Source organism: Flavimaribacter sediminis (genome assembly GCF_019492055.1).
In the GTDB taxonomy this organism is placed as follows: domain Bacteria; phylum Pseudomonadota; class Alphaproteobacteria; order Rhizobiales; family Rhizobiaceae; genus Flavimaribacter; species Flavimaribacter sediminis.
The window spans coordinates 907,186-1,021,811 of the sequence record NZ_JAICBX010000002.1 but is presented as its reverse complement, the minus strand read 5'-3'; the positions used below and the strand labels follow the sequence as shown (position 1 = coordinate 1,021,811).

Here is a 114,626-nt window from a genome sequence, read left to right as displayed (position 1 = left end):
GTCGCTCGCCTCGAACATGCTGCTGATGATGGCGATCCTGCTGTGGCGGCCTTACGGCTTGCGGCCGGCGGTGCAGTGAGGGGACTGATATGACCGACGCGACACTTGCAGCGACAAGCCGCCATGCAATCGGCAGAACAGGCCGCTTCATCGTCTATGCCATCGTTGGCCTGATCGGCGTCTGCCTTTTCCTCGCTCCGTTCCTGTTTCCGGATGTCAGAAGCCAGGAAGTGGCCTCGCGCATCTGTGTCTTCATCGTGCTGGTGGCGAGCTACGACCTGCTGATCGGCTATACGGGCATCGTGTCTTTCGCCCATACGATGTTCTTCGGCATCGGCGCCTATGGCGCGGCGATCGCCCTCAAGCTGATGGGACCGACCTGGACGGCGCTTTTGACCGGCGGCGTTATCGCCCTTGTCGTGTCGCTGTTGCTCGCCGCCCTCGTCGGCATGCTGTCGCTGCGTGTGAAAGCCATCTTCTTCGCCATGGTCACGCTCGCGGCGGCTTCCGTGATGGCGGTGTTGGCCAGTCAGTTGTCTGACTTTACGGGCGGCGAGGACGGCGTCATCTACAAGATTCCGAAACTGTTTTCTCCCGCCACCAAGTTGCTGACCGACGAGAACGGCAAGGTCTTGAAGATCTTCGGCGTCAGCGCCAACGGCAAGATGGCGCTCTACTATTTCGTCTTCTTCGGTTCGCTGCTGCTTTATCTCGTCATGATGCGCATTGTCGCTTCGCCGCTCGGCACGGTGCTTGAAGCCGTCCGCGAGAACGAGATGCGCGCCGAGGCGCTCGGCTACCGCGTGGTGTTCTACCGCACGGCGATTTTCTGCATCGCGGCGCTGATCGCGACCTGCGCCGGCGTCATGCGGGCCGTCTGGCTGAAATATACCGGCCCCGACACCTCGCTGTCCTTCGCGATCATGATCGACATTCTGCTGATGGTCGTGATCGGCGGCATGGGGACGATGCTTGGCGCGATCATCGGCGCAACGTTGATGAGCCTGGCGCAGTATTATCTCAAGGACCTGATGGAAATCGCCTCGGAAGCGACAGCCGGCATTCCGCTGCTGCCGGACCTTCTCGCGCCGGACCGCTGGCTCCTCTGGCTCGGCATATTGTTCGTTTTGCTGGTCTATTTCTTTCCAGCGGGGATAGCCGGGACGCTAATGAAGAAGGGCGCGCACTGATGGCGCAGAGAACCTCTGCCTATATCCGCTCGAAGGATCTGGAACTGCATGTCAGCGAATGGGGAAACCGGTCCAGCCCCTTCGTCATGATGTGGCATGGCCTTGCCCGCACCGGCCGGGATTTCGACGAAATCGCGGAAGCGCTGTCTGATCAGTATTTCGTCGTCTGCCCGGATACGGTCGGTCGCGGCCTTTCGAACTGGATGACCTCCGGCGACAATTACTCGATGGCCCTGTATTGCAACACGGTCATGACCATCGTGGATCACTACGGCCCCGCCACGCTGCGCTGGGTTGGCACCTCAATGGGCGGCCTGATCGGCATCCGCATGGCCGCAGAAGCGCTGAAAGGGCGCATCACGCATCTCGTCATCAACGATATCGGTCCGGAGATTCCGGAAGCGGCGCGGCGACGCATCGCCGACTATGTCGGCAACCCGCCAGAACACGATACGATCCGGGAAATGGGCGAATGGCTGAGGACAAGCTATGCGCCGTTCGGCGATAATCCGGAGTCCTTCTGGAGCCGCCTTGTCGATACATCCGTCAGGCGCACTGATAACGGTCGGTTGACCGCCCATTACGACCCGGCGATCGCCGCGCAATTTATTCAGCATCCGGCCGATTTCGATACATGGCCGCAATATGACGCCGTCGAGGCGAAGACCTTGCTGGTTCGCGGCGCGGACTCCGATGTGCTGGCGAAGCCGGTCGCTGAGGAAATGTTGAAGCGCGGTCCGAAACCGCAATTCGCAGAGTTTCACGATATCGGCCACGCCCCGACCTTCGTGGCGCGGGATCAGCAGCACCTGCTCAGGGAATTTCTGGCGACATAAATGGCGCGCCGTCCTATCAGGACGCCGCGGCAAGAGCCATCGGCAGTTCTTCTTCAAAAATGTCGATGTCCGCTTCCGGCGCGGCGCTGATGCGAATGCAGCGATTGAGCGGCTCGACCCCCGGCATGCGCACGAAGACGCCGCGTTCAACCAGCGCTGCAAGGACGGCCGCCGCAAACGCTCCGTCGCGGCCACAGTCAATTGTCACGAAATTGGTCGCCGAAGGCAGCGGCTCCAGCCCGTTGGCGCGGGCGATCGCCGAGATCCGCCCCTTGGACGCCTCGATCCGTCCCAGCACGTCGGCAAGATAGGCTTGGTCGCGCAGCGCCTCTAACGCCGCGATCTGGGTCAGGATGTTCATGCCAAAATGATTGCGCACCTTGTCGAAGGAGGCGATAGTGTCGGGATGGCCGAAGGCGTAGCCGCAGCGCATGCCGGCCAGTCCATAGGCTTTGGAAAAGGTGCGCATCCGGACGATGTTCGGCCGATCGAGGAAGGCGTCGACTGGCGGCAATGCGCCGTCCGGCGCCATCTCGCCGTAGGCTTCGTCGAGCACGAACAGGGTGTTTTCGGGTAGCGCCGCTGCGAATGCGCTGATCGTCTCGGCGCTGTGCCATGTTCCCATCGGGTTGTCCGGATTGGACATGTAGACGATGGCCGCTTCCTCGCGCTTCACTGCGTCGAGCAGTGCTTCCGGGTCTTCGCGATCGTTCAGATAGGGTACGGTGACCAGTCGTCCGCCAAATCCCGCCACATGGTAGTTGAAGGTCGGATAGGCGCCGAGCGAGCTGACGACGGGCGTTCCTTCGCTCACCACCTGCCGCACGGCAAGGCCGAGCAACGTATCGACGCCGCCGTCGACCACAATCTGGTCGGGCTTCAAGCCCAGATGATCTGCAAGTGCGGCGCGCAGATCGAAATTCTCCGGATCGGCGTATTTCCAGACATCGCCGGCGGCTATCCGTATATGCTCCTGCACCGAGGGCGCCGGCCCGAAGCCGTTCTCGTTGGCGCCGATGCGCGCACGGAAGGATTTGCCGGATTTGCGCTCCTGGGCTTCCGGCCCGACAAAGGGTATTGTCGCCGGAAGCGACTGTACGAGCGGCGTAAAATGCGAAAACCCGGTCATGAATTCATTCCTCCCGCCATACGCATTTGCGCGGACCAGAGTAATTACGGGCAACCGGTTTTCACGGCAAGGCCGATTGCCCCGCGACGGGCGATATTTTAACGATATTTTTCAAGCGTCTCGCCGATCAGTCGGCGCGGCGCGGATTCATAAAAAATCAGCGCGCGGTCTGCCCCGCATTGCGCGTCAACCAACCGCCAACGATCAGGATCAGGAACGACACGGCGAAAAGCAAGCTCGCCAGCGCATTGATACGCGGTCCGATCCCGTCCTTCATAAGGCTCCAGATATACATCGTCAGTGTGCCGCGCTGGCCGGACACGAAATAGGTGATGAGGAACTCGTCCATCGACAGCGTAAAGACGAAAAGGGCGGCGCCCGCGACACCGGGCGCGATCAATGGCAGGGTGATGTGCCAGAAAACTCTCAGGGGCGATGCGCCCAGATCGCCGCCGGCTGTCTCCAGGGTCCGGTCGAACCCGTAGAGGCGCGTCGATACGATCAGAACTGCGAAGGGCAGGGTAAAGACGACGTGACCCAGTATGATGGTCAGTCGGGACAGCGGCATGTTTACGAAGGAAAAGAACAGCAGCAGAGCGACGCCCATCAGGAAGTGCGGGATGATCATCGGCAGCAGAAGCAGCGCCTGGCTCATGCGCTTGAAGCGAAAAGCGCTGCGGACGAGCGGAAAAGCCGCCATCGTTCCGATCGTCGTCGAAATGACGGTCGTCGCCGACGCAATGATCAGGCTGGAGTAGAGGGCGTCGTGCAGAACGAAGTCATGGCCAAGTTCGCGATACCATTTCAGGGTGAGCCCGCGAATCGGCAGTGACGGAATGATGCTGTCGTTGAAGGAGAACAGGACGAGGAAGAACAGCGGCACATACAGGAAGCAGAATCCGAGGATCGTATAGATGAGAAGAAAGCGTCTGGTCATCTGGTCTGCCCTGTCATCATCCAGTCCGCATCGTCTGCTTCCTTGATGAAACGATCGAGACGAGCTGCATTGATTGCCCTTGTCATGTTGCTGGTTCCGCCCGGCGTTCTTCGACGCCGTCAGTAGACGACGTCGACCTTTTTCTCGCTGCCCGGCGCGGCTGCGCGCTGTTCCTCCACCGCCCAGCGCAGGTCCTCCAGCCACTTGTCGCAAGCCTGTTCGTGGATAAGCGAAAGCATCAGGTGCATGCCCTTGGGCTCTTGCAGAAAACTCGGCAGCCAGCCGCGTTTCGGCATGTGGCTGCCAACCTGAAGCAAGTCGACCTCGTCAGAGGTGAAAGCAATGATCGCAAGCTGCGGATCGTCGATGACCTTCAGTCCGGGAATTTCCTCTATGCCCTTCTTGTAGCGGGCGATGAGGTCGAGCAGCCTTCGGGTCACATCCAGGTAGCCTTCATGACCGAGAGCGTGCAGCGTCGCCCACGCTCCGGCGACGCCTCCGCCGGGACGCGTTCCGACGACCGTCGCCGTCGCGTAGAGGCCGCTCGGCCATTCATTGTAGAAGAAGATAAGATGCTTCGCATGCTCCTGGGAGCGGAAGAAGACGGTTGAAGCAGGCTTCGGCGCGTAGCCGAACTTGTGAAGGTCCGCCGAGATCGAAGCCACGCCGGGAGCGCGGAAATCCCAGACAGGAATCTTCTGCCCGAGTTCTTCGGCGAAAGGCAGCATGTAGCCGCCGACGCAGGCGTCGACATGCAGCCAAAGATCGTGCCTGAGGGCGACCTCGGAAAGCTCTTCGATTGGATCGACGACACCATAGGGAAAACAGGGCGCGGAGCCGATAATCATGAATGTGTTTTCGTCAATGGCAGCTTCCAGTGCGGCGGGATCCGCCCGGAAGTCTTTCACCGGGTATTTCCTGATCTCGATATCCATGAGATCGCATGATTTGCGGAAAGCCGGATGCGCGGTCTCCGCTGCGACGATGTTGCCGTGAAACTTGGGATCGCCCCGTTTGTCGCGCGCCCACGTCTTGGCGGTTTTCACAGCGCACATGATGCTTTCGGTGCCGCCGGTGGTGAAGTAGCCCTGCCCGCCTGCAGGCGCATTGAACAGATCGAGGCCGATAGCGACGATGTCGTCTTCCATCTGTCGAATGCTCTTGTATGCGCGGTGCGCGCCAAGGGCGTTCTCGTTGAAGTAGAGGTTGAAGGCTTCCTGGGTAAGCTTGCTGAGTTCGGTGTCCGCCTTGAAAATGAACATCGGCGTGCGCCCTTCCGCCCACTTGATGTCGTCTTTCTTGAGATCGGTGAGGTGGTTGATGATCTCGTCGCGGGAAAGGCCAGTCTCGGGCAGTTTGGTGGCCATTATCAGGTCCTTTTATCTATTCTTGCGAAATGAGCGAAAGCGTCTTGACCCGACGCCTTCTCGGAATGGGCGGCGTAGGTCGAGAGCGTTGGCGATAGAGGTCGTTCGCGGCCATTCGCGAACGCATCGTAGAAAAGCGCCGTGCGTCTACCCGCGTCATTTTCAGCAACATACGGATGTACAGTCACGTCTTGCTCTCCAGCTCAGGAAGCCCAACTAGCGACAACACTAATCCTATATAGCTTTGGTTGACAAGGGACCCGTAACATCCGCATAGTTGGTCGGTGGGAGGGTCATGCAGGCAGCCGATGGAAAATGAACATCACAATCAAATCTGATCATCAGGCGGCCGGCGAACCGGTCAATGCGCCGGACGCTGTCGAAATTCGCGGCGTTACAAAAAACTACGGCACGGTGTGCGCGCTTTCCAGCATCGACTTGAACATTCGCAAGGGCGAATTCTTTTCTCTTCTTGGTCCCAGTGGCTGCGGCAAGAGCACAACGCTCGCGTTGATCGGCGGCTTCGAAATGCCAACCTCCGGCGCGTTGCGCATTGCGGGGCATGATGTCGCCAACGTTCCGTCCTACCGCCGGCCGGTAAACACCGTGTTCCAGAGCTATGCGTTGTTTCCGCATATGACGATTGGCGACAACGTCGCCTTCGGACTGAAGATGAAGGGCTTGCCCGCCGCCAAGCGACGCACCGCTGTTTCGGAAATTCTGGACCTGGTTTCGCTCGGCGGCATGGAAGGTCGTCGTCCGGCTCAACTCAGCGGCGGACAACGCCAGCGCGTCGCCTTGGCGAGGGCGCTCGTCAATCAGCCGTCGGTGCTGTTGTTGGACGAACCGCTCGGCGCGCTCGATCTGAAATTGCGCAAACAGATGCAGACGGAACTCACAAACCTGCAACGAAAGGTGGGCATCACTTTCGTCTATGTGACCCACGACCAGGAAGAGGCGCTCACCATGTCCGACCGGATTGCGGTCATGGATCACGGGAAGGTGCTGCAGGTCGGAACCCCGACGGAAATTTACGATACGCCGTCGCATCGCTTCGTGATGGAGTTCATGGGCTCGCCGAATGCGTTGTCAGGCCGTGTCAGCCAGGTCAGCGGCCAATCCATGATGGTCGAACTCGAAGGAATTGGCGCGATGCCGGCGCGCAGTGATGCGGCGATCTCCGAGGGCGAGGCGGTGTCGCTGCTTGTCAGGCCGGAACGGATACGCGTTTCGCGCAACAAGCCGGTGGAGGGACACTTCTTCGAAGCAACGCTGAGCCGATTGAACAAGGTCGGATTCGTCGCCCATTGCCATGTTCAACATGCTTCCGGACACGAACTGGTCGCCTACCGGCTGAGCGATGGAATGACGTCGACGAGCGACGCCGTAAACGACGGAGACGCTGTCTACGTAACCTGGTCAGACGCTGATGCGAGTGTCTTTGCCAATTAAAAACAGAACTGAAACCGTGGAAAGAAAACGGAATAACAAAAACCGGCTAATCAATATCAACCCGACCTCTACAGGAGAACTGGCAATGAAAACCCACCTCAAAAGGCGTGAACTTCTCAAGGGCGCTGCGGCGCTCGGGGCAGTGACGGCAAGCGGATCCCTCATGTCGCCAAGGCGCGCACACGCCGCCGGCGAGGTCAACTGGATGGCCTGGGGCGGTCATGTCGAACCGGGCGGAATTGCCGAGTTTTATGATGAGACGGGGATCCGCGTAAATCACATCGCGATGAACTCGAACGCCTCGACCTTCGCCAAGCTAAAGCTTTCCGGGGTGAGCCAGTACGACCTGATAGAGGCTGACGGCCTGTGGACGCTGAAATATCTGGAAGCTGACATGATCGAACCCATCGATCTGGACAGCATTCCGAACGTCAAGGCCAATATGTACGAACAGTTCAAGCATATTCCGGACCTGGTCACTTCCGACGGCAAAATGCTGATGGCGCCTTGGGGATGGAACCCGACGATCCTCGTCTACAACGAGGATGAGGTGTCAGAAGCCCCGGATTCCTACGAGGCTCTGCTTGATCCGAAATACAAGGGACACGTCGCCTTCTCAGACCAGCATGAATTCATGTGGCCGATCGCCGCCTTCCTGCTCGGTTACGAAGATCCGTTCAAGATGAACGATTCCCAGCTCGAGAAGGCCAAGGAAATCCTGATCAAGATCAAGCGCAACGCGCCAACGATCACCAAGGGCTGGAATGAACAGCTGCGTCTGTTCGTTGAAGGCACGATCTGGATCGGCATGAGTTCGCCCGGTCGCGCCTATACGGTGACCGCGAATGGCGGCCCGAAAATGGGCACAAACCCGCCCAAGGAAGGCTATTATGGCTGGATCGACGGCGACATGCTGGTCAAGGACGCCGCCAATCGGGAAGACGCGCTGAAATGGATCAACGAGATCCATTCTGCCGATTACGTCGCAACCAATTTCCTGCGCCTGCAGCGCGGGTGCGCAAATCGGGCGGGCGTGGAGAAACTGATCGCGGAAGGCCACGATGACATCGTCAAGGCGAACTTCATGGATCAGCCCGAGGTCGCCTTCAACATGAAGCTGATTCGCGCTCCGGAATATCCCGACAAGTATGCAGCCGCCTGGAACGACGTTCTCGCTGCTACATGAGCACGATCGTAACAGATCCACTACCCGACGAGACCGGCAAGCCTGCCGGTCAAGCCGCGGAGACGGCGCCGGATTGGGCGTCGTCCTCGCGACGCATGCCGAATGCGCCGTGGAGCCTCCTGCCTGCGCTGTTTGTGCAGACCATGCTCTTCGTGGCGCCGCTGGGCATCATGTTCGTCTACAGTTTCTGGACGAGCCGAAACTACGAGATCATACCGGAATGGACGCTCGCCAATTACCGCGCGTTCTTCGATTCCTGGTCCTATCAGAGCGTTCTCCTGCGTACATTGTGGACATCCGCAATCATCACGCTGACCACGCTGGTCGTGGCTTATCCGCTGACCTATTACATCGTTCGCTATACGCATCGGTGGCAGAAAATCCTGATCGGCGCGGTCATCCTCTCCTTCTGGACCAGCGGTCTGTTGCGCGCCTACGCCTGGATGGCGATCCTCGGCAATGGCGGCGTGATCAACAAGGGACTGCGGCTACTGGGCGTCATCGATGAGCCCCTGCCGTTCCTGGTCTATTCGCAATTCGCCAATATTCTGGTGATGACATACTTCTGCCTGCCATTCGCAGTGATCGCGCTTTATACGTCTCTGGAGAAAATGGACTGGCGGCTTGTTCAGGCTGCGGAGGATCTCGGCGCCTCGCCACCGCGGGCGTTCCTGCACGTGACGCTGCCGCAGACCATGCCCGGGATCATTTCTGCGACCGTTCTGACTTTCATTCCCGCCATCGGCATGTTTTTCGTTCCAATCCTCATGGGCGATCCGAAACGAATGATGATCGCACCGCTGATATCCAACCAGATGGAAGCGTTCCAGCTTGGATTGGGAGCGGCGCTCTCGTTCATCATCGCCTTGATCGTGATGGGAGTGATCGCCGTGGCCTGGCATTACGTGGAGCCGCGCGTCGACGACTAAAATCGTCGCACGGCGTATCAGTAATGCGGCGGCTTGGTGTCTGGGGGCGCTTCGCGGACGTGATCCTCCACCGCCACAAACCGCTCGACAAGCTTCTTCTGACGCGTCTGCAAAGATTCGATCGCCTTCCATTGCGCGTTCAGTTGATCGGACAGCTCCTCGATTGCGCGCTGCTGATGCGCGACGTGCTCCTCCAGCCGCGCCAGGCGCTCGCCAAGCTCGTCCGACGACGCAGTCATGCGCTGATTTCCTGAAGCGCTGTGCGCCAGTCGTCGGGGAGCGCCTTCGGCCGGCGGGTTTCGCGGTCGACATAGACATGGACGAAACGTCCTTGCGCCGCCGCCCCGTCGTCTTCATTGGCGAACAGACCCACCTCGTAGGTCACGGAAGAATTGCCGAGCCGCGTGACGAGAATTCCGGCGGTGACACTGTCCGGAAACATGATCTCGCGAAAATACTGGCATCCGGTTTCCACCACCAGACCGATCGTATCGCCGTTGCGGATATCGAGCAGTCCGCGATCGATCAGCCAGCCATTCACCGCCGTGTCGAACAGCAGGTAATGCACCACATTGTTCATGTGGCCATAGATATCATTGTCGGACCAGCGCGTTTGCAGCGGACGAAAGAGCCGAAAGTCGCTGCGCGTGTAGGGAGACGGTCTTGTCATGGTCACCAGGCCGCCCTGTAGATAGCCAGCGCGTCCGCCTCGCTGACCTCGCGCGGATTGTTGACGAGTAGCCGCGTCTGTTTCATTGCGTCGCGCGCCATCTGCGGCAGCGCCGCCTCGCCGATGCCGACGTCGCGCAGACGTTTCGGAAGTCCGACTGCGGCTGAAAGGTCGGCGAGCCTCTCGATGAAGGCGGCGCAATTGGCCTGCGTGCCGCCATGATCGGGAAAATCGGCAAAGGCGCATGGCGCAAGTTCCGCATAGCGCGCGGCCGACCCGTTTTGCGTCTCGGCCGCGTTGAAGCGCAGGACCTCCGTCAGCACCAGCGCATTGGAAAGGCCATGCGGAATATGAAATGTCCCGCCGATCGGATAGGCGAGCGCATGCACTGCCGCGACCGGGGAGTTGGCAAAGGCCATGCCGGCCAGTGTCGAGCCGAGCAGCATGGCGCTGCGCGCATCGATATCCTCCGGGCGCTCAATCACCGTTCTTATATTGGCGCCGAGCAGTCTGAGCGCTTCCTTCGCCAGCATGCGGGACACCGGATTGTTGTTGGCGCTTTTCGACGCATAGGCCTCGATCGCGTGCACCATGGCGTCAATGCCGGTTGCAGCCGTGGTCGGCGCCGGCAGGGTCAGCGTCAGTTCGGCGTCAAGGACGGCGATGTCCGGCAGAATAAGCGGCGACGACACGCCGCGTTTCTCGTCTCCGCCCACCGTGATGATCGATACCGGCGTGACCTCCGACCCCGTGCCGGCGGTCGTCGGCGCTAGCACCAGCGGCAGTCGCGGTCCCTTCGCGTTTCCCACGCCCCAGGCCTCGTCGATGTCTTCGCCGGAGCCGGCGATCAGCGCGGTCAGCTTCGCGACGTCCAGCGACGAGCCGCCGCCGAGCGCGAAAACGCCGGTTGCGTCAACCTCACGAGCAACGGCGATTGCTTTTTCGAGCGTCGCCAGACTGGGGTCGGCTTCGACCTCGTCGAAGATCGTGACTGAATGTCCGGACGCCTCGAGCGCGGCCAGGGCGGTGCGTTCCAGACCAACATTGCGGATGCCCCTGTCCGTGACGAACAGGACGCGTTCGCCGAGGCGCAGGCCGGCGATTTCCGCTATTTGCGCGCAAGCTCCAGGCCTCGCGACAATCTGCGGCGTCGTGTTGAATGTGAATGGCGGCATCGTTCCTCCCGGCTTGCGCTGATTCATCCCTGTGAAAAAACCCATAAATTGGGCTGGTGTCGCATTCAACAGGCGAATACAGTCGTTTTTATACCAGATGATAAAATAAGGTCACGCATGGACAGTCTGGCGATCGAATTGCGGGGTATCGACAAAAGTTTCGGTGCTGTCCACGCCAACAAGGACATCAATCTGCAGGTTCGCAGGGGAACCATTCACGGCATTATCGGAGAAAACGGCGCAGGCAAGTCGACGCTCATGTCGATTTTGTACGGATTCTATCAGGCCGACGCCGGCGACATCTTCATCGGGGGCGACAAGATCGTCATCCGCGATCCCAATGTCGCGATCGAGGCGGGGATCGGTATGGTGCACCAGCATTTCATGCTGGTGGAAAACTTCTCCGTCCTTGAAAACGTGATGCTCGGCGCGGAAGAAAACGCCATTCTCAACAAGGGCATCACCCGGGCGCGCGCGGAATTGAAGCGGCTGGAAGAAGAATATTCCCTCGATGTCAATCCGGACGCCATCATCGAGGAATTGCCGGTCGGTCTGCAGCAAAGGGTGGAAATCCTGAAGGCCCTTTATCGTGGCGCCGACATCCTGATTCTCGATGAGCCGACGGGCGTTCTGACGCCGGCCGAGGCCGATCACCTGTTCCGGATCCTCGAGCAGCTTCGCCAACAGGGCAAGACGATCATCTTCATCACGCACAAGCTGCGGGAGATCATGGCGATCACCGACGAGGTTTCGGTGATGCGTCGCGGCGAGATGGTGGCGACGCGCAAGACTTCGGAGACCTCGGTCGAGGAGCTGGCCGAGCTCATGGTCGGGCGGCGCGTTCTTCTGCGCGTGGAAAAAGGCGAAGCGGAGCCGAAAGACGTCCAGCTCTCGGTCGAGAACCTGACCGTCAAGGACAGCCGCGGCGTGACCATGGTCGACAACGTGTCGCTCAACGTGCGTGCCGGCGAAATCGTCGGCATTGCCGGCGTGGCCGGCAACGGCCAGTCGGAACTGCTGGAAACGATCACCGGAATCCGTCGCGCCGTAAGCGGCAAGGTCATGCTGTGCAACGAACCGATCGACGTGACCGGCGAAGCCGATCCCGCCGATCTGCGCAAGCGAAAGATGGCCCATGTGCCGGAAGACCGTCACCACATGGGACTGGTGCTGGCCTTCGAGGAGAACGAGAACGCCATACTCGGCTATCATTACGATCCGGAATATCTCAACGGTCCCATGCTCAATCTTGGCAGCATCCGGCGCCATGCCCAGGAGACCGCGGAGCAATATGACATTCGTCCTCCTGACGTGCGGCTGAAGACCGCCAATTTCTCCGGGGGCAACCAGCAGAAGATTGTGCTTGCGCGCGAGATGGAGCGCGATCCGACGGTGCTTGTGATCGGTCAGCCGACGCGGGGCGTCGATGTTGGAGCCATCGAATTCATCCACAAACGCATCATCGAGATGCGCGACGCCGGCAAGGCCGTGCTGCTGGTGTCGGTCGAACTCGACGAAATCCGGTCGCTGTCTGACCGCATCCTCGTGATGTTCGCCGGCCGCGTCGTCGGCGAGCGGTCGCCTGACGCATCTGAATCCGAACTGGGGCTGCTGATGGCTGGCGTCGAGGAACCGATGGAGGCGGCGGAATGAGCGCGCCGTTTGGAAAATTGCCGGGTTGGGTCGAATACGGCCTCATTCCCCTGATCAACCTTGTTTTTGCATTTCTGGTCGCCGGCCTTGTCGTGTTGCTGGTCGGCGAGAGCCCCTTGCGCGCCGCATCACTACTTATTCAGGGAGCCTTCGGTTACGGCGAGGGCATCGGCTTTACGCTCTACTACGCCACGAACTTCATCTTCACCGGTCTTGCCGTGGCGGTGGCGTTCCATTGCGGACTGTTCAATATCGGCGGCGAGGGCCAGGCCTATATCGGCGGTCTTGGCGTCGCCCTGGCCTGTCTGGCCTTCGACGGGATCTTTCCGTGGTATCTGACATTCGTGGTCGCGATCGCCGGCTCGGCTTTTTTCGGCGCCGCCTGGGCCTTCATCCCGGGCTACCTGCAGGCCAAACGCGGCAGCCATATCGTTATCACAACGATTATGTTCAACTTCATTGCCTCCAGCGTGATGGTTTTCATGCTGGTCGATGTGTTGAAACCGATCGGGTCGATGGCGCCCCAGACCCGCACCTTCACAGAAGGCGGGGAGTTGCCGAAGCTCGACTGGCTGATGTCGATCTTCGGTCTTGATATCGGCGGCGCGCCGTTCAACGTGTCCTTCCTTTTGGCGCTTGTTTGCTGCGTGCTCGTCTGGCTGCTGATCTGGCGCACGAAATTCGGCTACGAAATGCGCACCATGGGCCACAGCCCCACCGCCGCGCGATACGCCGGCATGAAGGAAGCCCGGATCATCATCATCACCATGATCATCTCCGGCGCGCTTGCAGGCATGATGGCGCTGAACCCGATCATGGGCGACCAGCAGCGCATGCAGCTCGATTTCGTCACCGGGGCCGGTTTTGTCGGCATCGCTGTGGCGTTGATGGGAAGGTCGCATCCGGCCGGCATCATTCCGGCCGCCATTCTTTTCGGCGTGCTCTATCAGGGCGGCGCCGAAATCTCTTTCGAAATGCCGGAAATTTCGCGCGACATGATCACCATCATCCAGGGACTCGTCATCCTGTTCGCTGGCGCGCTGGAGCATATGTTCCGTCCCGCCATAACCGCCTTTTTCTCCTCCATGCAGGGCGTGGGCAGGCAGACACGCGCCGCCGGGGCGGGGGAATAGGATATGGATCAGGCTTTTGAAATCCTGCTGGTGACGCTTGAAGGCACGATTCGCCTCTCGGTCCCGCTGATCCTTGCAGCCCTCGCCGGCCTGTTTTCGGAACGCTCGGGCGTGTTCGACATCGGCCTGGAAGGCAAGATGCTGGCGGCCGCCTTTGGCGGAGGCGCCGCCGCCGCGGTCTTCCAGTCCGTTTACATGGGTCTCGGAGTCGCCATTCTGGTTTCGCTGGGGCTTGCGCTCGTCCACGGCTTCGCGTCGATCACCCAGCGCGGCAACCAGATCGTCTCCGGCGTCGCCATCAATTTCATTGCGCTCGGCGCCACTGTGATACTCGGTCAGGCCTGGTTCCGGCAGGGCGGCCGCACGCCTGCCTTGACCGGGGACGCGCGTTTCCAGGCGGTCGAACTGCCCTTTGCCGACGCTCTTGCGGACATTCCCTTCCTGGGGCCGATCTACACCAATCTCATATCCGGTCATTTCGTGCTGACCTATTTCGCATTCGCCATGGTGCCGTTTACCTGGTGGGTGCTGCACCGCACCCGGTTCGGCCTGCGCCTGCGCGCGGTCGGTGAAAATCCGGGCGCCGTCGATACGGCCGGCATATCGGTGACCCGGATGCGCTATCTGGCTGTCATCTGTTGCGGCATTCTGTGCGGCATCGCGGGCGCCTATCTTTCCATGGCGGTCGCCGCCGGTTTCGTGAAGGGCATGACGGCGGGCAAGGGATTCATCGCGCTCGCCGCCCTGATCTTCGCCAAGTGGCGGCCGGTCAACGTCATGTTCGCCTGCCTTTTGTTCGGGTTCCTCGACGCCCTTGGCATACTGCTGCAGGGGCAGAGCCTGCCGCTTATCGGCACGGTTCCGGTCCAGTTCATGCAGGCCTTGCCCTATGTGCTCACGGTCATCCTGCTGGCCGGGTTCATCGGCAAGGCGGTGCCGCCAAAGGCCGGCGGCGTGCCCTATGTGAAGGAGCGCTAGCGTCATGTCCCACGAGTTGTTTGTTGCTGCGCGCGACGCCATGGCCAAGTGTTATTCGCGCTACTCGGACTTTCCCGTAGGCGCCGCCATTCGCGCCGAGGACGGAAAGATCTATTCCGGCGCGAATGTCGAGATCGCATCCTTCCCGGAAGGATGGTGCGCCGAAACGACAGCCATCGGTCACATGATCATGGGCGGCGCGCGCAAGATTACGGAAGTCGCGGTGATCGCGGAAAAGATGGTCGCCTGCACGCCCTGCGGCGGATGCCGTCAGCGGCTTGCCGAATTCTCCGAGCCGGAAACGCCTGTGCACCTGTGCGACGCCAACGGTGTCGTCAAGACAGTCACCATGGCTGAATTGCTGCCGCTGGCTTTCGATGGCGGCGACCTCTGATCATGTCCGCCGCCACGACGATACGCTCCCGCATCGGGAGCCTTGAACCGAAGACGGCCATCGTGCTCGGTTCCGGCCTCGGAAAACTCGCCGAACGGGTCAGCGATCCGGTCCGGATCTCCTATGGCGATCTCGATGGTTTTCCCGGCTCCGGCGTTTCCGGGCACGCCGCCGAACTCGTCGCCGGCGTCATGGGCGCTTGCCCCGTCCTCATGCTTTCGGGTCGCGCCCACTATTACGAACATGGCGATGCGTCCGCCATGCGCGCGCCGCTTGAGACGCTGCACGCCCTCGGCGTCGAAAAGCTGTTTCTCACCAACGCCGCCGGATCGTTGCATCCTGAGATGCCGGCCGGTTCGGTCATGCAGATCACCGATCATATCAATTTCTCTGGCTCCAATCCGCTTTTCGGCGAAAAGAGCGACCGGCGGTTCGTGGGTCTGACGAACGCCTACGATGCGGACATGCGCGCGGCGTTGGACGATGCAGCCGAACGGTGCGGGCATTTCCTGCATCGCGGCGTCTACATGTGGTTTTCCGGTCCGAGCTTCGAAACGCCGGCTGAAATCCGCATGGCCCGCACGATCGGAGCTGACGCTGTCGGCATGTCGACCGTGCCGGAAGCCATTCTCGCACGCTTCCTCGGCATGCGCGTCGCCGCGGCTTCCGTCATCACCAATCTTGCAGCCGGCATGAGCGGCGACGAGTTGTCCCATCAGGAAACCAAGGATATGGCGCCCATCGGCGGCGCCCGTCTGGCCGACATCCTGTTCGAGACAGTTCAGACTCTGGTCTGATAACGTAAGACATCCCATCGAAGGAACTCGAGGACGCAATGGCGTTTCTGCCCCAGGAAATCATTCGCAGGAAACGGGACCGACGGACGCTTGAGCCCGGCGAGATCGGCGATTTCATTCGCGGAGTGACCGATGACCGGGTCAGCGAGGGCCAGATAGCGGCGTTCGCCATGGCCGTTTTCCTCAATGGCATGACGCGCGACGAGATCGTCGCGCTGACGCTCGCCATGCGGGATTCCGGAGACGTTCTGACCTGGCCCGGGATAGACAGGCCGATCGCCGACAAACATTCAACCGGCGGCGTCGGCGACAATGTCTCGTTGATGCTGGCGCCGATCGTCGCGGCCTGCGGTCTCGCCGTACCGATGATCTCGGGCCGGGGTCTCGGCCATACGGGCGGCACACTCGACAAGATGGAATCGATACCCGGTTACTCGGTGACGCCGGACAATGACCTCTTCCGGCGCATCGTGACCGATATCGGCTGTGCGATTATCGGACAGACCGGAGATCTCGCGCCGGCCGATCGCCGAATATATGGCGTGCGCGACGTCACCGCGACGGTCGAATCGATCCCTTTGATCACGGCGTCGATCCTGTCGAAAAAACTTGCCGCGGGGCTTCAAACACTGGTGCTTGACGTCAAGACCGGCAGCGGCGCCTTCATGGGCGCGGACGACGACGCCCGCAGTCTGGCGCAAAGCCTCGTCGAGGTTGCGAATGGCGCCGGGCTGGCGACGGTCGCCCTGGTGACCGACATGAACGAGCCGCTCGCAAGCGCGGCGGGAAACGCAGTCGAGGTTCGCAACGCCGTCGACTTTTTAACAGGCGCGCATCGCGACGGCAGGCTGGAGCAAGTGGTTCTGGCGCTTGCCGCGGAGATGCTGACGTCATCCGGCGTGGCCGCCTCGGCGGAGGCCGCCAAAAAGCAGGCGATGGAAGCGCTGGCGTCCGGACAGGCGGCCGATCGGTTCGGTCGCATGGCGGCGGCGCTCGGAGGTCCGGCCGACTTTGTCGAGCAAACTGGTTCCTATCTGCCTGAGGCGCCCATTGTCCGCGACGTCGTGATCAGCGCCGGCGGGCATGTCGCCGCGGTCGACACCCGTGGCGTCGGGCTCGGCGTTGTTGCTCTTGGCGGCGGCCGCACGCGGCCGCAGGACGATGTCGATCACGCCGTCGGATATTCGGATCTTGCGCCAGTCGGCGCCGTCCTGGAAACGGGCGACCCCATCGGCCGGGTTCACGCCCGTTCACAAGATGACGCCGACGCCGCGGCCGCGACCCTTGTCAGCTGTTATGAGATTGCGCAGAATGCGCCGTCTACGCGACCCGTCATTCTCGATCGCATTGCGTCCTAGAGTGATAATATCAACGTGTTGTTTTCCACACGGTAGGATCGGAGCCGCTTGAGAAAGCTCATGCCGATCAGCGTATGGGCCAGGCTGTCGTCCCCGATGACCACAGCCCGCACGTCCCTGACCCGGATGGATCCGAGTTCGATGCGTTTCAGCAACACAGGCGCGACAGCGACCGAGCCGTTGGCGGTCTGGACCCTGTGCGTAAAATCCGCCGGTTTCAGCTTTACGCCCAGTTTTCTCGCCATGGTGTCGTTGATTGCAACCGCCGTGGCGCCGGTGTCGATCAGACCGTCCACCTTGCGGCCGTTGATCTTGAATTCCGCCGTGAAATGACCGGAGCGATCGGCGTCGAGCCGAACCGTGCGGCTCGTGGCGGGCGTTCGCTCGGCGGCCGCAAGATCCACTGATTTTTCTTCGTCGCTCCTTTCGGAAAGCAGCGAAGGAACAGCCAGGGAAAAGCCGATCGCAAGGGCGGCGAATACGAGCACCCGGTGCATGGTCGATCTCCGTTCGAGTATCGCCATGCTATAGACGACGCCGCCTAATGCGTCCTGAATTCCCGAATTTCAGCGCGATTCACTGAATTCTTGGTAAGCAGCGGGTAAAGACCGTCACTTGGTTCCGTACATGCGGTCGCCTGCGTCGCCGAGGCCCGGAACGATGTAGCCAAGCTCGTTCAGGTGGCTGTCGACGGCGGCCGTAAAGACCGGCACGTCCGGATGCGCTTCGCGAAACGCCTTCAGGCCCTCAGGCGCAGCGAGCAGACACAGGAAACGAAGATTGTGAGAGCCCCGCTCCTTGAGTTTCTGAATTGCGGCGATGGCGGAATTGGCGGTGGCGAGCATCGGATCCACGACAATGACGAGGCGGTCGCTTATGTCTTCGGGCGCCTTGAAGTAATATTCGATCGCCTCGAGCGTGTCGTGGTCGCGATAGAGACCGACATGCGCGACGCGAGCGGAGGGCACGAGTTCCAGCATGCCTTCAAGCAGTCCGTTGCCGGCGCGCAGAATGGAGGCGAAAACCAGTTTCTTGCCAGCGAGAACAGGGGCGTTCATCTTCGAAAGCGGCGTCTCGATCTCTTCCTCGGTCAGCTCCAGCTCCCGCGTCACCTCATAGCACAACAGCGTCGATATCTCGCGCAAAAGGCGGCGGAAGCTGGCCGTTGACGTATCCTTCTTGCGCATGATCGTCAGCTTGTGCTGGACGAGAGGATGATCGATGACAGTGACGCCGTGCATCTCGCAGTCTCCTTGTTGTCGGCGCAGCCCGAAAGGCGGCCGCCGGGTCATATTGCCGGTCGAAGTCGCGTGCAGCAACTCCACACAAGCCTCAAAGTCAAGCCTGCGGGGATCTGTTCACAGCTTTGGACGATGCTTCGTTCACAGAAAGCTTGCGCCATGGCGTCCCGGCGGCAAGCCGAGATGGGCGGCGACGGATTCACCGATATCGGCGAAAGTGTTGCGGATTCCGGCCGAGCCCTGTGTGATGCCGGGACCGAAACACAGCACAGGAACGCGCTCACGCGTATGGTCGCTGCCTCTCCAGGTCGGATCACAGCCATGGTCGGCGGTGACCAGGATCAGATCGTTGGGCCGCAATTTGCGGGCTATCTCGGGCAGTCGTCGGTCGAAGGCCTCAAGCGCCGCCGCATAACCCGCAACATCGCGCCGATGTCCGTAAAGCGTGTCGAAATCGACGAAATTCGTGAACACAATGCTGCCATCGCGCGCATCGTCCATCGCCTTCATCGTTGCGTCGAACAACGCCATGTTGCCATTGGCCTTGCGCACTTCGCTGATTCCCTGATGCGCGAAAATATCGCCGATCTTCCCGACGGCGATGACCGTTCGTCCGGCCCTTGTGGCGCGGTCAAGCAACGTCGGTTCGGGCGGCGGCACCGAAAAGTCCCGGCGATTGCCCGTGCGTTCGAAAGTCGCCGCGGTTTCTCCCGTGAATGGACGCGCGATGACCCTGCCGATATTCAGCGGATCCAGCAGTTCCCGAACGATCTCGCAAAGCCTGTAAAGCCGTTCGAGCCCGAAATGCTTCTCATGGGCGGCGATCTGGAAGACGCTGTCGGCGGATGTGTAGAAGATCGGTTTTCCGCTGCGGACATGTTCCTCGCCGAACCTTTCGATGATGACGGTTCCGGAAGCATGGCAGTTGCCGAGGCTGCCGGGCAGGACCGCCCGCTCATGGATCAGGTCGAGAAGATCTTGCGGAAAGCTGTTTTCAGTGTCGGGGAAGTAACCCCAGTCGAAAGTAACAGGCACGCCGGCGATTTCCCAGTGGCCGGACGGCGTGTCCTTGCCGTTCGAAACTTCGCTGGCGCACGCATAGAGACCGATGGGCCGTGACGCCGAGCCCACGCCCGCCGGAACCGACCCGCAGGCCATTCTCGCCGCCTGCGCCAGGCCGAGCGACGCCAGATTCGGAAGTCGAAGCGGTCCCTTGCGAAGGCCTTCCCGGTTGGCAAGGTCCGCTGCGCAATATTCGGCGATATGTCCAAGCGTATTCGAACCGGCGTCGCCGAAGGCGTCCGCGTCCGGCGCGCCGCCGATGCCAAAGGAATCCAGAAGCAGGATGATCGCGCGCGCCATGGATGATTTCGCCCTGGATTGGTTCTTGAAAAACGGTTCCAGGATGTAATTAAGTCCCCGATAAATCGGGCACAAGCGCTAATCGATAGCGGCCGCATAAAACGGCCGGATCAGAACTGTGCGTCAACAGTCGCCGCAATCGAGCTGCGAGCCGCGGCGCGGCCGCATGTAATAGGTGTCGCGCATGGTCACGGAAGTCTTGTCGGTTCCGAGAAACGGCAGGCTCGTGAGATAATCGTAGGGATTGGTGATCTCCACCCGCACATAATAGGAGTTTGCGATCTTCAGTCCGGCCGGAATGTCGATTTCGTCGCCATCGGTAAATGCGCGATTGTTGGTTGCGCTCGTCCAGGACCAGTCGATCTTCGCTTTTTTTGATTTATCCACCGAAATACCCGTATAGACGAGCGTGATGTCCTCGGCGCTGAATGGAGAGAGGATGCTCGCCGCGACATCGGTCATGCCCTTGAGTTCCGCCTTCGTGGTCTTTGTGCCCTGCGTGATCAGATCGAGGGTGATGTTGCCCGCCCGAGCCACCTTGGCGTCGACCGTCATCCCGACGCTGATTTCGAGAGAGGCAATATAGATGCCCATGAGAACCGGGACGAGAAACGCGAATTCGATCGATCCGACGCCGGAACGGTCCTTCATGAGGTGACGCAGCTTGCTTGCGCATTTTGCGGGCGCGCCCGAATATCCGTTGATTCTGGAAAGCAGAAATCCGGTCATCGGTCATACGCCTCGTTGCGGAATGCGGTCGTGGCCACCATCAGATAATACTGCGGCAAGGATCCGTCGGTGGTGTCGATGTTGCTGAGATACGGTCGTATCAGGTCGGTCATGACCTGCCATTTGAAATAGGCCCGCATGATATTGACCGACGAGGCTGTACCGGGCGCAAAATCGAAATCCGACGTATCGAGGTCGCCGCCCTTGGCGTTGCCGACCCGCGGCACGCCAATCGGAATATCGTTGAAATTGTCAAAGCTGCGCACGTCGAGAAACAGTCTGGTGCCGTAAGTTCCCTTGCAGTCGATCATCAGGGAAACATTCTCGCAGAAGAGCAACTTGAATTCGTCTTCCGTGACATCTGTCAATTCACCGGTATTGAAGGTTATCTCTCCGGTTCTGAGCTGCCGACCGATCTTGTCGACGCCGTAGTTGAGAAGCTGTTCCGCGCCGAAAGCGATGAAGGTTTCGATGATGGCGAAAACCATGAGAAAAAATGGAATAGCCAGGATCGAAAATTCGATCGCGCTCGTACCACTCTCGTCGCGACCCAGGCGCGCCAGAGCTGAGCTACCCATTCCTCTGAAAATTTTATTGATGAACCGCATGGCTCCCCGCGACGATATTGAATATCGCAGATCTAGCAGGGTTCGGTTGAATTTCGGTTTCTCGGATATCCGAAATTTCAGCGGTCTCTTTTACAATGCGTTTACCATGCCGTCGCCTACTCCTCGATCAACGGCTGACAGGCCGGCGTGCAGGACAGGACTTCACGTTCGGTCTGCCGGTAAACCTGCAGCGTATTGTAGCTTTCAAGCGAAACCAGAACGCGCTCGTCAACCAGCGCCTGCCCCTGCTCGTCAAGGATGACGATATTCGTCGTCCCGAAACTTTTGCCTGTGAGAATGATGGTTTTTGAATCGGCCACTGCGGCGTCAGCGATATCCGCATTTCCGATAATCACCTTGCTGACCGGCTGGTCGAGCTTGATAACGCGCGCGTAGTCCACTTCAACCCGGATATTGTCATCGGCGGCGGCTCGAGCAGGCGCGAATCCCGTGAAAAGCGCCACGAGAATGATGGACCACATAACCTGTGCGGGCATGACTGCCATGGTTGACTCCGGGGTCTGTTGCAACGATCTCAAAATCACCCCGAATGGTGAATGAAGCTTTAACAGTGGCTGGCGCTTCTGTATTTCTACACAAAATCCTGCTGCTGTTGCAGATCAGGTCGAAGTACGCACTCAAAAAGCTTGGAACTTGTCTTTATAATATAGGCGTCATTCAGATGTGGCGCACACCATTTCCATGCGAGTGAAGTGTTCTCGGAACAAGTTTCAATTGCAGCAAGTATTTTTAAGTTCGCGTTCACCAAGAAGCGCTGAAATGGCTTGTAAGGATTTGATAACCTTTTTTATTAAGCTGATCTCAAATCCTGCCGGATAGCTTTCACGCATCCGATCAGCGGAAAACAAGCTGACGGAAGTGCTGAACAAAACTGTAGAGCAAGGAGCTATCCAATGACCAAACTTTTCGCACGTTTCATGAAAGACGAATCCGGTGCAACTGCAATCGAATACGGCCTGATCGCCGCCCTTATCGCGATCGCCGTTATCGCTGGAGCAAGCGCAGTTGGCGGCAGCGTTGGCGACGTATTCGACACCGCATCCGAAGAAATGGATGATGCGATCTAAGATCGAAGCTATTCTTGAAACCCCGGGCTTTCCTCGAAACGCCCGGGGTTTCATTGCCGGTTTGCCGCGGTTGACTCGGCAGGCCGCAGGCGCCGTTCGGACGACCGAACGGCTTTTTTGTTTCATGAACTGAGGAACGGCTGATGCTCAGTGCAGCGCTCATTGTAATCTTTCCCTTGTGTCTCGCCTATGCGGCATTGACGGATATGCTTACGATGAAAATCCCGAACAGGGTGCCTTTGCTGCTGCTCGCTTCCTTTGCGATCATCGCCCCGTTGACCGGGATGGGATGGGCCGAAGCGGGAAGTCATCTCCTGGCCGGCATGATTGTGTTCGCCGCTTGTTTCGGTCTCTTCTCTTTCGGCGTCATGGGCGGTGGCGACGCCAAGCTGTTGACCGTCGTCGCAATCTGGTTCGGAATGTCGATTGAGCTGTTCGCCTTTCTTACCAATGTCGCTGTCTTCGGCGGATTGCTGACGCTGGGAATCCTGATCATTCGCGGCAACAAATATTCACCGATCGTTGGACGATTCGGCATGCTGCAGCATTTGACAGATCCGAAACTGGGTATCCCCTATGGCGTCGCAATCGGTATTGCCGGACTGCTCGAATATCCCAATACCGAATATTTTCGCTTCGCGGTTTCTCACCTGGCGTAGGAAAAACTGCGAAAAACGCTGCATCCGGCGCAAGGCCATGGGTCGCGATTAACGATGCATTAAGCACATTCGCTACGATTTCATTAACCTTAATTACACCATTAGCCGGCATATTTCGGACCACTGCCAGAAGAGTGTTCCGGAGTATCCTGCATGAAACCCGCACGACTTATCGTTACGATCGTTGCCCTGACCGCCGCGGCGGGGGCGGGCTATCTGGCATGGAATTTCTCCAAAGGCGGCGCGAAGAGCGTCGGGACCCAGAGCGCCGTCAGGGAAGTCAGAACGGATCAGGTTCTGGTCGCCTCTGATAGCCTGCCAATCGGCTCGCGGCTGAACAAGAAAAATCTGTATTGGCAGGAATGGCCCGAAGGCGCGGTTGTTGACGGGTTCATTACCCGCTCCACCCAACGCGACGCGATCGAAAAACTGTCGGGATCGGTCGTTCGCCTTCCGATATTCGCCGGCGAGCCGGTGCGCAGCGAAAAGGTTGTCGATTCGGATACGCGCATCATGTCGTCGATCCTGCCGGCCGGAAAACGGGCGGTTTCGACGGAAATTTCGGTCGAGACCGGCGCCGGCGGTTTCATCCTGCCCAATGATCGCGTCGACGTCATCATGGTTCGCGGCAGCGACGACGGCAGTTTCATTACGGAAACAATACTCTCCAACATTCGCGTCCTGGCGATCGATCAGCGAATTCAGGAAGATGAAGACGGCAACAAAACCGCAGTGGGAACAACTGCAACGCTTGAACTGACGCCGGACCAGGCGCGCATCATGTCGGTGGCTCAGCAGATGGCGTCGAGGTTGACACTGGCCTTGCGCAGCGTCGCTGACGGGCGCGAACCCGACACCGGAGGGGCGGATCACCTGCTCAGCCGGGAAGGCGGACCGGCCATCCAGCTCATTCGTTCCGGGGCGATCACCAATATTGGCGCAGTGAAGTAACACGGGAGCATCTCGGTGCTAATTTTGAAACAAGCAGTTGGATCATTCGATCGCCTGACAAGAGCGCGCGCCATGGCGTTGGCGCTTGCGGTGATGGCGCTTCCGGCTGCCGCTATGGCGGTTGCGCCGGCAAAGGCGCAATCCGAAACGATATCCGTCCGGACAACAGGCGCGACGTCCGTCAGGGACGTCAAGCTCGGTCTCAACAAGGCGGTCGTCGTTGATCTGCCTGCAGATGCACATGATATCCTCGTCGCCGATCCCGCCGTGGCTGACGCCGTTACCCGATCACAACGCCGCATCTATCTGTTCGGAAAAGCTGTCGGTCAGACAAACGTCTTCGTCTTCGGCGCCAATGGAGAACAGATTGTCAGTCTCAATCTGTCCATTGAACGCGACATCAGTGGTCTGGAGGAACAGATCGCCCGGTTCATTCCCGACTCGGACGTGAAGGTCGAGATCATCAGCGATAACATCGTCCTGACCGGCAGGGTTCGCACGCCCCAGGACGCCTCGCGCGCCGCGCAACTCGCCGAGATTTTCCTGAAAGGCGGCGAGGCGACGACCCGCAACATCACGGCTGTCGGCGGCGCCGGCGAGGGAGGGGCGGCGATTTTTGCCGAACAGCGCCAGAGATCGCTGATCGTCAACCTGCTCGATATCGACGGCGACGATCAGGTCACACTCAAGGTTACGGTGGCCGAAGTTAGCCGGCAAATCCTCAAGCAACTTGGCTTCAACACCTATCTCAACAGCGGAACGTCCGAGTTTCAGTCGGTTAATCCGGTTGGACTCGGCAAGATGCTCAGTAGCACGGTAGCCGCCTTTTCCGGCAATATCGGAAGCGTCGACATCAACGCCTATGTTCGCGCCATGGAGCAGGCGGGCGTGATGAAAACGCTGGCTGAACCAAGCCTCACGGCGATCTCCGGCGAAGCCGCTGATTTCTATGTCGGCGGTGAATTCTGGCGGGTTGTGAGCCAGGCGTTTGATGAAAATGGATCGCCTGTCTATGAAAACGAAGAGACGGAATACGGAATCCGTCTCGAATTCACGCCAGTGGTGCTGTCTGCCGGTCGTATCAGCCTGAAGGTCAGGACGGAGGTGTCTGAACCGACCTTCGAGGGCAGCGTAACGCTCAGCGGCGGTGGAAAACTGGGCGGAATAACCGCCAACGGCATCCGTCGGCGCGAGGCGTCCACGGCCGTCGAACTCCCCTCCGGCGGCTCGATCGTGATCGCCGGTCTGGTCCAGGACAATATCAGACAGGTCATGGGCGGTTTGCCCGGAGCGTCAAAGATCCCGGTTCTGGGCACGCTTTTCCGCAGCCGCGACTTCGTGCGCAACGAAACCGAGCTGGTCATCATCGCCACGCCCTATCTTGTGCGGCCGGTCGCGCGAAACAAGCTTGCGCGTCCCGATGACAATTTCAACGCCGCCAGCGACGGCGCAGGCAATTTCCTCGGACGGGTCAACCGGGTCTACGGCCAGATGGAAACCGATCTGCCGAAAGGGCGCTACTATGGCGTCGTCGGATTTATCTACAAGTAATCATGGGGTTGGACAGGATCATGCGCCGAAATCAGTTTCATCCGACCTCTTCCGGTCTTGTTCTTTTGGCCGCGGTCATGGCGGTTTCGATTTCCGGATGCGCGCGGGTCCACAATATCGAGACGGGATCTGTTCCCGACGATTATCGCACCCGGCACCCGATCATTGTGTCGGAACAGGAATATGCGGTGGACATCGCAGTCGCCCGACAGGATCGGCATTTGACGCTTGGCTCCGCGGACGCGGTGAGGGGATTTGCCTCGAACTATCGCGAAACCGCTTCCGGCACGGTGCAGATCATGACGCCGGTCGGATCGCCAAATTCAGCCGCCGCTGCAATCGTCGCCAAACAGGTCCGTTCGGTGATGATCGAGGAGAATGTGCCGGCGGACAGGATTTACATCACCAACTATCAGGCGGAAGCAGCCTTTGACGCTGCGCCGATCCGGCTCAGCTTCGTCGGCATCCAGGCGTCCACCAACCAGTGCGGCAAATGGCCAGCCGATCTCGTCTACAACACGACGGAAAACAAGAACTGGGAGAATTTCGGTTGCGCGACGCAGAACAACCTCGCCGCGCAGATTTCGGACCCGTCCGATCTGCTGGCGCCGCGCGGCATGACGCCGATCGACGCCCAGCGCCGCGACAAGGTGTTCGAGAATTACAGGGAATACGGGGCGGCGGCCGCCGCGCCGGACGAATAGGCCTGCAACGGAATGACAACGGCTTGAACCAGCGGGAAAAAGAATGAGCGAGAAAGCCTATATCGAAGATGAGGCGCCAAGCCTGATCGATGATACGACGCGCAAACCAGAGGCTGTCGATACGTTTCGGCCGTTGCCGCGCATATCCATTCAGGCCTTCTGCGCGTCGGAAGATCTGATGTCGGTGTTGCGGCGTTCCGCGGAAGACAGGCGCATGGCGCGGGTTCATATGCGCGTTGTTTCCGGCGATATCGCGACAGCCACGGAAACCTTCGCCGCCTCGCCCACGCCCAATCTGGTCCTGATCGAGACGCGCGTGAGCCAGAACCGTCTCATGGAGCAGCTTGCCGAACTCGCCGAGGTCTGCGACCCCACGACCAAAGTCGTGCTGATCGGTCACAACAATGATGTGCGGCTTTACCGGGAACTGGTCCGCAGGGGCATATCCGAATATCTGATCGCGCCCGTCACACTGTCGGACGTGATGATGTGCCTGTCCTCCATCTTCGTCGATCCGGACGCCGAACCGCTTGGACGCTCCATCGCCTTTGTCGGCGCCAAGGGCGGCGTCGGATCGTCGACCATCGCACACAACTGCGCCTGGACGATCTCCGAGCTCTTCGAGACGGAAACCATTCTCGCCGATATGGATCTTGCTTTCGGTACCGCGAACATCGATTTCGACCAGGATCCGCCGCAGGGAATTGCGGAAGCCGTCTATTCTCCCGAAAGGCTCGACGATGTCTTTCTCGACCGTCTCCTGTCAAAATGTGCGTCGCACCTTTCCATGCTCGCCGCGCCTTCGATGCTCGACCGGACCTACGATTTCAATTCGGGCACGTTCGAACAGCTGATCGAAGTCATGCAGCGCAGTGCGCCGCTCATCGTCCTGGACGTGCCGCATGTATGGACCGACTGGTCGCGCAAGCTGCTGTCGGAAGCGGACGACATCGTGGTCGTTGCGGCGCCGGATCTGACCAATCTCAGGAATACGAAAAATCTGGTCGACACGCTGATCAAGCTGCGGCCGAACGATCATGCGCCGCGCCTGATCCTCAACCAGGTCGGCATGCCGAAACGACCGGAAATCGATATCGCGGATTTTTGCGAGCCGCTCGAAACGGAGCCGGTCGCTATTATCCCCTTCGACGCGCAGCTTTTCGGCAACGCGCTCAACAGCGGTCGGATGATATCCGAGACTGATCCCAAGGCGCCGGTTTCGGAAATCATCTCGCAGCTTGCGCATGTTCTGACCGGGCGCGTCGAAATGCGAAAGAACCGCAAGTCGGGTCTCAGCCTGCGCGGCCTTCTCGGTCGGCGCGCCGGGCGCGACTGAGGGAAACAGGTTCTAGAGGAACATCATGTTTGGCAAGCGGGGAACAGAAGGATTTGGCGCAAGGACGACCGACAGGCCTGTCATGCCGCCGCCCCAGGCGAAGGAAAGTCGCGACAGGACCGGAGCCGCCAGCGCCGCCCAGGGCGAGCCGGCGAGCGCTGCGACGTCAAGCAATACACCGCTCGCCCCCGGCAGCGAGCGGCCGGAAAAGCGTCGCGCGCCGGCCAAGTCGCAAAATTATTACGCCACCAAATCCCAGGTGTTCTCCGCGCTGATCGACACGATCGACCTTTCGCAGCTCGCCAAGCTCGATCAGGAAAGCGCGCGAGAGGAAATTCGCGATATCGTCAACGATATCATCACTATCAAGAATTTCGCGATGTCGATCTCCGAGCAGGAGGAACTGCTTGAGGATATCTGCAACGATGTTCTTGGCTATGGACCTCTCGAGCCGTTGCTGGCGCGCGACGATATCGCCGACATCATGGTCAATGGATCGGGCCGAACCTTCATCGAGGTCGACGGCAAGGTGGAAGAATCCTCGATCCAGTTTCGAGACGAGGGCCAGCTCCTGTCGATCTGCCAGCGCATCGTCAGCCAGGTCGGGCGCCGCGTCGATGAATCAAGTCCGATCTGCGACGCGCGTCTGCCGGACGGGTCGCGCGTCAACGTCATAGCGCCGCCTCTTTCCATCGACGGCACCGCGCTGACCATACGCAAGTTCAAGAAAGACAAGCTGACGCTTGATCAGCTCGTCAATTTCGGTTCGATTACGCCGGAAGGCGCCACGCTCCTCAAGATCATCGGTCGGGTGCGCTGCAACGTCGTCATCTCCGGCGGCACCGGTTCCGGCAAGACGACGCTTCTCAATTGCCTGACGCGCTATATCGACACAGACGAGCGCATCATCACGTGCGAAGACTCCGCCGAACTGCAATTGCAGCAGCCCCATGTCGTGCGGCTGGAGACACGCCCGCCGAATATCGAAGGCGAAGGCGAGGTGACCATGCGCGACCTGGTCAAGAACTGCCTGCGCATGCGGCCGGAACGGATCATTGTTGGCGAGGTGCGCGGACCCGAGGTTTTTGACCTGTTGCAGGCCATGAACACGGGTCACGACGGTTCGATGGGCACCATCCACTCCAACTCGCCGCGCGAGTGCCTGAGCCGCATGGAATCGATGATCGCCATGGGCGGGTTTTCCCTTCCGGCGAAAACCGTGCGCGAGATCATCACCGGCTCGGTCGATATCATCATCCAGGCGACCCGCCTGCGCGACGGTTCACGCCGCATCACCCACATAACCGAGGTTGTCGGGATGGAAGGCGATGTGGTCATTACGCAGGACATCATGAAATTCGAGATGGAGGGTGAGGACGCGAACGGCCGGATCATTGGCAAGCATTGCTCCACCGGCATCGGAAGGCCGCATTTCTGGGAGCGCGCCCGCTACTACAATGAAGACCGTCGCCTTGCCGAGGCGCTGGACAGCATGGAACGGACCGTCGCCTGATGGCGGGCGACCGATGAAAAGGGGAAAGCGGTGTTCGGACTGGATCTGACAATCTGGCTCATCATACTGCTCGTCGGCGTAGCCGCGGGCTGCCTCGCCTACGCGTTCCTGTTCTCCAACATCGAAACAGAGACCAGGGTCGCCAACCGGATCAAGCGCGTCAAAGCGGCAGAGACCGACTGGGACACGGTGGCTGTCACCCGCCAGAAGCTGAATGAAGCCGCCAAACGCCGCAAATCGATCCAGGAATCGTTGAAGACCCTTGAAGAAAAGCAGAAAAAGAACGCAAGTCAAAAGTCGCCGCCCCTGAAGATGCAGATCCAGCAGGCCGGATGGAAGATCGGCGTTGGCCATTTCCATATCGCGAGCGTGGCGACGGGTCTTGCGGCAGGCGCCATGATGTTCTTCATGACCGGCAGGCCGTTGCTGGCGCTGGGCGTGGTTTTCGCCGCCGGTCTCGGTCTTCCGCGCTGGATCCTGTCCTTTGCCCGCAAGCGCAGGATGAAGGCGTTTCTCGATGAGTTTCCCAATGCGCTCGACGTCATGGTGCGCGCGATAAAGTCCGGTTTGCCGCTGAACGATTCTTTGCATCTCATCGCAGCGGAAGCCCAGGAGCCCCTCAGGACGGAGTTCCGGCGGATCGTCGAGGCCCAGCAATTCGGTATGAGCGTTCCCGAAGCCTGTGTTCGTTTGCACGCAAATATTCCCCTGCCGGAGACGAGTTTCTTCGGGATCGTCGTGGCCATTCAGGCGCAGGCGGGCGGAAACCTGTCGGAGGCGCTGGGCAATCTGTCGCGGGTTCTGCGCGATCGCAAGAAGATGAAGGCGAAGGTCAACGCGCTCTCCATGGAGGCCAAGGCTTCGGCCGCGATCATCGGCAGTCTGCCCTTCATCATCGTTCTTCTCGTCTATCTCACGACGCCCGACTATATCATTACGCTGTTCACCGAACCGCGCGGAAACATCATTCTCGGCGCGTCCCTCGTCTGGATGACGATCGGGATTTTCGTGATGCGCAACATGACCAATTTCGAGATCTGACCCATGGTCGAGACGCTCTCCAATCCCACTTTCGTTATGGCGGTGCTCGTAAGCATCGCAGTCTTCGCGACCATTTTCACGCTTGTCATGCCGATGTTCGACAAGAGCGATCTGAAGTCGCGCATGAACAGGGTGGCCCTTGAAAGGGACGAAATTCGCGCCCGCGAACGCGCCAGGCTGAACACGGAAAGAAACAACGCCCAGAAAGGTCTGCGCTACCAGAAAAACATGTCGGTCGGCAGGCTGGTCGAACAGCTCAACCTGCGCCAGGCCCTGGTGGACGAAGCGACCGTCGGCAAGTTGAGAATGGCCGGATACCGGTCGCCCAATGCGCTCAACATCTATCTGGTCGCGCGCTTCATCCTGCCGTTTTTATTCGGCGGTTTCGCCGTCTTCTACATTTTCGGGCTGGAACTGCTCCAGCAATATTCGTTTCTGGTGCGTTGCTGCATGTGCGTTGGCGCAGCCTACGCCGGCTTCTATGCGCCGATCCTGTTTATCTCCAATCGCACGGCAAAGCGCCAGCAATCGATCCGCACCGCCTGGCCGGACGCCCTCGACCTGCTTCTAATCTGCGTCGAGTCAGGCGTTTCGATCGAGGCGGCCTTTCACAGGGTCGCGGAAGAAATCGCCATGCAGTCGCCGCCGCTGGGCGAAGAACTGGTGCTGACGACGGCGGAGCTCTCCTATCTGCAGGAGCGTCGCAAGGCCTACGAGAACCTCGGCATTCGGACCGGTCTCGAGCCCGTCAAGTCCGTCACGCAGGCCCTGATCCAGGCCGAGCGCTACGGCACGCCGATCGCCCAGGCGTTGCGAGTGCTGGCGCAGGAGAGCCGCGATCATCGCATGACCGAAGCCGAGAAGAAGGCCGCCGCGCTGCCGCCAAAGCTGACGGTGCCGATGATCCTGTTCTTCCTGCCGGTCATTTTCGCCGTCATCATGGGACCGGCGCTGATGCAGGTCTACGATACGTTCTGAACCCGACTGGCGCCCGCATGGTCCGTCACGCAAAGCGCGCTGAGCCAAGGCGCCGCTGCAGAGCGTCTGCAACAGCGTCCCGGTGTCCGGCGAACATGCCATAGATCAGTTGGTGTTCTTCTTGTCCTCGAGCTTCGCCCAGGCGTTCTGTTGCGCCAGCATGGTCCTGAGATAGGCCATGTTCGCGTCCGCCTGTTCTCTCGACAGTTCGGATTGCGCGATGCGCTGCGCCTCGTCGAACCGGCCCTGAAGGCCGACGACAAGGGCGAGGTTCTGCCGCACGCGGCTGTCGGCGCCGGGCCGGGCGACGGCCTTCTTCAGGTAGGTTTCCGAAGTCCTGAGATCTCCTGTCAGCAGATAGGACATGCCGAGATTGGAGAGGATGGTCGGCTCGTCCGGCGCCAGGTCGAGCGCCTGCCGGTAAAGCCCGCGCGCCTGCTCGGTCTTGCCAAGCTGGTCGAGAATGGCCGCTTCCGCCGAGAGCAATTTCCAGTCCGGCCGGTCCGGCGTCTGGGCGCGCTTGATCGTCGAAAGCGCGGCTTCGAGCTGTCCCGCGGCCGCCTGCGCCTTGCCGTAGCTGGCAAGCACGTCGCGGTCCGACGGATGCGCGATCGCCACCTGTTGCATGACGGCGAGAGCCTGGGAATCGCGTCCGACCATTCTGAGAACGGTCGCGTAATTGATGCCGGTCGCCTTGTCTTTCGGATTGGCCTTGTAGGCAGCTGCAAACTTGCTTTCCGCCTTCAGCAGCTGCGTCGCATTCATTGTCGAAAGCTGCTCCGAGCTCCGGGCAATCGATCCGGTCGTCTGGCGGCTGACGTTGTTGGCGCATCCGGACGCCAGCAGGGCGATGGCGAGTATGCCCGTCGACATCCGCAGACCTGATGATAACGCCCCCCTCGAAATTGATTTCATGCCTTGTGTCCCCGTCTGGCAAAAGTGACCGCTGGCTGATCGGGACCCGGGCGCCGTTTTCCCTCCGGCGGCGATATCCCCGGCCGCCCGGTGTTGCCCTGGCGGTCCGATCCCGCCTTTCTCGTCCCACTGCGGCGCCTAAAAGCGCAAATGTCGGACTCTTCCGGGCCGACAGCAGGAATATGTTTCTGGAGGAGCTTAAAGATTTGACATTCGAAGCCGGGTTCAGGTCTTGTGGCGTTCAACTGTCGAAATTGCTCCATCAGCATTGAAAGACCGACAACGAAATCAATATTCTGTTAACCCTAACGGACCGTTAACGAGCACCTCGGATAACCCATGAACAGCTTCAGTTTTCAGGACGGCTCAGCGCCTTCCCTGCCCGTCTATCTCGTCTCCCCCCGCGATCTCGAAACGGCGTTGCCGTTGCCCGAGATGGCCGAATGGGTCAAAGGATCTGGATTTTCAGCGGCCAGCGGAGAAATACTGCTTGTTCCGGGGAAGGATCGCACGATCGTCGGCGCGTTTTTCGGAACGGGAAACGGTCTTGAAGAAGATCCTCTGATCGCCGGCGCTCTGGCCGGCGGATTACCGAATGGCGTCTGGCGTATCGCCAATTCCGGCCGCTTCGGCGAACAGATCGGCCTCGGATTCGGTCTCGGCAGCTATCGCTTCGAGGCCTACCGCAGGAAAAAGAAAGAGGGCGCCGTCAAACTCGTTTGTCCCGAAGGCGTTGACCGGGATCGCGCCGAAAGCATTGTTTCCGGTTGTTTTCTTGCGCGTGATCTCGTCAACACGCCGGTGAACGACATGGGGCCTGACGATCTGGAAAAGGCCGTTCGCGATCTGGCTCTTGACTGTTCGGCGTCAGTGGAGGTGATTTCCGGCGATGCGCTGCTTGAGAGCAATTTTCCGATGATCCACGCAGTCGGCCGGGCGAGCGCGCAGGCGCCGCGCCTGATCGACATGACCTGGGGAAAGCCGGATGCTCCGAAAGTGACGCTGGTCGGCAAGGGCGTTTGTTTCGACACCGGCGGCCTGGACATCAAGCCGCCCTCCAGCATGCTTCTCATGAAGAAGGACATGGGAGGCGCAGCCAATGTTCTCGGACTTGCCCGCATGATCATGAAGGCCGGCCTTGATCTGCGTTTGCGGGTGCTTGTGCCGGCGGTCGAGAATTCCATAGCCGGCAACGCGTTCCGGCCTGGCGACATTCTGACGAGCCGGGCGGGCCTGACAGTCGAGATCGGCAACACCGACGCGGAAGGCCGGCTCGTGCTCGCCGACGCCATGGCGCTGGCCGATGAGGAAGAGCCGGAGATCATGATAGACATGGCGACGCTGACCGGCGCCGCGCGAGTTGCGGTCGGAACGGACCTTGCTCCCTTCTTCTGCCATAGCGACAGCCTTGCGTCTGCGCTGCTCGAAGCCTCCGACAAGGCTTTCGACCCGCTCTGGCGCATGCCCCTGTTCAAGCCCTATGACCGGTTGCTGTCGTCGCCGATCGCCGACCTCAACAATGCGCCGGCGGGCGGGTTCGCCGGATCGATCACGGCGGCGTTGTTCCTCAACCGGTTCGTCCAGAAGGCGAAGGAGTGGGCGCATTTCGACATCTACGCCTGGAACCGCGCCGACAAGCCGCATGCGCCGGCAGGCGGCGAGGCGCAGGCCATCCGCGCGCTCTATACGATGCTGGAAGAACGCTACGGAAACTGATCGACGAATGTTTTGACCGGCTGGCGGCGAAATGATACGGTAGCGAAACGATTGCCGTATCTGACGGGTTTGCATGAGCGTACATCTGAGAGCGTCCGAGGCGCTCTATCTCTGGCGCAGCGCGATGCTGGCGATGGTCCGCAATGACGGACCTGATCTCACGCAGCGTCAACTGACCATCCTTCTGCATGTCTATCTGGAGCCGCCGCCGCATACGGTGCGGGGGCTTGCGGCGCTTCTTGGCGTCACGAAGCCGGTCATCACCCGGGCCCTCGATACGATGGGCGCCATGGGACTGGTGCACCGCACGAGAGACAAGGCCGACCGGCGCAACGTCGTCATCCAGCGCACTGTCGAAGGATCGGAATATCTCGAGCGGCTCGGACGCATCATCGTCCGCGAGGGAGAGGAACTGGGCGTATGAGCGCGGCTCCGGACAAGCGGCTCAACGCATACCGAGCCGATCTGGCCGACAGCAGGCTTCGCAATGTCGTCGACGCCGCCGCCTATGTTACGGGCGCGCCCGCTGTGATCGTCGCCCCTGTCTCCAATATCCACGCCAGACCCGATAAGGCGTCGGAATGCGTGTCCCAGTCCCTCTACGGTGAAACGGTCCGTGTTTTCGAGGAAAAGGACAGGTGGCGGTGGATCCAGTGCGACGCCGATGGATATGTCGGCTATGTCGCGGCTGAAGATGTGGGGGAAACCCAAACAGAACCAACCCATATGGTCGTCGTTCCGCGCACTTTTCTCTATGACGGGGCTGACTTGCGCCATCGCGTGGAAGCAAGCCTCTCTATGGGTAGTCGGCTAAAAATAAACGGGACTTCGGAAACCCGAGGCACGCAGTATGCCATGACGCAGGACGGATTCGCCGTGATCGCCAGCCATGTTGCGCCGCTCGATCGCCGAGAAGCGGACTACGTCGCTGTTGCGGAACGGTTTCTTGAGACGCCCTATCTCTGGGGCGGGCGATCGGGCTTCGGGCTCGATTGTTCGGGCCTGGTGCAGCTCGCCATGGCGATGGCGGGCCTCAAGGCGCCGCGCGACACCGACATGCAGGCCGCCGGCGTCGGCGACGCGGTCGATCCGGGGCCGGATTACGGCGCGCTGCGCCGCGGCGATCTCGTCTTCTGGAAAGGGCATGTGGCGATCATGCGCGACCGCGAAAGCATCCTGCATGCGAGCGGTCACACGATGATTGTGAAAGAGGAGCCGCTTGCGGACGCCGTTTCACGCATAGCGCATCTCTATGGCCCGCCGACCGGTTTCCGTCGTCCGAAAATTCAGTAGTTCCTGCTTCGGTCGACGAGGTTCTTCAAGGGCTCGCCGGCGTCGTGGCGATCCATCTGTTCCAGCATGCCCGGCACGATTGCGCTCGCCACGGACGTGGCCGCAGCATGCGGCGTGATGAAAATGCGCTCGTCCAGCCACAGAGGACTGTCCGGCGACAGGGGTTCGCCGTTGAAGACGTCGAGGCTCGCCGCTGACAGCAGTCTCCTGTCGAGCGCCGTCACGATGTCCTCCTCGACCTGCTGGCCGCCGCGCCCGGCGTTGATCAAAACCGGCGCGCCGAAAGGACCGCCTTTCTTCAGCTTCTCGAACAGCGGCAGCGACAGGATGTGACGCGTCTCGTCGGTCAGCGGCAGCAGGCATACGATCATGTCGCTGATCTTCAGAAAATCGTCGAGGCCGTTTTCGCCCGCGAATGACTGCACGCCTTCCATGGTCTTCGGGCTGCGCGACCATCCCGCAACCTGAAAACCGAGGGCGCGAAGCTTGCGGGCGGCGTCCTGCCCGAGCGCGCCGAGACCGAGAATGCCCACGGTGACGTCGGCCGCGACCGGTTGATCGAGGTCCTCGCCCCACAGGCGCTGTGTCTGCTGGCGCCGGTAGCGGTCGCCCTGCCGGTGATGGTCGAGGACGCGCCAGACCACATATTCGCTCATCCGGTTCGTCAGATCCTCAGCCACGACGCGTACGATCGGGACATTGGGAAGATCCGGATCGCGAAACAGGTGATCGACGCCGGCGCCCACGGAAAAGATCGCCTTGAGATTGGGCAGAGACGCCAGCAGGCCCGGCTCCGGGGCCCATGCGACCGCGTAGTCAATGGACGGGTCGCCGTGCTCGACAGGCGCGCGCACGACCGGTCGGTCTTTCGACGCGCTGTTGAGGAAGGCGTGCCAGGAATCCCCCATCTCGCCTTTCATGGCGAGCAATATTGCGCCCTTGGTCTGCGTCACGCGGTCCCCTTTATGCCGTGTGTGGACTATTCGCTCACAACGCCTTCCGGCGCTGTTTCCAGATTGAAGGCGGCGGCCATCAGCGCCTTCGTATAGTCGGTCTGCGGATGATCGAAGATCTGGTCGGACGGTCCCTGTTCGACGATCTTGCCATTGCGCATCACGATGACATTGTTCGCCAGCGCGCGGACCACCTTCAGGTCGTGGCTGATGAACAGATAGGCGAGATTGTGGGTAGCCTGGAGCTTGCGCAGGAGATCGACCACCTGCGCCTGCACGCTCATGTCGAGCGCCGAGGTCGGCTCGTCCAGCATCACGAAGCGCGGGCTGAGCACCATGGCGCGCGCAATGGCGATGCGCTGACGCTGGCCGCCGGAAAACTCGTGCGGATAGCGCCATCGGGTCGAAGGGTCGAGCCCCACTTCCTTCAGCGCATCGACCACCTTGCGGTCACGCGCCTCCACGTCGAGGCCTGGTTCATGAATGCGCAGGCCTTCCGCGACGATCTCCGAGATCGACATGCGCGGAGACAGCGAGCCGAACGGATCCTGGAAGACGATCTGCATCTGGTCGCGCAGCGGCCGCATCTCGCGGAAAGAGTAGCGCCCGATATCCTTGCCGACGAAACCGATCTGTCCTTCCGACGAGATCATGCGCGTCAGCGCGAGACCAAGCGTCGTCTTTCCGGACCCGGATTCACCCACGATGCCAAGCGTCTGGCCGGCCCGCAACGTCAGGTCTATCCCGTCCACCGCCTTGACGTGATCGACGGTTCGCCGCAGCAAACCCTTCTTGATCGGAAACCAGACCTTGACCTGTTTGCCTTCGATGACGATCGGCGCCGAGTCGTCTGTCTCCGGCGGCGCGCCGCTCGGTTCGGCGGCCAGAAGATGCTTCGTGTAATCATGGGACGGAGCGGTGAACACGTCTTCCGTCGCGCCTGATTCGACGATGCGGCCCCCGGTCATCACGCAGACGCGGTCGCTGATCTTGCGGACAATTCCGAGGTCGTGCGTGATGAACAGCATCGACATGCCGTATTCCTGTTTCAACTCGTCGAGAAGAGCCAGGATCTGCGCCTGCACCGTTACGTCCAGAGCCGTTGTCGGTTCGTCGGCGATCAGCAGTTTTGGACGGTTGGCGAGCGCCATAGCGATCATCACGCGCTGCCGCTGCCCGCCGGAAAGCTGATGCGGATAGGAGGCGAGACGCTGTTCCGCATCGCGTATTCCGACCTGCTCCAGCAGTTCAAGCGTCCGAGCCTTGGACGCTTTCTCGCCCATGCCCTGATGCAGCTTCAGAACCTCGCTGATCTGCTTTTCGACGGCGTGCAGCGGATTAAGCGACGTCATAGGCTCCTGGAAAATCATGCCGATCTGGTTGCCGCGCACCTGCCGCAGGCGTTTCTCGCCGGCGCTCAGAAGGTCGTCGCCCTCGAACATGATCTTGCCCGACGGATGGCTTGCCGCCGGATATTGCAGGAGCTTGAGCACAGACAGCGCCGTGACCGACTTGCCGGAGCCCGATTCGCCGACCAGCGCAACCGTTTCCCCGTTTGCGATGTCGAAGGACACGCGGTCGACGGCCAGCGTTTCGTTGTCGCCCTGGCGAAACAGCACGGACAGATCGCGTATGGTGAGCAGCGGTTCGGTCAACTGAAAGTCTTTCGCGGGTCGAAGGCGTCGCGCGTGGCTTCACCGATGAAGATCAGCAGGGAAAGCATCAGCGATATGATGACGAAGGCCGTGATGCCCAGCCAGGGCGACTGCAGATTGTTCTTGCCCTGCGCGATCAGTTCGCCGAGCGACGGCGATCCGGGCGGCAGTCCGAGCCCGAGGAAGTCGAGCGAGGTCAACGTCGCGATTGATCCCGACAGGATAAAGGGCAGGAAGGTGAGCGTCGCCACCATGGCGTTGGGCAGCAGGTGGCGATAGATAATCGTTGCATTGCCGACGCCCAGCGCCCGCGCTGCGTTTACATATTCAAAATTGCGCGCCCGGAGGAATTCAGCCCGCACGACGCTGACGAAGGCGACCCAGGAAAACAGCAGCATGATGCCGAGCAGCACCCAGAATCCCGGCGGGAGGATGGAGGCTATGATAATCAGCACGTAGAGCACCGGCACAGCCGACCAGATTTCGATGAAGCGCTGGAACGTAAGGTCGATCCAGCCGCCGAAGAAGCCTTGAATCGCGCCGAGCCAGACGCCGACGACGGCGGAAAGCCCGGTCAGGATCAGCCCGAACAGCACCGATATCCGGAACCCGTAAATGACCCGGGCCAGCACGTCGCGCGCCTGATCGTCGGTGCCCAGCCAGTTGAGATTGCCAAACGTGCAATCCGGATCGTCGCTGCCCTCCAGATAGGCGGAGCAGCGCTGCTCCTTGTCCATAAGCCAGAAGGGCGGAGTGGGCGCCGAATGCGGCACCTCGGAATTGCGGGTCAGATAGGAATAGCGGATCGGCGGCCACAGGATCCAGCCATTGTCCGATATTTCCTGGTTGATCATCGGATCGCGATAGGCGGTTACGGCGTAGAAGCCGCCGAACTTCTCTTCCGGATAATCGACGAGGACCGGAACAAGAAGCTCGCCCTTGTACCAGGCGAGCAGCGGCTTGTCGTTGGCGATGAACTCCGCGAACAGGCTGAGCACGAACAGCACGAGGAAGATCCACAGCGACCAGTAGCCGCGCCGGTTGGAGCGGAAATTCTGCCACCTTCGTTTCGTGGTCGGCGAGAAGAACCCTTTCGGAGGGCCGTCGAGCGCCTTGGTATTGTCGACCGTCTGTTCCATTCAGACGTCTCGCCGCTCGAAATCGATCCGCGGATCGATCCAGGTGTAGATCAGGTCCGAAACCAGGCCCACAACCAGACCCATCAGCGAGAAGATGAACAGTGTCGCGAAGACAACGGGATAGTCGCGGTTGATCACAGACTTGTAGCCGAGCAGCCCAAGGCCATCGAGATTGAATATGGTCTCGATCAGCAGCGATCCGGAAAAGAAAGACGATATGAACGCCGCCGGAAAGCCGGCGATCACGATCAGCATGGCGTTGCGGAAAACATGGCCGTAGAGAACCTGATTCTCGGTCAGTCCCTTGGCGCGCGCTGTCGTCACATACTGCTTTCTGATTTCGTCGATGAAGGAATTCTTGGTCAGAAGCGTCGTCGTCGCGAAGGCCGCCAGCGAAAGCGCAAGCAGCGGCAATGTCAGGTGCCAGAAATAGTCGAGGATCTTCTTCCACCAGGGCAGGTCCGAAAAATTCTCCGACACCAGGCCGCGCAGCGGAAACACATCGAAAAACGAACCGCCGGCAAACAGCACGATCAGCAGTATGCCGAACAGGAAGCCGGGAATGGCGTAGGCGATGATGATCACGCCGGACGTCCATATGTCGAACCGCGAGCCGTCCGTCACAGCCTTCTTGATCCCCAGCGGCACGGAGATGATGTAGGACAGAAGCAGAATCCATATTCCCAGCGAGATGGAAACCGGAAGTTTCTCCTTGATCAGATCAATGACCGAAATATCGCGAAAGAAGCTCTCCCCGAAATCGAACCGCATGAAATCCCACATCATCAAGAAAAAGCGTTCCGTGGGCGGCTTGTCGAAGCCGAATTGCTTTTCGAGCTTTTTGATGAAGTCCGGATCGAGACCCTGCGCGCCCCGGTAGCTTGACGATGCGTCAGCGCCGCCCGCCGGCTGGTTCTGGAAATCGCCGCCGCCGGAAATTCTCTCGGTCGCGGAATTGCCCTGGCCGGAAAGGTCCGCGAGGATCTGCTCCACGGGCCCGCCGGGCGCAAATTGCACAACAAGGAAAGACAGGGCCATGATTCCGATCATCGTCGGAATGATCAGGAGCAGCCGTCGAACGATATAGGCGCCCATCAGCGCTTATCCCTGCCGGTTGCGAATGCCGTCATTCGATTCAATCTGTTCCCGTCCCGCTCTGGCTTCATCTGCCGATTGCACGCGCCTTTTCTTTGTCGAACCACCACAGTGATTCGACAGGCCACCCATAGTCCGGCTTTGTATCAGGGAATCCGAACATGTCCCAGAATGCAACCTTGTGATCCGCCGAATACCAGTTTGGAATCCAGTCGAGCCGCGCTCTTTCGACACGATCGAGCGCGCGCATGGCCGTCACCAGCGCTTCGCGGCTTTCGGCTTTGCCGACATGGGCGAGCAGATCGTCATAGACGCCGCTTTGCGCGCCCGGATAATTGTTCGAACCCTCGACGGCCGCAAAGGAATCGGAAAACATCGACGCCAGATTTTCCCGGGTCGGCGTGGCGCTCATTGAAAGAGCAAGGCCCACCATGTCGAAATCGAACGTATCGAGCCGCGACTGGAATTGCACAGGATCGACCAACCGGATGGAGGTTTCGATGCCCACCCGACGCATGTTTTCCACCAGGCCGGACAAAACCCGCTCGAAGACTGGCGACCGGATCAGGATTTCCACCGACAGGGTTTCGCCATCCTTCTTCAGCACCTGCCCGTCACGCTTCCAGCCCGCTTCGTCTAGAAGGGTCACAGCCTGCCGGAGCAGGGCGCGGTCGCGCCCGGATCCGTCCGAGACGGGCTGCGTCACGGCTTCGCCGAAGGCGGCTTCCGGCAGCCTTTCTCTCAGCGGTTCCAGGATTGCAAGTTCTGCGTCCGTCGGCATGCCGGTCGCAACGAATTCGGATTTTTCGAACAGGGATTGCGAGCGCTCATAGGCGTTGTAGAAGATCTTGTCGTTGGTCCACCGAAAGTCGAAGCAAAGATTGATCGCCTGCCTGACGCGCCAGTCGGAAAAGCGCGCGCGGCGCTGGTTGACCGGCCAGGCCTGCATCATCGGTCGACGCTCGGCGGGAAAGGTTCTCTTGATCACGCGGCCTTGCGTGATGGCCGGGAAATTGTATTCGGTCGCCCAGCTCTTGGAGGTGAACTCCTGGCGAAACTGGATCTCGCCCTTCTTGAACTGTTCGAAACCGGCCTGCCGGTCGGCGAAGAACTCGATGCGCAAAGTATCGAAATTGTTCTGGCCCATGACAGTCGGCAGATCACGGCCCCAGTAATCTTCGACGCGGCCATATTCGATGAATCGGCCAGCGTCCACGCGCGACGGCCGATAGGCGCCGGAAGAAAGCGGAATGTCGAGCGTGCTGGAGTCGAAGGGACGGTCGGAGTAGTAGGCCTTCGACAGCACCGGAATTTCGACGGCGGCGAGGATCGCGTTCGCCGACTGGTCGCCGCTGAAACGCAGCTCCAATGTGCGCTCGTCGATGGCGACGGCTTCGGTCATCTCCCGCAGTGTGATGACGATATTGGGATGACCCTCTTCTTTCAGCAGATTGTAACTGTAGGCTGCGTCTGCGGCGGTCACAGGGGATCCGTCGTGAAACCGGGCTTCCAGCCGCAACCCGAACCGCCAGATGTTGCGGTCGTCGGAGACCTCGACCCATTCGGCCAGGTGGCAATATTGCGCGTCGGGTTCGTCGAGCGCCCGGACCATCAGACTGTCGAAGCACAATTCCATGCGCGGCGGCGCATCGCCGCGCAGTATGAAGCTGTTCAGCGTATTGAATGTCTGGACGTTCTGGTTGTACTGCCAGCTCGGCGGCTGGAAATTGAACAGGCCGCCTTTCGGCGCTTGTGGATCGACATAGTCGAAATGGGTGAAATCGGCCGGATATTTCAGGTCTCCGAAAGCCGATATACCGTGCAGGCGCCTATTGCTCGGAACTTGCGCGAAGGCGAAACGCGCCGGCGTCAACAGGCTGGCGGCGCCAAGCCCGGAGGCGAGCAGGAAAGTACGACGGTCTATAGCCGCCATCAGTCAGTCGCCTTCTTCGACCACCAGATCGAAGGAAAGCCGAGCGAATAGGTCGGCAGCGGTTCCGGAAAGGCCAGGAAACTCCAGTAGGCCAGGCGCGCCTTTCTCAACGTGTAGGACGGAACGACATAGCGGCCGGCGAGCAGCACCCGGTCGAGCGCCTTGGTGGCGGCCACCAGCGTGTCGCGGTCTTCGGCGAAGACGATCTTTTCGATCAACGCGTCGACGCCCGGATCGGAAATGCCGGCGTAGTTCGCCGAACCTTCCCGGTTCGCCGCAGCCGAGCCCCAATATTCCATCTGCTCGTTGCCGGGCGACAGCGACTGGCCCCATCCGCTATAGATCACGTCGAAATCCCGGCTGCGCTCGCGGTTGGTGTATTGCGCCGGATCGACGGAGCGCACCGTCGCCTCGACGCCGATCCGCTTCAGGTTCTGGGCGTAGGCCTGGGCGACGCTTTCAATAATGGGACCATTGAGCAGTATCTCGAAGCCGAAGGGTTCGCCGGTTTCGATGTTGACCATCTTGCCGTCGCGGATTTCATAGCCGGCTTCACCGAACAGGCGAATGGCCTCGCGCAGATTGTTTCGCTGGTTGGCGCGGTCGCCGCCGACCGGGTTCTTGTATTCTTCGGTAAAGACCTCTTCAGGAACAAGGTCGCGCACCGATTCGAGTATGTCGAGTTCCTTGCCTTGCGGCAGGCCGCTGGAGGCAAGTTCGCTTCCGTAGAAATAGCTGCCGATTCGCTCATACTGATCGAAAAACTGGGTGCGGTTGAGCTCCTCGAAATCAAAGACCTGGACAAGCGCTTCGCGCACGCGCGGATCCTTGAACTTGTCGCGTCGCAGATTGGGAATGAAACCGACCATGACGCCCGAGGACCGGTAGGGGTTCTCGAACATGTCCCGGACGATCCGCCCGTCCTCGACCGCCGGGAAATCGTAGCCATTGGCCCAGCGTTGCGCCCTGTTCTCGAGCCAGAAATCGACCTTTCCGGCCTTGAAGGCCTGGAATTCGGAATCCCTGCTGGTGAAATATTCGTATTGAAGCCTGTCGAAATTGTTGCTGCCTACATTGACCGGCAGATCCTCGCCCCAATAGTCCTCCACCCGCTCGAAGACCACCGTGGAGCCCGGCGATACGCTGGTGATCCTGTAAGGTCCCGAGCCCATCGGGATTTCGAGGGTGGTGCGCTCGATGGAGCGTTGCTCGCCACTGTCGTTGGTTCCTTCCCACCAGTGTTTGGGTAGCACGAGGAGTTGGCCGACAATCTGCGGAAGCTCCCGGTTGTTCTTTTCGTCGAAGGTGAAGGTAACGTCGCGCTCTCCGGTCTTCTCGGCGCCGGTGACATGCTGATAGTAGAAATGGCGCTGGGGATCGAGTTCGACGACATTTTCGAAGCTCCAGATCACGTCCTCGGGCGTAACGGGCGTTCCGTCGTGCCAGCGCGCGCCCTCCCTGAGGCGATAGGTCGCCGAAGAGTAGTCTTCCGGAAAGCTGACCGCCTCCGCAAGCAGCCCGTATTCCGAATTGATCTCGTCCATGGACGAGGTCATCAGCGTTTCGAACACGAGGCCGAGGCCTTCGGCAAGGTCGCCCTTGGCGAGCAGCGGGTTGAACGTGTCGAACGTGTCATTGGCGGATACCCGAACCTCGCCTCCCTTCGGCGCATCCGGATTGACGTAGTCGAAACGCTGGAAATCAGCCGGATATTTCGGAGTTCCGATGAGCGACGACGCATGACGCCACACCATTTCGTCGGCGGCCGCGGGCGGGGGGAGGAGGTTGAGAATTGTAAAGCCCGCCAGTAAGCCGGCAAGGATGGCGGGACTGCGTCTGGATAGAGAACGAACCGTCACCGTGATCTCCCGTTGTGTGAGGCGTCATTGCTGTCGTTAAGTACATAAACAAAAGCAATAGACGGTCAATGCATCGACCCATGAAGGTCAAATGTGACGAAGAACGGGCAAAAATCATGAACAATCGGTAAGGTTCGCCAATACGAAAAAGGCCGGGCGCGGGCCCGGCCTCATCGCGGATTGGATTTTCTCAACGTCAGTTCGAAGAGTCGGTCTCGGTGGCCGTCGGCTCCGCTGCTTCTTCTTCCAGCGCGTCGACATCGGTTGTCACGGCGTCTGTGCCCTCTGCGGCCGCCTCATCCAGCGTCTCGGATTCTTCGGCTTTTTCCTCTGTCGTTTCGGCCGGCGTCATCTCGCTGGAACCGGACATGTCTTCAGCCGCGGTCGCATCGCTGGCGGCCTCCGGCGTAGCAGACGCTTCGGTCGCTTCCGGTGTCGTTTCGGCTTCCGCCGCCTCGGGCTCCGGCGTGGGGAGCGGCAGCAGTTCAGGCGCCTGCTCCCTCAGATAGGCGATCACATTGGCGCGATCTTCCGGCTTTTTCAGGCCGGCGAAGCTCATCTTGGTGCCACTGAGGAATTTCTTCGGATTGTCCAAGAACTCGCTGAGGTTCTGGTACATCCAGTGGGTTTCGCCGCCAGCGGCGTATTCGACCATGGCCGGCGAATAGGCGAAATCCGGGGCGCTGGCCACCGGCCGACCCAGCACATGCCACAAATTGGGGCCAACCTTGTTGGCGCCGCCCTCTTCCGCCGTATGGCAGGACTGGCACTTCTTGAAAACATTGGCGCCGGCCTCGGCGCTGGCGCCCGCCATCAGGGTCGCGATCTGGAACGGACCTGCTTCTTCCTTGCCGCCGGCTTCCCCGCCCCCTTCGGTCACCTCGATCTCGAAGCCTTCCTTGACCGGTTCTCTGGTGTGGAAAATGGCGTCGGAAGCGATCGACACGGTCATGACAACGAAAACCACCGTGAGGAAAGCGCCGGCGATTGCGTTGAAATAAGAGCTGTTCATCTTCGGGGGCTCCATGTTATGCCGGTCCATCCCCGAAACCGGCACAAGTCTCGATTTGGCGCGGAACCTATGTCTTTTGCCTTGCTGTTGCAACACTGTTTATAACCGCTCCAGAATGTGACTTCCAGTCCGCAAAGCAGAACCGGTCGCCTGATGTCGTCCAACAGCAATATTGTCCTGATTCCCGCGCGCATGTCCTCGACGCGGCTGCCTGGCAAGGTGCTTGCCGACATTGGCGGAAAACCGATGATCGTCCAGGTGGCCCTGCGCGCCCGCGAAGCCGCAATCGGCCCGGTTGCGATCGCGACCGACAGCCGCGAGGTGGCGGACGCCGTACGCAGCGAAGGGTTTGAGGCCATCCTCACCCGGCCCGATCATCCATCCGGATCGGATCGCGTTTTCGAGGCCCTGCAAACCCTTGATCCTGATGGGGAAATTGAAACAGTCGTGAACGTCCAGGGAGATCTTCCCACGGTGCGGCCCGAGACGGTTCGCGCGGCTTTCGCGCCGCTTGAAAATCCGCAAACGGACATAGCGACCGTCGCCGCCGTTATTTCCGAGGCCGAGGAAAAAACCAATCCGAACGTCGTCAAGGTGGTCGGGTCTCCGCTGTCGGAGAAAAGGCTGAGGGCTCTGTATTTTACCCGCGCTGCCGCGCCTCATGGCGAAGGACCGCTCTACCACCATATCGGCCTTTACGCCTGGCGCCGCGACGCTTTGTCCCGGTTCGTGTCGTTGCCGCGATCGCCGCTCGAAACGCGGGAATCGCTCGAACAACTTCGCGCCCTCGAGGCCGGCATGCGCATCGACGTGGAAATCGTCGGCGAGGTTCCGCTGGGCGTCGACACAGAACCGGATCTGGAGCGCGCGCGGCAAATTCTTGCCGATCCTCGCGCCTTCGGCTAAAGCGCAGACACAAAACAACAAACAACCAGGGCAGGAAAATGAACAGGATCTCGTTTCAGGGCGAATACGGCGCCAATTCGGACATGGCTTGCCGCGACATGTTTCCCGAGATGGATCCAATGCCCTGCCGGACCTTCGAGGACGCATTCAACGCCGTGAAAAGCGGCGAGGCGCAGCTCGCGATGATCCCGATCGAGAACACCATCGCGGGCCGCGTCGCGGATATCCACCACCTGCTGCCGGAATCAGGACTGCATATCGTCGGCGAATACTTCATGCCCATCCATTTCCAGTTGATGGTGACGCCGGGCGCGAAGATCGAGGACATCAGGACGGTCCACAGCCACGTCCACGCGCTCGGTCAGTGCCGAAACGTTGTGCGCGAGCATGGCTGGCAGCCGGTTGTCGCAGGCGACACCGCCGGCGCGGCGCGTCTCGTCGCCGAAGAGGGCGATCCGTCCATGGCGGCGCTCGCGCCGCTTTTGGCCAAAGACATGTACGGCCTCGATATGCTGATGGAGAACGTCGAGGACACCGACGACAACGTCACCCGGTTCGTCATTCTGTCGGCGGAAAGCGTCATGGCGCCGCGCGAGCGCGACGAGGATCTGATCGTCACGACGTTCATCTTCAATGTGCGCAACCTCCCGGCGGCGCTCTACAAGGCGATGGGCGGTTTCGCCACCAATGGCGTCAACATGACGAAGCTCGAAAGCTACCAGCTGGAAGGGCGATTCACCGCGACCCAGTTCTATGCCGACATAGAGGGCCATCCCGACGATCTGAACGTGTCGCGGGCGCTCGAGGAACTGGGTTTCTTTTCCACAAAGGTGCGTGTGCTCGGCGCCTACAAGGCGCACCCCTTCCGCTACGAGCAGGACCGCAACGGCTAAAGCCGCGTGCGCGCCCGCATTGCGGCCGACAGCGTGCCCTCGTCGAGATAGTCGAGTTCGCCGCCCACCGGAACGCCGTGCGCCAGCCGTGTGACCGACAGGTCAAGGCCTTCAAGCTGATCGGTGATGTAGTGGGCGGTCGTCTGGCCTTCCACCGTGGCGTTCACGGCGATGATGATTTCCTTGACGTCGCCGTTCGAGGCCCGCTCCACCAGGGACTTGATGTTGAGATCGTCCGGGCCGACGCCGTCGAGCGGAGACAGCGTGCCGCCAAGCACGTGGTAGAGCGCGTTGAGCGCGCCCGCGCGTTCCAGAGCCCAGAGATCGGCGACATCCTCGACGACGACGATCACGCTGCGATCGCGCCGCGCGTCGGTGCAGATCGTGCAGGGATCGCTGGTGTCGACATTGCCGCAGACCGAACAGACGCCGACATGATCATACGCCTCGCGCATCGCGTCGGCGAGTGGGCCCAGCAACTGGTCCTTCTTCTTGATCAGGTGCAGAGCGGCGCGGCGCGCCGAGCGCGGCCCAAGCCCCGGCACCTTGGCCAGCAGCTGGATGAGTTTTTCGATCTCGGGTCCGGCGACGCTCTTGCTCATGCCTGCCTTTTAACGTGATTCGAGACGAATGGCAGCGCAGGAGTTGGCGGAAAACCGTTGGCCTTTGCCAGCCGCCCACTCTATGTGTGATCAGGATTTTGAATGATGCGCAAAGCATCGATGGGATGACAAGATGACGAAAACACTCAAGGTCGCCGTCCAGATGGACCATGTCTCAACGATTCAGATTGCGGGCGATTCCACCTTTGCCATGTGTCTGGAAGCCCAGGAGCGCGGCTATGAGCTGTTCCATTACACGCCGTCGCAGCTCTCGTTGGTCAACGGCAAGACCATCGCCACGATGGAGCCGATGACCCTGCAGGACAGGGAAGGCGATCACTACAGTCTCGGCGAGCCGCGCCGCGTCGAGCTCACTGACATGGATGTGGTTCTGCTGCGTCAGGATCCGCCGTTCGATATGTCCTACATCACCTCGACGCATCTGCTCGAGCGCGTTCACCCCGAAACGCTGGTGGTCAACGACCCGGCCTGGGTGCGCAATTCGCCGGAAAAGATCTTCGTGACCGAGTTTCCGGACCTGATGCCGAAGACCCTGATCACCGCCGATCCGAAGGAGATCGTCGCCTTCCGCAAGGAAATGGGCGATATCATCATCAAACCCCTCTACGGCAATGGCGGCGCCGGCATCTTCCATCTGAAGAACGACGATCGCAACCTCTCTTCGCTGCTCGAGCTGTTTGCGGAGATGTATCGCGAACCGCTGATCGCGCAGCAGTACCTTCCGGCGGTAAGACAAGGCGACAAGCGGATCATTCTCATCGATGGCGAGCCGGTCGGCGCGATCAATCGCGTGCCGTCGGAAACCGATTCGCGATCCAACATGCATGTCGGCGGCCGCGCCGAACCGTCGGAGCTGACGCAACGCGAGGAGGAGATTTGCGCCCGTATCGGCCCGTCGCTCCGCGAACGCGGTTTCCTGTTCGTCGGCATCGACGTGATCGGCGACTACATGACGGAAATCAACGTGACCTCGCCGACCGGCATTCGCGAGGTGAAAAAATTCGGCGGGGCCGATATCGCCGCCCTGTTGTGGGATGCAATCGACGCGAAAATATCCGCCTGACCCAAAAACAGAACGCGCCGCAAAAGCGGCGCGATCGGTAAGTTCAAACGCGGGCGTTTGTGACTACTGGACGACGGGTCCGCCGCGAACACGCGGACGTTCCGGCAGGTCGAATTCTTCGTCCGGCGCGCCGGGCGTTGCGAAGTCAAAGGCCTTGTACAGGCGCACGCCGAAAACATGCGAGCCGACGCTGTCTTCGTCCACATAGGCGTAGCCGAGCGTCAGATCGAGACCATTGTCGAACTCGTAGCCGCCTGAAAGCTGGATAAAGGACGTGTCCTGCGAACCGCCGCCATCGAGATTGATATCGCGAAGCGCTCCGGCGAGTTCGCCATGCCATGAGCCGTTGCCGAGTTCCAGACCGGCGGTGAAATAGGTTCCGTCATCCAGCGTGCCGCCGATATTGTTGAAATAGGCCACTTCTCCGGTCACGTTCATCGTGACGCCGTTGGCGTATTCGTTTTCATAGGCGAGGCCGAAGACATAGCCGGTCTGGTCGGCGACATCGCCGATACCTGCGGACAGATATGTGAAGCCGAGATTGTAGCTGAGGCCGGGCAGCGCCGCCATCTCCTCGCCGCTGAGGGCGACTGCGTAGTTGTTGAATCGTTCGGTATTGGCCGACCCGCCGTCGGACAGCGAGACGCGGCCGCGGTTGGTAATCAGCGATTCGGACAGCACCGTCGTATCGGCGAAGAAGGTGTTGGCGGCGAGCGTGTGGGTGCCGGCGTCGCCGAGTTCGAAGTCATAGGCAAAGCCCAGAGCGATCATCTCGGTGATCTCGTAGTCCTCGGCCAGCGAGGTGCCGTAGAGACCGGGCGTGTTGTCCCAAGCCTGTCCGAACTCGGGACCGTATTTACCGGCGAGCAGCGACAGGCCGCCGACATCGGCTTGCAGATGGATTGTATCCATATAGAGCCCGACATCTTCGAAATAGCTGTCCTCTTCCGGATCCTCGAGCTGCTCCATGGTCAGGCCGACAACAACCTTGAAATACTGGTTCAGGCCGAGTTCCGCGGCGAAGCCGATTGTCGGATACAGGTTGTTGAATTCGGCGTCGGGATCGTCGGAATCGAACACGAGGTCGTTTTCCAGCTCCACTTCCAGTTCGGCGATGATGAACGGATAACTGACGGTCTGGACAGCAGGGGCGGCGACGATTTCGGTCTCCGTCAGATCGGCGGCCGTGGCCTGTCCGCCAAGGGCGGGTCCCCCGGCAAGCGTCAGGACAGCGAGAGTGGATCTGAACGGGTATGAAACTGTGGCGCTGAACGGCCGGCGGAAAAAGGATACTGGAGCCTTCATTGACCTCTCCGAGACATTGGAAAAAACCGCGGTGACACGGCTGTAAGTAATGTAATAACATTACATAAATGCGATTGCTTAATATGTCTACCGAATTTAGTCCCGGATGGATTTGGCAATCAAATCAGCGATGTGTCCCCGATCCACGAAAGTGGACTATCAAAGTCTAGTAATGCGGTGAGTCGATGTCAATCGTAAACATGGTAACTGCATCGGGCAAAAGACGCTGGCGCTGTGCGTGCGCAGGAAAACGTGGCGCGCAACAGGGTGGAGCGACGATTTTGGCGGGGTTATCGTGTCGGCGGCAGCCGTATCAGACGTTTCCCGCGAGCCAGTCACGAATGAGATGATGGGCGATTGCCCCTGGCGGTGGTGAATTGAACGAATCGCTTCCCACTCGCCGCGACAGGATCTCGGCGGTTTCTTCCCGGTTGAACCAGCGGCAGTCTTCCAGTTCCCGCGTATCGGCTGTGATGCGGTCGCTGAGTGCTTCTCCGTAGCAGCCGATCATCAGCGAATGCGGCATCGGCCAGGGTTGAGACGCGTGATAGCGTACGGCGCCGATCCGGATGCCTGATTCCTCAAGGGTTTCGCGTCGAACCGCTTCCTCGATGGTTTCGCCCGGCTCCAGAAAACCGGCGAGGCAGGAATACATGCCCGGCGCAAAATGCGGGCTGCGGCCAAGCAGGCAGCGATCCGTCTTCTCGTCGACAGCCAGCATGATGACGACCGGATCGGTCCGTGGAAACAGCTGGTTGCCGCAGGAGGGGCACTCGCGCCTGTAGCCGCCCGCGCGCGGTCGAGTCTTTTCCCCGCAACGCCCGCAGAAGCGATGCGACAGCGCCCAGGCGAGGAGGCTCGCGCCCTGTGCGAGTTCGCCAAGTTCGCTTCCGCGCACGAGACCCTGCATGTAGATAGAGCGATGATCGATGGCCTTGATCGTATCCGGCAGGTCGTCCGGATCCCGCTTTACCGGAACCGCCAGCCTTGGCGCGCCGGAATCCGTATAGCCAAGCACGACGGCGTTTTCGAAATCCGGCGAAAACGCATCCAGATCGGCGATGTCGTGAAGCGCGTCGAAACCGTCTCCATTTTTCGCCAGATAGGCCCGGCCGCTGCGCATGGCGAAGGCCATGGCCCCGGCGGCGGCAAGCGCCTCTTCGAGCACGCTGTCGTCGCGATGTTCTGAACGGCGTTCCAGCCGGTTTCCTGCAAAGGCGACGAAACTGCTCGGTTCCGGCCCGTTTCCGTTAAAAAGCGACAATGTTTCTATTCCTACAGTGCGTCCACGATGGCGGCTTTCAACCCGTCGGCTTTTCCACGATCATAGGGGATAGCCGTTCCAACGCCCCAGACCGGTTTCGGCCAGGCAGCGTCGTCGGTTCTGCGCGCGATCACATGAAAATGGAGCTGGCGGACCTGGTTGCCAAGCGCGGCGACGTTGATTTTGGCGCAGCCCGTAACCTGCTTGAGCGCCCGCGCCGTTTCGCAGGTTTCGAATGTCAGGAGCGTCTGGTCGAGCGGCGTCAGGTGGTAGATCTCCTCGGCTTCCGGCCTCTGCGGGATCAAAAGCAGCCAGGGCCAGCGACTGTCGTTCATCAGCCGCAACTGGCAAAGGCCCAGTTTCGAGACGAGCATGCTGTCGGCTTCCAGCACCCGATCCAGCTTGAATGAACTCATACAGTTTCCACCCCGGTTTCTTTTTCTGGCGAACCAGTTGTCGTAGCGTAACAGTTTTTTCTTCGATTGGCTTGCATTTCTGCGCCCGATTGACGATATGGGGCGCGGGAGGTTGGTGGTGGACGAGCCACTCGCCAACCGGGTCAGGTCCGGAAGGAAGCAGCCCTAACGAGCCAGGCACGGGTCGCCGTGCCAGCCTCCCACCCTCATTGATATCCACAGATTGGCCGGCCCTCCACACCGACGGCGCCTTTGCGCTGTGATCGCAGGCCGCCGCTATTGACTTGGCGCCGCCCGCAAGGCGATGCTTTCTGCATACGGGCGTAACGCGACATCCGGAGCGGATTTTGCTCTGGTTTCGCCTTTCGTATTGATTGCGGGCGCCGCAATCCGTTATGTCGGGCGGAACCGTCCGGGGAGCATTGATGAACGACGTCACGCAGGGTTATCGCGTACTGGCCAGAAAGTACCGTCCGCGGGATTTTGGCGACCTCATCGGCCAGGCGCCGATGGTGCGCACCCTGACGAACGCTTTCGAAACGGATCGCATCGCCCAGGCCTACATGTTGACCGGCGTGCGCGGCGTCGGCAAGACGACGACGGCCCGCATCCTCGCCCGCGCCCTGAACTACCGGACGGAGGCTATTGATCGGCCGACCGTCGACTTGAATGAAACCGGCGAGCATTGCGAAGCGATCATGGCGGGCAGCCATGTCGACGTGATCGAAATGGACGCGGCGTCCCACACCGGCATCGACGATATTCGCGAAATTATCGAGCAGGTTCGCTACAGGCCGGTCTCCGCGCGCTACAAGGTCTACATCATCGACGAGGTGCACATGTTGTCGACGCAGGCCTTTAACGGCCTGCTGAAAACCCTGGAAGAGCCGCCCGAGCATGTGAAGTTCATCTTCGCGACGACCGAGATCCGCAAGGTGCCCATCACGGTGCTGTCGCGTTGCCAGCGATTCGACCTGCGCCGCATCGAGGCGGCCGAACTGATCGATCATTTCCGCTCCGTCGCCGGCAAGGAAGGCGTCGCCATCGACGACGAATCGCTCGCCATGATCGCGCGCGCGGCGGAAGGTTCGGTGCGCGACGGCCTGTCGCTGCTCGACCAGGCGATCGCCCACGGCGGCGGCGCGATAGAGGCCGAGACGGTGCGCGGCATGCTTGGACTCGCAGACCGGACCCGGATCGTCGACCTGTTCGAACAGGTCGCCGGCGGCGCCGTGGCGGAGGCGCTCAACACGTTCCGTGATCTTTATGACTCAGGCGCCAATCCCGTCGTCGTACTGACTGACCTGGCCGATTTCACCCATCTCGTCACCCGGTTGAAATTCGTTGCCGGCGCGGCCGACGATCCTGCCCTCAACGAAGTCGAGCGCAAACGCGGCGCCGAGTTCGCTGGAAAATTATCCGTGCCGGTGCTGTCGCGGCAGTGGCAGATGCTGCTCAAGGGCATCGCCGAGACGGAGCAGTCGAACCGCCCGGTCAGCGCTTGCGAAATGGTGCTCATCCGGTTGACCCACGCCGCCAACCTGCCTTCGCCGGAAGAGGCGGCGCGCAACCTGGAAAAGGCGCTTTCGAATGCGGCGCCGTCTCCTGGCGGATCCGCGCCGTCGGGAACGCCGTCCTCTGCGCCGGTCTCAACGTCGGCCGTGGCTCCGGAGACGCGCGTGTCCGCTACGGTCCCGGGCAATGGCGAACCGGTCGCGCTGCGGCGCGTCAACGGCGACGCTGATCCGCAGCCGGAGCCCGCGTCGCTGGAAACTGCCGAAACCGCGCCGGAAGTGGCGATCGCCTCCTTGTCCGAATTGGCGGAACTCGCAGGCAGCCACCGCGACCTGAAACTCAAGGCGATGATCCGCCGGTATCTGCGGCCCGTGCGCATCGAGCCCGGCCGGCTGGAAATCGCCTTGCACGACGATACGCCGCGCGCCTTCATCGGCGAACTCGACGGACGGCTGAAGGAATGGACAGGACGGCGCTGGATCATCTCGATCAGCCGCGAACCCGGCGGCCAGACGCTGGAAGAGATCGATTCCGAACGCCACGACAAGCGGGTGCGCGACGCCGGGGAAGATCCGGATGTCGCTGCAATCCTGGCGCAGTTTCCCGGCGCCCGGATCCGCGACGTGCGAATCCGCGTTGACGAACAGGACGAGTTGCCTTCGGAGCATCAAAGCGAGGAAGGAGACATCCTTCCCGAGGCGTTCGAAGACGAATGAGACATGACACCAATCTAATGGAGACTAGCGATGCGTGACCTCATGGGAATGATGGGCAAGGTCAAGGAAATGCAGGAGAAGATGGCCGGTCTCCAGGAACAGTTCGAGTCGATGCAGGTTGAGGGAACTTCCGGCGGCGGCCTGGTCACCGTCACTCTGAACGGCAAGGGCGTCATGTCGGCGCTGAAGATCGATCCGTCGCTCATTAAGGAAGACGAGGCGGAAATCCTCGAAGACCTGATCCTTGCAGCCCACAACGACGCCAAGTCGAAAGTCGAGGCGGCCGTTCAGGAGAAGACCCAGGAACTCACCGCCGGCCTGCCGATCCCGCCCGGCTTCAAGCTGCCGTTCTGATTCGGCAGTCGGGATAGCGCCGCGTCTGCGGCGCTATCAATGTCTTAGCCCTGCTGCGCGGCCTTCAGTTCGCGCCGTCTGGCGTGCAACACCGGTTCGGTATAACCGTTCGGCTGTTCGCGGCCTTTGAGCACCAGATCGAGCGCCGCCTGGAACTCGATGGAGTCGTCGAAACGGCCCGCCATCGGGACATAGGCGGGATCGCCGGCGTTCTGTTCGTCGACGACGGCCGCCATGCGCTTCATCGTCTCGACGATCTGGTCCTCGTCAACAATCCCGTGATGCAGCCAGTTGGCCATGTGCTGGGACGAGATGCGCAAGGTGGCGCGGTCTTCCATCAGGCCGACATTGTTGATGTCGGGCACCTTGGAGCAACCGACCCCCTGGCCGACCCAGCGCACGACGTAACCCAGAATGCCCTGCGCGTTGTTGTCGAGTTCGTGCTGGATATCATCCGGCGTCCAGTTCGGTCGGTCGCTCACCGGAACCGAGAGAATGTCGTCAAGCTTTGCCTTCGGACGATCGCGCAGACGCGCCTGCACGTCGGCGACGTCGACTGCGTGATAGTGGGTTGCGTGCAGCGTCGCCGCCGTCGGCGAAGGAACCCAGGCCGTGTTGGCGCCGGCTTTCGGATGGCCGATCTTCTGTTCGAGCATCGCCGCCATGAGGTCCGGCATCGCCCACATGCCCTTGCCGATCTGGGCGTGGCCGGAAAGCCCGCATTCGAGCCCGGTGTCGACGTTCCAGTCCTCATAGGCCGAGATCCAGGGCGCCTGCTTCATGTCGCCCTTGCGGATCATCGCGCCGGCTTCCATGGAGGTGTGGATTTCGTCGCCGGTGCGGTCGAGGAAGCCGGTGTTGATGAAGAAGACCCGATCCTTCGCCTCGCGGATACATTCCTTCAGATTGACCGTGGTGCGCCTTTCCTCGTCCATGATGCCCATTTTCAGCGTGTTGCGGGCTAGGCCAAGAATATCCTCGACGCGTGAGAACAATTCGCAGGAGAAGGCGACTTCTTCCGGCCCGTGCATCTTCGGCTTGACGATATAGACGGAGCCTTCGCGCGAATTGCCGCGCCGTCCGTTCTCGCCGATATCGTGCAGGGCGATCATGGCTGTGACAAGCCCGTCCATGACGCCTTCCGGAACCTCGGCGCCGTCGCGATCGAGGATCGCCGGATTGGTCATCAGGTGGCCGACATTGCGCACCAGCATCAGCGAGCGGCCGGGAAGGGTCAGCGTCTCGCCGTTGCGGCCGGTATAGGTCCGGTCTTCGTTGAGGCGGCGGGTGAAGGTCAAACCTCCCTTGCTGACCTCTTCGGCCAGATCGCCCTTCATCAGGCCCAGCCAGTTGCGGTAGACCACCACCTTGTCTTCTGCGTCTACGGCCGCGACGCTGTCTTCGCAGTCCATGATCGTTGTCATCGCCGATTCGAGAAAAATATCGGCAATGCCGGCCGCGTCGCCGCTGCCGACCGTGCTGTCCGGGTCGATGACAATGTCGAGATGCAAGCCGTTCTTCTTGAGAATGATGGAGTCGGGTTTTTCCGGCGCGCCTGTGTAGCCGGCGAATTGCGCCGGGTTGGAAAGGCCGGCCGCGGCGCCGTCGGCAAGACTGATGACCAGTTCGCCGCCGGAAACCTTGAGCCCGGTAACGTCCTTCCAGTCACCGCTTATCGGAACCGAGCGGTTCAGGAAGTCCCGCGCCCAGGCGATGACCTTGGCGCCGCGCACGGGATTGTAACCCTTGCCCTTTTCGGCGCCGTCTTCTTCGGAAATCGCATCGGTTCCGTAGAGCGCGTCATAAAGCGATCCCCAGCGGGCGTTGGCCGCGTTGAGCGCGTAGCGCGCGTTCATCACCGGCACGACGAGTTGCGGCCCGGCGATGGAGGCGATCTCCGGATCCACATTGGCGGTGGCGACAGCGAAATCCGGGCCTTCAGGCACGAGGTAGCCGATTTCCTTCAGGAAGGCCTTGTAGGCTTCCAGGTCGGTCGGCTTGCCGTTTTCGCGATGCCAGGCGTCGATGGTCTCCTGCAGTTCGTCGCGCCGTGCCAGCAATTCGCGATTGCGCGGCGCGAGCGTGTGAACGAGGTCCGACAGGCCGCTGAAGAAATGATCGGCGTCGATTCCCGTGCCCGGAAGGGCTTCGTCAACGATGAAATCATGCAGTTCGCGGTCGATCGTCAGGTCGTGGAGTTCGACAGTCGCCATGGTGTTCTTCCTGCTATTGAGGTGAAATAGATACGGCGAATATAGCGGAGGCGCCCCGGTTCCTGTCAATTTGGCAATAATGGAAAACATCTGTTCCAAATAAGAAATAGTATCTTCCGTTGGCCGTCTAACGGAAATGTTTTAGAGTTTCGAAAGCAAAATCGTTGTCAGTGGCTGGGGGCCGCGTGTCCGACTTTTTCAATGTCGATCTTTTCCTGAAATTCGCCATAGCGCTTGCAGCGCTTCTCAACCCTTTGCTGGGGGTGCCGGTCTTCCTGAAGATGACAAACGGATACCCGCCCGCGGAGAAACGCAAGGTCGCGCATGTCGTCGGCGTCACCATTTTCGTGGCGTGTATCGTCATCCTGTTGATCGGCGAAGAAATACTGGCCTTTTTCGGCATCAGCATTCCGGGTTTCCAGATCACCGGCGGCGTCGTCATCTTCGGGCTTGGGCTATCCCTGATCCAGAGCGACGACAGCGAACCGGCGTCGGATCAGGCTGCGCCGGCCGAAGACCGCCCGCGCCGCAACATCGCCGTCGTGCCGATGGCCATCCCGATCATGCTCGGACCAGGCGCCATCACCACCATTATAGTGTTCACGCAGCTCATGAACGACACGAGCGAACTCGTGACGATGGTTCCGGTTGTCCTGCTGATCAGCGTGATGGTGTGGCTCGGCCTGCTCTTTGCGGATGTCATTTCGCGGACCCTGGGCGACACGGTCATCAATATCGTGACGCGGATAATGGGTCTGATCCTGGCGGCCGTCGCCGTTGAAATGCTCGTGGCCGGCGTTGTCGCCTTTGCGAAGCTGCATTTCCCTGCGCTCGTCGCCGGCGGGTGAGTCGCCCTTTCTGGTTTGTGTGTTTACGGGCGAACGAGTGGAGCGAATTTGACAACAGGGTCCCGCAAGACGCGAACTCCTTTTCAAACGTAAAACTTCAAGCCCCAATAAAAACATTATCAGACCGGTGGATCTGAAGATTCCGACATTTGCTCCAGGATGAGCCGCATCGGGATGCAAATGCCGGAAGCGGACCACTAGGGCCCGAATCTGAAGTTCGTTACATCCTGCAGCACGCTCTATTCGAACTTCAGATTCGATAAGGGTACTAGCAAGATAATGATTCTAGTGTGGTTTACGGATTTGAAGTTCCTGTAAGAGACTGCTGCTACAATGTAAGGAACTTCAAATCCACCAGACTAGGAGAAGACGACCTGCATATCGGTGTATTCGGCAAGACCTTCTTCGCCGAATTCAACGCCCAGACCGGATGATTTTACGCCACCAAACGGCGCATTGGGCTGGATGGCCCCATGCTTGTTGACCCAGACCGACCCGCATTGCATGTCCCGTGCGATCGCGCGGCCGCGTTCAATATCCGAAGTCCAGACAGAACCGCCCAGGCCGTTCTTGCTGTCATTGGCGGCGGCGATCGCTTCGTCCAGATCCCGGTATCTGATGACCGGCAACGCGGGACCGAACTGTTCTTCATCCACCAGGGGATCGCCATTGTCCAGTTCCGCCACTATGGTCGGCGGGAAGAACAGGCCGTTGCCGGGTTCTCCGCCGAGCAGCACGCGCCCTCGCTGCCTGGCGTCGTCGACGAGGCGCTTCACCTTGTCGAATTGCGCCCTGTTTTGCACCGGCCCCAGAACGGAGTTCTCGTCGAGTCCATTGCCCATCGGTATGGTTCGGGCGAAATCAACCAGCGCGGCGCACACCTCGTCATGAACATCCTCGTGCACATAGAGCCGTTTCATGGCCGCGCAAGTCTGTCCGTTGTTGATGAACGCGCCCCAGAATAGACCTTCGGCGATCGCAGCGGGATCGACGTCCGGCAACACGACGCCAGCATCATTGCCGCCCAGTTCCAGGGTCAGGCGCTTCATGGTCGTTGCGGCGGAGGCCATGATCTTTTCACCGGTAGCGCAGGATCCGGTAAAGACGATTTTTCGGACGCCGGGATGCTCGGAAATCGCGGCGCCGAGATTGAACGTTGCGTCCTCGCCGGAAATTGCGTTCACGACGCCCGCGGGCAGCACCTCGTTCATGATCTCGACCAGTCGCAAGGTCGCCAGCGGCGTATAGGGCGAGGGTTTGATGACGATCGTATTGCCGGTTCTGAGCGCCGGTAGAATGTGCCAAACAGCGATCAGCACCGGAAAATTCCACGGGGTGATGGAGCCCGCGACCCCGATCGGTTTGCGGTGAAGCTCCACCCGTCCCTCGTTGTCGTCCTGCAACGTTTTGACCGGCAGCGACAAACCCGACGTATGGGCGGCCCAGGCTTCCGCGCCCGCCATTTCCCAACGCGAGCCGAGTCCGTTGAGCGGTTTGCCCTGCTCAAGCGTGATGATCTGCGCGAGTTCTTCGGCGTGTTCGCCGATTTTTTGTGTGACAGCCTCACAGGCCTCCCGCAGCTCGCTGTCCGGGCGGCGGGACCATGAGACGAATGCGTCGGACGCCGCTTCCACGGCGTCGTTGAGATCGTCCAGGGTCGCCGCCGGAGCCTCTCCGACAATGCCGCCTGCTGGATTTGCGACTTCAAAGACAGAGGCGGCGCGTCTGGCGCGGCCATTGATGGTCATGTGATAGATCATGTTTATCCTCCCCGGAAATGTTTTCAGCGTTAACGCTGGAACGCAAATCAGTTTGCAAGCGAATGATATCGGCTGGAAAAAAACACCAGCGGTTCTGCTTCGTCCTCATGGGTGCAGGCGCAAACGGCTCCAATGAGCACGGTGTGGTCGGCGACGGTAACGAAGCGCATCGCTTTGCAGTCGAAATAGGCGATCGCATGCAACAGTTTGGGCATGCCGCCGGTGGGTTCGAACTCCGGCGCCGACCCCAATGACGGCCGGCCTGCAAAATGAATCGACAGGTCCTTCCCGAACGCCGGCAGAATGTTGACGGCAAACTTGCCCGTGCTGCGTATGGCCTCGAGTGTACGACCTGCCTTGATGGAAATCAGAACAGTCGGAGGCGCCAGGCTGACGGAGGTGAAGCTGTTCGCCGTCATGCCGATTCTCTTGCCGGCTCCATCAACGGTGGTGACGACGGTCACCCCCGTCGTGAACCGCGAGACAGCTTGACGGAACTGCGAAGGCTCGGGATGTTCGATCATCTGAGGTCACTAGACCTCAATCGGGAAGTGAAAGATTTGTGCGCCTTTCGGCGAGTAGTTCGCGACATCCTGCGCGACCTCCCCGCCGACGCCTGATTCCATCGCCGCGCCCATTGATGCGCCGTCCTCGAAATAGGCCTGGAAGATGCAGAATACGTCGCCGCCGCCGACTGCGTCGGGATATGCGTAGTGATAGCGTTTCAAGCCGGGCAGTCTGGCGGCAAGGGGTAAATGTTTTTCTTCATAGTAGGATTTGAAAGCTTCCGGGTCGTCCGGATGGGGATAGATCACGGTCAGACAATGCATGGATATGACCTCTTCCTATTCGGCCGCTCTGGCCGGGGCGGATCGCTCGATCCAGGACCGGATGCGCGTCGGCGAAGACAGATTGTCCCACTGGCGTTCGGGCCAGTTGAAGTTCTCGGTAAATTCGTCGCACAAAGCCTTGTTCTGGCTCATCGCGCCTAGAAGCATCTGCATTTCTTCAGACGGCGGCGCCATCATGAGATTGCTCCAGCGGGCGGCTCCGAGGCAGCGGTCGTTTCGCGCCATGTCGACATGTTCGACGAAACGCCGGTCGAGTGAAGGCGCCTTCATGATTTCCTCGCCCATCACGAACGCCGCATAGGAGGCAATATTGGCGCCCTGGCCGTTGACGGGATCTACCGTCACATGGACATCGCCCAGCGCAATGGCGAACTTGCCATTGTCGAACTCGACCGAGGTCTTGCGCACTGTCGGAACCAGGCCGCCTTGCAGCAGGTCGTTCGGCTGACACAGATCGAACCGGGTCGTGTCGATACGATCGTAGACCGCCGGGTGATACTGTTCGAGACCCTCGAGCACTGTCTGGCGGAAGGCGGCGGGTCCGTCGTCATATTTGGTTGTGACCGTCTGCTCGAGCGGCCCGCCCGGAACGTTCTCCATCAGGAGAGCTGTTCCGACGCCATCGAAAGTTATCGTCGGAATGACGATCAGTTCGCCGGCGCCGGGGCTTAACGACAGTGTCACGTTCATGGGGTCGGTATGCCTGACGCCGGAATAGAGCCCGACGCTCAGCCGCCGTTGCGGCTGCTGGAACGGGCTTTCATCCGGATCGTGGCTGAAGATCGCCCCGAGAGGACCCTTTCCGGTCGACACGACAAGCAGATCGAAGCGGTCCACCAAGGCGGCGATATCATCTTCCTCGATACGGCCATATTCGATGACGCCGCCCCGGTCGGTGAAATCCTCCATCAGCGCCGGAAGATAAATTCGGTAGTCCACGGCGCGGGAGGGTTTGGAGAAACGGCCTGAAAAATTGAGCGGTGAGCCCGGAATGTTCAGCCAGTGGTCGTGATAGTAGTAATGCTGGTTAGGATCGGGCCAATGATTGACCCCGAGCGCCTCCTCGCGCGCCAGCGTGGTGTGGTGATGCGCGACAGTGTTGAGAAGCCGTCCCTTTGCGAGTTCCTCTGGCGTGCGATCGGTGATGATCGTTGCGTCGACGCCCCTTTGCTGCAGGTACAGCGCAAGGTGCAGGCCGGCGATCCCTGCGCCGACGATCCCTATCTTGTGCATTGTTTTCCTCCCTCTGAGAGGGAAGATTTATTGCAGATTCAATCAATCAGAAATAGCATGAAAAAGATATATCATATTCCAGTAAGGAATAAATATGGACAGGCTTGACTGCATCGAAACCTTCATCAGCGTGCTCGAAAGCGGCAGTTTTTCAGCCGCTGCCAAGCGCATGGGCACTACGCAGTCGACCGTCAGCAAGCGTATCGCAATGCTGGAGAAAACATTGGGCACATCTCTCTTCCTTCGCACGACACGGCGCTTGACGCCGACGGAGGACGCCCATCGCGTATACGAACACGCCCGCGACATCGTCGACGCCTATCAACTCACCCGCGCCGCGGCGAGCAACGCGTCTCCGGTTCCCGCCGGAACACTGACAATTAGCGCGCCGTCCTCCATGGGGCGGCATCTTTTGATGCCGATCGTGCGCGACTTTCAAGAAAGATATCCGGCGATCATTCTGGATATCCGCCTGACGGAGCGCCACGTGAATCTCGTCGAGGAAGGCATCGAGATGGCGTTGCGCATCGGCGAACTGGAGGACAGTTCGCTACGCGCCCGCAGCCTTGGCCGCATACGCCGATATGCTGTGGCCAGTCCCGACTATCTCCGGTTTCAGCCGGAGATAACCGAGCCCTCTGACCTGTCATCGCATGCCTGTCTCGGATATTCGCGTTTCGGCGCGCCGACGACATGGATATTCGAGGGCGAGAGCGGCCGCCATGTGGTCAATGTAGAATGCGCAATGAAGCTTGACGACGCCGATACGCTGCAGTCGGCCATTCTGCTCGCAATGGGCGTCGGTGTATTGCCGGGATGGCTGGTCCAGCAGCGCGTCGAGCGTGGAGAACTGGAAATCGTACTGCCCGACTACACGGTGCCGAGCCTGCCCTTTAACGCCATTTACCCGGATCCGGGGCGGTTGTCTTTGCGGGCCCGGACTTTTCTCGATTTTGTGGCGGCGCATCGCTCCCTACTGACATCGGCCGATGGCGGTTACGGCTCAGGTGAGCCATAGACCGACGAGTCCGGCCGTGCCGACGATGATGCGCCACCAGGCGAACACCATGAACCCGTGCCTGGAAACGAAGTCGAGCAGGCCGCGCACCACGAACACGCCCGAGATGAACGCCATGATGAAACCGACGGTGATCGTCGTGACATCATCGAAGCTCAAAAGCGCATAATTCTTGTACAGATCGTAGGCGAAGGCGCCGGCCATGGTCGGCATGGCAAGGAAAAACGAGAACTCCGCCGCCGAGCGCTTGTCGGTCCCCATGAGCAGCGCGCCGGCGATCGTCGAGCCTGATCGCGACGTTCCCGGAATCATCGCCAGGCACTGGAAAAGGCCGATCTTGAAGGCGAGCGACGGCGGATAATCCATCACGTCGGTGTAGATCGGCTCGCGCTTCAGGCGATCGACCGCCATCAGCACGAAGCCACCGAGTATGAGCACGATGCAGATAAGCAGGGGCGTTTCGAACAGCACCGTCTTGATAAAGTCGTGCGCGATGACGCCGATCACCGCCGCGGGCAGGAAGGCGAGCAGGATCGAGAAGACGAATCGCCGCGCTTTCGCGCTTGACGGAAGCTGCATGGCGAGCGTCGTCAGGCGCGTGAAGTAGACCGACAATATGGCGAGCACGGCGCCGAGCTGGATCAGCACCTCGAAAGTCCGTCCTGTCGATTGGAATCCGAGAAAATGTCCCGCAAGCAGGAGATGCGCCGTCGACGAGACCGGAATGAATTCGGTCAGTCCTTCCAGGAGGCCCAGAAGCGCTCCGATCAGTGTCTGTTCATCCATGTGGGAGCCTGTCGTCTATCCAGCTGAAACGGTCGGAACAACAAGCTCCGTTTGCGGGCGTCTCGCGAATCCTGTAACCAGACCCCATGGCTGTAAAAAGCGTCGCTTGTAACGCCGGTTTCGAGTCCCTATAGCTTTTTTTCGCCGGATTGTGCCAGTTAAAATCCGGAGAATGTTTCAGTTTCACAAGATACGCTGAATGCCAACGCTCTATCATCATCCAGTGTCCGCCGCCTCACGCTTCATCCGGCTGGTTTTCCGTGAATACGCAATCGAGGCGGAGCTTCTCGAGGAGCGGCCATGGGAGCAGCGCCGCGATTTTCTGGCGCTCAATCCGGCGGCTACACTGCCTGTCTATGTTGACGAATCGATGCACGCGATCTGCGGCGCAGGCGTGATTGCCGAATATATCGACGAGACATGCGGCGCCCTCAAGCGCGACCGGCGGCTGCTGGGCGACAATGTGCTCGAGCGCGCCGAAGAGCGCCGTCTGATGGACTGGTTCTTGCTGAAGATGGACAATGACGTCACCCGGCATCTGGCGCGCGAGCGGATCCTCAAGACCATCATGTCGAAGGAGCATGGCGGCGGAGCGCCCGATTCAAAGGCGCTGCGCATGGCGCGCAACAACATCAAGCAGCATTTGCGCTATCTCGACTGGCTTGCCGGATCGCGCAACTGGCTTGCCGGCGACAAGATGAGTTATGCCGATCTTGCGGCCGCCGGCGCGGTTTCGGTCCTCGACTATATCGGCGAGATCAAATGGGATGAGGCGCCGCAGGCCCGTCAGTGGTATCAGCGCATCAAGTCCCGCCCGTCCTTCCGGCCCCTGCTCGCCGACAGGATCCGCAACCTGCCTCCGGTCTCGCACTACGCCGATCTGGATTTCTGACAATGGGCGAGGCGGCGCGAAAACCGACGCGGCCGGACGAGCGCAAGGCCTTCCTCGTCGACCTGGCCCGGTCGGAGGGTTTCGACGTTGCGCGTGTGGTGCGGCCGGATGCGATTTCGGATCGCCCAAAGAACGCGCTCCAGGCATTTGTCGCGAAGGGGTATCACGCCACAATGGATTGGATGGAGGAGACCGCCGAGCGCCGCGGCCACCCGCGCAGTCTTTGGCCGGACGTACGCTCCATTCTGATCCTCGGCATGAATTACGGCCCGGACTCCGATCCGCTGGAAATCCTTGAGCGTCGCAGCAATGCGTCAATCTCGGTCTATGCCCGCCACCGTGATTATCACGACGTCATCAAGGGACGACTGAAGACCATCGCCGGCCGGTTTGCGGCGCGTACAGGCGCCGAAGTGAAGGTCTTCGTCGACACCGCTCCGGTCATGGAGAAACCGCTGGCTGAAAAGGCCGGCGTCGGCTGGCAGGGCAAGCACACCAACCTGGTCAGTCGCGATTTCGGCTCCTGGCTATTCCTCGGCTCGATCTTCACCGCCGTCGATCTGCCGCCCGACGAACCGGCCTCGGATTCCTGCGGCTCGTGCCGAGCCTGCCTGGATATCTGCCCGACCAACGCCTTTCCGGCGCCCTACCAGCTCGATGCGCGACGCTGCATCTCCTACCTCACCATCGAGCACAAGGGGCCGATCCCGTTTGAATTCCGCGAGGCGATGGGCAACCGCATCTACGGCTGCGACGATTGCCTGGCTGTCTGCCCCTGGAACAAGTTCGCCAACACGGCGCGCGAGGCGAAACTGCAGGCCAGGGCAGATCTGAACGCGCCGCGGCTCGCCGATCTCGCAGTCCTTGACGATCCGGCGTTTCGCAAACTGTTTTCAGGCTCGCCGATCAAGCGCATCGGCCGCGATCGTTTCGTGCGCAATGTCCTGATCGCCTGCGGAAACTCCGGCGATCCGGATCTTGTGCCTCCCTGCGAGGCGCTGCTCGACGACGCGTCGCCGGAGGTGCGCGGCGCGGCCGTCTGGGCGCTGTCCAGGCTTGTATCGTCTGACAGGTTGCAGCGGCTTGCCGACAGGGTGGAAACGGATACATCCGTTATTGCAGAGTGGCGACACGCAACCGGACGCCTGTCCCCGCCGCACTGATGGAACAAGACATGGATCTCTTCATTCTCGGCGCCGGATTTTCCGGCCAGGAAATTGCAAGGCGTATGGACGGCGCAGCCCGGATTACCGGAACCAGCCGCGCTGTGACCAGGTTCGAAGCTTTGCAAGCCGCGGGGATCGAACCCGTTCTCTTCGACGGGGAATGCCTGACAGACACGCTTCTCGAGGCGCTCGCCCGAACGACGCATCTCGTGCAATCGGTGCGTCCGAATGAACGCGGCGATCCGCTGCTGCGACTGACCGGCGGCGACCTGAAGCGCTTTATGCCGAAGCTGCAGTGGGTCTGTTATCTCTCCACGGTCGGCGTTTACGGCGATCATGACGGGGCCTGGGTGACGGAAGAGACGCCGAGCCAACCGGTCAACAAACGCTCGCAATGGCGTGTCGACGCCGAACAGGGCTGGCTGGAGTTCTCAAAGCGCACCGGTATGCCCGTCGCGATTGCGCGGCTGGGCGGCATATACGGTCCCGGCCGCAACACATTCGTCAAGATCGATCGGGGCGAGGCCCGCCGGCTGGTGAAACCCGGCCAGGTCTTCAACCGCATCCATGTCGCCGATGTGGCGGGCGCGGTGGATCATCTTGCAAAGAAGCAGGCAAGCGGTTTCTGGAACGTCGTCGACAACGAACCGTGTCCGCCGCAGGACGTGGTGACATTCGCCTGCAACCTGATGGGCGTCGAGCCGCCTCCCGAAATCGCGTTTGAAGACGCCGACCTCACCCCGATGGCGCGCTCGTTCTACGCAGACAACAAACGCGTCTCCAATGCGAAACTGAGAGAAAGCGGCTACCGCTTCCAATATCCCGACTATCGCGCCGCGCTGGAAGCCATGTGGTCGGACGGAAGCTGGCGGGGTTGAGAACGATTCTTAAGGCGTCTGCTTCGAAACGGGAGCAGGAAACCAGCATCGCCCTTCCAATCCACCCTCATCCCTGCCCCCGAGCCGGGATCTATACGGCCCGTCGGCGACGCAGAACATAGCAGGAACTTTCAGACTGCATTTTTTCGCGATTCGTGCTATAAAACGCCCTGCTGGCCGGAGAGGCTTCAGCGTTTCCGATGCGCGCAGGGTGTCAAAAACGCGGATTCCCGAAACAAAGCCAACCATGAAAATATGGATTCCCGAAACAAACCCAGATTAGACAACCTTGAATTTTCAGATTCCCGAAACGAAGCCAGATTTCAAAACGGCCTTGAAATCGCAAAATCCCGAAACAAAGCCAGAAAATGAAATTGAATAACGAAAACAATATCTTAGGAAATAGCGCAGGCCGAATGATCAGCTATTCCGGCGCTCCGCCCAGATGCGCGAGCAGTTCGGTCACGTTGCTGACCTTGAATTTCTTCAAAAGTCGCGACCGGTAGAACTCGACTGTCCTCGGTGAAATGTCGATCTGGCGCGCAATCTCCTTGCTTGTCCGCCCGTTGCTCAATTGCGTGATGATCTGGCGTTCACGCACCGACAGCGACACATAGGGGCGGTGGCCGGAAAGGTCGGCGTAGCTGAGAATCGTCCGCCGCAGCGGGTCGTCCGGCGTCGGGCTGTGCGCCCTGACGCGGCACCAGAACAGGCTGCCGTCCTTGCGCGGCATGATCCGCTCATCGCTGTAGGGCTTGCCCTCGCGCAACGTCCTCAAACCGATATCGCGCATCTGCTCGAATTCCTCGTTCGAGGCATAGAGCATCCGGAAGGACTGGTCGATGAGTTCGCGCTTCTCGTAACCGAATATGGTTGCGAATGTGGTGTTGCAGGCGCGGATCATGCGGTCTTCGGTCAGCACAATGCCGACAGGCGCCAGTTCAAAGGCCATAGCGCTGAGGGTCTGAAAGCTGTCGGGTGCGTCCGAATTCATCACGTTTCGTAGTATCACGGTATTGCGGTCATCCGCCCTCGGCGGAAATATCCCTTTCTTTATAGCGACAAACGGGGAAAAACACATGGGAGTGGCGCAATCCGTCCGCGGTTCGTATCTCGACCTGATCGACGCCCGCCGCGACGAGCTCATTGCACTCACGCAGGACCTGATCCGGATACCCACCCTCAATCCGCCGGGGGAAGCCTATCTTGAAATCTGCGAATACCTTGCCGAAAGGCTGAAGAAGCGTGGTTTCGAGGTCCAGTTGCTGCGCGCCGAAGGCACGCCGGGCGACAGTGACCGCTATCCGCGCTGGAACGTCATCGCCCGTCGCGAGGGCGGCGTTCCGGGCAAGTGCGTGCATTTCAACTCCCACACGGATGTCGTCGAAACCGGAAAGGACTGGACGAAGGATCCTTTCGGCGGCGAACTCGAAGACGGAAAAATCTACGGACGCGGCGCCTGTGACATGAAGGGCGGGCTCGCCGCCTCGATTATCGCCGCGGAAGCCTTCATCGACGCGCGACCGGATTTCGCCGGCGCGATCGAGATTTCCGGAACGGCGGACGAAGAAACCGGCGGCTATGGCGGCGTCGCCTGGCTCGCCGAGCAGGGATATTTCGATCCGTCGCGCGTCCAGCACGTCATCATTCCCGAACCGCTCAACAAGGACCGTATCTGCCTTGGTCATCGCGGCGTGTGGTGGGCCGAGATCGAGACGAAGGGTCACATCGCCCACGGATCGATGCCGTTTCTCGGAGACTGCGCCGTGCGACACATGGGCGCCGTGCTTCAGGAGTTCGAAACCACGCTCTATCCGGCGCTCGCCAACAAGCACACCGCCATGCCGGTCGTGCCCGAAGGCGCGCGCCAGTCGACCATGAACATCAACTCCTTCCATGGCGGCCAGGCCGAACCGGAAGCCGATTTCACAGGATTTCCCTCCGCCTGCGTGCCGGATTCCTGCCGCATGGTCGTCGACCGGCGCTATCTGATCGAGGAAGACGCTGACGAAGTGCGCCAGGAGATCGTCGATATTCTCGACAAGCTCACGAGCGAACGCGACCGCTTTTCCTACGAATTGCGGGAACTGTGGCAGGTAAGCCCAACCATGACCGACGAGGACGCGCCGGTCGTGCGCTCTGTCTCGAAGTCGATCGAGCAGGTGCTCGCGCGCAAGCCGGAATACGTCGTCTCGCCCGGCACATATGACCAGAAGCATATTGACCGCATCGGACGGTTGAAGGACTGTATCGCCTATGGACCGGGTATTCTCGATCTCGCCCACCAGCCCGATGAATGGGTCGGCGTCGACGACATGATCGATTCGGCCAAGGTAATGGCGCTGTCTCTGGAGGATCTTCTCGGCGCTTGAAGTCGCAGGGCGGCCGCAGTAACAGTTTTCAATAAGCGATAAATAACAGGGAACTACAGGAGAACGGATTATGCAATCACACATCAGGACATTCGCCATCGCCGGAGTGCTGGCGGTTTCGACGGCGTTGACGCCGGCCGCATTCGCCGCCGACACGGAAGTCACGCTCGGCGCTCAGCTCGAGCCGCCGAATCTCGATCCGACAGGCGGCGCGGCTGCCGCTATTGACGAAGTCACCTACTCGAACGTGTTCGAGGGCCTGACCCGTTTCACCTCCGACGGCAGCGTCGTGCCGGGCCTCGCCGAATCCTGGGAAATCTCTGACGACGGCAAGGTCTACACCTTCAAGCTGCGCGAAGGCGTGAAGTTTCACGATGGATCCGACTTCACTGCCGAAGACGTCAAGTTCTCGCTCGATCGCATCAATGCGGAAGAATCCACAAACGCCCAGAAGGCGCTCTATGCGGACATCGAATCGGTCGAGGTCGTCGATCCTTCTACGGTCAAGGTTACACTTTCCAAGCCGAACGGCAGCATTCTCTTCAATCTCGCCTGGGGCGACGCGGTTATCGTCGCGCCGGAAACGGCCGCCACAAACGCCACCAACCCGGTTGGAACCGGCGCCTTCAAGTTCGACGACTGGGTCGAGGGCGACCATATCGACCTCGTGAAAAACCCGGATTACTGGGGTGAGCCGGCGAAGCTTGAAAAAGTCACCTTCAAGTTTATCTCGGACCCGAACGCAGCTTTTGCCGCGGTGATGGCGGGCGATGTCGATTCCTTCATGCCGTTCCCGGCGCCGGAAAACCTGGCGCAGTTCGAAGCCGATCCGCGCTTCAACGTGGTCGTCGGCTCGACGGAAGGCGAAACCATCCTCTCGACCAACAACAAGCAGCCGCCCTTCGACAATCCGAAAGTGCGTGAAGCCCTGGCCCACGCCATCGATCGCAGCGCCATCATCGATGGCGCAATGTTCGGCTACGGTACACCGATCGGCACCCACTTCGCCCCGCATAACCCGGCCTATGTCGATCTGACGTCGCAGTCGGACTACGATCCGGAAATGGCGAAGAAGCTGCTGGCCGAAGCCGGTTTCGCGGACGGCTTCACCACCACGCTGAAACTCCCGCCGCCCTCCTACGCCCGCCGCGGCGGCGAGATCATCGCCGCGCAGTTGCGCGATGTCGGCATCGAAACCGAGATCAGCAATCTGGAATGGGCGCAGTGGCTTGAACAGGTCTTCAAGGGCAAGGATTACGGCCTGACGATCGTCTCGCACACGGAGCCGATGGATATCGGCATCTATGCGCGTCCGGACTACTATTTCCAGTATGACAGCCCGGAATTCCAGAAGATCATGGAAGATCTCAACAACACGACCGATCCCGCAAAGCGGACCGAACTGCTGCAGGCGGCCCAGAAGAAGATCGCCGACGACTACGTCAACGGCTATCTCTTCCAGCTCGCCAACACCGGGGTCGTCAACGCCAAGCTGAAGGGCATCTGGCCGAACCGTCCGACCCAGGCGAACGACATGACGTCGGTCTACTGGGAAGACTGAGCCACACGCACCTGAACGGGGGCCCGAACGGGCTCCCGTCTTTTCTTTGTCCGATTTGAATTCATGCTCCCATTCCTGGCCAGACGCATCGGATCTCTCGCGCTCAGCCTGATCGCGGCCAGCATCGTCATTTTTCTGGTTATCGAGGTTGTCCCGGGCGACCCGGCGTCGTTCATGCTCGGCCTCAACGCTGCGCCCGACACAGTCGCCGCCCTGCGCGATAGCCTCGGCCTCGATGCGCCCGCCTTCGTCCGCTACTGGGAGTGGATCACCGGCATGTTCCGCGGCGAGTTCGGCACGAGCTACACTTACAAGGTGCCTGTCGGCAACCTGATCGCCGACCGTGTCTGGGTGTCGCTGCCGCTCACCATCTACGCTCTGACGCTGTCGACGCTCATCGCCTTTCCTGTCGGAGTGCTCGCCGCCGCCAGACGCAATTCGCCGACAGACGTGTCGATCATGGGCGTCACCCAGCTCGGCATCGCCGTGCCCAATTTCTGGTTCGCCATGCTGCTTCAGCTTGTTTTCGCGGGCATTCTGCGCTGGTTTTCCGCCGGCGGGTTTCCCGGCTGGGACGCCGGCTTCTGGGCAGGCATGAAGGCGATGACCCTGCCCGCCGTGGCGCTCGCGCTCCCTCAAGCCTCGATCCTTGCCCGCGTCATGCGTTCCTCGCTGCTCGACACGCTCGGCGAAGATTTCATCCGCACTGCGCGCGCCAAGGGTCTCAGCCGTCGCCAGGCGCTGTGGCGTCACGCCATCCGCAATGCGCTGATTCCGGTGCTCACCATCATTGGCCTGCAGTTTTCCTTCCTGCTCGCCGGCGCGATCATCATCGAACGGATCTTCTATTTTCCGGGCATGGGGAGCCTGATCTTCCAGGCGATCACCCAGCGCGACCTGATTGTCGTGAAAAGCGCTGTAATGCTGCTCGTCTTCGCCGTCATTCTCGTGACATTCCTGGTTGACGTGACCTACGCCATCGCCGATCCGAGGCTGAGGAGGGCGCGGTCATGAGCGACATGTCGCTTAACTCCCGGCCTGCGTCCGGCCTTCTTGGCTCGGCGCTGCGCTCGCCAAGCTTCATGATCGGCTTTCTCCTGACGCTGCTTTTCGTCCTTGCGGCCGTCATTTCCTTTTTCTGGGTTCCCTACGACGTCACGGTTCTCAACATTCCGAACAAGCTGAAAGCGCCGTCGCTGGAACACTGGTTCGGCACGGACATTTTCGGTCGTGACATCTTTTCCATGATCATGGTCGGCGCCCGCGTCTCGATTGCGGTTGCTCTCGTTGCTGTCGGCATCGGCATTGTCGCCGGCGTGCCGCTGGGGCTGCTGGCGGCCGCGCGCCACGGCAGCCTGCTCGACGAAGTGATCATGCGCGGCAACGACCTCGTCTTCGCCTTTCCGGCGCTGCTGATCGCCATCATGATCACGGCTGTCTTCGGACCCGGAGCGATCAACGCCATTATCGCCATCGGCATTTTCAATATTCCGGTTTTTGCCCGGCTTGCGCGCGGCGCCGCCCTGTCTCTTTGGACCCGCGATTACGTGCTGGCCGCCCGCGTCGCCGGCAAGGGCCAGGCGCGGATTTCCGCCGAACATATTCTGCCCAACATCCTCAACCTGCTGATCGTCCAGGGCACGATCCAGTTTTCACTGGGCATCCTTGCCGAAGCCGGTCTCGCCTTCGTTGGGCTTGGCACCCAGCCGCCGCTGCCGAGCTGGGGCCGCATGCTCGCCGAGCACCAGACGCTCTACGCGCTTGCGCCGCAGACCGTCATCTTTCCGGGTCTCGCAATTGTGCTCACCGTCCTCGGCCTCAACCTCATGGGCGACGGCCTGCGCGATATTTTCGACCCACGGCTGAGAAGGGCGCGCTGATGTCCCTGCTCGAAATCGAAAAGCTGAACCTCTCGATTTATGGATTGCCGATCCTGCGCGACGTCTCCCTCTTCCTGGAGGCCGGCAAGGTTCTGGGCATTGTCGGGGAATCCGGCTCGGGAAAATCGATGACGGCGATGAGCGTCATGCAGCTCCTGCCGGGCGGATCGGAATGGTCCGGCCATATCAGGCTGGACGGCAGATCGCTCAACGAATGCAGCGAGAAGGAGATGTGCCGGATCCGCGGCAACGATATCGGCATGGTGTTCCAGGAGCCGATGACGGCGCTCAATCCGGTGCAGACCATCGGCGACCAGGTGGCCGAGACAATCCTGATTCATACCGGAACCTCACGCCGGGACGCCATGGCGATCGCCAGGGAAGCGCTCAATCGCGTCGGTCTGCCGGAGGACCGTTTTCCGCTCGACCGCTACCCGCACAACCTGTCGGGCGGCCAGCGTCAGCGCGTCGTCATCGCCATGGCGATCGCCCTGAAGCCACGACTGCTCATCGCCGACGAACCGACGACGGCGCTCGACGTCACCACCCAGGCGCAGATCCTCACCCTGCTGAAGCGGCTGGTCGAGGAAGACGACATGGGTCTGGTGCTGATCACCCACGATCTCGCCGTTGTCGCCGACATGGCGGACGAGATCGCCATCATGAAAGACGGAGAGGTGGTGGAGCAGGGAAAGACCGTTCCGCTGTTCCGGCGAATGTCGCATCCCTACACGAAGGCGCTGTTCGAGGCGTCCGGACATGTGCCGGAGCGCAAGACGCACGAAATCGACGCGGCGAAACCGCCGGTCGTGCAGGTAGACGACGTCATCCGCGATTACGCGCTGCCGCGCACGTCGCTGTTTTCCGCGCCTGGCCGATTTCGGGCCGTTGACAACGTGTCGCTCAAAATTGCGCGGGGCGAGAATGTCGGCCTCGTCGGCGAAAGCGGTTGCGGCAAGTCGACGCTCACCCGCGCCATCCTGGCGCTCGATTCGATTCAGGGCGGCGAGATCCGTCTCAATGGCGATCTGTTCTCCTCATCGGGCGGCGGACCAAACATCAAAAGCCGGCGACAGGTGCAGGTCGTTTTCCAGGATCCTTACAGTTCCTTCAATCCGCGACATCGGGTGGACCGGCTGATCACCGAACCGTTCCATCTGCTCGACAATCCACCCACAGGCGCCGAGCGCCGCGAGCGGATTGTCAGCGCCTTGACCGATGTCGGCCTGCGGGCCTCGGACGCCGACAAATACATTCACGAATTTTCCGGCGGTCAGCGACAGCGGATCGCCATCGCCCGCGCGCTGATCATTGAACCGTCGCTGATCGTGCTCGACGAGGCGGTGTCGGCGCTCGATGTGTCAATCCGCGCGCAGATCCTCGACCTGCTTGCCGATCTGTCCGACCGGCTGGCCGTATCCTACCTGTTCATTTCTCATGATCTGTCGGTCGTGCGCGCAATCACCGACCGCGTGATGGTAATGAAGGCGGGAAGAATCGTCGAGGAAGGACCGACGGAAGACGTCTTCCTCAATCCGCAACACGCCTATACGAAGGAGCTTCTGGCTGCGACGCCGATTCTGGACGCGGCGTTGAGCGCCCGTGAGGCGCGCGAACACCGCAATTCTGAAAGATGATTGAAATGGAACGTCCCGACAATCCGGGCTTCAGCCCGGCAAAATGTTTCATCGGGGGTCACTGGATCGCTTCGGCGGACGGCGAGACCTTGCCGATCGAGAACCCGTCGACCGGCGAGACCATGGGCGAGATCGCCCGCGGCAAGGCGGCTGATGTTGACGCCGCCGTTGCAGCCGCCAGGACGGCGCTTGACGGCGAATGGGGCAGGCTTCCGGCGGCCGAGCGGGGCCGGGTGCTTGCCCGCATAGGCAAGCTGGTGCTGGACCATGTCGACATGCTTGCCGAGCTGGAAGCCGCCGATGTCGGAAAACCACTCACCCAGGCGCGCAACGATGCGATCGCGCTTGCACGCTACATGGAATTCTACAGCGGCGCCGCCGACAAGATCCATGGCGAGACCATTCCCTATCTCGACGGCTACACCGTCTACACGCTGCGCGAGCCGCATGGCGTCACCGGTCACATCGTTCCCTGGAACTATCCGATGCAGATCATCGGCCGGTCCGTCGGCGCCGCCCTGACCATGGGCAACGCCGCAGTATTGAAGCCGGCGGAGGAGGCTTGCCTGACCGCGATGGCCTTTGCCCGGATCGCCCGGGACGCCGGCCTGCCGGACGGAGCGCTCAATGTTGTGCCTGGTCTCGGCGAAGAGGCGGGCGCTGCGCTGACGGCCCATACCGGCGTCGATCATATTTCCTTCACCGGATCGGTCGCCGTCGGCAGGCTGGTTCAGGCGGCTGCGGCGCGAAACGTGGTTCCCGTCACGCTGGAGCTCGGCGGCAAATCGCCGCAGCTCGTTTTCGACGACGCCGATCTCGACAAGGCGCTGCCCTTCCTCGTCAACGCCGGAATCCAGAACGCCGGGCAGACATGCTCCGCCTCCTCGCGCATTCTCGCGCATCGTTCGGTCTACGATCAGGTCGTGGAGCGGATGGCGCAGCGCTACGAGAGTTTGAAAGTCGGGCCGGCCGCCTCCGATCTCGACGTCGGTCCGCTGATTTCCGCCAGGCAAAAGCAGATCGTCGACGGTTTCGTCGGTATCGCGGAAGAGAGCGGGCTGAATATTGTCGCCCGCGGTCGTATCGTCGATGATGCGCCGGGCAACGGGTATTACGTTGCGCCCGCTCTGGTCGAAGGCGTCGCGCCCGGTCACAGCCTTGCGCAGGACGAGATCTTCGGCCCCGTTCAGGTCATCATTCCTTTCGACAGCGAGGACGAGGCGGTCGCAATCGCCAACGGCACCGATTACGGTCTGGTCGCCGGCGTGTGGACGCGCGACGGCGCGCGACAGATGCGCATGGCGAAGGCCATCAGGTCCGGCCAGGTCTTCATCAACAACTACGGCGCCGGAGGCGGCGTCGAACTGCCGTTTGGCGGCGTCGGCCGATCCGGTCACGGACGCGAAAAGGGTTTCGAAGCCCTCTACGGTTTCTCGGTCCTCAAGACCGTCGCCGCCCATCACGGATAGAAACAAGGGGAGTGAAAAGCATGCGGCTTGAAGGAAAATCGGCCATCGTGACGGGAGGCGCGTCCGGATTCGGCGCCGGCATCGCGCGAAAATTCGTCAGTGAAGGCGCCCGGGTCATGATCGCCGACGTCAATGGCGAGGCGGCGGCGGCCCTCGCCGCTGAACTCGGCGACGCCGCCGTCGCGCAAGCCGTGGACGTGTCGAAAGGCGAAAGCGTTGAGGCGATGACGCAGGCGGCGCTGGACGCCTTTGGCGCGATCGACATCCTCATCAACAACGCCGGCGTCACGCATCTGCCAATGGCGATGGAAGACGTGTCGGAGGAGGATTTCGACAGGGTGCTGGCGGTCAACGTCAAGTCCGTTTACCTGACGGCGCGCAGCATCGTTCCGCACATGAAAAGCCGGAAGCAGGGCGCCATTATGAATGTCGCTTCCACCGCCGGCGTCAGTCCCCGGCCGCGGCTAAACTGGTACAACGCCTCCAAGGGCTGGATGATCACGGCGACGAAGACAATGGCTGTGGAGCTGGCGCCTCAGGGCATTCGCGTCAACGCGATTGCCCCGGTCGCGGGAGAGACCCCGTTGCTGAAGAGCTTCATGGGCGAGGACACGCCGGAGATGCGCGCGAAGTTTCTTTCAACGATACCGATCGGTCGCTTCTCGACGCCTGAGGATATGGGCAATGCGGCGTGTTTCCTGTGCTCGGACGAGGCCGGCATGGTGACGGGCGTGATCATGGAGGTCGATGGCGGCCGCTGCATATAGACCTGCTGACCTTCACACTTGACACCGGACCGTTTCGCTGGCTCCATTGAATTGGAGTAATTAAAATCTATGTCGATTCTAGCGACAGCAAAAATACTCCAGTCGTTGCTCCGTCTGTTGCCGGTCGTTCTCCACGACCGCGCGGCCGGACCGAAAAATGACGCAGGACCCTGCGTTGTGTCAGTCAAGTATCGTTTCCTGGGAGGAAATCGATGGCAAGCATATCAATGACGGTGAACGGGCGGACAGTCAGCGGCGAAGCCGAGGACAGAACGCTTCTCGTCGAATTTCTTCGTTCCAATCTCGCGCTCACCGGCACCCATGTCGGTTGCGACACGTCGCAATGCGGCGCTTGCGTTGTGCATGTGGACGGCAAGGCCGTCAAGTCGTGCACAATGTTGGCGGCTCAGGCGTCCGGTTCGTCGGTCACCACGATCGAAGGCCTTGCGAATGGCGACGTGCTGCACCCGGTGCAGAAAGCCTTTCACGAGAATCATGGCCTGCAATGCGGCTTCTGCACGCCGGGCATGATCATGGCTGCGGTCGACATGATCGAACGTCATGGCGGCGATCTCGACGAAGCGACGGTTCGCTCGGAACTCGAAGGCAATATCTGCCGGTGCACGGGCTACCACAATATCGTCAAGTCGATCCTCGCTGCAGCCGCTGAAATCGGCGGCGCCAGGCAGGCTGCCGAATAACCGGACAATTACGGGAGTCCGCTCGCCTCCGTAACGTCCGGTTGGTCACCGGCGCGGCAGCGTGGAATCCGGACTCTGCACTGGAGCGTCATGCTCCGGATTTGGGAGGAGAAGTTCCATGGGAGTTGCAGAAGGAATTGGCGCCCGCGTTGCGCGCAAGGAAGACAGGCGCTTCATCACGGGCAAAGGTCGCTATACCGACGACATGAATGTCGTTGGCATGAAACACGCGATTTTCGTGCGCAGCCCGCACGCCCACGCCAGGATCAAGGGCATCGACAAAAGCGAGGCGCTGGCGGTTGAGGGCGTGATCGACGTCCTCGATGGCGATCAGCTTGCGGCCGACGGCATCGGCAATCTGATCTGCGGCTGGATGATCCATTCCCGCGACGGCTCTCCCATGAAAATGGGCGACTGGCGTCCGCTGGCTGGAGATACGGTGCGCTATGTCGGCGAGGCGGTCGTGATCGTCGTCGCCGAAACCAAGGCGATCGCGCGGGAAGCGGCCGAAAAGGTCGTGATCGACTACGAGGAGCTGGACGCGGTCACCGATCTCGTGACGGCCGTCGAGCCCGGCGCGCCGCAAATCCATCCTGTGGCGGAAAACAATCTGGTCTTCGACTGGACGATCGGCGACGAGACCGCGGTGGAAGAAGCGATTTCGGACGCGGCCCATATCGTCGAACTGGAAGTCTCGAACAACCGGCTGATCCCCAACGCCATGGAGCCGCGGGCGACCCTCGGGCATTATGATCCGGGCGAGGATCACTATACCTGCTGGACGACGTCGCAGAACCCGCATGTGGCGCGGCTCGTCATGAGCGCCTTCTACAACGTCGCGCCGGAAAACAAGCTGCGCGTCATTGCGCCCGATGTCGGCGGAGGCTTCGGCTCCAAGATCTTCATCTATCCGGAAGAGATCGTCTGCCTGTGGGCTTCAAAGCGCACCGGCGTACCGGTCAAATGGGTGGCGGACAGGACTGAGTCCTTCATGACGGACGCCCATGGCCGCGATCATTTGTCGACTATCAAGATCGCCCTCGACGCGAACAAGAAGATTACCGCCTTCAAGATCGACACGCTCGCCAACCTCGGCGCCTACATGTCGCTGTTTTCGTCGTCGGTGCCGACCTATCTCTACGCGACGCTGCTTTCCGGCCAGTATGACATTCCGAACATCTTCGCGAATGTCCGCACGGTCTATACAAACACCACCCCCGTCGACGCCTATCGCGGCGCGGGGAGGCCTGAAGCCTCCTACCTGGTGGAACGCGCCATGGAGACGGCGGCGCGGCAGCTCGACATGGATCCGGCGGAACTGCGCCGCATCAACTTCGTGAAGACATTCCCGCATGAAACGCCGGTCATCATGACCTATGATGCGGGCGATTTCGAAGCGTCGCTGGACGTCGCCATGGAAGCCGCGGATTACGCCGGTTTCCCGGCCCGCAAGGCGGAGGCCGAAGCTCGCGGCAAGCTGCGCGGCATCGGCTTCAACTGCTATATCGAGGCCTGCGGCATCGCGCCGTCGAAGGCCGTCGGTTCGCTTGGCGCCGGCGTCGGGCTATGGGAATCAGCCGAAGTGCGGGTCAACGCCGTCGGCACTATTGAGGTACTGACGGGATCGCACAGCCACGGCCAGGGTCACGAGACCACCTTCGCGCAGCTCGTCGCGGAACGCCTCGGGGTCGGCCTGGATTCAATCTCCATCGTTCACGGCGACACCGACAAGGTGCAGATGGGCATGGGAACCTACGGCTCCCGCTCGGGCGCTGTCGGCATGTCGGCGATCGCCGGCGCGCTCGACAAGGTCGAGGCCAAGGCCAAGAAGGTCGCCGCCCACCTGCTCGAGGCCGATGAAAGCGACATCGTCATCGAAAACGGCGAGGTCAAGGTCGCCGGCACCGACAAGAAGCTTGCATGGCACGAAGTTTCGCTTGCCTGCTACACTGCGCACAATCTGCCGGACGGCATGGAGCCGGGGCTGAAGGAGACGTCGTTCTACGATCCGTCCAACTTCACCTTCCCGGCCGGCTGCTATATTTGTGAGGTCGAAGTGGATCCGGACACCGGAACCACGCAGATCATACAGTTCGTGGCGGCCGACGATTTCGGCAACATCATCAATCCGATGATCGTCGAGGGCCAGGTTCATGGCGGCGTCGCGCAGGGAATTGGCCAGGCGATGCTCGAAGGGTGCGCCTACGATCCGGAGTCAGGACAATTGCTGACGGCCAGCTACATGGACTACGCCATGCCGCGCGCCCATGACCTGCCGTCCTTCAACGTCTTGACAACGACGACGCCTTGCCCCTCCAATCCACTCGGGATCAAGGGGTGCGGCGAAGCAGGCGCCATCGGTTCGCCGGGAGCGCTCATCAATGCGATCACGGATGCGATCGGCAACAATGATCTTTCCATGCCGGCGACGCCCCAGAATGTCTGGGCCGCTCTGAACGCGAAATAGGAATTCGAGGAAAGGGTACTCACATGTATGCGACCAATTATCACCGGGCTTCCTCGCTTTCGGAGGCCGAACAGATGCTGGCGGCGGCCGAGGAAGGAAAACTGCTTTCCGGCGGGCAGACGCTCATTCCGACGATGAAACAGCGGCTTGCCGCGCCAACAGACGTCGTCGATCTGCGTCACGTCGCCGAACTCAAGGGCATTTCCGTCAGCGGCGGCGTCGTGAAAATCGGCGCCGGAACGACCCATGCGGAAGTCGCTGGTTCTGCCGATATCCAGAGCGCCTGCCCGGCGCTCGCGGGCCTTGCCTCTCATATTGGCGATCCACATGTACGCCATATGGGGACGATCGGCGGATCGATCGCCAACAACGATCCCGCCGCCGATTATCCGTCAGCCATGCTTGCGCTGAACGCAACCATCCACACCAACAAGCGGGAAATTGCGGCCGACGACTTCTTTGTCGGCATGTTTGAGACGGCTCTTGGCGACGATGAAATCGTCACCGCTGTGTCTTTCGAGGCGCCGGACAGCGCCGCCTATCAGAAGTTCCCGAACCCGGCGTCGCGGTACGCCATGGCCGGGGTGTTCGTGGCGAAAAAGGGCGGAACGGTGCGCGTCGGCGTCACCGGCGCCGGATCGGACGGCGTCTATCGCGCGTCCGACATGGAGCAGGCGCTTTCAGGCAGTTTCTCTCCCGATGCGCTCGACGGCGTCAGCGTCGATCCGGGCGGCATGCTGTCGGATATCCACGGCACCGCCGAATATCGCGCCCACCTCGTCAAGGTAATGGCGAAACGCGCGGTCGCCGCGGCCTGACCCGACGCGACCATCAATTGAAAACGGCCCGGTTGCAATGAGCAGCCGGGCCGTTGTTGTTAAACTGTGTTTGGGAAATTTACTGAATCACGACGACCTTGGCGCTTTTGCCTGGTTTAACCCGGGAATAAAGATCGATGATGTCCTGGTTCATCAGGCGGATGCAGCCGGACGAGGCGGCCGTTCCGATCGATTTCCATTCGGGCGTGCCGTGCAGCCGGTAGAGCGTGTCCTTGCCATTGTTGTCGAACAGGTAAAGCGCGCGAGCGCCCAGAGGGTTGCCAAGACCCGGCGCCTGGCCGCCATCGGCGTATTTCTTGAGCCGCGGATCGCGGGCGATCATTTCCTTCGGCGGATGCCAGCGCGGCCAAGGCTGCTTCCAGGACACATAGGCCTCGCCTTCCCAGGCGAATCCGGCGCGCCCGACGCCAATTCCGTAGCGCATCGCCTTGTTGCCCGGCATGACATAGTAGAGGTGCCGGCTGCGGGTATCCACGATGATTGTTCCAGGCTTTTCCTTTGTCCGATAGGTGACAACCTGCCGGTGAAACTGTGTTGGAACCCTGTCAATGGGAACAGCCGGTATGGTGTAGCCGCCATCCTTCACGGCGCCGTATTCACTCGTGAATACCTGTTCCGTGAATTGCGGCCCGCTTGTCGTGCACCCAGCCAATGCAGTTAAGCCGGCCAGACCCAGAAAAGCGAGAGCTCCTCTTCTATCTATCAAAGTCACACACGTCCCCTATTGCGATCGCTTCGAACAAACTCTGCGATATTCATGGTTTATTTGTATAAATCCCGGATTGGCAAGTGCTTCCTTGTCCAGATAAATCAAAAAACTGTCATTCTCCTTGCCAGTATGTCTTTCCTACAACTGTCCGCTGGCGGTTCCCATCAGGCGGATGGAGCGGTATTATGGAACGAAACCGCAACAAACGAGTCGTATCTCCGTTTTCGACAATGCCGATCGTATCGCCCCATCCGGAACCCACGCTTGTAGACGGCCGCCAGTCCGAGCGGGCTTTGCTCGTGCGACGCGGCGTTCAGAAGCTGTTGCGCGACATGCAGCACGCCATGTTGCCGGAGCTCGGCCTCGCGAGCGGCAGGCGGGCGGATCTCGTCTCCCTATCCGCCAAGGGAGAAATCTGGATCGTCGAAATCAAATCGTCGATTGAGGATTTTCGGGTCGACTCCAAATGGCCTGATTATCGGCTGCATTGCGATCGTCTGTTTTTCGCCACACATCCGGGCGTGCCGCTGGAAATCTTTCCGGATGATTGCGGGATGATCCTGTCGGACGGCTACGGCGCCGAGATCATGCGCGACGCCCCGGAACACCGTCTGCCGCCGGCCAGCCGCAAGGCGCTTACGCTGCGGTTCGCCCGTGCGAGCGCCGACAGGCTGCTTTATGCCGAACAACTTGCCTATCAGCAGGCTGCGGATGACGGGATAATTTAACTCGGAAACTTCAGCGCGGCGCGCGCTTTGCAAGAATACGCTGCAAGGTCCGGCGGTGCATGTTGAGCCGCCTTGCCGTCTCCGACACGTTACGATCGCACATTTCATAGACACGCTGAATATGTTCCCAGCGTACCCGATCCGCTGACATCGGATTTTCCGGCGGCTCGACCTTCTCTCCCGGCTTGCAGGTCAGGGCCGCGAAGACATCGTCTGCGTCGGCGGGTTTCGACAGATAGTCGATCGCGCCGAGTTTTACCGCATTCACGGCGGTCGCGATATTGCCGTAGCCGGTCAGCATTACGATTCGCGTATCCTCGCGAACCTTGCGGAGCGCCTCGATCAGTTCAAGACCGTTTCCGTCCTCGAGCCGCAGGTCGATAACTGCATATTGCGGCGGTTTGCTCCGGATCGCCGCACGTCCTTCTGCGATTGATTCGGCAAGGGTTACTTCGAATCCGCGGCTTTCCATGGCCCTGCCGAGACGGCGGACGAATGGCCCGTCGTCATCGACAAGCAAAAGCGACCGGTCCTCGCCGAGAATCTCGACTGCTTCGCTCTCTGGCGCCATACTCATCAGATCGTTTCCTGTATCGTTGATTGCTACATAAGGCCCTGAAACAAAAAAGCCAATAGTGTCGCACCCCGTCCGGCGATCAGACTTCCGCGTCAGCCACCATCGCTTTTCTCGGCCATGTAATCGTCACCTGCGCGCCACCGCCCGCGGCATTGGAAAAGGCCAGCGTCGCACCCGAGCGCTCAAGCAGGGTTTTTGCGATAAACAGTCCGAGGCCCATGCCTCCGGCGCTTGAATTCGCGTTGCGCGACCGTCTGGTGACATAGGGGTCGCCGATGCGCGTCAGCACCTCGGGAGTAAATCCCGGGCCGTCATCGGTGATTGTGACGCGGACGCGATTCTTGTCGGAGCGCGTTTCGACGCGCACGACAGAACCGGCGAAGTCGACGGCGTTCTCCACCAGATTGCCGAGACCATGAACAATGCCGGCGTTGCGCCTGCCGACCGGCTCGCCGCCATCGTCGAAACTGTGCTCGACCTGGATCTCCACGCCGAACTCTCGGTGTGGCGCGATCACCTCCTCAATCAGCGACGTGAGTGGAAGATTTCGCAGATGCGCCTCGCCCGAACTGGAGAGCGTGGTGAGCCGGCGAATGATGTCGCGGCAGCGTTCGCTCTGGCTTTTCAGAAGATGCACGTCCTCGCCATAGCGTTCATCACCGCCGAGCGCCTTTTCCATTTCACGCGCAATGATGGTGATCGTGGCGAGAGGCGACCCGAGTTCATGGGCTGCTGCGGCCGCCAGACCGTCGAGCGCGGAGAGGTGTTGTTCACGTTGCAGGGCGAATTCCGTGGCGGCGAGCGCCTGCGCAAGTTCCTGGCCTTCAGCCGAAACGCGATAGGCGTAGAAGGCGGCGAAGGCCGATGTCGACACGATGGCGATCCAGGAGCCGACAAGCAGAACTGGCGGAAACTTGAACACAGCGCCTTCATGCCAGGGCAATGGCCAATGGTAGAAGGCGATCACGGTGACAGCGGCGGCCGCCACGCAGCCGACGATTACGATATATCGCACCGGTAGCGACGCAGACGCGATAATCACCGGAACGCATATGAGAAGGGAAAACGGATTGTCGAGACCGCCGGTCATATAGAGCAGACCCGCCAGTTGGAGCGTGTCGAGGCTGAGGATCAGCGTCGAGGTCGCCGGTTCCAGCCGATGGGTGGTCGTATAGCAAACCCTCAAAACCACGTTGAAGACGGCAAGCAACGCGATCAGGGCGAAACAGGCGGCGACCGGGACATCGAATCCAAGGCCGTACGCGACTCCCAGGACGGTTACGCTTTGGCCAATGATGGCGAGCACGCGCAGCCGGATCAGTGTCTGGATGCGGAGCCTGCCGGAATCGCGCGCCGCGTCGATATAGGTCGAATATTCCATAGCCATGAAACTGATCTAACCTGCCGAAATCATAAGTCTACCGTCTTTTGTTCTGTTTGGCGCGGCTTGTCGGCTCGGCGGCGCCGGGATCCTCCGGCCAGTGATGTTTTGGATAGCGTCCGCGCATGTCGGCGCGGACGTCCCGCCACGAGCCGGTCCAGAAACCGGGCAGATCGCGGGTGGTCTGGATCGGCCTGTGGGCCGGCGACAGCAATTCAAGAACCAGCGGCGCGGAACCACCGGCGATGGCTGGATGGCTTTTCAGCCCGAACAGTTCCTGCACGCGCACGGAGAGCGCTGGCGCGTCGCCGGAATAGTCGACGGGCAGCCGGGAACCCGCCGGCGTGGTGAAATGCGTTGGGGCAAGTCGGTCTATCTGCGCCAGAAGGGAAGGATCGACCAGCGAGCGAAGACCGTGCGTCAGGGCGGAGACGTCGATCTCCCGGATGGACGTCACGTTCGGCTGGAAGGGTTCAAACCACCTGTCCATGGTATTTTCAAGCGTGTCGTCCGAAAGGTCCGGCCATTCATCGTCCAGCGTTCGACGCAGCCATCCGATCCTGGCGCGAAAGTGCTGGCATTCCTGGCTCCAGGGGAGCGTGTTCAGTCCCACCTTGCGAATGCCTTCCGCAAGAGCGTGCGACGCTTCGGCGCCGGCCTTGACGGGCAATGCGACCTCGCCCAGGAGGAGCCGGCCGAGACGCCTGGCGCGTCGGGCCCGGACAGCGCCGCTGTCTGCGTCAAACCGGAATTCCTCGCTTTCCTCAATGCGGGAGGCGATATCGGTCAGGTCGATCCGCGCCGCCGACAGGATGCGTTGCGAAGCGGTTTGCCCTGTGAGATCGGTCACCACCAGCAATTCTTCGTTCGATAGCGGATCGCTCTCCTCAAGGAAGGCGCCGCGGCCATTGGCGAGGCTGTAGAAGCAGCGCCCATGGTCGCTGCCGCGCCGCATCGCCACCCGGTCGGGATACCCCGCGAGCAACAGGGGACCTGCCGCGATTTGTTCGTCCTTCTCTGCGCCGCCGGCCTTGACGGCGATGCGCTGTGCCAGCGAACGGGCGGATTTCGCCCGCGGGCTGCTGTCGCTGCGGAAACGGGAGAGACGGTGCTCCAGATCCGTCGCGTTGCCCCCAAGCCCCTGCTCGCCTTCAAGTACGGCCAGTTGCGCGGCGGTGGCCGCTGCGCCTGTCTCCGCAGCCGCGATCACGATTGCCGCGAGGCGCGCCGGCAGGCCGAGACGCCGCATCGTCTCGCCTTTTGGCGTAATTGCAAAGCTGTGATCGATCGCGCCCAGCGAGACCAGCAGCTTGCGCGCCTCGGCAATTGCCGCCGTCGGCGGCGGATCGATCAGGGCGAGGCTCGACGGATCGGTCACGCCCCAGGAGGCGCAGTCGAGTACCAAGCCGCTCAGGTCGCTCGCGAGGATCGCCGGCGGCGTAAAGGCGATCATGGAATCCGTCTGTTCGCGACGCCACAACCGGATCGCTGTGCCCGGCGCGGTCCGTCCGGCGCGGCCGGCGCGCTGGTCTGCCGAGGCGCGCGACACCCGAACGGTATCCAGCCGGGTGATTCCCGTGGCTGCTTCATAAACCGGCTGGCGCTGCAGTCCGCTATCGATGACGATCCTCACGCCTTCGATGGTGATTGACGTTTCGGCGATTGACGTAGCGAGAACGACCTTCCGCCGCCCGGGTTCGGCCGGCCGGATTGCGGCGTCCTGTTCGGCGCCCGAAAGGTTGCCGAAGAGCGGCGCGATCACGGCGTCGCCCGGCAGATCCTTCTCCAGCGCTTCGGCCGTTCGCCTGATTTCGGCCTGTCCCGGCAGAAAGGCGAGTATGGAGCCTTCTTCCGTATCGAGCGTCCGGTGGATGATGCGCGCCATAAAAGCTGCGATATCAATCCCGGAAGGGCGCTCCTCATAACGCAGATCGACCGGGAAACTTCTCCCTGCGCTTTCGATTGCCGGCGCATCGCCGAGCAGGGCGGAGACGCGCGCGACGTCGAGCGTCGCCGACATGACGAGAATCCTCAGATCCTCGCGCAACGCCGATTGCACGTCGAGCGCCAGCGCCAGTCCGAAATCGGCGTCCAGCGACCTCTCGTGAAATTCGTCGAATATGACAAGAGAGACGCCGGGCAGATCGGGATCGTCCAGTAGCATGCGGGTGAAGACGCCTTCCGTCACCACCTCGATGCGTGTGTCGCCGGATACCCGTGTATCAAGCCGGGTCCTGTAGCCGACGGTTTGGCCGGCCTTTTCGCCGAGAAGACGCGCCATCTGCCGGGCGCTGGCTCTCGTCGCCAGTCTTCGCGGCTCAAGCATGATGATTCGTCCCTGCATCGCCCACGGTTCGTCGAGCAGATGCAGCGGGACCAGCGTTGTCTTGCCAGCGCCCGGCGGCGCGGCAAGCACGACATTTTGCGACCTCGCCATCGCCGACAGAAGGTCGGGCAGGACGGCGCTGACAGGAAGTCTGGGAAGCTCGGGTTTCATGGTCTGCCGGTTTCGATAGTGGCTTCCCTGTCTATCAGCAGCGGGCGGCTGGCGGCAATCCGCCCATCCTGTTCAATCGGCGCTCGCTATCCCGATGCAGGTGGTCTACATAGGGCAGGACAGGTTCACACTGGATTGACGGAGCAGGATATGGGCGACACCGTCCGCAAGACACTGGTGCTGACGGGCGCGAGCCGCGGAATTGGACATGCGACGGTCAAGCGGTTTTCACGCGATGGCTGGCGGGTGATCACCTGTTCCAGGCAGTCCTTTGCCGAGAACTGCCCATGGCCGGCCGGTCCGGAGGATCATATCAAGATCGATCTCTCCGACCCGGAGGACGTCGGCAGCGCAGTCGCCGAAATCCGCCATCGCCTGGAAACGGAGGGCGGACGGCTGGACGCGCTGGTCAACAACGCCGGCATCTCTCCCAAGACAGATGACGGCAAGCGTATGAACTCGCTGGAAACGCCCATGCATGTGTGGCGCGATGTCTTCCAGGTCAATTTCTTTGCGCCCATCATGCTTGCGCGCGGCCTGTTCAGGGAACTGGAAACAGCGAAAGGTTCGGTCGTCAACGTCACCTCAATCGTCGGCTCTCGCGTGCACCCCTTCGCCGGCACCGCCTATGCGACGTCAAAGGCGGCGCTTGCCTCTCTGACGCGCGAAATGGCGGCGGATTTCGGACCGCACGGCATTCGCGTCAACGCCATTGCGCCCGGTGAAATCGAAACGGCGATCCTGTCGCCCGGAACCGACAAGATCGTCGAGAACATTCCGCTGCGCAGGCTTGGGACGACGGCCGAAGTGGCAGAGACGATCTTCTTCCTGTGCAGCAGCGCGTCATCCTACGTGACGGGCAGCGAGATCCATATCAATGGCGGCCAGCACGTCTAGTGGAGCAGATTTGACATTTGAGCCCCGCAAGAGGCGAACTCGTTTTCAAATGTCAAATTTAAAGCTCCACTAGAAATTCATCCAGCTAGTGTCCTGAAGTTTCCGACATTTGCTGCAGGACGAGCATCATTGGGATGCAAATGTCGGAATCGGACCGCTAGTGCGCAGTGTCGAAACGGCCGATTCGGACGCCGTAGTGGACGGCTAGGCCGTAGTCCGGGTCATCGTCGGAATCGATCATGAGCTGACCTGCTTTCGAGAGCAGCGCATGACAGTCGCGCGACAGGTGTCGCAATTCCAGACGGATGCCCGCCGCTTCGTATTTGGAGGCAAGCGCTTCAATCGCCTGCAGCGCAGACTGGTCCGCCACCCGCGATGACTTGAAGTCGACGATGACGTGGTCGGGATCTTCGTCAGGCTTGAAGAGTTCCTGAAAGCCGGCTGCAGAACCGAAGAACAGCGGTCCCTCGATGCTGTATATGCGGGCGTCGTCCGTATCCTCGACAGTCGCCCGGATCCGCGTTGCGTTGCTCCACGCATAGGCGAGCGCCGATATGATCACGCCGGCAACCACCGCGATGGCGAGGTCCGTCAAGACGGTGATGATCGTCACGAGAATGATAACGGCGGCGTCGATGCGCGGGACGCGCGTGATGATCGTAAAGCTCTTCCAGGCGAAAGTGCCGATCACCACCATGAACATCACGCCGACCAGAGCAGCCAGCGGGATTTGTTCGATCAGCGATGAAGCGAACAGGATGAAGCTCAACAGTAAGACGGCCGCCGTTATGCCGGACAGCCGTGTCCGCGCTCCGGATTCGACGTTGATCATCGACTGTCCGATCATCGCGCAACCGCCCATGCCGCCGAAGAATCCTGTCACTACATTGGCTGCGCCCTGCGCCACGCATTCCTGTGACGCGCCGCCGCGCGTGCCGGTCTTCTCGCCGACAAGGTTGAAGGTCAGAAGGCTTTCGATCAGGCCGATCGCGGCGAAAATGATCGAGTAGGGCAGGATGATCTCGAGCGTTTCGAGTGTGAAGGGGACGGACGGGATGGCGAATTCAGGCAATCCGCCGGCAATCGACGCCATGTCGCCGACGCGGGGAACCGGAATGTCGAAACCGATCACCACAGCGGCCACAACCAGAATAGCAGCCAGCGGCGCCGGAACCAGACGGGTCAGCCGCGGCACGAAATGGATCACGGCCATCGTCAAGGCGACGAGGCCCAGCATGTAGACAAGCGGCAGTCCGCTGATCCACGTCTTGGCGCCGTCGGGGCCTGTGACCTTGAATTGGCTGAACTGCGCCAGGAAGATGACGATCGCGAGCCCGTTGACGAAACCGAGCATGACCGGATGCGGCACGAGCCGGATGAATCGGCCGAGCCGGAAAATGCCGGCCACGATCTGCAGCAGCCCCATCAGGACGACGGCGGCGAACAGATAATTGACGCCATGGCTGGCGACAAGCGAGACCATGACGACGGCCAGGGCCCCCGTCGCGCCCGAAATCATGCCCGGACGGCCTCCGAAGACGGAAGTGATCAGACAGACAATGAAGGCTGCGTAGAGGCCGACAAGCGGATTGACGCCTGCGACGAAGGCAAAGGCGACGGCTTCGGGCACGAGGGCGAGAGCGACGGTCAATCCTGAAAGGAGTTCGATGCGGACGCGATCCGGATTCAGGGGAAACTGGTCCTGGTTTCGCATCCTGCGTATTGGCATGCTGATGGCTGCGTAGGCTGGCTTGAGCAAAAAATCGTCCAAATGTGGGTGAGGGAATTTGAGGTTTCGGGCGCACCTTATTGCACCGCACAAAAAATGGCTACCTTGAAATTTGCCCTGCAGGGCTCCCATGCAGTTATGAATAGTGGAAATGGTCGTTGACTCCAAGTGTGATCACACATATCACTACAGCATGACAGAACATATTCAGGTCGCCGAAACCGGGTCAGCGCCCGCCGGTTTGCACGGCAACGCCATTCCCCGAAACCCGGGCATGCCGCTGGAGCTCGATTGGGTCAACGAGGTCCGTATCAACACGTCAGCCGTCGAAAGGCGCTGTACGACGCTCTCCGGGCGGCGGTCCGTCAAAAAGGACGCCCAGGCGGGTTGGTTGCTGAAAGCAGTCACCTGCATAGATCTCACGACGCTGAATGGCGACGATACGGCCAACCGCGTCAAGCGGCTTTGCGCCAAGGCGATGCGCCCGATCCGGCCGGATATCCTGGAGGCGCTTGGCGTCGCTGACCGGCGTATTTCAACCGGCGCCGTTTGCGTTTATCACCGTTTCGTCGCGACCGCCGTCGAGGCACTCGAAGGCAGCATGATTCCGGTCGCGGCTGTTTCCACCGGATTTCCGGCTGGTCTTGCCCCGCATGACACGAAGGTCCGGGAGATCGAGGCGTCAGTCGCCGACGGCGCGGGGGAGATCGACATCGTGATCACCCGCGAACATGTGCTGACCGGCGACTGGAAAGCGCTCTACAATGAGATGCGGGATTATCGCGCGGCTTGCGGCGACGCGCACGTCAAGGCGATATTGGCGACTGGCGACCTCAGGACGCTGCGCAATGTCGCCAAGGCGTCTCTGGTCTGCATGATGGCGGGCGCTGATTTCATCAAGACGTCCACCGGCAAGGAGAGCGCCAACGCAACATTGCCTGTCAGCCTCGTCATGCTGAGAATGATCCGCGAATACCAGGCGCGCACCGGCCAGTTGATCGGGTTCAAACCGGCCGGAGGAATTTCAACGGCCAAGGATGTGCTGGCCTACCAGATCCTGATGAAAGAGGAACTGGGCCGGCGCTGGCTGGAGCCGGATCTCTTGCGCTTTGGAGCCTCATCGCTGCTGGCCGACATCGAACGTCAGCTTGAGCATCACGTCACTGGCCGCTACTCGGCCTTCAACCGCCATCCGATGGGCTGAGGACAAGTATCATGTCAGTAGCGGACTATCTCGACAGCATGGATTACGGACCCGCCCCGGAAGACGACGGCAACGCGCGCAGCTGGCTGGCGGCGCACAACGAGCGATTCGGGCATTTCATCAATGGGCGCTTCACCGAGCCGAAAGCAAAGAGCTTCGACACGATCGAGCCGGCGACCGGAAATATACTGGCTACCGTCGCGCTCGGCGCCGACGCCGACATTGACGCAGCGGTCGCGGCGGCGGCGAAAGCCCAGTCGTCCTGGCAGGCGATCGGCGGAAAGAAGCGCGCGCGTCACATCTACGCGCTCGCCCGCATGGTTCAGCGCCATGCGCGGCTGTTCGCCGTGCTTGAGGCGCTCGACAACGGCAAGCCGATCCGCGAAACCCGCGATCTCGACGTCCCGCTGGTCGCGAGGCATTTCTATCACCACGCCGGCTGGGCGGAACTGCAGGATACGGAGTTTTCCGGTTACCAGCCGATTGGCGTTATCGGCCAGATCATTCCGTGGAATTTCCCGCTCCTGATGCTTGCCTGGAAAGTTGCGCCGGCGCTGGCGCTCGGCAACACGGTTGTGCTGAAGCCGGCGGAATCGACGCCGCTCACCGCACTGCTCTTTGCAGAGCTTGCCTCGAAAGCGGGCCTGCCGGCAGGCGTGCTCAACGTCGTGACCGGCGACGGATCCACCGGCTCCCTGCTTGTCGGACACGACAAGGTCGGCAAGATCGCCTTCACCGGTTCGACGGATGTCGGCCGCAGGATTCGCGCTGAAACCGCAGGCAGCGGCAAGTCGCTAACGCTCGAGCTTGGGGGCAAGTCGCCCTTCATCGTCTTCGACGACGCTGATCTCGAAAGCGCCATCGAGGGAGTCGTGGACGCGATCTGGTTCAATCAGGGTCAGGTATGCTGCGCAGGCTCGCGGCTTCTGGTGCAGGAAAGTATCCATGATCGCTTCATCGAGCGGCTGAAGCAGCGTATGACGACGCTGCGCGTCGGCCATCCGCTCGACAAGGCGATCGACATGGGCGCCGTCATTGAGGAGCGCCAACTCGCACGCATCCGGGCGCTGGTCGCAAAAGGCGTCGAGGAGGGCGCGACTGCGTTTTCGCCGCCATTCGAGATGCCCGAAGACGGGTATTTTCATCCACCGACACTGCTGACAGGCGTCGAACCGGCCTCGACTGTCGCGACCGAAGAGATCTTCGGGCCGGTCATGGTCGCAATGTCGTTCCGCACTCCGGACGAGGCGGTCGCGCTCGCCAATAACACCCGCTACGGGCTCGCGGCCAGCATCTGGAGCGAGCAGATCAGTCTCGCGCTCGACATAGCTCCAAAGCTGAAGGCCGGTGTGGTTTGGGTCAACGCCACGAACCTGTTTGACGCCGGCGTGGGTTTCGGCGGCTATCGCGAATCGGGCTACGGCCGCGAGGGCGGTCGCGAGGGTGTGTTTGAATATCTAAAACCGAAAGCCTTTGCGGCGCGCAAACCGCGCAAGCCTCTGCCGCCTGTTCCTGAAGCAGACGCCGACGCGAGCTTCGAGCCAATGGCGATCGACCGCACAGCCAAGCTTTTCATCGGCGGCAAGCAGGTCCGTCCGGATGGCAATTATTCGCTGCCCGTGATTTCGCCGAAGGGCAAGATCATCGGAGAGGTCGGCGAAGGAAACCGCAAGGACATTCGCAATGCGGTGGAAGCCGCCCGCAAGGCCGAAGGTTGGGGCAAGGCGGCCACGCATCTCAGAGCCCAGATCCTATACTATCTGGCCGAGAATCTCGCCGTTCGCGAAAAGGAATTCGCAAGCCGGCTTGTTGATATGACCGGTGCGCGCAAGAGCGAGGCGGAGAAGGAAGTGGCCGCTGCAATCGAGCGTCTTTTCACATACGCCGCCTGGGCCGACAAATATGACGGCGCGGTGCATTCTCCGCCGTTGCGCGGCGTCGCTCTCGCCATGAACGAACCAGTCGGCGTCGCCGGCGTCGTCTGTCCGCCGGAGGCGCCGCTGCTGGGTTTCGTAAGCCTTGTCGCGCCGCTGGTCGCAATGGGAAATCCTGTCGTCGCCGTTCCCAGCGAACGATACGGATTGATGGCGACCGATCTCTACCAGGTGCTGGAGACGTCCGACGTGCCGGCCGGGGTCATCAATATCGTGACCGGTGGTTCGGAGGCGCTGGCGAAAACACTTATCGAACACGCCGACGTCGACGCCGTCTGGGCCTTCGGATCGATGGAGCTGTCCGAGATGGCGGAAGCCCTGTCCGTCAGCAACATGAAGCGGACCTTCGTCGACAATGGCCTCGCTACCGACTGGTACGACGCCGCCCAGGCCGAGGGGCGTGAATTTCTGCGCCAAGCCGTCCAGATCAAGAACATCTGGATTCCCTATGGGGAGTAGGTCCGAACTGATTTCGACCGGGCTCGAGACGGTTGAACGGACCACGCTGCAGGACCAGATCTACCGGCAACTGCGCCAGCGCATCATGTCAGGCTTCTATCTTCCCGGTCAGTCGCTGAGCCTGCGCTCGGTTGCCGAAGCCGTCGGCGCGTCTGTCATGCCGGTGCGCGATGCACTGAGACGGCTTGAGACGGAAAATGCGCTCGTCGCGGGTCACAACAGGGCGCTGGAAATCCCCCGGCTGGACAGGGCTTCCTTGCGTGAAATCGGGCAAATGCGGATCGCGCTCGAGGGGCTTGCCGTCGAGCGGGCCGCCGCGTCGATCGGGAGCGACGATATAGAAACGCTTCATCGTTTGTGCAGTGAAATGGACACCGGGATCGCGGACGGCGACACCGAAGCCTATCTCACCGCAAACTGGGCGTTTCACAGCCACATCTATCGCGCAGCGCCGGCCGAGATGTTGCTGCCCTTCATCGAAAGCCTCTGGCTTCGCATGGGCCCCTGGTTTCGTGTCGTCGCACTCGACCGTTCGCATCTCGACCGGGCCATGATTTTCCATGGGGCAATCGTCGATGCGCTTGCGCGAGGCGATGTCGCTGCAGCGCGGGAAGGCGTCGTCGGCGATATCGAGGCAGCGGTTTGCGATCTCGAAAAGTGGCTCGGCGAAAACGGCCACTGATCACTCGATCTCCAACTTGTAATGCGGGAACCATTTTGGCGAGAAAGGTGTTTTTCTCCTGAAGGAGTTTAAACAATGCGCACTCGTACATTGATCGCCGCAGTCATCGCACTGCCCTTGAACGCCGTTCTTTTCGGAACAGGCGCTGCAATCGCCCTTTCCCTGCCGTATCCGGAAGAATATCTGAAATACGTGCTGCCCGCCGTGATCCTTTTAAGTCTGATCGTGACAGTTCCCGTCGCATGGAAGCTGGCGCCGCGTTTGAGAGTACGGAACGACTATTATCCTGCGCTGTTCAAGAAGCCGTCGTGACTATTGAGGCGCGCTCTGATCGAAATCCCGGGTGTGTCTTAATCCGCCGCTGTAGTCGATTTCCATGGATGGTTTGCCGGGCGTAATCAGGGTCGCCTCGCCTTCTTTCAGCCCGCTCTTCCAGGTCGCCTTGAGTATTCGTCGGTCCGGGTAGGCAAGAACGCCCGGACCATGTCTTTCGCCCTTGTTCCAGGAGCCGGAATAGCTGAAGCCGTCCGGATAGGTCTCGAAGCCGTTTCCGTCGCGCAATCCCGCCTTCCAGCCTCCGGAATAGTAGGGTTTGCCGGAACCGATCAATCGCCCGTCTCCGTGAAATAGCCCGCGCTTGAAACTTCCGAAATATTTGCTGCCGTCGGCAAGTTCCAGCTGGCCGTCCCCATCGGCGCGATCGTGACGGAATTCGCCACGGTATCGATACGCGCCGTTAACTTCGAGAACGCCGGATCCCCTCCATTTGCCAAATCGGTATTCGCCGGAATAGCTGCCCCAGTCCGCGCGCTCTTTTCCGCGACCATGCTTTCTGTCGCCTTTCCACGTTCCCTCATAGATCCCGTCATTGACAGTTATCATCATCCCGGAGCCGTCGCGGCGTCCTTTCTTCCAGTAACCGTGATAGGTGTCGCCGTTTGGCCAGATCATTGTTCCAAGGCCGTACGGGACGCCATCGCTGAGGTCGCCCGAATATCGGCGTCCATCCTCGAAGGTCACTGTTCCGGGCGTCGGTCTGGCAACGGGAACAGGCACGATGCTTGGGGTCGCAAATGTGGCCGGGATTGTTTTTTGTTCGAATTCAATTCCGGTTTCCCTGGCGGATTTCTTGTCCAGCCATTTCAGATCGTCCGCGTCGGCTTCTGTGACGAACAGCGTCGCCTCATGCCCGAAGCCAAGTCCGGTCATATAAAAACCGACGAGGGCGTTGCCCTGCGCTTTTCGCGTATTTTTGTCGTAGGAATTGTGGAACCCGACCCGCGCTCCGTCCTGAATGTAGCGCTCGACGCCGCCGAGCCAGATCAAACCGCATGATGAGGCGCATCTCCCCTCGGCATAAGTGTCGAGCCCCCTCTCGCGTATTGCGTTTCCGATGCGGAGCGCGACGTAGGTTCTACCGCCGTCGGACGCCAGCCTGACCAGTTTTGGAGGGCTGCTTTTCGCGCTATCGAGAATTTCGAGAAACGCGTCGGCGTCGCCAACCTCGATATCGCCGGTGATTCGGATCTGATTCCCGGCGAGCGTAATATCCGCAGCGTACACCGTTCCGGAAGCACATGCCGTCACGATCAGCGCCAGCAACGCGCCAATGATCCGGATCGGCGAAAATCCGGGACGGATTTCAAAGTTCGCAGACATGTTCAGCCGTGAACACATTGATCTTTCTCTTGTTCGACAAGATGCAGCCGTCGGTGAAAACGCCGGACCCGCGCAGTTTGCCGGCGGCGTCGAAATATTCCGCGTCACCGTTCGGCAAGTCATTCGCGAATTGTCCAACGACGCGCCCAAGCCTTGGTGAATCATATTCGCCTTTGCCGCTCCGCATGCCCTTGACCCAGCCGCCCTTGTAAACACTGCCGTCGGCGTAGAAGTAGGAACCGTGGCCCTGTCTGTAGCCATCGACGAACTCTCCGGAATAGCGGTCGCCGTTTGCCGGGTGCGCGCCTTCCCAGCGTTCGGCGCCGCGACCGCTGATCTGCCCTTCACTGGTTTGTCCGTAGTAGATGTATGCGGCGGGTTTTCCATTGAGGGTGAATGACACTTTCAGGGTCCCGATCCCGTCAACATAGCCGCCTGTGCATGATCCGCTCCATTCGAGCGACGCTTGTGATCGGACGACTGGCGTCCAGACTCTGCAGTTTTCGGCGTCCGTGGTTTGCCAGCCGGCTTTGCTGGCGCCGCGCCGGCCATGGATTTGGCTGATCAGGTCTGACGGAACCTTGCCTTTCTCGATCAACCCGTAGTCCCGCGCAAAAGCGGTGACTGCTCTGCGCGTTCGCCCCCCGAAGCGCCCGTCAACAATGCCCGCTTCGTAGTGAAGCGCGTTGAGGCGCTTCTGCAAGGCGGCGATTTCAGATTTGTCCAGCCCGGCCGTGACCGATCCGATTGCGACGAATTCGATTTCCTCACGCCCGTCGCCCTCCCCCGGTTCCCCGTCGCCAGTTAGCTTGTCATTCTCCCAGACGCCGGCGATGACAGTCCCGTCCTTGCGCTTCAGGACGCCCGGTCCATTCTTGCGGCCATTTACGAACCATCCGGAAAAGCGAACGCCGTCGGGCCTGATAAGGACGCCGCTTCCTTCCGGTTTGCCGTCCTTCAGCGTCCCTCGATATTCCGTTCCATCCGCGAGTGTCGTGCGGGACGCGGTTTGCGTGGTTTTCGCCAAACCGCGGCGGTCGATTTCGGGAGGCGCGCTGCTTTCGTCCTTGACGCGGTTCAGCGTAACCTGTGTCCCCTCGTCCCAAATTCCCTTGAAGACATCGCCGTCCGCCGTTTCCAATGTTCCACGGCCATGCATCTTCCCGGCCTTGAAACGGCCGATGAACCGGTCACCGTCAACGGATTCCACAGTCATCGGTCCGTGCGGCCGACCATTCAGGAATTCGCCGGAATAGACATCGCCGCTCCTGGTGACGAGCACGCCGGTTCCATGCGGCGCGCCGTCCCGTTCCTCGCCCTCGTAGCTTTGATAATCCGGTCGAAACGGCGTAACGGCGGCAGGCGTGGTCGTCTCAGCGGGTTGCGCGACGGCGTCGGCTGGTGGGAGCGGGACAACAAACACTGACGGATCGCCGGCGCTCTTTCCGCGCCGTGCCTCAAGGACGACGGCGATGTCGGAAACGTCGAGCGCCAGTCCTGTCAGATACTGGATCAGAACGATCGACCGTCTGGAAACCGTCTCGTTGTCTGCATTGTCGGAAGAGAAGGCCAGGCTGCCGCCTTCCGGCAGTGTGCGATACCGCCCGGCAAGCCAGATCAGGCTACACAGATTTGAGCAGTCATCAAGGCCGGTGGTTGTGGTCAGTTCCGCTTCACGAATCATCGTTCCAATTGCTATTGCGGCGTCGAAATCTCCCGATGTCACGTTGACGACAATCGGCGCGGACCTGTCAGCGGAAGCTGTGATGGCGCGGAACCGCGCCAGGTCGCCTTTAAAGACAGATCCCGAGTAGACGATATTTCCGTTTGTGATGTCGAAATCGCCGGCCAGTGCGTAGGCGTACGCTGAAGACAGCCAGAACAGTATACCGAAAACGCGAAGAAGCATCAGTTGCGGGCATCGTGTAATTGTTCAATTATTCCGGGATACTTGCAGTTTTGCGCGCCGCCCACAAGTTGCTTGATGATCATTGGTAGTAAAAAAGAAGAATTGTCCGGAACTGCAAAGAGCGACTGGCTAAGTCCGTCCACCGGCGCTATGTACGATCCGTTTTCCTAAGCGGAGAGTTCGGATGACGTCATCACGCCGTACATTTCTTTTGCTTGCCGGCGCGGCCGTCTTGCCGGTTTCGGGGTGCCTGTCCCTATCGGACGCTGATGTGCGCGACGTCCCGGTCAACGCCGGCGCGGCGGCCTCGGCCATCAATGGCTACAGGGCGAGCAGAGGGCTGCCGCCTCTGCAACATGACCCCCGGCTCGACGCGGTCTCGGCCGATATGGCGCGCCATATCGCCCGCAAGGACAGCATGAACACCCGCGCGCACAGCGCCAGAGGTCTCTCGTCGCGACTGGATGGCGCGGGTTACCCGACCTATGCCGGCGCGGAAAATCTGGGCGCAGGCTATACGTCGCTCGGCCACGCCATGGATGGGTGGAAGGGATCGCGCGACCACGACAAGAATCTTTTGAACCGCCATGTCACCCGTTTCGGTATCGCAAGGGCTTCGCGGCCTGATGGGCGTTACCGCAATTTCTGGGTGTTGACGCTTGCCCGCCCGACATCCGACGGGCGTCCGACGGTCTGAGAATTCAGGACGAATAAGTGATCGCGTTGAGCGCCACGCCGCCGGCCGCGGCGACCAGCACGACGATCCATGGCGGTGTCTTCCATGCGGTCAACAGCACGAAGCAGGACAGCGCCAGAGCAAAATCGTAAGGGCCGTTGACCGCTCCAACAAAAACGGGATTGTAGAGCGCTGCGCCCAGAATGCCGACAACCGCCGCGTTGGCGCCGCGCATCAGGGCCTGCGCGCCAGGGCGCTTTCGAAAACTGTCCCAAAAGGGCAGGACGCCAACCAGCAGCAGGAAGCCCGGAAGGAAGATCGCCACGAGAGCGATCGCGGCGCCGGCGACGCCGTGCGGTTGCGGGCCGAGAATTGCGCCAAGATAGCCGACGAAGGTGAAGAGCGGACCGGGGACCGCCTGTGCGGCTCCATAGCCTGCGAGAAAGTCGTTGCGGCTGACCCAGCCATTTCCGACGATCTCGGTTTCCAGCAACGGCAGCACCACGTGGCCGCCGCCGAAGACAAGGGAGCCGGCGCGATAGAATGCGTCGAATACGGCAAGGCCCTGAAGCAACGCGGACGCCGCCAGGATCGGCAGGATGACCAGCAGTACCAAAAACAGTACGATCAGCAGCGCGCCAACCGTCCGCGGAACCTTGAATTCGATGTGATGTGAGATCGCTTGCGGTCGATCCCGGCACAACAGCATGCCGCAAGCCGCTCCTGCGAGTATTGCGACGACCTGTCCTGCAGATCCCGCAACAAAGATCACGATCAGAACGGCGCCGAGCGCAATACTGGCTCGCGTACGATCCGGGGTAAGCGTTCTGGCCATGCCCCAGACGGCTTGCGCCACAATCGCAACCGCCACAAGTTTGAGACCGGCGATGACGCCGTCTCCGATCATACCCGACAGAAAGGCGGCGCCATAGGCAAAGCAAATCAGAAGTATCGCGGAGGGCAGGGTAAAGGCGGCCCAGGCCGCGAGTGCGCCTAGCGCTCCGCCGCGAAACAGTCCGAGAGCAAAACCCACCTGGCTTGACGCCGGACCCGGAAGAAACTGGCAGAGCGCGACAAGGTCGCCATAGGCCTTGTCGTCGATCCATTTTCGTCTTGTCACCAGTTCATCGCGAAAGTAACCGAGATGCGCGATCGGTCCGCCAAATGATGTCAGCCCGAGCTTCAGAAATGCCGTGAATACTTCGCCAGCGCTGCCTTGCTCCGTCCGCATGGTCGATGGTTCCGTCACTTTCTGGTCTCTCCTTGCCGAAGATGCTGTCATTGCGACGACAATGCTGCGAATTTAACAGGCTATGATGTCATAGTGTTGTTTGGCGAAGCTCTGTGACAGGCCTGTGTCGGAGTTGGCGGTCATTCATTTCAGTCGCGCGGGGATGGTCGGGGATCTCCATGCCGGCGCAGGCGGAATGCAATAATTGTCGTATTTGGGCTGGAACGGGTTCGCAATCAAAACTATGGTCTGCCCGGTGAACCTGACTGCGATAGAAAAGGCGCCATGAGGGCGGCCGCTTCCCGCGGGTTGACGCCGGAGCCTGAGTAATTGTGCTTGTTGCTGGAGAGAACGCCGATGACGAACCGCTTCAATTGTTCCCGGAAGTTGCTGGCTGCTTCAGCGGTCCTCGGCGCTGTCGGATTGGTGGCGCTTGACGCCCATGCCGCGTGCAGCAGCAATCCCGCGCCGGGCGTCGACTGGTCGGATTGCCGCAAACGCAACCTGATACTGAGTGACACCGATCTGTCGGGAGCCAATATGAGCGGGTCGGAGTTGATCTCCACGGATCTTCGCCACACCAACCTGAACGGCGCCAATCTCGAAAGGGCCGATCTGCTCCGCACGGTGTTCCACGGGTCAACTCTGGTTGGAGCCGACTTCACGAAGGCCGCGGGATACCGGGCTGACTTCTCAAATACGGATTTGACGGACGCGAATTTCGAAAAGTCCGAGATGCAGCGGACGGATTTCACTGCAGCGACACTTGTCAACGCCAATTTTTCCAAGGCGTCGCTCGGGCGCGCCCGTTTCAACGACGCAAAGATGGAAAACGTCGATTTTGATTTCTCGATCCTCGCTCGGGCGGATTTCCGAGGCGCTGCGATGTCGGGCTCGATCAATTTCAGCAACGCCTTTGTATATCTCGCGCGTTTTGAGGGCGTGGATCTCACAAACGCGGAAGGCCTTGCCCAGAGCCAGATCGACATGAGCTGCGGCGATGCGAAAACCGTCCTGCCCAACGGGCTCGATCCTTCCTCGACCTGGCCCTGCAGCGACGACGACTAGTAGCCCAAAGGGTCGAGTCAGTATTGACCTGCATGAGCCGGACAAATCGCTTTGCAACTTGAATCGGATTTCAGAACGGATACGGAATCCGTCGGTGTTTGCTATGTATAATACTATATATGAAATGCGTAACTATTGACATTGTTAACAATTCGGCAATAGAAAGTTTAGCCGAACTAAAACCACCAAGTTTGGCCTGGATTGGAGATTGTTGAGGCGCATCTCCAATCCTTCCCGTTTTTCAGAAATCTTCTTTAAATACCTGATCTGCGCATATCTCTGCAGGCTTTGACGTTATCGACCGTCCTGTCTCGGCCTAGCAAACTTGTTTCGTTTCGACGTTTCTTGCGCCTTGATCTTTTTTCTTTGTGCTATCGCCAACTCTTGTGCGGCCGCGACTTGCTCACGGCTCCAGTCAGGAATTGACGCTCCCTCTCTCTGAAGCAGAAATTCAAACCATTCCTGGGCCACAGCTTCCGCGCCGAAACTGCTGAGATGAACCCGGTCCCTTTCATAGGCAAGGGGATAATTGTTGCGTGTTACGGTCCAGACGTCCGGCCCGGCCGTAAAGGCCTGCGGGTTTTCTCGGGCGAGTTCATCTAATGCGTAGCGCTCATTGTAGATCTCGGGCTCCATCGCTTTTTTATAAACATGGGTCGCGAGAACCACCTGGTCGGCGCCGGTGCGCAGCAGCAATTCGTGATACTTGCGCAGCACTGACGATCCGACGCGAATCCTTTCTTTATCGTCAGAGTTGCGGATACCTGTCCTGCGACGGGGTCCGAACGACCATTGAAGCGATTGTTGGGCGAGCACCACGACAGGCCTGTCGCCTCCGGACGCAATCGCTTCTTCTATGCGCCGCCAGCTTTCTTTCGGCCTGCCGGTTCTCACATCCATAAGCTTGGCGATCGGTGTCGAGGCAATGACGGCGGATCTGACTTCGATGATCCGTTCGCCGTCATGGTAACGGTCAAGTTTTCTCTGGAGAATGTGTGGCCATACGGACGAGGTCGAGTATCCGCTGACCACCAGTAGCGTTGATTTGCCGGAAAAAACACGTGGCGTTTCAGCATTGGCGGCTGCAGACATGACAATGCTGGCCGTAAGCGCGAGCAGAAGAAGGTGCGATAAAAGGGGCATTTCTGTCCGGTGTTCACGAAGAGCGCAAGTCAGGCGTAAATCAGGAATAGCCCGTGAATTCGAGCATCCTACCAATGCCGGTAGTGAATGACCTATCGTGTCGCGTTCTTGCCTCTATCCGGGTTGAGTTCCTCGATCTCGTGCGCGGGCATGGGTTTGCCAAAGAGAAACCCCTGGCCGAACTGAAATCCCGCCGTGCGCAAAAGCGCCGCCTGATTCTCATTCTCTATTCCCTCGGCCGTCGAATGCTTGCCTAGATTGTTGGCGAGCGCAGCGATCGTGCTTGCGATTATCGAAGCCTGTCGATCCGACTCGATTCGGCGAACGAATGACCGATCGATCTTGATCTTGTCGAAAGGAAATTGCTGCACATAGGTCATCGACGAAAACCCGGTTCCGAAATCGTCGAGCACGATGTTGACGCCTATTTCGTCGAGCGCGTGCAATTCCTGAATGGTGTTGGGCGATGCGTGCAGCAGGGTCGTTTCGATGATCTCGATATCGAGCCGATCGGGATCCATGTCCAGTGTCGTCAGCAACTGGTCGATCTGTTTGACCACGACGCCGTGGCCAAACTGTCGCGGCGACACGTTGAGCGCAATTCCAAGATGATGCGGCCATGTCGCAGCTTCCCGCAATCCTGTCTCGATAACCCATTCGCCGATTTCGTGTATCAGCCCGAAATCCTCGGCAAGCGGGATGAATTCGTCGGGACGCATGACTTCGCCATTTTCGCCGCTCAGCCGGATCAGCGCTTCATATCCCACACGGCTGTAGTCGGAAAGATCGACCACCGGTTGGTAGTGGAGTTCGAAGTCCCTTTCCTTGACCGCAGTGTGGAGCGCCAGCAAACCCTTCTTCTTCCGCGTCAGCTCTGTCGCGATTTCTTCGTCGAAGAAGCGATAGGAGCCGCGACCGGACTCTTTCATTTTGTAGAGCGCGCTGTCTGCCTTGGAGACCAGAGTTTCTGCGGTGTCCTTCGGATCATCCATCATTGCGATTCCGATACTGGCGGTAACCTCGATCGAGAGTCCTTCCAGTTGGAAGGGGCGTGTTACCTTCCGAACAATGTCCGCCGCCACCGTTTCCAGCCGCTTGCGATGTGTGTCGGCGCGTTTGAATAGAATTGCGAATTCGTCGCCGCCCTGCCTTGCCACCAGGCTGGAGCGGCCGGCGCAATTCTTGATGCGTTCCGCCACCGCTTTCAGCAACTCGTCGCCGATAATATGCCCAAAACTGTCATTGATGGGCTTGAACCAGTCGATATCGATGAGCATCAACCCGATGTAAGACCCGCGATCCCTCGCCGTCGCAATGGCCCCTTCAAGTGAATTGTTGAGCAGCGATCTGTTTGCCAGACCCGTCAGCGTGTCGTGGTTCGCTGCGTGTTCGATCCGTCTTGAAGCCTCCTCTTTATCGGTGACATCGGAATATGTCGCAACCCAGCCGCCTCCTGGCATTGGCGCATAGGTCGCGTTTACGCTCCTGCCATTTCCAAGCCGGTAATTGAAGGATGTCGTCGTGCCGGCTGCAAGATGTTCATTGAGACGGTTTGTGACTTCGCTTTCCCGCACGTTGACGCTGCCCCGACGTATTTCATTCCGTAGAATCCGGCGAAAATTCATGCCCTTTTCGACTTCGCCAGCCGGTTTGTCGAAAATTTCGATGTATCGCCTGTTCCAGAGCCTGAGATCCCCATGATTGTCGAATACGCACACGCCTTCATGCATGTTCGCCAGTGTGACGGCGAGTTCCTCCTCGGCTTCCCGCGCAAGCCGCTCTGAATCCCTCAGCTTCATCTCGTCGTTCTTGCGGTTGGTTATGTCGCGGAAAGAGCCGAAGAGACGCACGGGTTTGCCGTCCACACAAGCCGCCTTGCCCACGGAATGGACCCAGCGCTCGTTGTTGCGGGCAGTGATGAAGGGAAGTTCGAGATCCCAGCTTTCTCCTTTCTCGACGGCCCGGTTTATGGCTTGCTCGAGAATGGCTCGGGCTTCCGGCGCATAAAACTCTATCGCCGACTCCAGCGTCGGAACGTAATCTTCGTCGACTTCGTGGATTTTTCTCGTCTGCTGGGTCCAGATCGGCTCCATGTCATCCAGGAACAGCTCCCACCCGCCCACTCCGGAAACGGTGGCGATTTGTTCAAACAGGTCCGATTGCCGATTCGCGGCCAGCTTCTGCGACTGTCCGAATTGTTGGGCGTCGCGCGCTTCCACCTCGTTTTCGAAAGTGTGGACCAGCCCTTCCACGATTTGACCCAAAAGAGTAAGGCGCTCTCGCTCCCGGTCGGAAAAGGTGCGCGTCACGACATCCTTTACGCAGATCGCGCCAAGCAAATGCCCATCGGACAACCTGATCGGGTAGCCGGCGTAAAAGCGGATATGCGGCGGTTTCACGACAAACGGATTGGCGCGGAAGCGCGCGTCCGCCGTCGTGTCTTCCACCACCATCAGCTTTCCATGGGTCATGGCGTGGCTGCAGAACGAATCCGCGCGCGGGATGGATTGAAGGTCGAAGCCGCACGTCGCCTTGTTCCATTGCACGTGTTCGCCGATGACGGAAATAAGCGAAATGGGACAGGAGAACAGATCCGCCGCAAGGCGCACGACGGCGTCGAAATAGTCGGACCGCCTGGAATCCAGGATCCCGAGATATTCTATTTTCTCAAGGCGAGTTTTTTCGTCAAACACATCGGCGCGCGTGCTGGAGGCTTTTTTTGACGCCATTCCCTAATTCTATCCTGTCTATTGACCAACGATGACTTTGGACTTCGAAGGTAATTCACAGCGAATGAGTAAATACTTAAGGTGTTCCTCCCTGATAAATTGTATCAGTTGAAATTGATACTTCAAGAAATAGCGCCAAAGCGCTTCGTTTGCCGCCTGGCGCGCTCCGTTGGCCCGGTTGCGGCGTTTTCGTCCCGCAGCGGTGGCGCCGGTCGCAAAATTTGTGCTCTAAACTTTTAATTCAATTGTTTTGTCTACAAACGCCGTAACCGATCCGGAGCGGCATAATGGCAAATTCACTGTTTTCATCGTGTGTTTCAATATCGATGCTCGGGCGCATGGTCCGATTATTCGTTGCGGTTGCGACGATCGCGTTGTTGACTGTCTTCCTTGGTTTCTCCGCGTCCCGCGCTCAGGAGTTGAAGGTGCCCGATGCCGATGCCGGCGTCAGTCAATCCGATCTGCATTCCTATCTGCTCGGCAATCCCATATCGCCGCCGGATACGACCAGCCCGCGCGCGACGCTTGAAAGTTTCATCATCATTATGCGGGAAGCCAGCCGCATCTGGCGGCACGTACGAGATGAGTTTGACCAAAGCGATCGGCCGTTTCTGACGGATGAGGAGAGACTGGAGATCAAGTATGTCCTTGCGCTCATCGACAAGGCCGCGATGGTGTTTAATCTCGAAGAGATCCCGCTGACAGCCCGTGACAGGACGGCGATCGAGACTGTCCTGCAGTTCCAGGAAATTCTCGACCGGATCTATATTCCGCCGATGGACGACATACCGGGCGCTTCCGCCGGCAGCTTCCTGCACTCGTCGGCCCGCGCCGATTTGCCGGAAAGCTGGATCATCCCGAGCACCAACATCACGATCGCGCGCATGGACCAAGGCCCCAGAAAGGGCCACTATCTGGTCACCGCCGACACCGTAGAACAGATCCCGGACGATTATGAGGTGGTCAAGTATTTTCCGGCAAAGGTCGATTCGGGCGAGGATCTCTATGACACTTATATTTACACGCCGGGGCAGATCGTGCCGCCCCAGTGGTTCGACCTCGTTGAACTTGGGCCGGAATGGCTGCAGAATCGTTATGGCGGACAGGCTTACTGGCAGTGGCTCGGGCTGATTCTGTTGTGCGTCACGCCGATTGCGCTCGCGCTGTCCTGGTATAGGCTCACACGATGGCGCGCTGTTTCTGTTTCAGCGAAGCGGCGCTATTTCGGACGACTGCTGGCGCCGACCTACATGATCCTGTGTGCTCTGGTGGTCCGATATCTGTGCGAATACCATATCAACATCACCGGCGAACTCATGCTGGCGGTCAGCACGATAAGCACGGCGTTCCTCTGGGGCGGACTCGCCTGGCTTTCCTTCAGGCTCATGGAGCTGATCTACACCTGGGCGATACGCAATCCGGCCCTGCCGATGGAAAGCCTGGATGCGAGTTTGCTGCACACGGGGTATCGCATCCTGAGCATGGTGATCGCCGTGGTGATCGCCGGTTACGGGGCGACGCGCATCGGAATACCGGTATACGGCGTTATCGCAGGTCTTGGCGTTGGCGGCATCGCCATCGCGCTTGCGGCGCAGCCGACGATCGAGAATTTCATTGGCGGCGTCATTCTTTATGCGGACCGCATGGTCAGGGTCGGGGAGTTCTGCGAGTTTGACGATCTTTCAGGCACGATCGAGGCGATCGGAATCCGCTCGACCAGATTGCGCGCCCTCGACAGAACGGTGATTACGATCGCCAATTCGGACCTGGCCAAACGCAAAATCGTCAATTTCAGCCGCAGGGACCAGTTTCGACTGCGGCACGATCTCGGCCTCCGCTATGAAACGTCGCCCGACCAGATGCGCGATGTCCTCATGAAGATCCGTCAGTATCTCGAGGCGCACCCGCTTGTGCAGGAAGGTTTCCGGGTCCGCTTCAAGGCGTTCGGCGAATACGCCCTGATTGTCGAGATGCATGGATATGTGTCCGCGTCCGACCTTGTGGAGTTCCTTGGCGTTCAGGAAGAAATTCTCCTGCGGATCGCAGAAATCGTAAGAGACTCCGGCTCTGGCTTCGCAATGCCGTCCACCACAACCTATCTGACCCGGGATCAAGGTGTGGACGCAGAAAAACGTGAAGCCGCCGAGCGTCATGTCGCCAACTTGCGCGCCGGGAACGCCCTGCCCTTCCCAGATCCATCGCAACAGGAAGACACCGGACCGTTCGAGGATGTATGGCCGCCGCAGGGTAGTGTGGCGCGTAGGAAAACAGAAGAAAGTCAGGCCTGACGATCAAATCAGGCGGCTTTGGAATAGTCCGCCACGGCCGGCGCGAAGGCAAACTCCGTGCGATTACGGCCTTCCTGCTTTGCGCGGTAAAGAGCGCGGTCGGCGAGACGCAGGGCGGTCAGAAGGTTGATCCCGTTTCCATCCCAATGTCCGCCTATGCTGGTCGTTACCGGCAGGGCGTCGCTGTCCAGCGTGACGCGAATGGCGCATACGGTCTCGCGAAGCCGCTCGGCGACCTGACGCGCCTCCACTTCAGATGTCTCCGGCAGCACAATGACAAATTCCTCACCGCCAAACCGGGCCAAGACATCGCTCTTTCTGACGCAGGACTGCAATTGCTTCGCAACGGAAACCAGAACGCTGTCTCCCGTATCGTGCCCGTAGGTGTCGTTGATCATCTTGAAGCGGTCCAGGTCGACGACAAGAACCGCGCCCGCGCTGTTCAGGGTCTTCTCGGGCAGATGGTCGATGATCCTCGTAAATCCTCGACGGTTTAAAAGGCCTGTCAGCGGATCTGTAACAGCCTCGTCCTGCATTCGCCCGTACCGGAAGGCAATGATCCTTTCCCGCTCCAACAGGCCGCCGAACAGCATCGCGCCGATCAGGTTGAATGCGATGACAAAGGGGCTCGCCACCAGGAAGATCCGCAGCATCGCGTCTCGGGGCAGCAGCACGATGCCGATGAGGGCGAAAGAAATCATACCGCCGAGCAGCAGCAGATAGCCCGGATGATAGTGCACCTTGTCTCTGACGATATAGGACCAGGCGTATCCGGCGCACCAGGCAATGGTCATGGACAAAACTCCGGCCTCAACGCCCGGGCCGCCGAGATTATATCTGGCCGAGATCGCCACGAGCAACGCCGGAACGCCGCCCCACAGACCTAAAAAAGCCGCCGACAAACCGATGAAAAGGTTCCGAGGGTCAACGACTACGCCGTCAGCGATCGGAATAGGATTGTTCATCGCCATTGTCGCTGCAATGCCGAACAGGAGGCCCAACCCAACGCGGCTTAACTTCTCCGAACGGTCAAATGGAAGTGATATGCCGAATGCAACTGCAAGAAGGGCCATCGTGCCGAAGCTGTAAATATATTTTATTGCAAATTCCACCTGGCGCTCCCGTACTGCCTTTTTAATGCTTAATCGGGAACTATTACTAAAATTTTTATTGCTGCCGGTTTGTTGGAAATTGGATAATTATTGTTAATCAGAGGTTATTTGACGAAAATAATCGAGAAGTATTAGACATCATACGCGCCGTTTTTCTTCCACTGGCGGTGAGGAAAATTTTTCGGCGACTTATACGCGCAATGATCGACATTTTTTCTTCAAAAAGGTAACGGCAGCCCTCATGAGCTATGGCTCGAGATCATAAGGCATATGTTTCATGCGCAGGAAACAGAACGGCGCGATTAGTTGGGGCGCTTGTACATCATCAGCAGTTCTTCACTGCCGTCTATGAAGACATGTGGACGCATCAGGACGTCGCGTTGAATAAGCGGGCGCCATCCCTCCCGTTGCCTGCGCCGGATGCTGTCCATATCGGTCCAGTGGAGTTTGTACCCGGAATTCTCTGCGTCTCGAAAGGCGCGTTCGTTCCGGATGGCGGTCAGGGGCTCAATGATCTTTGCGTCCGCTTTTCTCCAGTCATGCCACAAATGCCGCACCAGGCCGACAATACCCTTGGAATCCATTCCCGAAGCTCCGCGTCAACTATGCGTCTCTATCGAATTTCCCACGCTCGCGCCGGCGATATTCCAGGGTCTTCCACAACGCTTCGCCGACGGCGGATCGAAAACCAGACACGGGCCTGCGCTGTCAACCCCGAAAGTCTCGCCGAAGAGTGAGCGAGGAGACAATTTTTCGCAAATCGGCGTTGTCGCGCGTCATTTGGGGATCAGGACGAACCTGCGCAATGGCGCAGGAAACTGTATCAATCGAGTGGGTCGGGTCTGGATTATCAAGCCTTGCTGGTAGAAACTGCCGATCATGAAGGTCTTCCGTATCAAGAATGTCGCCTGTCGGGATCACGGAATGCGGCGCCTGAAGCTGGCCGTTTGCATGGTGTTCATGCTGTCGGTCATGTCGCCCGCCAGCGCAGGCGGTTCGGCGGCCCAGACCTGCCTGTCAGTCAATCGCGATCTGTCGCTTGGAACGCGGCTGCCACGACTGGCTGCCCGAATCGAGGCCGGCGGGCCGGTCAGGATCGTCGCGATTGGGTCGTCTTCGACGGTTGGTCTGTGGATGGCTCGGCCCTCTTTGACCTACCCACAGGTCATGAAGCGCGAGCTCGAAACCCTGTGGCCGGGGATCGCGTTCGAGATCGTCAACAGTGGTCGCGTCGGCGATACGATTCCGGGAAACATAAAACGTTTTCGGAAAGGCGTGTTCGCTCATCGACCGGATCTGGTGATCTGGCAACTGGGTACCAACGATATCGCATGGGGCGGTAATATGGACGGGGTGAGGGAAGAAATTGACGCCGGCGTCGCAAGCCTGAAAGCGACCGGAGTGGATCTGATCCTGATGGATCTCCAGTATGCGCCGCAGGTGCTGGCGTCGCCGCATCACGCCGCCATGGAGGTCCTTATCCGCGTTGCTGCATTGCAGGAGGGCGTCGGTCTGTTCTCGCGCTTCGAAGCGATGCTCAAAACGGTGCAGGCCGGTGTTTCGGACAGGGCGCTGGTGGCGCTGGACGGTCTCCACAATTCCCGCGACGGATATGATTGCATCGGTCGTTTGCTGGCCCGCGCGATTTATGCCGCTGCGCAGGAGTGACGGAAAATTCGTTCGCGCAGTTCCACGTCGTGAGGGTGAAATTGTCTATTACAGCGTGTAGAGGCTGATGGAGCTGCGCTGGTCCAAGGGGAATGTGGCGGCGCAAGTGTGAAACGTAATATTCGTAGTCAGAAGATTGCATGAAATCGACGTTGTTTCTGGCCGTCACGGCTCAATTGGTCGCCTCATTTGCTGTTCCCGCATTCGCTCAGACGCCATTGCCCGAAGGGGCGACTTACAGCCAAGACGCCAAGCCGCTGAAATCCTGTGCGCCCGTCGACAATCCGGGAAACACGGCTTTCGACGTGACCGATCGGGCCGCTATCGACAATCTGATCTACGCATATTCCTTTGCCTGCGACAATTTCGAGACGAAGACGTGGTTCAGGCTGTTTACCGACGACGTGACATGTGTCGCCGGAACGCCGGGTCAGAAAGCAATCGCCTTTCAGGGCATGGTTTCCGAAAATTCTGGCGGGAACGCATGGACGCCTTTCGGACATCCGGCAATCAGAGCCGACATCTCATGTCGAACATACTTTTTCTGGACCAGACCGCTGACACGGCTCACGTCTGCGTCGTCGGTCAGCTGACCAATTTCGCGGATGGTAAGATGTTCAGCGCCGTATCGAGCCTGAAGTATGAGTGATGGCTGGTCAAACGCGCTGATGGCTGGAAGATCAAGTGCTGGCACGATTTTCCGTATTCAATCGTGCCGCAATACTTTCAGATATTTGCGGGTAGAGGAAACCGTCAATCAGCTGTATCCACACAAAAACCCCGCCGACCGTTGAGCTTGGTCGTCGACATACGATCACGACATCAAGCGCCTGGCGCTTCGTCAGGCGATCGCGACGATCCCGAGCACCACAAGGATGAAGATCACCAGGACAATTCCGATCAGGATCTTGGCGCCGGTCAGCGCTGCGCCGGAAATAGTATTGAGCCCCAGCAAGCTGGCCACGGCTGCCACGATGAGCAAGATCAGGATCCATTTCAGCATTTGCATCGACCTTTTTGTTTCGGATGACTGCAAACGCATAGCCGCGGCGTAGGGTTCCATCGTCTTTCCGAATTACACGCGGCGTACGCTTTGAAAATGCGTACGCCGATCGGACATCGTTCAGGCGCCCGCGATCAGGCCGGGATCAGGCCGCCGTCATGGTTTTGCGGGTAGAGCGGAGCGATCTCGCGCTTTGCCGCCTTCGGTTTCCGGCCTTGCGAGGCCACCATGTCGAAGGCGGCGAGCAGGTCGCTTCCCTTCCAGGAACCGGAGACGTCGCCTCCGAATATGCGGGCCTCGAGTTTGCCGAGCTCTTTCTTTAAAGATTCGGCGTCCGCACATCGGATCGTGTCGACGTCATAACCAGCGGCAAGCGCCCACAGGCCGAACTGGTGATAGGCCTGCGAAGCGTCGCCGCGACGGCAGGCGTCACGGAAGGCGCGGGCGAATTCGGCGATCTGCTTTTCCCGCCGGCGAGCGGCCGTTTCAATGGAGCCGCGCTTGCTGCGGGCGGTACGGGCGACGGTTTCCGCAAGGGCGGGAGCAGCCGCTGTGCGGCGACGGCGGATCAGGGCGATCGCCAGCGCCACAGCCAAAAGGAGGGCCACGCCGGCGCCGGAGACATAGCGCCAATCCGCCTGTTCGGCGAGAGCGACCAGGCTCGCGTCCCGCATCGGGGGAGACTGGTTACCGGTTTGCGATGCCGAAGCAGCAGGCGTTGAAGCTGGCGTCGATGTGTTTGAGACTCCGCCACCGACCTCGATCGTCTGTGCAGGCAGAACGGATGTCTTCTGTTCGCCAGCCACCGTGTCAAACCAGCCAACCTGGATTTCAGGCAGGGTGACGGAGCCGTCGCGCGTTGGCACGACCGATAACATATATTGCTTGATTGCGGCTGTTCCCTTGTCCGTATCCGTCGAGCGATCGTCGACCCTGTCGACATAGACGCTGGCGCCATCGACATCCTGGAAGTCGATATCAGGCAGCATCTCCTTCGACGCGCCGAGTGCGACGATCTGGACGATGCGGGTCACAGCTTCGCCAACCTGGAAATCGGGATGGTCCGGCTGCCAGCTCTGCTTCAGGTCAACCGCCTTGGCCGGCAGAAACCAGTCAGACTGGCCGGCCGGATTGGCCGCGACGTCGATCTGAATTGTGTTGGAGCGCGCTGTCACCGATTTCGTCGGAGAAAAGAAATCGTCGAACATGCTGCTGCCAAATCCGGAAAATCCAAACTGCTGTCGCATCTGCGCGAAGCCGGAATTGTCGCCGAAGGGCGAGCGGCGCCCGTTCGGGTCATTCACCGCGCCTCGCAGGAGGAGCGGACCAAGTGTGAAATTGCCGCTCTTCTGCGGCTTGACCATGTAGTCGCGCTCGATGACGCTGACCGGCAGACCGTTGCGCGTCATCTGGCTGACCTTGTCCTCGCCGCGCCGGGTGATGATGAGATCCGGACCGGAGAGATCGGACAGCTGCGCGCTGCGCAGGCCGCCGGAAGCGGTGATGCGGACCGTGACCGGGATCTCCTGCTGGACGTAGTAGGGGCCGGGCGCCGCGTGCATGTCGACCTCGACGCCGGACTGCGCCAGGCTGGTCTTTGGCAGGCTGGCTGCATCGACAACTTCGACAAGGATCGGATTGCTCTGCTCTGAGCCGACCTTGATCGCGGGAATTTCGACTTTGCCGGGAGATTTCGACGTCAACGTCACGGTCCAGCCATGGTTCACGGTCGTGCGGCCGTTGATGATGCTGGTCTGCGACGTCTGTCCGGTTCCCTCGACGGTAAAGTTCCTGGAGAGTGGCCCGAGATCCGGCTGCGCGTTGCCCGAGGCGCCCTCGACCTGGATCGAGAGCTGGAACGGTTCGCCCTCGATTACCTGGTTCTGGCTGACGGAGGTCCGGATTTCTGCTTCGGCTGGAGCAAACGAGGCCGAGACGATCAGCGCTGCGATAGCGGCCGAGGCGAATTTTCCGCCGGGAGCAAAGACTGGTTTCATCACTACATTCCTTCCTTGGGCGTCTATTTCAGGGTTGCGTAGTACTGGCGGATCCGGGCTCTGAGCAGGCCGGACGGGTCGTCGGGCACGCTGCGCAGCAGCTGCTCATTTGCCTGGTCCTTCTCGCTGAAGCCATGCGCCGAAGCCTGTTCGGTTGGCGTTTCGTCTGTCGGTTCGCCACCGCCGCCGCCATTGCCCTTCAGCAATTCGTCCATGGCTTTGCGGAAGGCGCTACGATCGTCACGCTGGTCGCCCGACTGCGCCTGCTGTTCCTGCTGTTGATCCTTTTGGCTGCCAGCCTGCTGTTGCTGCTGCTGGTCCTGCTGACCGCCGGCTTGCTGTTGCTGCTGTTGATCCTGCTGGCCACCGGCCTGCTGTTGCTGCTGCTGGTCCTGCTGACCGCCGGCTTGCTGTTGCTGCTGCTGATCCTGCTGGCCACCGGCCTGCTGTTGCTGCTGCTGGTCCTGCTGGCCACCGGCCTGCTGTTGCTGCTGCTGGTCCTGCTGACCGCCGGCTTGCTGTTGCTTCTGCTGGTCCTGCTGACCACCGGCTTGCTGTTGCTGCTGTTGATCCTGCTGGCCACCGGCCTGCTGTTGCTTCTGCTGGTCCTGCTGACCGCCGGCTTGCTGTTGCTTCTGCTGGTCCTGCTGACCACCGGCTTGCTGTTGCTGCTGTTGATCCTGCTGGCCACCGGCCTGCTGTTGCTTCTGCTGGTCCTGCTGGCCTCCGGCTTGCTGTTGCTGCTGCTGATCCTGCTGCTGCTGTTGTTGTTTCTGCTGCTCCAGAAGTTTGGCGACCAGATCGCGGTTGTACTGTGCGTCCGCATCGCCCGGATTCTGCTTCAGAAAAGCGTCGTAGGAATCGAGCGCGGCCTGCAACTCGCCGGATTTCGCCAGCGCGTTGCCCTTGTTGAATCCTTCCTCGGAGTTTCCAGAGCCGGCAAAGCTTTTGGCCGCCGCCTGGTAGTCGCCGGCCTTGTACTGGGCGCTGGCCCGCCAGGCCGGATCTTCGAAGGTCGCGGCAGCGCTGGCGTAGTCCTGGTTGTCGAAGGCTCGGGCGGCTTGCTGGTTTGGCGTGAGCAGAAAATCCCGAATGCCGGCCGCGTTTGCCGGATGCGGCGCAGCGAAAGTCAGGCCGAACGCCGCGAAGGGGACGATCATCAGCACATTGCGCCGGAAGGCGAAGGGCGCCAGCCCGACGGGGATCAGAAGCAGCCAGTAGCCCATGTCAGCCCATCCGTCCGCCTTGAGTTCATCCTGCAGCTTTCCGCCGCTCTCGGAAACGGCCGTGGTCTTCGGCAGGATCCGGTCGAGGTCGGCGGCGCCGGGTGTGAGTTCGGCGAAGACGCCGTCCCCGTCAGCCGCAATCCGGCTCAGTTCCGCATTGTCGTATCTGGCCTGCATGGCCGCGCCATCGCCGGCGGTGATCGCCCGGCCGTTCGCTGTCTGCAGCGTCGCGCCGGAGTCGGCGCCGACGCCGAGCACGTCGACCTGGTAGCCCAGGCTTGCGGCCGCACTGGCGGCGCGGTTGGTTGCGTCGGGATCGGATCCGGCGTTGTCGGCAAGCAGGATGATGCGGCCGCTCTTCGCTCCGGCCTGGGTCAACAGGTCCGTCGCCAGCGCGACAGCGCGGTCAGGACGATTGCCAAGAACGGGCATCAGGCCGGTCGACAGTTCCGGCAGCATCTGGCGGATGACTTCGGCGTCGCCCGTCAGCGGAGAGGCCACAAACGGCCGGTCGGAATAAATGACCAGTCCGGTGTCTCCACCGTCCTGGCGCTCGAGAATGTCGCGCAGCTTGTGTTCGGCGCGCTTCAGGCGAGACGGCTTGACGTCGTCGGCGTTCATCGATTGCGCCAGGCTCAGGACCACAACGGCCGGTTCCTTTGCCTTGAATGTCGGCAATTCGATTTTCTCCCAGGTCGGGCCCGCCATCGCAATCGTGGCGGCGACCAGGCCAGCGCCAAGCGCTGTCGGAAGCCAGCGACTGCGGCGCGACGAGCCGTCCTTGACCGTCAACACCGCGAGCAGGTGCGGATCGACAAGCTTGCGCCAGGCCGAGGCGTCGCCGCTCGAACGCATCCGGAAAGCGAGAACAACCAGGGCTGCGGCCGGAATGAGCAACAACAGCCACCACGGGCGGAGGAAGAAGAATTGCGAGAAATCCATTTCAGGCTCCTGCGGGTTCTTGGTTCAGAATTGGACGGGATAGCCGCGGCGCAGCGATCATGAGCGCCAGCGCCATGGTCAGGAACAGAGCGATGCCGAGGGGCATGTAGTAAAGCGCGATTGTCGGGCGCACGGTCTCGGGATCATCTTCTGCGGGCTCCATCCTGTCGATTTGCCGGTAGACGTTGGACAAGCCTTCCACATCGGTTGCGCGGAAATACTGGCCGCCCGTCAGGTCGGCGATCTGTTGGAGGGTCGCCTCGTCGAGATCCTGCGCCGGGTTGACGATCTGATTGCCGAATTTGGTGCGCACCGCCATCGGACCGGCGCCGACGCCGATCGTGTAGATCTTTATTCCAAGATCTTTGGCGAGCTGCGCCGCCTGCATCGGCTTCATGACGCCGGCATTGCTGGCTCCGTCCGTCAGCAGCACCAGCACGCGGCTCTCGGCCGGCCTGTCCTTCAGACGCTTGGCGGCGACGGCGATCGCGTCGCCGATAGCGGTTTCCTGGCCGGTCAGGCCGACTTGTGCCTCATCGAGAAGCTGCGCGACGACGGTCCGGTCGAAAGTCAGCGGCGCCTGCAGATAGGCCCTGTTGCTGAAAAGGACGAGGCCGACGCGATCGCCCTTGCGCCGTTCGATGAAGTCGCGCGCTGCGTCCTTGACCACGTCCAGTCGCGTCGTCGGGCTGTTGTCGAGGCCGAAGTCCTTTCGGCCCATGCTGCCTGACAAGTCGATCGCCATCATGAGGTCGCGCCCGGAGACGGGCAGCGGCGTTTCCTTGCCGACATGGACGGGACGCGCGAGCGCGGTGATCAGCGCGAACCAGATCAGGGACGCGACAACCAGCCTCATCCAGTGCGATGAACCGCGGATTCCTCCCTTGCCGGCGGACTGGGCCAGCGCACGGTAGAACGGTAGCTTCAGGGCGCCTGATGGCGTGTCGGGCGCAGGCTTCGTCAGCCAGCGCACCAGGAAGGGCAGGGGCAACAGAAGAAAGGCCAGGGGCCAGAGAAATTCGATCATGTGTTCCTCCGTATCCAGCGCTCTGCGGCGTTGATGAGGGCTTCCGGGCGCGGAGCGTCCACCGGCGTCGCGGATGCGACATAGGGAGCTTCGGTGATGAAGCGGGCAATGTCGGCCGGCATGGCGCCAGGTTCGCGAATGAGGGTCTGCATCCAGGTTTCGCCGTGGGATGCGGCAAGCGCGCGGCGCGTATCCTGTTCGAGCACGATGCGCTTCAGTAGGATCTCGATCCGCTCGGCGAGCCGCACCGGTTCGCGACCGAGTTCGGCGTCGCCGCGCATCTGTCCAAGTTCATGCAGGGCGCGATATTGCAGCGTCCGCCTGCGCCAGGCGGCATAGCCGATTGCGGCAAGCGCGAGCGCGCAGGTAAAGGCGATCAGCACCCACCATCCTGTAGCCAGCGGCCACCAGGAGATCTCGGCCGGAAGCCGGATGTCTTTCAGCTTTTCCAGCTCCTTCACGATATCGGGAGACATTTGCGTCGATGTCGGATTCATGCCGCTTTCCTCCGGGAATTGGATCGGGCCCTGGCGTTGCGCCGATGGGGATGGAGCGCCTCGTCAGCCTCGTCGCCGGTGGCGAGATCGAGGAAGGCCATACCCCGGTTGGAGCACAGGACCTTCAGTCGCGTGCGCCGGCTTTCGAAGGAGTCGGCGTGTTTCTTCTGGCCGGACCGTCCGATAGCGGAAAGCGCGGTTACCGACTGACCGTCGGAGATCTTCTGACCGCCATTGATCGGCAGCGCGGCGTCGAGCGGGTCGTGGATCAGGATGTTGGTGACATGGGCGTGCAGCGAGATCCGTTTCAGGGACCGTTCGCAACGATCGTCGAAATCGGCGAAATCGCTGATGACGAAGACAAGCGTGCCCGGCCGGCTGGCTTTCCGCATGCGGTCGATGGTTAGGTATAGTGGAGTCTCCGGGACTTCTCCGGCGTCTCCGATGCGGCCGTTTTCACTGACGGCCTTGAGAAAGCGAAGCATGGCCGCCCGGTTGCGCGAGGCCGGGAACACCTGAACGCCGCCAGGGGCGTTGATGAAGCCGCCGACGCGGTCGCCGCCGTCGATGCCGGTCCAGGCAAGCCGGGCCGCTATGGCGGAGGCAAGTGACGACTTGAACTGCTTGCGTGTGCCGAAACGCATTGATGAACGCAGGTCGAGCAGGATCAACACGGGCCGTTCCCGTTCCTCGTGGAACAGCTTGGTATGCATTGAGCCGGTGCGCGCGGTTACCCGCCAGTCGAT

104 protein-coding genes and 1 other RNA gene (2 of these 105 only partly in view) are annotated in these 114,626 nt (G+C 60.4%); 56 read left to right on the top strand and 49 right to left on the bottom strand.

Annotated elements, in window-relative coordinates:
* The 3 genes in view from K1W69_RS13035 to K1W69_RS13025 are tightly spaced (at most 10 nt apart) and all read left to right on the top strand, a layout consistent with a single transcriptional unit that may run on beyond the window.
* A protein-coding gene (locus tag K1W69_RS13035) for a branched-chain amino acid ABC transporter permease (protein ID WP_258571022.1) crosses the window boundary here: on the top strand, positions 1-79 show its end. The gene continues 914 nt to the left of window position 1, outside the view; 79 of the gene's 993 nt are visible here — the last part of the coding sequence; its start codon lies off the left edge, out of view; its stop codon occupies positions 77-79.
* Between the two features lie 10 nt (positions 80-89).
* A complete protein-coding gene (locus tag K1W69_RS13030) occupies positions 90-1,190 on the top strand; it encodes a branched-chain amino acid ABC transporter permease (RefSeq protein ID WP_220228767.1) in 1,101 nt (366 codons plus the stop codon).
* The gene (locus K1W69_RS13025; protein WP_220228766.1) at positions 1,190-2,026 is read left to right on the top strand and encodes an alpha/beta fold hydrolase; all 837 of its coding nucleotides are present in this window, start codon (positions 1,190-1,192) and stop codon (positions 2,024-2,026) included. Before K1W69_RS13030 ends, K1W69_RS13025 begins: the two co-directional genes overlap by 1 nt.
* 16 nt (positions 2,027-2,042) lie before the next feature.
* Here the strand turns inward: K1W69_RS13025 and K1W69_RS13020 are convergent, their stop codons facing one another.
* The 3 genes from K1W69_RS13020 to K1W69_RS13010 form a co-directional block, all read right to left on the bottom strand.
* On the bottom strand, positions 2,043-3,155 hold the full coding sequence (locus tag K1W69_RS13020) for a pyridoxal phosphate-dependent aminotransferase (RefSeq protein WP_220228765.1): 1,113 nt from the start codon (positions 3,153-3,155) through the stop codon (positions 2,043-2,045).
* A gap of 157 nt (positions 3,156-3,312) precedes the next feature.
* Positions 3,313-4,092 carry an ABC transporter permease gene (locus tag K1W69_RS13015; protein WP_220228764.1) on the bottom strand — a complete coding sequence of 260 codons (780 nt, stop codon included), beginning with the start codon at positions 4,090-4,092 and terminating at the stop codon, positions 3,313-3,315.
* A gap of 119 nt (positions 4,093-4,211) precedes the next feature.
* A complete protein-coding gene (locus tag K1W69_RS13010) occupies positions 4,212-5,459 on the bottom strand; it encodes a pyridoxal phosphate-dependent decarboxylase family protein (RefSeq protein WP_220228763.1) in 1,248 nt (415 codons plus the stop codon).
* A gap of 315 nt (positions 5,460-5,774) precedes the next feature.
* On the opposite strand from K1W69_RS13010, the gene K1W69_RS13005 reads away from it, so the two are divergent.
* From K1W69_RS13005 to K1W69_RS12995, 3 genes are all read left to right on the top strand, one after another.
* A complete protein-coding gene (locus K1W69_RS13005; protein ID WP_220228762.1) occupies positions 5,775-6,911 on the top strand; it encodes an ABC transporter ATP-binding protein in 1,137 nt (378 codons plus the stop codon).
* A gap of 85 nt (positions 6,912-6,996) precedes the next feature.
* Entirely contained in the window at positions 6,997-8,097 is a 1,101-nt protein-coding gene (locus K1W69_RS13000; protein ID WP_220228761.1) for an ABC transporter substrate-binding protein, read from the top strand.
* Positions 8,094-9,026 (top strand): ABC transporter permease, encoded by a 933-nt coding sequence (locus K1W69_RS12995; protein ID WP_220228760.1) that lies wholly within the window; start codon positions 8,094-8,096, stop codon positions 9,024-9,026. Before K1W69_RS13000 ends, K1W69_RS12995 begins: the two co-directional genes overlap by 4 nt.
* A gap of 17 nt (positions 9,027-9,043) precedes the next feature.
* On the opposite strand, the gene K1W69_RS12990 is transcribed toward K1W69_RS12995, so the two are convergent.
* Genes K1W69_RS12990 through K1W69_RS12980 form a run of 3 tightly spaced genes read right to left on the bottom strand, consistent with a single transcriptional unit; the run spans position 9,044 to position 10,871 of the window.
* Positions 9,044-9,265, bottom strand: coding sequence for a SlyX family protein (locus K1W69_RS12990; RefSeq protein ID WP_220228759.1), 222 nt, complete (start codon positions 9,263-9,265; stop codon positions 9,044-9,046).
* Positions 9,262-9,696: an acyl-CoA thioesterase gene (locus tag K1W69_RS12985; RefSeq protein WP_220229334.1), complete on the bottom strand. Its 435-nt coding sequence runs from the start codon at positions 9,694-9,696 to the stop codon at positions 9,262-9,264. The genes K1W69_RS12990 and K1W69_RS12985 overlap by 4 nt, the downstream gene beginning before the upstream one ends.
* A gap of 2 nt (positions 9,697-9,698) precedes the next feature.
* Positions 9,699-10,871 (bottom strand): iron-containing alcohol dehydrogenase, encoded by a 1,173-nt coding sequence (locus tag K1W69_RS12980; protein WP_220228758.1) that lies wholly within the window; start codon positions 10,869-10,871, stop codon positions 9,699-9,701.
* 117 nt (positions 10,872-10,988) lie between these two features.
* On the opposite strand from K1W69_RS12980, the gene K1W69_RS12975 reads away from it, so the two are divergent.
* Genes K1W69_RS12975 through deoA form a run of 6 tightly spaced genes read left to right on the top strand, consistent with a single transcriptional unit; the run spans position 10,989 to position 17,184 of the window.
* Complete coding sequence (locus K1W69_RS12975) at positions 10,989-12,524, top strand: ABC transporter ATP-binding protein (protein WP_220228757.1); 1,536 nt, start codon at positions 10,989-10,991, stop codon at positions 12,522-12,524.
* The gene (locus K1W69_RS12970; RefSeq protein WP_220228756.1) at positions 12,521-13,657 is read left to right on the top strand and encodes an ABC transporter permease; all 1,137 of its coding nucleotides are present in this window, start codon (positions 12,521-12,523) and stop codon (positions 13,655-13,657) included. The genes K1W69_RS12975 and K1W69_RS12970 overlap by 4 nt, the downstream gene beginning before the upstream one ends.
* A gap of 3 nt (positions 13,658-13,660) precedes the next feature.
* Complete coding sequence (locus tag K1W69_RS12965) at positions 13,661-14,635, top strand: ABC transporter permease (RefSeq protein ID WP_220228755.1); 975 nt, start codon at positions 13,661-13,663, stop codon at positions 14,633-14,635.
* Between the two features lie 4 nt (positions 14,636-14,639).
* Positions 14,640-15,029, top strand: a complete 390-nt coding sequence (gene cdd, locus K1W69_RS12960) for a cytidine deaminase (RefSeq protein ID WP_220228754.1) — start codon at positions 14,640-14,642, stop codon at positions 15,027-15,029.
* A gap of 2 nt (positions 15,030-15,031) precedes the next feature.
* Positions 15,032-15,826 (top strand): purine-nucleoside phosphorylase, encoded by a 795-nt coding sequence (locus tag K1W69_RS12955; RefSeq protein WP_220228753.1) that lies wholly within the window; start codon positions 15,032-15,034, stop codon positions 15,824-15,826.
* Between the two features lie 38 nt (positions 15,827-15,864).
* Entirely contained in the window at positions 15,865-17,184 is a 1,320-nt protein-coding gene (gene deoA / locus K1W69_RS12950) for a thymidine phosphorylase (protein ID WP_220228752.1), read from the top strand.
* Here deoA and K1W69_RS12945 read toward each other — a convergent pair.
* The 6 genes from K1W69_RS12945 to K1W69_RS12920 all read right to left on the bottom strand — a co-directional run bounded on the left by K1W69_RS12945 (position 17,181) and on the right by K1W69_RS12920 (position 21,606).
* Positions 17,181-17,708: a retropepsin-like aspartic protease family protein gene (locus K1W69_RS12945; RefSeq protein WP_258571021.1), complete on the bottom strand. Its 528-nt coding sequence runs from the start codon at positions 17,706-17,708 to the stop codon at positions 17,181-17,183. The genes deoA and K1W69_RS12945 overlap by 4 nt on opposite strands.
* An 87-nt stretch (positions 17,709-17,795) precedes the next feature.
* Positions 17,796-18,425, bottom strand: a complete 630-nt coding sequence (upp, locus tag K1W69_RS12940; RefSeq protein WP_220228751.1) for a uracil phosphoribosyltransferase — start codon at positions 18,423-18,425, stop codon at positions 17,796-17,798.
* A 141-nt stretch (positions 18,426-18,566) separates the two neighbouring features.
* Positions 18,567-19,787 carry a phosphopentomutase gene (locus K1W69_RS12935; RefSeq protein ID WP_220228750.1) on the bottom strand — a complete coding sequence of 407 codons (1,221 nt, stop codon included), beginning with the start codon at positions 19,785-19,787 and terminating at the stop codon, positions 18,567-18,569.
* A gap of 123 nt (positions 19,788-19,910) precedes the next feature.
* Entirely contained in the window at positions 19,911-20,516 is a 606-nt protein-coding gene (locus tag K1W69_RS12930; protein WP_220228749.1) for a TadE/TadG family type IV pilus assembly protein, read from the bottom strand.
* Positions 20,513-21,094: a TadE/TadG family type IV pilus assembly protein gene (locus tag K1W69_RS12925; RefSeq protein WP_220228748.1), complete on the bottom strand. Its 582-nt coding sequence runs from the start codon at positions 21,092-21,094 to the stop codon at positions 20,513-20,515. Before K1W69_RS12925 ends, K1W69_RS12930 begins: the two co-directional genes overlap by 4 nt.
* Positions 21,095-21,240: 146 nt before the next feature.
* Entirely contained in the window at positions 21,241-21,606 is a 366-nt protein-coding gene (locus tag K1W69_RS12920; protein ID WP_258571103.1) for a pilus assembly protein N-terminal domain-containing protein, read from the bottom strand.
* Between the two features lie 432 nt (positions 21,607-22,038).
* Here K1W69_RS12920 and K1W69_RS12915 point away from each other — a divergent pair, with 432 nt between their 5' ends.
* From K1W69_RS12915 to K1W69_RS12875, 9 genes are all read left to right on the top strand, one after another.
* Complete coding sequence (locus K1W69_RS12915) at positions 22,039-22,212, top strand: Flp family type IVb pilin (RefSeq protein WP_220228747.1); 174 nt, start codon at positions 22,039-22,041, stop codon at positions 22,210-22,212.
* Between the two features lie 143 nt (positions 22,213-22,355).
* Positions 22,356-22,871 carry an A24 family peptidase gene (locus K1W69_RS12910; RefSeq protein ID WP_220228746.1) on the top strand — a complete coding sequence of 172 codons (516 nt, stop codon included), beginning with the start codon at positions 22,356-22,358 and terminating at the stop codon, positions 22,869-22,871.
* 153 nt (positions 22,872-23,024) lie between these two features.
* On the top strand, positions 23,025-23,822 hold the full coding sequence (gene cpaB / locus K1W69_RS12905; RefSeq protein ID WP_220228745.1) for a Flp pilus assembly protein CpaB: 798 nt from the start codon (positions 23,025-23,027) through the stop codon (positions 23,820-23,822).
* Positions 23,823-23,894: 72 nt separating this feature from the next.
* Positions 23,895-25,373, top strand: coding sequence for a type II and III secretion system protein family protein (locus K1W69_RS12900; RefSeq protein ID WP_220229331.1), 1,479 nt, complete (start codon positions 23,895-23,897; stop codon positions 25,371-25,373).
* A 20-nt stretch (positions 25,374-25,393) separates the two neighbouring features.
* The gene (locus tag K1W69_RS12895) at positions 25,394-26,077 is read left to right on the top strand and encodes a CpaD family pilus assembly protein (protein ID WP_220228744.1); all 684 of its coding nucleotides are present in this window, start codon (positions 25,394-25,396) and stop codon (positions 26,075-26,077) included.
* A 43-nt stretch (positions 26,078-26,120) separates the two neighbouring features.
* The gene (locus K1W69_RS12890; protein ID WP_220228743.1) at positions 26,121-27,413 is read left to right on the top strand and encodes a CpaE/TadZ family protein; all 1,293 of its coding nucleotides are present in this window, start codon (positions 26,121-26,123) and stop codon (positions 27,411-27,413) included.
* A gap of 25 nt (positions 27,414-27,438) precedes the next feature.
* Positions 27,439-28,926: a TadA family conjugal transfer-associated ATPase gene (locus K1W69_RS12885; RefSeq protein WP_220228742.1), complete on the top strand. Its 1,488-nt coding sequence runs from the start codon at positions 27,439-27,441 to the stop codon at positions 28,924-28,926.
* A 30-nt stretch (positions 28,927-28,956) separates the two neighbouring features.
* Complete coding sequence (locus K1W69_RS12880; protein ID WP_220228741.1) at positions 28,957-29,967, top strand: type II secretion system F family protein; 1,011 nt, start codon at positions 28,957-28,959, stop codon at positions 29,965-29,967.
* Between the two features lie 3 nt (positions 29,968-29,970).
* Positions 29,971-30,945, top strand: a complete 975-nt coding sequence (locus K1W69_RS12875) for a type II secretion system F family protein (RefSeq protein WP_220228740.1) — start codon at positions 29,971-29,973, stop codon at positions 30,943-30,945.
* Positions 30,946-31,050: 105 nt separating this feature from the next.
* On the opposite strand, the gene K1W69_RS12870 is transcribed toward K1W69_RS12875, so the two are convergent.
* On the bottom strand, positions 31,051-31,818 hold the full coding sequence (locus K1W69_RS12870) for a tetratricopeptide repeat protein (protein ID WP_258571101.1): 768 nt from the start codon (positions 31,816-31,818) through the stop codon (positions 31,051-31,053).
* A 381-nt stretch (positions 31,819-32,199) separates the two neighbouring features.
* Between K1W69_RS12870 and K1W69_RS12865 the strand changes: the two genes are divergently transcribed.
* The 3 genes from K1W69_RS12865 to K1W69_RS12855 all read left to right on the top strand — a co-directional run bounded on the left by K1W69_RS12865 (position 32,200) and on the right by K1W69_RS12855 (position 34,869).
* Positions 32,200-33,576 (top strand): leucyl aminopeptidase family protein, encoded by a 1,377-nt coding sequence (locus tag K1W69_RS12865; RefSeq protein WP_220228738.1) that lies wholly within the window; start codon positions 32,200-32,202, stop codon positions 33,574-33,576.
* Positions 33,577-33,649: 73 nt separating this feature from the next.
* Positions 33,650-34,000 (top strand): MarR family winged helix-turn-helix transcriptional regulator, encoded by a 351-nt coding sequence (locus K1W69_RS12860; RefSeq protein WP_220228737.1) that lies wholly within the window; start codon positions 33,650-33,652, stop codon positions 33,998-34,000.
* Positions 33,997-34,869 carry a C40 family peptidase gene (locus K1W69_RS12855; protein WP_220228736.1) on the top strand — a complete coding sequence of 291 codons (873 nt, stop codon included), beginning with the start codon at positions 33,997-33,999 and terminating at the stop codon, positions 34,867-34,869. The genes K1W69_RS12860 and K1W69_RS12855 overlap by 4 nt, the downstream gene beginning before the upstream one ends.
* On the opposite strand, the gene K1W69_RS12850 is transcribed toward K1W69_RS12855, so the two are convergent.
* From K1W69_RS12850 to K1W69_RS12820, 7 genes are all read right to left on the bottom strand, one after another.
* The gene (locus K1W69_RS12850) at positions 34,863-35,822 is read right to left on the bottom strand and encodes a 2-hydroxyacid dehydrogenase (RefSeq protein ID WP_370688239.1); all 960 of its coding nucleotides are present in this window, start codon (positions 35,820-35,822) and stop codon (positions 34,863-34,865) included. The two genes, K1W69_RS12855 and K1W69_RS12850, sit on opposite strands and share 7 nt — an antisense overlap.
* Positions 35,823-35,848: 26 nt before the next feature.
* Positions 35,849-37,477: an ABC transporter ATP-binding protein gene (locus tag K1W69_RS12845; protein ID WP_220228735.1), complete on the bottom strand. Its 1,629-nt coding sequence runs from the start codon at positions 37,475-37,477 to the stop codon at positions 35,849-35,851.
* The gene (locus tag K1W69_RS12840) at positions 37,474-38,616 is read right to left on the bottom strand and encodes an ABC transporter permease (protein WP_220228734.1); all 1,143 of its coding nucleotides are present in this window, start codon (positions 38,614-38,616) and stop codon (positions 37,474-37,476) included. The genes K1W69_RS12845 and K1W69_RS12840 overlap by 4 nt, the downstream gene beginning before the upstream one ends.
* Entirely contained in the window at positions 38,617-39,711 is a 1,095-nt protein-coding gene (locus K1W69_RS12835) for a microcin C ABC transporter permease YejB (protein ID WP_220228733.1), read from the bottom strand.
* Positions 39,712-39,778: 67 nt separating this feature from the next.
* Entirely contained in the window at positions 39,779-41,644 is a 1,866-nt protein-coding gene (locus K1W69_RS12830) for an extracellular solute-binding protein (protein WP_220228732.1), read from the bottom strand.
* Positions 41,644-43,503, bottom strand: coding sequence for an extracellular solute-binding protein (locus K1W69_RS12825; RefSeq protein ID WP_370688238.1), 1,860 nt, complete (start codon positions 43,501-43,503; stop codon positions 41,644-41,646). Before K1W69_RS12825 ends, K1W69_RS12830 begins: the two co-directional genes overlap by 1 nt.
* A gap of 196 nt (positions 43,504-43,699) precedes the next feature.
* Complete coding sequence (locus K1W69_RS12820) at positions 43,700-44,515, bottom strand: c-type cytochrome (protein ID WP_220228731.1); 816 nt, start codon at positions 44,513-44,515, stop codon at positions 43,700-43,702.
* Positions 44,516-44,668: 153 nt separating this feature from the next.
* Here K1W69_RS12820 and K1W69_RS12815 point away from each other — a divergent pair, with 153 nt between their 5' ends.
* Together K1W69_RS12815 and K1W69_RS12810 are read left to right on the top strand one after the other, a co-directional pair.
* Positions 44,669-45,421: a 3-deoxy-manno-octulosonate cytidylyltransferase gene (locus tag K1W69_RS12815; protein ID WP_220228730.1), complete on the top strand. Its 753-nt coding sequence runs from the start codon at positions 44,669-44,671 to the stop codon at positions 45,419-45,421.
* Between the two features lie 38 nt (positions 45,422-45,459).
* Positions 45,460-46,314, top strand: coding sequence for a prephenate dehydratase (locus tag K1W69_RS12810; protein WP_220228729.1), 855 nt, complete (start codon positions 45,460-45,462; stop codon positions 46,312-46,314).
* On the opposite strand, the gene recR is transcribed toward K1W69_RS12810, so the two are convergent.
* Entirely contained in the window at positions 46,311-46,916 is a 606-nt protein-coding gene (gene recR / locus K1W69_RS12805) for a recombination mediator RecR (RefSeq protein WP_220228728.1), read from the bottom strand. The genes K1W69_RS12810 and recR overlap by 4 nt on opposite strands.
* Before the next feature lie 133 nt (positions 46,917-47,049).
* On the opposite strand from recR, the gene gshB reads away from it, so the two are divergent.
* Complete coding sequence (gshB, locus tag K1W69_RS12800) at positions 47,050-48,000, top strand: glutathione synthase (protein ID WP_220228727.1); 951 nt, start codon at positions 47,050-47,052, stop codon at positions 47,998-48,000.
* A 63-nt stretch (positions 48,001-48,063) separates the two neighbouring features.
* On the opposite strand, the gene K1W69_RS12795 is transcribed toward gshB, so the two are convergent.
* From K1W69_RS12795 to K1W69_RS12785, 3 genes are all read right to left on the bottom strand, one after another.
* Complete coding sequence (locus K1W69_RS12795; RefSeq protein ID WP_220228726.1) at positions 48,064-49,305, bottom strand: hypothetical protein; 1,242 nt, start codon at positions 49,303-49,305, stop codon at positions 48,064-48,066.
* Between the two features lie 313 nt (positions 49,306-49,618).
* Complete coding sequence (nudC, locus tag K1W69_RS12790) at positions 49,619-50,569, bottom strand: NAD(+) diphosphatase (RefSeq protein ID WP_258571020.1); 951 nt, start codon at positions 50,567-50,569, stop codon at positions 49,619-49,621.
* An 11-nt stretch (positions 50,570-50,580) separates the two neighbouring features.
* The gene (locus K1W69_RS12785; protein WP_220228725.1) at positions 50,581-50,985 is read right to left on the bottom strand and encodes an HIT domain-containing protein; all 405 of its coding nucleotides are present in this window, start codon (positions 50,983-50,985) and stop codon (positions 50,581-50,583) included.
* Between the two features lie 107 nt (positions 50,986-51,092).
* On the opposite strand from K1W69_RS12785, the gene ffs reads away from it, so the two are divergent.
* The 3 genes from ffs (at position 51,093) to K1W69_RS12770 (ending at position 53,570) form a co-directional block, all read left to right on the top strand.
* Positions 51,093-51,189, top strand: an RNA gene (gene ffs, locus K1W69_RS12780) — signal recognition particle sRNA small type.
* A gap of 221 nt (positions 51,190-51,410) precedes the next feature.
* Positions 51,411-53,216, top strand: coding sequence for a DNA polymerase III subunit gamma/tau (locus K1W69_RS12775; RefSeq protein ID WP_258571019.1), 1,806 nt, complete (start codon positions 51,411-51,413; stop codon positions 53,214-53,216).
* A gap of 30 nt (positions 53,217-53,246) precedes the next feature.
* The gene (locus K1W69_RS12770; protein WP_220228723.1) at positions 53,247-53,570 is read left to right on the top strand and encodes a YbaB/EbfC family nucleoid-associated protein; all 324 of its coding nucleotides are present in this window, start codon (positions 53,247-53,249) and stop codon (positions 53,568-53,570) included.
* Between the two features lie 44 nt (positions 53,571-53,614).
* Here K1W69_RS12770 and K1W69_RS12765 read toward each other — a convergent pair whose 3' ends face one another.
* Complete coding sequence (locus K1W69_RS12765; protein ID WP_220228722.1) at positions 53,615-55,783, bottom strand: malate synthase G; 2,169 nt, start codon at positions 55,781-55,783, stop codon at positions 53,615-53,617.
* Between the two features lie 185 nt (positions 55,784-55,968).
* Between K1W69_RS12765 and K1W69_RS12760 the strand changes: the two genes are divergently transcribed.
* Entirely contained in the window at positions 55,969-56,631 is a 663-nt protein-coding gene (locus K1W69_RS12760; protein WP_220228721.1) for a MarC family protein, read from the top strand.
* 359 nt (positions 56,632-56,990) lie between these two features.
* Here K1W69_RS12760 and K1W69_RS12755 read toward each other — a convergent pair whose 3' ends face one another.
* Genes K1W69_RS12755 through styA form a run of 4 tightly spaced genes read right to left on the bottom strand, consistent with a single transcriptional unit; the run spans position 56,991 to position 60,475 of the window.
* Positions 56,991-58,391, bottom strand: a complete 1,401-nt coding sequence (locus tag K1W69_RS12755; protein WP_220228720.1) for an aldehyde dehydrogenase family protein — start codon at positions 58,389-58,391, stop codon at positions 56,991-56,993.
* Between the two features lie 47 nt (positions 58,392-58,438).
* A complete protein-coding gene (locus K1W69_RS12750; protein WP_258571017.1) occupies positions 58,439-58,915 on the bottom strand; it encodes a flavin reductase family protein in 477 nt (158 codons plus the stop codon).
* Between the two features lie 9 nt (positions 58,916-58,924).
* Positions 58,925-59,221, bottom strand: a complete 297-nt coding sequence (locus K1W69_RS12745) for an EthD family reductase (RefSeq protein WP_220228719.1) — start codon at positions 59,219-59,221, stop codon at positions 58,925-58,927.
* 15 nt (positions 59,222-59,236) lie between these two features.
* On the bottom strand, positions 59,237-60,475 hold the full coding sequence (gene styA / locus K1W69_RS12740) for a styrene monooxygenase subunit StyA (RefSeq protein WP_220228718.1): 1,239 nt from the start codon (positions 60,473-60,475) through the stop codon (positions 59,237-59,239).
* 94 nt (positions 60,476-60,569) lie between these two features.
* Here styA and K1W69_RS12735 point away from each other — a divergent pair, with 94 nt between their 5' ends.
* Positions 60,570-61,493 carry a LysR family transcriptional regulator gene (locus tag K1W69_RS12735; RefSeq protein WP_220228717.1) on the top strand — a complete coding sequence of 308 codons (924 nt, stop codon included), beginning with the start codon at positions 60,570-60,572 and terminating at the stop codon, positions 61,491-61,493.
* Here K1W69_RS12735 and K1W69_RS12730 read toward each other — a convergent pair.
* On the bottom strand, positions 61,479-62,279 hold the full coding sequence (locus tag K1W69_RS12730) for an undecaprenyl-diphosphate phosphatase (RefSeq protein ID WP_220228716.1): 801 nt from the start codon (positions 62,277-62,279) through the stop codon (positions 61,479-61,481). The genes K1W69_RS12735 and K1W69_RS12730 overlap by 15 nt on opposite strands.
* 199 nt (positions 62,280-62,478) lie before the next feature.
* Between K1W69_RS12730 and K1W69_RS12725 the strand changes: the two genes are divergently transcribed.
* From K1W69_RS12725 to K1W69_RS12715, 3 genes are read left to right on the top strand one after another with little or no spacing between them, the layout of a single operon-like run.
* Entirely contained in the window at positions 62,479-63,171 is a 693-nt protein-coding gene (locus K1W69_RS12725; RefSeq protein ID WP_220228715.1) for a glutathione S-transferase family protein, read from the top strand.
* A gap of 2 nt (positions 63,172-63,173) precedes the next feature.
* Complete coding sequence (queG, locus tag K1W69_RS12720; protein WP_220228714.1) at positions 63,174-64,334, top strand: tRNA epoxyqueuosine(34) reductase QueG; 1,161 nt, start codon at positions 63,174-63,176, stop codon at positions 64,332-64,334.
* Positions 64,335-64,345: 11 nt separating this feature from the next.
* Positions 64,346-65,215 (top strand): SDR family NAD(P)-dependent oxidoreductase, encoded by an 870-nt coding sequence (locus tag K1W69_RS12715; protein ID WP_220228713.1) that lies wholly within the window; start codon positions 64,346-64,348, stop codon positions 65,213-65,215.
* Between the two features lie 424 nt (positions 65,216-65,639).
* Here K1W69_RS12715 and K1W69_RS12710 read toward each other — a convergent pair whose 3' ends face one another.
* Positions 65,640-66,209 (bottom strand): LuxR C-terminal-related transcriptional regulator, encoded by a 570-nt coding sequence (locus tag K1W69_RS12710; RefSeq protein WP_258571016.1) that lies wholly within the window; start codon positions 66,207-66,209, stop codon positions 65,640-65,642.
* A gap of 85 nt (positions 66,210-66,294) precedes the next feature.
* Here K1W69_RS12710 and K1W69_RS12705 point away from each other — a divergent pair, with 85 nt between their 5' ends.
* The 10 genes from K1W69_RS12705 (at position 66,295) to K1W69_RS12660 (ending at position 78,887) form a co-directional block, all read left to right on the top strand.
* A complete protein-coding gene (locus K1W69_RS12705; RefSeq protein ID WP_220228712.1) occupies positions 66,295-67,587 on the top strand; it encodes an acetylornithine deacetylase/succinyl-diaminopimelate desuccinylase family protein in 1,293 nt (430 codons plus the stop codon).
* Between the two features lie 70 nt (positions 67,588-67,657).
* Positions 67,658-69,148, top strand: coding sequence for an ABC transporter substrate-binding protein (locus K1W69_RS12700; RefSeq protein ID WP_220228711.1), 1,491 nt, complete (start codon positions 67,658-67,660; stop codon positions 69,146-69,148).
* 63 nt (positions 69,149-69,211) lie between these two features.
* Positions 69,212-70,162: an ABC transporter permease gene (locus K1W69_RS12695; RefSeq protein WP_220228710.1), complete on the top strand. Its 951-nt coding sequence runs from the start codon at positions 69,212-69,214 to the stop codon at positions 70,160-70,162.
* Positions 70,159-71,028: an ABC transporter permease gene (locus K1W69_RS12690; RefSeq protein ID WP_220228709.1), complete on the top strand. Its 870-nt coding sequence runs from the start codon at positions 70,159-70,161 to the stop codon at positions 71,026-71,028. Before K1W69_RS12695 ends, K1W69_RS12690 begins: the two co-directional genes overlap by 4 nt.
* Positions 71,028-72,665 carry an ABC transporter ATP-binding protein gene (locus K1W69_RS12685; protein WP_220228708.1) on the top strand — a complete coding sequence of 546 codons (1,638 nt, stop codon included), beginning with the start codon at positions 71,028-71,030 and terminating at the stop codon, positions 72,663-72,665. Before K1W69_RS12690 ends, K1W69_RS12685 begins: the two co-directional genes overlap by 1 nt.
* Before the next feature lie 5 nt (positions 72,666-72,670).
* Positions 72,671-74,134, top strand: a complete 1,464-nt coding sequence (locus K1W69_RS12680; protein WP_220228707.1) for an aldehyde dehydrogenase family protein — start codon at positions 72,671-72,673, stop codon at positions 74,132-74,134.
* A 20-nt stretch (positions 74,135-74,154) separates the two neighbouring features.
* Entirely contained in the window at positions 74,155-74,901 is a 747-nt protein-coding gene (locus K1W69_RS12675) for an SDR family oxidoreductase (RefSeq protein WP_220228706.1), read from the top strand.
* A gap of 212 nt (positions 74,902-75,113) precedes the next feature.
* Positions 75,114-75,602: a (2Fe-2S)-binding protein gene (locus K1W69_RS12670; RefSeq protein ID WP_220228705.1), complete on the top strand. Its 489-nt coding sequence runs from the start codon at positions 75,114-75,116 to the stop codon at positions 75,600-75,602.
* A gap of 118 nt (positions 75,603-75,720) precedes the next feature.
* Complete coding sequence (locus K1W69_RS12665) at positions 75,721-78,069, top strand: xanthine dehydrogenase family protein molybdopterin-binding subunit (protein WP_220228704.1); 2,349 nt, start codon at positions 75,721-75,723, stop codon at positions 78,067-78,069.
* Between the two features lie 23 nt (positions 78,070-78,092).
* Positions 78,093-78,887 carry an FAD binding domain-containing protein gene (locus K1W69_RS12660; RefSeq protein ID WP_220228703.1) on the top strand — a complete coding sequence of 265 codons (795 nt, stop codon included), beginning with the start codon at positions 78,093-78,095 and terminating at the stop codon, positions 78,885-78,887.
* Positions 78,888-78,966: 79 nt separating this feature from the next.
* Here K1W69_RS12660 and K1W69_RS12655 read toward each other — a convergent pair whose 3' ends face one another.
* Positions 78,967-79,611 (bottom strand): L,D-transpeptidase, encoded by a 645-nt coding sequence (locus K1W69_RS12655; RefSeq protein WP_370688259.1) that lies wholly within the window; start codon positions 79,609-79,611, stop codon positions 78,967-78,969.
* 236 nt (positions 79,612-79,847) lie between these two features.
* On the opposite strand from K1W69_RS12655, the gene K1W69_RS12650 reads away from it, so the two are divergent.
* The gene (locus tag K1W69_RS12650; RefSeq protein ID WP_220229325.1) at positions 79,848-80,345 is read left to right on the top strand and encodes an MmcB family DNA repair protein; all 498 of its coding nucleotides are present in this window, start codon (positions 79,848-79,850) and stop codon (positions 80,343-80,345) included.
* Between the two features lie 10 nt (positions 80,346-80,355).
* Here K1W69_RS12650 and K1W69_RS12645 read toward each other — a convergent pair whose 3' ends face one another.
* The 3 genes from K1W69_RS12645 to hrpB all read right to left on the bottom strand — a co-directional run bounded on the left by K1W69_RS12645 (position 80,356) and on the right by hrpB (position 84,800).
* Positions 80,356-80,916 (bottom strand): ActR/PrrA/RegA family redox response regulator transcription factor, encoded by a 561-nt coding sequence (locus K1W69_RS12645; RefSeq protein WP_220229324.1) that lies wholly within the window; start codon positions 80,914-80,916, stop codon positions 80,356-80,358.
* 85 nt (positions 80,917-81,001) lie between these two features.
* Complete coding sequence (locus tag K1W69_RS12640; RefSeq protein ID WP_220229323.1) at positions 81,002-82,303, bottom strand: ActS/PrrB/RegB family redox-sensitive histidine kinase; 1,302 nt, start codon at positions 82,301-82,303, stop codon at positions 81,002-81,004.
* 37 nt (positions 82,304-82,340) lie between these two features.
* Positions 82,341-84,800 (bottom strand): ATP-dependent helicase HrpB, encoded by a 2,460-nt coding sequence (gene hrpB / locus K1W69_RS12635; RefSeq protein WP_220228701.1) that lies wholly within the window; start codon positions 84,798-84,800, stop codon positions 82,341-82,343.
* Between the two features lie 150 nt (positions 84,801-84,950).
* Between hrpB and K1W69_RS12630 the strand changes: the two genes are divergently transcribed.
* Positions 84,951-85,697 carry an SDR family NAD(P)-dependent oxidoreductase gene (locus K1W69_RS12630; RefSeq protein WP_220228700.1) on the top strand — a complete coding sequence of 249 codons (747 nt, stop codon included), beginning with the start codon at positions 84,951-84,953 and terminating at the stop codon, positions 85,695-85,697.
* A 157-nt stretch (positions 85,698-85,854) separates the two neighbouring features.
* On the opposite strand, the gene K1W69_RS12625 is transcribed toward K1W69_RS12630, so the two are convergent.
* A complete protein-coding gene (locus K1W69_RS12625; RefSeq protein ID WP_220228699.1) occupies positions 85,855-87,426 on the bottom strand; it encodes a SulP family inorganic anion transporter in 1,572 nt (523 codons plus the stop codon).
* Positions 87,427-87,700: 274 nt separating this feature from the next.
* Here K1W69_RS12625 and deoC point away from each other — a divergent pair, with 274 nt between their 5' ends.
* From deoC to K1W69_RS12605, 4 genes are all read left to right on the top strand, one after another.
* Positions 87,701-88,630 carry a deoxyribose-phosphate aldolase gene (deoC, locus tag K1W69_RS12620; protein WP_258571098.1) on the top strand — a complete coding sequence of 310 codons (930 nt, stop codon included), beginning with the start codon at positions 87,701-87,703 and terminating at the stop codon, positions 88,628-88,630.
* An 11-nt stretch (positions 88,631-88,641) separates the two neighbouring features.
* The gene (locus tag K1W69_RS12615; RefSeq protein WP_220228697.1) at positions 88,642-91,023 is read left to right on the top strand and encodes an aldehyde dehydrogenase family protein; all 2,382 of its coding nucleotides are present in this window, start codon (positions 88,642-88,644) and stop codon (positions 91,021-91,023) included.
* Entirely contained in the window at positions 91,013-91,705 is a 693-nt protein-coding gene (locus K1W69_RS12610; protein WP_220228696.1) for a GntR family transcriptional regulator, read from the top strand. Before K1W69_RS12615 ends, K1W69_RS12610 begins: the two co-directional genes overlap by 11 nt.
* A gap of 75 nt (positions 91,706-91,780) precedes the next feature.
* The gene (locus K1W69_RS12605) at positions 91,781-92,017 is read left to right on the top strand and encodes a hypothetical protein (protein WP_220228695.1); all 237 of its coding nucleotides are present in this window, start codon (positions 91,781-91,783) and stop codon (positions 92,015-92,017) included.
* Here K1W69_RS12605 and K1W69_RS12600 read toward each other — a convergent pair whose 3' ends face one another.
* Both K1W69_RS12600 and K1W69_RS12595 read right to left on the bottom strand, forming a co-directional pair.
* A complete protein-coding gene (locus K1W69_RS12600; protein WP_220228694.1) occupies positions 92,018-93,364 on the bottom strand; it encodes a hypothetical protein in 1,347 nt (448 codons plus the stop codon).
* Positions 93,348-95,273 carry a peptidoglycan-binding domain-containing protein gene (locus K1W69_RS12595; RefSeq protein ID WP_220228693.1) on the bottom strand — a complete coding sequence of 642 codons (1,926 nt, stop codon included), beginning with the start codon at positions 95,271-95,273 and terminating at the stop codon, positions 93,348-93,350. The genes K1W69_RS12600 and K1W69_RS12595 overlap by 17 nt, the downstream gene beginning before the upstream one ends.
* Before the next feature lie 184 nt (positions 95,274-95,457).
* Between K1W69_RS12595 and K1W69_RS12590 the strand changes: the two genes are divergently transcribed.
* Positions 95,458-95,970: a CAP domain-containing protein gene (locus K1W69_RS12590; RefSeq protein ID WP_220228692.1), complete on the top strand. Its 513-nt coding sequence runs from the start codon at positions 95,458-95,460 to the stop codon at positions 95,968-95,970.
* Between the two features lie 4 nt (positions 95,971-95,974).
* Here the strand turns inward: K1W69_RS12590 and chrA are convergent, their stop codons facing one another.
* Complete coding sequence (gene chrA, locus K1W69_RS12585) at positions 95,975-97,180, bottom strand: chromate efflux transporter (RefSeq protein WP_220229322.1); 1,206 nt, start codon at positions 97,178-97,180, stop codon at positions 95,975-95,977.
* A 357-nt stretch (positions 97,181-97,537) separates the two neighbouring features.
* Here chrA and K1W69_RS12580 point away from each other — a divergent pair, with 357 nt between their 5' ends.
* The gene (locus tag K1W69_RS12580; RefSeq protein ID WP_220228691.1) at positions 97,538-98,248 is read left to right on the top strand and encodes a pentapeptide repeat-containing protein; all 711 of its coding nucleotides are present in this window, start codon (positions 97,538-97,540) and stop codon (positions 98,246-98,248) included.
* A 294-nt stretch (positions 98,249-98,542) separates the two neighbouring features.
* On the opposite strand, the gene K1W69_RS12575 is transcribed toward K1W69_RS12580, so the two are convergent.
* Both K1W69_RS12575 and K1W69_RS12570 read right to left on the bottom strand, forming a co-directional pair.
* Positions 98,543-99,391 carry a hypothetical protein gene (locus K1W69_RS12575; RefSeq protein ID WP_220228690.1) on the bottom strand — a complete coding sequence of 283 codons (849 nt, stop codon included), beginning with the start codon at positions 99,389-99,391 and terminating at the stop codon, positions 98,543-98,545.
* A 92-nt stretch (positions 99,392-99,483) separates the two neighbouring features.
* Positions 99,484-102,120, bottom strand: a complete 2,637-nt coding sequence (locus K1W69_RS12570) for an EAL domain-containing protein (RefSeq protein WP_220228689.1) — start codon at positions 102,118-102,120, stop codon at positions 99,484-99,486.
* A 425-nt stretch (positions 102,121-102,545) separates the two neighbouring features.
* On the opposite strand from K1W69_RS12570, the gene K1W69_RS27315 reads away from it, so the two are divergent.
* The gene (locus tag K1W69_RS27315; protein WP_220228688.1) at positions 102,546-104,408 is read left to right on the top strand and encodes a mechanosensitive ion channel family protein; all 1,863 of its coding nucleotides are present in this window, start codon (positions 102,546-102,548) and stop codon (positions 104,406-104,408) included.
* An 8-nt stretch (positions 104,409-104,416) separates the two neighbouring features.
* On the opposite strand, the gene K1W69_RS12560 is transcribed toward K1W69_RS27315, so the two are convergent.
* Both K1W69_RS12560 and K1W69_RS12555 read right to left on the bottom strand, forming a co-directional pair.
* Positions 104,417-105,520 (bottom strand): diguanylate cyclase, encoded by a 1,104-nt coding sequence (locus K1W69_RS12560; RefSeq protein WP_220228687.1) that lies wholly within the window; start codon positions 105,518-105,520, stop codon positions 104,417-104,419.
* Positions 105,521-105,822: 302 nt separating this feature from the next.
* A complete protein-coding gene (locus tag K1W69_RS12555) occupies positions 105,823-106,104 on the bottom strand; it encodes a hypothetical protein (protein ID WP_220228686.1) in 282 nt (93 codons plus the stop codon).
* A 340-nt stretch (positions 106,105-106,444) separates the two neighbouring features.
* Here K1W69_RS12555 and K1W69_RS12550 point away from each other — a divergent pair, with 340 nt between their 5' ends.
* The gene (locus K1W69_RS12550) at positions 106,445-107,188 is read left to right on the top strand and encodes an SGNH/GDSL hydrolase family protein (protein ID WP_258571015.1); all 744 of its coding nucleotides are present in this window, start codon (positions 106,445-106,447) and stop codon (positions 107,186-107,188) included.
* Between the two features lie 140 nt (positions 107,189-107,328).
* Positions 107,329-107,781, top strand: a complete 453-nt coding sequence (locus K1W69_RS12545) for a nuclear transport factor 2 family protein (protein WP_258571014.1) — start codon at positions 107,329-107,331, stop codon at positions 107,779-107,781.
* A gap of 248 nt (positions 107,782-108,029) precedes the next feature.
* On the opposite strand, the gene K1W69_RS12540 is transcribed toward K1W69_RS12545, so the two are convergent.
* The 6 genes from K1W69_RS12540 to K1W69_RS12515 form a co-directional block, all read right to left on the bottom strand.
* Positions 108,030-108,191: a DUF1328 domain-containing protein gene (locus tag K1W69_RS12540; RefSeq protein WP_220228684.1), complete on the bottom strand. Its 162-nt coding sequence runs from the start codon at positions 108,189-108,191 to the stop codon at positions 108,030-108,032.
* Between the two features lie 134 nt (positions 108,192-108,325).
* Positions 108,326-110,188 carry a BatD family protein gene (locus K1W69_RS12535; RefSeq protein WP_220228683.1) on the bottom strand — a complete coding sequence of 621 codons (1,863 nt, stop codon included), beginning with the start codon at positions 110,186-110,188 and terminating at the stop codon, positions 108,326-108,328.
* Positions 110,189-110,211: 23 nt separating this feature from the next.
* Positions 110,212-112,356, bottom strand: a complete 2,145-nt coding sequence (locus K1W69_RS12530) for a VWA domain-containing protein (protein WP_220228682.1) — start codon at positions 112,354-112,356, stop codon at positions 110,212-110,214.
* A 1-nt stretch (position 112,357) separates the two neighbouring features.
* The gene (locus tag K1W69_RS12525; protein ID WP_220228681.1) at positions 112,358-113,383 is read right to left on the bottom strand and encodes a vWA domain-containing protein; all 1,026 of its coding nucleotides are present in this window, start codon (positions 113,381-113,383) and stop codon (positions 112,358-112,360) included.
* On the bottom strand, positions 113,380-113,880 hold the full coding sequence (locus K1W69_RS12520) for a DUF4381 domain-containing protein (RefSeq protein ID WP_220228680.1): 501 nt from the start codon (positions 113,878-113,880) through the stop codon (positions 113,380-113,382). The genes K1W69_RS12525 and K1W69_RS12520 overlap by 4 nt, the downstream gene beginning before the upstream one ends.
* Positions 113,877-114,626, bottom strand: partial view of a DUF58 domain-containing protein gene (locus K1W69_RS12515; RefSeq protein WP_220228679.1) — the 3' portion only. The gene runs 210 nt beyond the window's last position; the window shows 750 of its 960 coding nt (coding positions 211-960); the start codon falls outside the window, past its right edge — the gene reads right to left on this strand; the stop codon is at positions 113,877-113,879. The genes K1W69_RS12520 and K1W69_RS12515 overlap by 4 nt, the downstream gene beginning before the upstream one ends.

Bases quoted from the DNA above. Each gene is read 5' to 3' on its own strand.
- K1W69_RS13030 (WP_220228767.1), top strand. From the start codon at position 90: ATGACCGACGCGACACTTGCAGCGACAAGCCGCCATGCAATCGGCAGA.
- K1W69_RS13025 (WP_220228766.1), top strand. From the start codon at position 1,190: ATGGCGCAGAGAACCTCTGCCTATATCCGCTCGAAGGATCTGGAACTG.
- K1W69_RS13020 (WP_220228765.1), bottom strand. From the start codon at position 3,155: ATGACCGGGTTTTCGCATTTTACGCCGCTCGTACAGTCGCTTCCGGCG.
- K1W69_RS13015 (WP_220228764.1), bottom strand. From the start codon at position 4,092: ATGACCAGACGCTTTCTTCTCATCTATACGATCCTCGGATTCTGCTTC.
- K1W69_RS13010 (WP_220228763.1), bottom strand. From the start codon at position 5,459: ATGGCCACCAAACTGCCCGAGACTGGCCTTTCCCGCGACGAGATCATC.
- K1W69_RS13005 (WP_220228762.1), top strand. From the start codon at position 5,775: ATGAACATCACAATCAAATCTGATCATCAGGCGGCCGGCGAACCGGTC.
- K1W69_RS13000 (WP_220228761.1), top strand. From the start codon at position 6,997: ATGAAAACCCACCTCAAAAGGCGTGAACTTCTCAAGGGCGCTGCGGCG.
- K1W69_RS12995 (WP_220228760.1), top strand. From the start codon at position 8,094: ATGAGCACGATCGTAACAGATCCACTACCCGACGAGACCGGCAAGCCT.
- K1W69_RS12990 (WP_220228759.1), bottom strand. From the start codon at position 9,265: ATGACTGCGTCGTCGGACGAGCTTGGCGAGCGCCTGGCGCGGCTGGAG.
- K1W69_RS12985 (WP_220229334.1), bottom strand. From the start codon at position 9,696: ATGACAAGACCGTCTCCCTACACGCGCAGCGACTTTCGGCTCTTTCGT.
- K1W69_RS12980 (WP_220228758.1), bottom strand. From the start codon at position 10,871: ATGCCGCCATTCACATTCAACACGACGCCGCAGATTGTCGCGAGGCCT.
- K1W69_RS12975 (WP_220228757.1), top strand. From the start codon at position 10,989: ATGGACAGTCTGGCGATCGAATTGCGGGGTATCGACAAAAGTTTCGGT.
- K1W69_RS12970 (WP_220228756.1), top strand. From the start codon at position 12,521: ATGAGCGCGCCGTTTGGAAAATTGCCGGGTTGGGTCGAATACGGCCTC.
- K1W69_RS12965 (WP_220228755.1), top strand. From the start codon at position 13,661: ATGGATCAGGCTTTTGAAATCCTGCTGGTGACGCTTGAAGGCACGATT.
- cdd (WP_220228754.1), top strand. From the start codon at position 14,640: ATGTCCCACGAGTTGTTTGTTGCTGCGCGCGACGCCATGGCCAAGTGT.
- K1W69_RS12955 (WP_220228753.1), top strand. From the start codon at position 15,032: ATGTCCGCCGCCACGACGATACGCTCCCGCATCGGGAGCCTTGAACCG.
- deoA (WP_220228752.1), top strand. From the start codon at position 15,865: ATGGCGTTTCTGCCCCAGGAAATCATTCGCAGGAAACGGGACCGACGG.
- K1W69_RS12945 (WP_258571021.1), bottom strand. From the start codon at position 17,708: ATGGCGATACTCGAACGGAGATCGACCATGCACCGGGTGCTCGTATTC.
- upp (WP_220228751.1), bottom strand. From the start codon at position 18,425: ATGCACGGCGTCACTGTCATCGATCATCCTCTCGTCCAGCACAAGCTG.
- K1W69_RS12935 (WP_220228750.1), bottom strand. From the start codon at position 19,787: ATGGCGCGCGCGATCATCCTGCTTCTGGATTCCTTTGGCATCGGCGGC.
- K1W69_RS12930 (WP_220228749.1), bottom strand. From the start codon at position 20,516: ATGACCGGATTTCTGCTTTCCAGAATCAACGGATATTCGGGCGCGCCC.
- K1W69_RS12925 (WP_220228748.1), bottom strand. From the start codon at position 21,094: ATGGGTAGCTCAGCTCTGGCGCGCCTGGGTCGCGACGAGAGTGGTACG.
- K1W69_RS12920 (WP_258571103.1), bottom strand. From the start codon at position 21,606: ATGTGGTCCATCATTCTCGTGGCGCTTTTCACGGGATTCGCGCCTGCT.
- K1W69_RS12915 (WP_220228747.1), top strand. From the start codon at position 22,039: ATGACCAAACTTTTCGCACGTTTCATGAAAGACGAATCCGGTGCAACT.
- K1W69_RS12910 (WP_220228746.1), top strand. From the start codon at position 22,356: ATGCTCAGTGCAGCGCTCATTGTAATCTTTCCCTTGTGTCTCGCCTAT.
- cpaB (WP_220228745.1), top strand. From the start codon at position 23,025: ATGAAACCCGCACGACTTATCGTTACGATCGTTGCCCTGACCGCCGCG.
- K1W69_RS12900 (WP_220229331.1), top strand. From the start codon at position 23,895: ATGGCGTTGGCGCTTGCGGTGATGGCGCTTCCGGCTGCCGCTATGGCG.
- K1W69_RS12895 (WP_220228744.1), top strand. From the start codon at position 25,394: ATGCGCCGAAATCAGTTTCATCCGACCTCTTCCGGTCTTGTTCTTTTG.
- K1W69_RS12890 (WP_220228743.1), top strand. From the start codon at position 26,121: ATGAGCGAGAAAGCCTATATCGAAGATGAGGCGCCAAGCCTGATCGAT.
- K1W69_RS12885 (WP_220228742.1), top strand. From the start codon at position 27,439: ATGTTTGGCAAGCGGGGAACAGAAGGATTTGGCGCAAGGACGACCGAC.
- K1W69_RS12875 (WP_220228740.1), top strand. From the start codon at position 29,971: ATGGTCGAGACGCTCTCCAATCCCACTTTCGTTATGGCGGTGCTCGTA.
- K1W69_RS12870 (WP_258571101.1), bottom strand. From the start codon at position 31,818: ATGTCGACGGGCATACTCGCCATCGCCCTGCTGGCGTCCGGATGCGCC.
- K1W69_RS12865 (WP_220228738.1), top strand. From the start codon at position 32,200: ATGAACAGCTTCAGTTTTCAGGACGGCTCAGCGCCTTCCCTGCCCGTC.
- K1W69_RS12860 (WP_220228737.1), top strand. From the start codon at position 33,650: ATGAGCGTACATCTGAGAGCGTCCGAGGCGCTCTATCTCTGGCGCAGC.
- K1W69_RS12855 (WP_220228736.1), top strand. From the start codon at position 33,997: ATGAGCGCGGCTCCGGACAAGCGGCTCAACGCATACCGAGCCGATCTG.
- K1W69_RS12840 (WP_220228734.1), bottom strand. From the start codon at position 38,616: ATGGAACAGACGGTCGACAATACCAAGGCGCTCGACGGCCCTCCGAAA.
- K1W69_RS12835 (WP_220228733.1), bottom strand. From the start codon at position 39,711: ATGGGCGCCTATATCGTTCGACGGCTGCTCCTGATCATTCCGACGATG.
- K1W69_RS12830 (WP_220228732.1), bottom strand. From the start codon at position 41,644: ATGGCGGCTATAGACCGTCGTACTTTCCTGCTCGCCTCCGGGCTTGGC.
- K1W69_RS12820 (WP_220228731.1), bottom strand. From the start codon at position 44,515: ATGAACAGCTCTTATTTCAACGCAATCGCCGGCGCTTTCCTCACGGTG.
- K1W69_RS12815 (WP_220228730.1), top strand. From the start codon at position 44,669: ATGTCGTCCAACAGCAATATTGTCCTGATTCCCGCGCGCATGTCCTCG.
- K1W69_RS12810 (WP_220228729.1), top strand. From the start codon at position 45,460: ATGAACAGGATCTCGTTTCAGGGCGAATACGGCGCCAATTCGGACATG.
- recR (WP_220228728.1), bottom strand. From the start codon at position 46,916: ATGAGCAAGAGCGTCGCCGGACCCGAGATCGAAAAACTCATCCAGCTG.
- gshB (WP_220228727.1), top strand. From the start codon at position 47,050: ATGACGAAAACACTCAAGGTCGCCGTCCAGATGGACCATGTCTCAACG.
- K1W69_RS12795 (WP_220228726.1), bottom strand. From the start codon at position 49,305: ATGAAGGCTCCAGTATCCTTTTTCCGCCGGCCGTTCAGCGCCACAGTT.
- K1W69_RS12785 (WP_220228725.1), bottom strand. From the start codon at position 50,985: ATGAGTTCATTCAAGCTGGATCGGGTGCTGGAAGCCGACAGCATGCTC.
- K1W69_RS12775 (WP_258571019.1), top strand. From the start codon at position 51,411: ATGAACGACGTCACGCAGGGTTATCGCGTACTGGCCAGAAAGTACCGT.
- K1W69_RS12770 (WP_220228723.1), top strand. From the start codon at position 53,247: ATGCGTGACCTCATGGGAATGATGGGCAAGGTCAAGGAAATGCAGGAG.
- K1W69_RS12765 (WP_220228722.1), bottom strand. From the start codon at position 55,783: ATGGCGACTGTCGAACTCCACGACCTGACGATCGACCGCGAACTGCAT.
- K1W69_RS12755 (WP_220228720.1), bottom strand. From the start codon at position 58,391: ATGATCTATCACATGACCATCAATGGCCGCGCCAGACGCGCCGCCTCT.
- K1W69_RS12750 (WP_258571017.1), bottom strand. From the start codon at position 58,915: ATGATCGAACATCCCGAGCCTTCGCAGTTCCGTCAAGCTGTCTCGCGG.
- K1W69_RS12745 (WP_220228719.1), bottom strand. From the start codon at position 59,221: ATGCATTGTCTGACCGTGATCTATCCCCATCCGGACGACCCGGAAGCT.
- styA (WP_220228718.1), bottom strand. From the start codon at position 60,475: ATGCACAAGATAGGGATCGTCGGCGCAGGGATCGCCGGCCTGCACCTT.
- K1W69_RS12735 (WP_220228717.1), top strand. From the start codon at position 60,570: ATGGACAGGCTTGACTGCATCGAAACCTTCATCAGCGTGCTCGAAAGC.
- K1W69_RS12730 (WP_220228716.1), bottom strand. From the start codon at position 62,279: ATGGATGAACAGACACTGATCGGAGCGCTTCTGGGCCTCCTGGAAGGA.
- K1W69_RS12725 (WP_220228715.1), top strand. From the start codon at position 62,479: ATGCCAACGCTCTATCATCATCCAGTGTCCGCCGCCTCACGCTTCATC.
- queG (WP_220228714.1), top strand. From the start codon at position 63,174: ATGGGCGAGGCGGCGCGAAAACCGACGCGGCCGGACGAGCGCAAGGCC.
- K1W69_RS12715 (WP_220228713.1), top strand. From the start codon at position 64,346: ATGGATCTCTTCATTCTCGGCGCCGGATTTTCCGGCCAGGAAATTGCA.
- K1W69_RS12710 (WP_258571016.1), bottom strand. From the start codon at position 66,209: ATGAATTCGGACGCACCCGACAGCTTTCAGACCCTCAGCGCTATGGCC.
- K1W69_RS12705 (WP_220228712.1), top strand. From the start codon at position 66,295: ATGGGAGTGGCGCAATCCGTCCGCGGTTCGTATCTCGACCTGATCGAC.
- K1W69_RS12700 (WP_220228711.1), top strand. From the start codon at position 67,658: ATGCAATCACACATCAGGACATTCGCCATCGCCGGAGTGCTGGCGGTT.
- K1W69_RS12695 (WP_220228710.1), top strand. From the start codon at position 69,212: ATGCTCCCATTCCTGGCCAGACGCATCGGATCTCTCGCGCTCAGCCTG.
- K1W69_RS12690 (WP_220228709.1), top strand. From the start codon at position 70,159: ATGAGCGACATGTCGCTTAACTCCCGGCCTGCGTCCGGCCTTCTTGGC.
- K1W69_RS12685 (WP_220228708.1), top strand. From the start codon at position 71,028: ATGTCCCTGCTCGAAATCGAAAAGCTGAACCTCTCGATTTATGGATTG.
- K1W69_RS12680 (WP_220228707.1), top strand. From the start codon at position 72,671: ATGGAACGTCCCGACAATCCGGGCTTCAGCCCGGCAAAATGTTTCATC.
- K1W69_RS12675 (WP_220228706.1), top strand. From the start codon at position 74,155: ATGCGGCTTGAAGGAAAATCGGCCATCGTGACGGGAGGCGCGTCCGGA.
- K1W69_RS12670 (WP_220228705.1), top strand. From the start codon at position 75,114: ATGGCAAGCATATCAATGACGGTGAACGGGCGGACAGTCAGCGGCGAA.
- K1W69_RS12665 (WP_220228704.1), top strand. From the start codon at position 75,721: ATGGGAGTTGCAGAAGGAATTGGCGCCCGCGTTGCGCGCAAGGAAGAC.
- K1W69_RS12660 (WP_220228703.1), top strand. From the start codon at position 78,093: ATGTATGCGACCAATTATCACCGGGCTTCCTCGCTTTCGGAGGCCGAA.
- K1W69_RS12650 (WP_220229325.1), top strand. From the start codon at position 79,848: ATGCCGATCGTATCGCCCCATCCGGAACCCACGCTTGTAGACGGCCGC.
- K1W69_RS12645 (WP_220229324.1), bottom strand. From the start codon at position 80,916: ATGGCGCCAGAGAGCGAAGCAGTCGAGATTCTCGGCGAGGACCGGTCG.
- K1W69_RS12640 (WP_220229323.1), bottom strand. From the start codon at position 82,303: ATGGAATATTCGACCTATATCGACGCGGCGCGCGATTCCGGCAGGCTC.
- hrpB (WP_220228701.1), bottom strand. From the start codon at position 84,800: ATGAAACCCGAGCTTCCCAGACTTCCTGTCAGCGCCGTCCTGCCCGAC.
- K1W69_RS12630 (WP_220228700.1), top strand. From the start codon at position 84,951: ATGGGCGACACCGTCCGCAAGACACTGGTGCTGACGGGCGCGAGCCGC.
- K1W69_RS12625 (WP_220228699.1), bottom strand. From the start codon at position 87,426: ATGCCAATACGCAGGATGCGAAACCAGGACCAGTTTCCCCTGAATCCG.
- deoC (WP_258571098.1), top strand. From the start codon at position 87,701: ATGCCGCTGGAGCTCGATTGGGTCAACGAGGTCCGTATCAACACGTCA.
- K1W69_RS12615 (WP_220228697.1), top strand. From the start codon at position 88,642: ATGTCAGTAGCGGACTATCTCGACAGCATGGATTACGGACCCGCCCCG.
- K1W69_RS12610 (WP_220228696.1), top strand. From the start codon at position 91,013: ATGGGGAGTAGGTCCGAACTGATTTCGACCGGGCTCGAGACGGTTGAA.
- K1W69_RS12605 (WP_220228695.1), top strand. From the start codon at position 91,781: ATGCGCACTCGTACATTGATCGCCGCAGTCATCGCACTGCCCTTGAAC.
- K1W69_RS12600 (WP_220228694.1), bottom strand. From the start codon at position 93,364: ATGTCTGCGAACTTTGAAATCCGTCCCGGATTTTCGCCGATCCGGATC.
- K1W69_RS12595 (WP_220228693.1), bottom strand. From the start codon at position 95,273: ATGCTTCTTCGCGTTTTCGGTATACTGTTCTGGCTGTCTTCAGCGTAC.
- K1W69_RS12590 (WP_220228692.1), top strand. From the start codon at position 95,458: ATGACGTCATCACGCCGTACATTTCTTTTGCTTGCCGGCGCGGCCGTC.
- chrA (WP_220229322.1), bottom strand. From the start codon at position 97,180: ATGCGGACGGAGCAAGGCAGCGCTGGCGAAGTATTCACGGCATTTCTG.
- K1W69_RS12580 (WP_220228691.1), top strand. From the start codon at position 97,538: ATGACGAACCGCTTCAATTGTTCCCGGAAGTTGCTGGCTGCTTCAGCG.
- K1W69_RS12575 (WP_220228690.1), bottom strand. From the start codon at position 99,391: ATGCCCCTTTTATCGCACCTTCTTCTGCTCGCGCTTACGGCCAGCATT.
- K1W69_RS12570 (WP_220228689.1), bottom strand. From the start codon at position 102,120: ATGGCGTCAAAAAAAGCCTCCAGCACGCGCGCCGATGTGTTTGACGAA.
- K1W69_RS12555 (WP_220228686.1), bottom strand. From the start codon at position 106,104: ATGGATTCCAAGGGTATTGTCGGCCTGGTGCGGCATTTGTGGCATGAC.
- K1W69_RS12550 (WP_258571015.1), top strand. From the start codon at position 106,445: ATGCGGCGCCTGAAGCTGGCCGTTTGCATGGTGTTCATGCTGTCGGTC.
- K1W69_RS12545 (WP_258571014.1), top strand. From the start codon at position 107,329: ATGAAATCGACGTTGTTTCTGGCCGTCACGGCTCAATTGGTCGCCTCA.
- K1W69_RS12540 (WP_220228684.1), bottom strand. From the start codon at position 108,191: ATGCTGAAATGGATCCTGATCTTGCTCATCGTGGCAGCCGTGGCCAGC.
- K1W69_RS12535 (WP_220228683.1), bottom strand. From the start codon at position 110,188: ATGAAACCAGTCTTTGCTCCCGGCGGAAAATTCGCCTCGGCCGCTATC.
- K1W69_RS12530 (WP_220228682.1), bottom strand. From the start codon at position 112,356: ATGGATTTCTCGCAATTCTTCTTCCTCCGCCCGTGGTGGCTGTTGTTG.
- K1W69_RS12525 (WP_220228681.1), bottom strand. From the start codon at position 113,383: ATGATCGAATTTCTCTGGCCCCTGGCCTTTCTTCTGTTGCCCCTGCCC.
- K1W69_RS12520 (WP_220228680.1), bottom strand. From the start codon at position 113,880: ATGAATCCGACATCGACGCAAATGTCTCCCGATATCGTGAAGGAGCTG.